At 62.9% G+C, this 111647-nt stretch carries 111 protein-coding genes, 1 tRNA gene and 1 pseudogene (2 of these 113 only partly in view); 51 read left to right on the forward strand and 62 right to left on the reverse strand.

Annotated elements, in window-relative coordinates; all coding sequences use genetic code 11:
- The 5 genes from NKH70_RS00540 to NKH70_RS00560 form a co-directional block, all read right to left on the reverse strand.
- Positions 1–1119 carry the 5' portion of an FAD-binding dehydrogenase gene (locus tag NKH70_RS00540; RefSeq protein ID WP_352911649.1) on the reverse strand. 540 nt of this gene lie to the left of the window's left edge, so 1119 of the gene's 1659 nt are visible here — the first part of the coding sequence; it begins with the start codon at positions 1117–1119; its stop codon lies beyond the left edge, outside the window.
- Positions 1120–1178: 59 nt separating this feature from the next.
- The gene (locus NKH70_RS00545; protein WP_352490432.1) at positions 1179–2165 is read right to left on the reverse strand and encodes a Gfo/Idh/MocA family protein; all 987 of its coding nucleotides are present in this window, start codon (positions 2163–2165) and stop codon (positions 1179–1181) included.
- Between the two features lie 308 nt (positions 2166–2473).
- Positions 2474–3049, reverse strand: coding sequence for a YceI family protein (locus NKH70_RS00550; RefSeq protein WP_352717229.1), 576 nt, complete (start codon positions 3047–3049; stop codon positions 2474–2476).
- A 68-nt stretch (positions 3050–3117) separates the two neighbouring features.
- Positions 3118–3696 carry a cytochrome b gene (locus tag NKH70_RS00555; RefSeq protein ID WP_352717227.1) on the reverse strand — a complete coding sequence of 193 codons (579 nt, stop codon included), beginning with the start codon at positions 3694–3696 and terminating at the stop codon, positions 3118–3120.
- Between the two features lie 60 nt (positions 3697–3756).
- Positions 3757–4647 (reverse strand): LysR family transcriptional regulator, encoded by an 891-nt coding sequence (locus NKH70_RS00560; RefSeq protein ID WP_353024764.1) that lies wholly within the window; start codon positions 4645–4647, stop codon positions 3757–3759.
- A 105-nt stretch (positions 4648–4752) separates the two neighbouring features.
- Between NKH70_RS00560 and NKH70_RS00565 the strand changes: the two genes are divergently transcribed.
- Positions 4753–5748, forward strand: a complete 996-nt coding sequence (locus tag NKH70_RS00565) for an aldo/keto reductase (protein WP_352911652.1) — start codon at positions 4753–4755, stop codon at positions 5746–5748.
- 268 nt (positions 5749–6016) lie between these two features.
- On the opposite strand, the gene NKH70_RS00570 is transcribed toward NKH70_RS00565, so the two are convergent.
- From NKH70_RS00570 to infC, 9 genes are all read right to left on the reverse strand, one after another.
- Positions 6017–6619, reverse strand: a complete 603-nt coding sequence (locus NKH70_RS00570; RefSeq protein WP_352977091.1) for a nucleotidyltransferase family protein — start codon at positions 6617–6619, stop codon at positions 6017–6019.
- 44 nt (positions 6620–6663) lie between these two features.
- Positions 6664–7011 carry a hypothetical protein gene (locus NKH70_RS00575; RefSeq protein WP_352911658.1) on the reverse strand — a complete coding sequence of 116 codons (348 nt, stop codon included), beginning with the start codon at positions 7009–7011 and terminating at the stop codon, positions 6664–6666.
- Positions 7012–7039: 28 nt separating this feature from the next.
- Positions 7040–7633: a prolyl hydroxylase family protein gene (locus tag NKH70_RS00580; protein ID WP_352568469.1), complete on the reverse strand. Its 594-nt coding sequence runs from the start codon at positions 7631–7633 to the stop codon at positions 7040–7042.
- 10 nt (positions 7634–7643) lie between these two features.
- The gene (pheT, locus tag NKH70_RS00585; protein ID WP_352717223.1) at positions 7644–10052 is read right to left on the reverse strand and encodes a phenylalanine--tRNA ligase subunit beta; all 2409 of its coding nucleotides are present in this window, start codon (positions 10050–10052) and stop codon (positions 7644–7646) included.
- A 106-nt stretch (positions 10053–10158) separates the two neighbouring features.
- Entirely contained in the window at positions 10159–11244 is a 1086-nt protein-coding gene (gene pheS, locus NKH70_RS00590; RefSeq protein WP_352717222.1) for a phenylalanine--tRNA ligase subunit alpha, read from the reverse strand.
- A 96-nt stretch (positions 11245–11340) separates the two neighbouring features.
- Positions 11341–11742 (reverse strand): 50S ribosomal protein L20, encoded by a 402-nt coding sequence (gene rplT / locus NKH70_RS00595; RefSeq protein ID WP_352522431.1) that lies wholly within the window; start codon positions 11740–11742, stop codon positions 11341–11343.
- Between the two features lie 148 nt (positions 11743–11890).
- The gene (gene rpmI, locus NKH70_RS00600) at positions 11891–12094 is read right to left on the reverse strand and encodes a 50S ribosomal protein L35 (protein ID WP_006201248.1); all 204 of its coding nucleotides are present in this window, start codon (positions 12092–12094) and stop codon (positions 11891–11893) included.
- A gap of 191 nt (positions 12095–12285) precedes the next feature.
- Positions 12286–12927 (reverse strand): methyltransferase family protein, encoded by a 642-nt coding sequence (locus tag NKH70_RS00605; RefSeq protein ID WP_352717221.1) that lies wholly within the window; start codon positions 12925–12927, stop codon positions 12286–12288.
- A 201-nt stretch (positions 12928–13128) separates the two neighbouring features.
- Positions 13129–13665, reverse strand: coding sequence for a translation initiation factor IF-3 (gene infC / locus NKH70_RS00610; protein WP_023677573.1), 537 nt, complete (start codon positions 13663–13665; stop codon positions 13129–13131).
- 214 nt (positions 13666–13879) lie between these two features.
- Between infC and NKH70_RS00615 the strand changes: the two genes are divergently transcribed.
- The 4 genes from NKH70_RS00615 to NKH70_RS00630 all read left to right on the forward strand — a co-directional run bounded on the left by NKH70_RS00615 (position 13880) and on the right by NKH70_RS00630 (position 17237).
- Complete coding sequence (locus NKH70_RS00615) at positions 13880–14647, forward strand: alpha/beta hydrolase (RefSeq protein WP_352911666.1); 768 nt, start codon at positions 13880–13882, stop codon at positions 14645–14647.
- 4 nt (positions 14648–14651) lie between these two features.
- The gene (locus tag NKH70_RS00620; RefSeq protein ID WP_352911668.1) at positions 14652–15794 is read left to right on the forward strand and encodes a benzoate/H(+) symporter BenE family transporter; all 1143 of its coding nucleotides are present in this window, start codon (positions 14652–14654) and stop codon (positions 15792–15794) included.
- 116 nt (positions 15795–15910) lie between these two features.
- Positions 15911–16381, forward strand: a complete 471-nt coding sequence (locus tag NKH70_RS00625) for a DUF2852 domain-containing protein (RefSeq protein WP_352911671.1) — start codon at positions 15911–15913, stop codon at positions 16379–16381.
- A 97-nt stretch (positions 16382–16478) separates the two neighbouring features.
- The gene (locus NKH70_RS00630; protein WP_352717218.1) at positions 16479–17237 is read left to right on the forward strand and encodes a M48 family metallopeptidase; all 759 of its coding nucleotides are present in this window, start codon (positions 16479–16481) and stop codon (positions 17235–17237) included.
- A gap of 8 nt (positions 17238–17245) precedes the next feature.
- On the opposite strand, the gene NKH70_RS00635 is transcribed toward NKH70_RS00630, so the two are convergent.
- Entirely contained in the window at positions 17246–17464 is a 219-nt protein-coding gene (locus NKH70_RS00635; RefSeq protein ID WP_352717216.1) for a hypothetical protein, read from the reverse strand.
- A 165-nt stretch (positions 17465–17629) separates the two neighbouring features.
- Here NKH70_RS00635 and NKH70_RS00640 point away from each other — a divergent pair, with 165 nt between their 5' ends.
- The 6 genes from NKH70_RS00640 to NKH70_RS00665 all read left to right on the forward strand — a co-directional run bounded on the left by NKH70_RS00640 (position 17630) and on the right by NKH70_RS00665 (position 23292).
- Positions 17630–18289: a phosphoribosylanthranilate isomerase gene (locus NKH70_RS00640; protein ID WP_352717373.1), complete on the forward strand. Its 660-nt coding sequence runs from the start codon at positions 17630–17632 to the stop codon at positions 18287–18289.
- 33 nt (positions 18290–18322) lie between these two features.
- On the forward strand, positions 18323–19573 hold the full coding sequence (trpB, locus tag NKH70_RS00645) for a tryptophan synthase subunit beta (protein WP_352911674.1): 1251 nt from the start codon (positions 18323–18325) through the stop codon (positions 19571–19573).
- Positions 19574–19575: 2 nt separating this feature from the next.
- Positions 19576–20415 (forward strand): tryptophan synthase subunit alpha, encoded by an 840-nt coding sequence (gene trpA / locus NKH70_RS00650; protein ID WP_352911676.1) that lies wholly within the window; start codon positions 19576–19578, stop codon positions 20413–20415.
- Between the two features lie 93 nt (positions 20416–20508).
- Positions 20509–21435: an acetyl-CoA carboxylase, carboxyltransferase subunit beta gene (gene accD, locus NKH70_RS00655; protein ID WP_352717214.1), complete on the forward strand. Its 927-nt coding sequence runs from the start codon at positions 20509–20511 to the stop codon at positions 21433–21435.
- A gap of 62 nt (positions 21436–21497) precedes the next feature.
- Positions 21498–22823 (forward strand): bifunctional folylpolyglutamate synthase/dihydrofolate synthase, encoded by a 1326-nt coding sequence (locus NKH70_RS00660; protein ID WP_352717212.1) that lies wholly within the window; start codon positions 21498–21500, stop codon positions 22821–22823.
- Positions 22824–22872: 49 nt separating this feature from the next.
- Entirely contained in the window at positions 22873–23292 is a 420-nt protein-coding gene (locus NKH70_RS00665; RefSeq protein WP_352464652.1) for a VOC family protein, read from the forward strand.
- A 47-nt stretch (positions 23293–23339) separates the two neighbouring features.
- Here NKH70_RS00665 and NKH70_RS00670 read toward each other — a convergent pair whose 3' ends face one another.
- The 13 genes from NKH70_RS00670 to NKH70_RS00730 form a co-directional block, all read right to left on the reverse strand.
- The gene (locus NKH70_RS00670) at positions 23340–23621 is read right to left on the reverse strand and encodes a cupin domain-containing protein (protein ID WP_352717209.1); all 282 of its coding nucleotides are present in this window, start codon (positions 23619–23621) and stop codon (positions 23340–23342) included.
- A gap of 128 nt (positions 23622–23749) precedes the next feature.
- Complete coding sequence (trxA, locus tag NKH70_RS00675; RefSeq protein ID WP_023677558.1) at positions 23750–24073, reverse strand: thioredoxin; 324 nt, start codon at positions 24071–24073, stop codon at positions 23750–23752.
- 73 nt (positions 24074–24146) lie between these two features.
- Positions 24147–27659: a double-strand break repair helicase AddA gene (gene addA, locus NKH70_RS00680; RefSeq protein ID WP_353024765.1), complete on the reverse strand. Its 3513-nt coding sequence runs from the start codon at positions 27657–27659 to the stop codon at positions 24147–24149.
- Positions 27656–30793, reverse strand: a complete 3138-nt coding sequence (addB, locus tag NKH70_RS00685) for a double-strand break repair protein AddB (protein WP_352977093.1) — start codon at positions 30791–30793, stop codon at positions 27656–27658. Before addB ends, addA begins: the two co-directional genes overlap by 4 nt.
- Complete coding sequence (locus NKH70_RS00690) at positions 30790–31533, reverse strand: nucleotidyltransferase family protein (protein WP_353024822.1); 744 nt, start codon at positions 31531–31533, stop codon at positions 30790–30792. The genes addB and NKH70_RS00690 overlap by 4 nt, the downstream gene beginning before the upstream one ends.
- A gap of 56 nt (positions 31534–31589) precedes the next feature.
- The gene (gene tsaE, locus NKH70_RS00695; RefSeq protein WP_352911688.1) at positions 31590–33101 is read right to left on the reverse strand and encodes a tRNA (adenosine(37)-N6)-threonylcarbamoyltransferase complex ATPase subunit type 1 TsaE; all 1512 of its coding nucleotides are present in this window, start codon (positions 33099–33101) and stop codon (positions 31590–31592) included.
- 8 nt (positions 33102–33109) lie between these two features.
- Positions 33110–35671 (reverse strand): sensor histidine kinase, encoded by a 2562-nt coding sequence (locus NKH70_RS00700; RefSeq protein WP_352911690.1) that lies wholly within the window; start codon positions 35669–35671, stop codon positions 33110–33112.
- Between the two features lie 188 nt (positions 35672–35859).
- Positions 35860–37260 (reverse strand): adenosylhomocysteinase, encoded by a 1401-nt coding sequence (gene ahcY, locus NKH70_RS00705; protein WP_352911693.1) that lies wholly within the window; start codon positions 37258–37260, stop codon positions 35860–35862.
- 156 nt (positions 37261–37416) lie between these two features.
- The gene (locus NKH70_RS00710; protein ID WP_023677551.1) at positions 37417–37713 is read right to left on the reverse strand and encodes an HPr family phosphocarrier protein; all 297 of its coding nucleotides are present in this window, start codon (positions 37711–37713) and stop codon (positions 37417–37419) included.
- Positions 37710–38111: a PTS sugar transporter subunit IIA gene (locus NKH70_RS00715; RefSeq protein ID WP_254815942.1), complete on the reverse strand. Its 402-nt coding sequence runs from the start codon at positions 38109–38111 to the stop codon at positions 37710–37712. Before NKH70_RS00715 ends, NKH70_RS00710 begins: the two co-directional genes overlap by 4 nt.
- 164 nt (positions 38112–38275) lie before the next feature.
- Complete coding sequence (locus NKH70_RS00720; protein ID WP_352464662.1) at positions 38276–38722, reverse strand: HPr kinase/phosphorylase; 447 nt, start codon at positions 38720–38722, stop codon at positions 38276–38278.
- A gap of 31 nt (positions 38723–38753) precedes the next feature.
- Positions 38754–40538: a sensor histidine kinase gene (locus NKH70_RS00725; protein WP_352464664.1), complete on the reverse strand. Its 1785-nt coding sequence runs from the start codon at positions 40536–40538 to the stop codon at positions 38754–38756.
- Between the two features lie 201 nt (positions 40539–40739).
- Positions 40740–41441 (reverse strand): response regulator transcription factor, encoded by a 702-nt coding sequence (locus NKH70_RS00730; RefSeq protein ID WP_023677547.1) that lies wholly within the window; start codon positions 41439–41441, stop codon positions 40740–40742.
- Positions 41442–41783: 342 nt separating this feature from the next.
- On the opposite strand from NKH70_RS00730, the gene NKH70_RS00735 reads away from it, so the two are divergent.
- From NKH70_RS00735 to NKH70_RS00745, 3 genes are all read left to right on the forward strand, one after another.
- On the forward strand, positions 41784–43394 hold the full coding sequence (locus NKH70_RS00735) for a phosphoenolpyruvate carboxykinase (protein WP_352911696.1): 1611 nt from the start codon (positions 41784–41786) through the stop codon (positions 43392–43394).
- Between the two features lie 79 nt (positions 43395–43473).
- Positions 43474–43911 carry an alternative ribosome rescue aminoacyl-tRNA hydrolase ArfB gene (arfB, locus tag NKH70_RS00740; protein WP_352911699.1) on the forward strand — a complete coding sequence of 146 codons (438 nt, stop codon included), beginning with the start codon at positions 43474–43476 and terminating at the stop codon, positions 43909–43911.
- 131 nt (positions 43912–44042) lie between these two features.
- On the forward strand, positions 44043–44660 hold the full coding sequence (locus NKH70_RS00745; protein WP_352911702.1) for an alpha-ketoglutarate-dependent dioxygenase AlkB family protein: 618 nt from the start codon (positions 44043–44045) through the stop codon (positions 44658–44660).
- On the opposite strand, the gene NKH70_RS00750 is transcribed toward NKH70_RS00745, so the two are convergent.
- The 14 genes from NKH70_RS00750 to hisB form a co-directional block, all read right to left on the reverse strand.
- Positions 44623–46236 carry a hypothetical protein gene (locus tag NKH70_RS00750; protein WP_352911704.1) on the reverse strand — a complete coding sequence of 538 codons (1614 nt, stop codon included), beginning with the start codon at positions 46234–46236 and terminating at the stop codon, positions 44623–44625. The genes NKH70_RS00745 and NKH70_RS00750 overlap by 38 nt on opposite strands.
- A gap of 90 nt (positions 46237–46326) precedes the next feature.
- Complete coding sequence (locus NKH70_RS00755) at positions 46327–47901, reverse strand: hypothetical protein (RefSeq protein WP_352911707.1); 1575 nt, start codon at positions 47899–47901, stop codon at positions 46327–46329.
- Entirely contained in the window at positions 47891–48286 is a 396-nt protein-coding gene (locus NKH70_RS00760) for a GtrA family protein (RefSeq protein WP_352717196.1), read from the reverse strand. The genes NKH70_RS00755 and NKH70_RS00760 overlap by 11 nt, the downstream gene beginning before the upstream one ends.
- A gap of 7 nt (positions 48287–48293) precedes the next feature.
- Positions 48294–49064, reverse strand: a complete 771-nt coding sequence (locus tag NKH70_RS00765; protein ID WP_352717195.1) for a class I SAM-dependent methyltransferase — start codon at positions 49062–49064, stop codon at positions 48294–48296.
- On the reverse strand, positions 49064–50071 hold the full coding sequence (locus tag NKH70_RS00770) for a glycosyltransferase family 2 protein (protein WP_352911711.1): 1008 nt from the start codon (positions 50069–50071) through the stop codon (positions 49064–49066). The genes NKH70_RS00765 and NKH70_RS00770 overlap by 1 nt, the downstream gene beginning before the upstream one ends.
- Before the next feature lie 76 nt (positions 50072–50147).
- Positions 50148–51107 (reverse strand): type I pantothenate kinase, encoded by a 960-nt coding sequence (gene coaA / locus NKH70_RS00775; protein WP_352911713.1) that lies wholly within the window; start codon positions 51105–51107, stop codon positions 50148–50150.
- A gap of 18 nt (positions 51108–51125) precedes the next feature.
- Positions 51126–51452 (reverse strand): phosphoribosyl-ATP diphosphatase, encoded by a 327-nt coding sequence (locus NKH70_RS00780; protein WP_292660336.1) that lies wholly within the window; start codon positions 51450–51452, stop codon positions 51126–51128.
- 36 nt (positions 51453–51488) lie between these two features.
- Positions 51489–52283 (reverse strand): imidazole glycerol phosphate synthase subunit HisF, encoded by a 795-nt coding sequence (gene hisF / locus NKH70_RS00785; RefSeq protein ID WP_352912200.1) that lies wholly within the window; start codon positions 52281–52283, stop codon positions 51489–51491.
- A complete protein-coding gene (locus tag NKH70_RS00790) occupies positions 52280–53116 on the reverse strand; it encodes an arginase family protein (protein WP_352911716.1) in 837 nt (278 codons plus the stop codon). The genes hisF and NKH70_RS00790 overlap by 4 nt, the downstream gene beginning before the upstream one ends.
- 3 nt (positions 53117–53119) lie before the next feature.
- Positions 53120–53863, reverse strand: coding sequence for a 1-(5-phosphoribosyl)-5-[(5-phosphoribosylamino)methylideneamino]imidazole-4-carboxamide isomerase (gene hisA / locus NKH70_RS00795; protein ID WP_352911719.1), 744 nt, complete (start codon positions 53861–53863; stop codon positions 53120–53122).
- Between the two features lie 2 nt (positions 53864–53865).
- Entirely contained in the window at positions 53866–54156 is a 291-nt protein-coding gene (locus NKH70_RS00800) for a DUF1330 domain-containing protein (protein WP_352717187.1), read from the reverse strand.
- Between the two features lie 3 nt (positions 54157–54159).
- Positions 54160–54810, reverse strand: a complete 651-nt coding sequence (hisH, locus tag NKH70_RS00805) for an imidazole glycerol phosphate synthase subunit HisH (protein ID WP_352717185.1) — start codon at positions 54808–54810, stop codon at positions 54160–54162.
- Between the two features lies 1 nt (position 54811).
- Positions 54812–55285: a DUF2628 domain-containing protein gene (locus tag NKH70_RS00810; RefSeq protein ID WP_352911724.1), complete on the reverse strand. Its 474-nt coding sequence runs from the start codon at positions 55283–55285 to the stop codon at positions 54812–54814.
- A gap of 4 nt (positions 55286–55289) precedes the next feature.
- The gene (hisB, locus tag NKH70_RS00815) at positions 55290–55889 is read right to left on the reverse strand and encodes an imidazoleglycerol-phosphate dehydratase HisB (protein ID WP_352717183.1); all 600 of its coding nucleotides are present in this window, start codon (positions 55887–55889) and stop codon (positions 55290–55292) included.
- 225 nt (positions 55890–56114) lie between these two features.
- Here hisB and hslV point away from each other — a divergent pair, with 225 nt between their 5' ends.
- From hslV to NKH70_RS00840, 5 genes are all read left to right on the forward strand, one after another.
- Positions 56115–56666, forward strand: coding sequence for an ATP-dependent protease subunit HslV (gene hslV, locus NKH70_RS00820; protein WP_292660356.1), 552 nt, complete (start codon positions 56115–56117; stop codon positions 56664–56666).
- Entirely contained in the window at positions 56656–57213 is a 558-nt protein-coding gene (locus NKH70_RS00825; protein ID WP_352911727.1) for a GNAT family N-acetyltransferase, read from the forward strand. The genes hslV and NKH70_RS00825 overlap by 11 nt, the downstream gene beginning before the upstream one ends.
- A 4-nt stretch (positions 57214–57217) precedes the next feature.
- The gene (locus NKH70_RS00830; protein WP_254815925.1) at positions 57218–57814 is read left to right on the forward strand and encodes a DUF2585 domain-containing protein; all 597 of its coding nucleotides are present in this window, start codon (positions 57218–57220) and stop codon (positions 57812–57814) included.
- A gap of 4 nt (positions 57815–57818) precedes the next feature.
- Entirely contained in the window at positions 57819–59132 is a 1314-nt protein-coding gene (gene hslU, locus NKH70_RS00835) for an ATP-dependent protease ATPase subunit HslU (RefSeq protein ID WP_352464697.1), read from the forward strand.
- A gap of 183 nt (positions 59133–59315) precedes the next feature.
- Positions 59316–60275, forward strand: a complete 960-nt coding sequence (locus NKH70_RS00840) for a DUF1402 family protein (RefSeq protein WP_352717180.1) — start codon at positions 59316–59318, stop codon at positions 60273–60275.
- Positions 60276–60309: 34 nt separating this feature from the next.
- Here NKH70_RS00840 and NKH70_RS00845 read toward each other — a convergent pair whose 3' ends face one another.
- Genes NKH70_RS00845 through NKH70_RS00855 form a run of 3 tightly spaced genes read right to left on the reverse strand, consistent with a single transcriptional unit; the run spans position 60310 to position 63028 of the window.
- The gene (locus NKH70_RS00845) at positions 60310–61539 is read right to left on the reverse strand and encodes an NAD(P)/FAD-dependent oxidoreductase (protein WP_352977134.1); all 1230 of its coding nucleotides are present in this window, start codon (positions 61537–61539) and stop codon (positions 60310–60312) included.
- Between the two features lie 2 nt (positions 61540–61541).
- Complete coding sequence (locus NKH70_RS00850) at positions 61542–61856, reverse strand: MocE family 2Fe-2S type ferredoxin (protein ID WP_352464700.1); 315 nt, start codon at positions 61854–61856, stop codon at positions 61542–61544.
- A 41-nt stretch (positions 61857–61897) separates the two neighbouring features.
- Complete coding sequence (locus NKH70_RS00855; protein WP_352717365.1) at positions 61898–63028, reverse strand: fatty acid desaturase family protein; 1131 nt, start codon at positions 63026–63028, stop codon at positions 61898–61900.
- A 135-nt stretch (positions 63029–63163) separates the two neighbouring features.
- On the opposite strand from NKH70_RS00855, the gene NKH70_RS00860 reads away from it, so the two are divergent.
- The 9 genes and pseudogenes from NKH70_RS00860 to NKH70_RS00900 all read left to right on the forward strand — a co-directional run bounded on the left by NKH70_RS00860 (position 63164) and on the right by NKH70_RS00900 (position 71489).
- Positions 63164–64195, forward strand: a complete 1032-nt coding sequence (locus tag NKH70_RS00860; protein ID WP_353024766.1) for a LacI family DNA-binding transcriptional regulator — start codon at positions 63164–63166, stop codon at positions 64193–64195.
- Positions 64196–64505: 310 nt separating this feature from the next.
- Positions 64506–65447 carry a sugar ABC transporter substrate-binding protein gene (locus NKH70_RS00865; protein WP_352451673.1) on the forward strand — a complete coding sequence of 314 codons (942 nt, stop codon included), beginning with the start codon at positions 64506–64508 and terminating at the stop codon, positions 65445–65447.
- Positions 65448–65561: 114 nt separating this feature from the next.
- Positions 65562–66638 carry an ABC transporter permease gene (locus tag NKH70_RS00870; protein ID WP_352911732.1) on the forward strand — a complete coding sequence of 359 codons (1077 nt, stop codon included), beginning with the start codon at positions 65562–65564 and terminating at the stop codon, positions 66636–66638.
- A 2-nt stretch (positions 66639–66640) separates the two neighbouring features.
- Positions 66641–67408 (forward strand): ATP-binding cassette domain-containing protein, encoded by a 768-nt coding sequence (locus NKH70_RS00875; protein WP_353024767.1) that lies wholly within the window; start codon positions 66641–66643, stop codon positions 67406–67408.
- 65 nt (positions 67409–67473) lie between these two features.
- The gene (iolG, locus tag NKH70_RS00880; protein WP_352911735.1) at positions 67474–68475 is read left to right on the forward strand and encodes an inositol 2-dehydrogenase; all 1002 of its coding nucleotides are present in this window, start codon (positions 67474–67476) and stop codon (positions 68473–68475) included.
- Between the two features lie 23 nt (positions 68476–68498).
- Positions 68499–69293: an SDR family oxidoreductase gene (locus NKH70_RS00885; protein ID WP_352911737.1), complete on the forward strand. Its 795-nt coding sequence runs from the start codon at positions 68499–68501 to the stop codon at positions 69291–69293.
- A 20-nt stretch (positions 69294–69313) separates the two neighbouring features.
- Positions 69314–69391, forward strand: a pseudogene (locus NKH70_RS00890) (VapC toxin family PIN domain ribonuclease); the annotation flags it as partial.
- A 41-nt stretch (positions 69392–69432) separates the two neighbouring features.
- The gene (locus NKH70_RS00895) at positions 69433–69675 is read left to right on the forward strand and encodes a hypothetical protein (RefSeq protein WP_352717171.1); all 243 of its coding nucleotides are present in this window, start codon (positions 69433–69435) and stop codon (positions 69673–69675) included.
- 722 nt (positions 69676–70397) lie between these two features.
- Positions 70398–71489 carry a 3-deoxy-7-phosphoheptulonate synthase gene (locus tag NKH70_RS00900; protein ID WP_352911740.1) on the forward strand — a complete coding sequence of 364 codons (1092 nt, stop codon included), beginning with the start codon at positions 70398–70400 and terminating at the stop codon, positions 71487–71489.
- 57 nt (positions 71490–71546) lie between these two features.
- Here NKH70_RS00900 and NKH70_RS00905 read toward each other — a convergent pair whose 3' ends face one another.
- Positions 71547–72656, reverse strand: coding sequence for a Gfo/Idh/MocA family protein (locus NKH70_RS00905; RefSeq protein ID WP_352911743.1), 1110 nt, complete (start codon positions 72654–72656; stop codon positions 71547–71549).
- Positions 72657–72808: 152 nt separating this feature from the next.
- Here NKH70_RS00905 and NKH70_RS00910 point away from each other — a divergent pair, with 152 nt between their 5' ends.
- Positions 72809–73654, forward strand: coding sequence for a MurR/RpiR family transcriptional regulator (locus NKH70_RS00910; RefSeq protein ID WP_352912205.1), 846 nt, complete (start codon positions 72809–72811; stop codon positions 73652–73654).
- On the opposite strand, the gene NKH70_RS00915 is transcribed toward NKH70_RS00910, so the two are convergent.
- Positions 73651–74541 (reverse strand): AraC family transcriptional regulator, encoded by an 891-nt coding sequence (locus NKH70_RS00915; RefSeq protein ID WP_352911746.1) that lies wholly within the window; start codon positions 74539–74541, stop codon positions 73651–73653. The genes NKH70_RS00910 and NKH70_RS00915 overlap by 4 nt on opposite strands.
- A 137-nt stretch (positions 74542–74678) precedes the next feature.
- Here NKH70_RS00915 and NKH70_RS00920 point away from each other — a divergent pair, with 137 nt between their 5' ends.
- The 9 genes from NKH70_RS00920 to phnN all read left to right on the forward strand — a co-directional run bounded on the left by NKH70_RS00920 (position 74679) and on the right by phnN (position 84178).
- Positions 74679–75407, forward strand: a complete 729-nt coding sequence (locus NKH70_RS00920; protein ID WP_352911748.1) for an SDR family NAD(P)-dependent oxidoreductase — start codon at positions 74679–74681, stop codon at positions 75405–75407.
- Between the two features lie 200 nt (positions 75408–75607).
- Positions 75608–77542 carry a bifunctional 5-dehydro-2-deoxygluconokinase/5-dehydro-2-deoxyphosphogluconate aldolase gene (locus tag NKH70_RS00925; RefSeq protein ID WP_352977094.1) on the forward strand — a complete coding sequence of 645 codons (1935 nt, stop codon included), beginning with the start codon at positions 75608–75610 and terminating at the stop codon, positions 77540–77542.
- 35 nt (positions 77543–77577) lie between these two features.
- Positions 77578–79422 carry a 3D-(3,5/4)-trihydroxycyclohexane-1,2-dione acylhydrolase (decyclizing) gene (gene iolD, locus NKH70_RS00930; RefSeq protein WP_352911753.1) on the forward strand — a complete coding sequence of 615 codons (1845 nt, stop codon included), beginning with the start codon at positions 77578–77580 and terminating at the stop codon, positions 79420–79422.
- Positions 79423–79463: 41 nt separating this feature from the next.
- Positions 79464–80381 carry a myo-inosose-2 dehydratase gene (gene iolE / locus NKH70_RS00935; protein ID WP_352911755.1) on the forward strand — a complete coding sequence of 306 codons (918 nt, stop codon included), beginning with the start codon at positions 79464–79466 and terminating at the stop codon, positions 80379–80381.
- A 41-nt stretch (positions 80382–80422) separates the two neighbouring features.
- Positions 80423–80641, forward strand: coding sequence for a DUF3329 domain-containing protein (locus NKH70_RS00940; RefSeq protein ID WP_254815905.1), 219 nt, complete (start codon positions 80423–80425; stop codon positions 80639–80641).
- Positions 80642–80643: 2 nt separating this feature from the next.
- Entirely contained in the window at positions 80644–81456 is an 813-nt protein-coding gene (gene iolB / locus NKH70_RS00945; RefSeq protein WP_352977095.1) for a 5-deoxy-glucuronate isomerase, read from the forward strand.
- Positions 81457–81608: 152 nt separating this feature from the next.
- Positions 81609–82316 carry a DUF1045 domain-containing protein gene (locus NKH70_RS00950; RefSeq protein WP_353024768.1) on the forward strand — a complete coding sequence of 236 codons (708 nt, stop codon included), beginning with the start codon at positions 81609–81611 and terminating at the stop codon, positions 82314–82316.
- A gap of 96 nt (positions 82317–82412) precedes the next feature.
- Positions 82413–83552, forward strand: coding sequence for an alpha-D-ribose 1-methylphosphonate 5-triphosphate diphosphatase (locus NKH70_RS00955; RefSeq protein ID WP_352717155.1), 1140 nt, complete (start codon positions 82413–82415; stop codon positions 83550–83552).
- On the forward strand, positions 83549–84178 hold the full coding sequence (gene phnN, locus NKH70_RS00960) for a phosphonate metabolism protein/1,5-bisphosphokinase (PRPP-forming) PhnN (protein WP_352717153.1): 630 nt from the start codon (positions 83549–83551) through the stop codon (positions 84176–84178). Before NKH70_RS00955 ends, phnN begins: the two co-directional genes overlap by 4 nt.
- A 91-nt stretch (positions 84179–84269) precedes the next feature.
- On the opposite strand, the gene NKH70_RS00965 is transcribed toward phnN, so the two are convergent.
- The 4 genes from NKH70_RS00965 to NKH70_RS00980 all read right to left on the reverse strand — a co-directional run bounded on the left by NKH70_RS00965 (position 84270) and on the right by NKH70_RS00980 (position 88592).
- Positions 84270–84800, reverse strand: a complete 531-nt coding sequence (locus NKH70_RS00965) for a DUF2231 domain-containing protein (protein WP_352717362.1) — start codon at positions 84798–84800, stop codon at positions 84270–84272.
- Positions 84801–84953: 153 nt separating this feature from the next.
- On the reverse strand, positions 84954–85949 hold the full coding sequence (locus NKH70_RS00970; protein ID WP_352490501.1) for an ABC transporter permease: 996 nt from the start codon (positions 85947–85949) through the stop codon (positions 84954–84956).
- A 23-nt stretch (positions 85950–85972) separates the two neighbouring features.
- Positions 85973–87517, reverse strand: coding sequence for a sugar ABC transporter ATP-binding protein (locus NKH70_RS00975; RefSeq protein WP_352717152.1), 1545 nt, complete (start codon positions 87515–87517; stop codon positions 85973–85975).
- Between the two features lie 112 nt (positions 87518–87629).
- Positions 87630–88592 carry a sugar-binding protein gene (locus tag NKH70_RS00980; protein ID WP_352911765.1) on the reverse strand — a complete coding sequence of 321 codons (963 nt, stop codon included), beginning with the start codon at positions 88590–88592 and terminating at the stop codon, positions 87630–87632.
- 543 nt (positions 88593–89135) lie between these two features.
- Between NKH70_RS00980 and NKH70_RS00985 the strand changes: the two genes are divergently transcribed.
- Positions 89136–90158 carry a LacI family DNA-binding transcriptional regulator gene (locus NKH70_RS00985; RefSeq protein WP_352912207.1) on the forward strand — a complete coding sequence of 341 codons (1023 nt, stop codon included), beginning with the start codon at positions 89136–89138 and terminating at the stop codon, positions 90156–90158.
- A 77-nt stretch (positions 90159–90235) separates the two neighbouring features.
- Positions 90236–91378 (forward strand): alpha-hydroxy acid oxidase, encoded by a 1143-nt coding sequence (locus NKH70_RS00990; protein ID WP_352717149.1) that lies wholly within the window; start codon positions 90236–90238, stop codon positions 91376–91378.
- Between the two features lie 46 nt (positions 91379–91424).
- Here NKH70_RS00990 and NKH70_RS00995 read toward each other — a convergent pair whose 3' ends face one another.
- The 3 genes from NKH70_RS00995 to NKH70_RS01005 form a co-directional block, all read right to left on the reverse strand.
- Positions 91425–91739, reverse strand: coding sequence for an antibiotic biosynthesis monooxygenase family protein (locus tag NKH70_RS00995; protein WP_352717147.1), 315 nt, complete (start codon positions 91737–91739; stop codon positions 91425–91427).
- Positions 91740–92416: 677 nt separating this feature from the next.
- Positions 92417–92493 (reverse strand) — tRNA-Arg (locus NKH70_RS01000).
- A gap of 245 nt (positions 92494–92738) precedes the next feature.
- Positions 92739–94226 (reverse strand): ATP-binding protein, encoded by a 1488-nt coding sequence (locus tag NKH70_RS01005; RefSeq protein ID WP_352717145.1) that lies wholly within the window; start codon positions 94224–94226, stop codon positions 92739–92741.
- Between the two features lie 335 nt (positions 94227–94561).
- On the opposite strand from NKH70_RS01005, the gene rpmH reads away from it, so the two are divergent.
- From rpmH to yihA, 5 genes are all read left to right on the forward strand, one after another.
- Positions 94562–94696, forward strand: coding sequence for a 50S ribosomal protein L34 (rpmH, locus tag NKH70_RS01010; RefSeq protein ID WP_008833937.1), 135 nt, complete (start codon positions 94562–94564; stop codon positions 94694–94696).
- A gap of 23 nt (positions 94697–94719) precedes the next feature.
- On the forward strand, positions 94720–95073 hold the full coding sequence (rnpA, locus tag NKH70_RS01015) for a ribonuclease P protein component (RefSeq protein WP_352539960.1): 354 nt from the start codon (positions 94720–94722) through the stop codon (positions 95071–95073).
- Positions 95074–95086: 13 nt separating this feature from the next.
- Positions 95087–96910, forward strand: coding sequence for a membrane protein insertase YidC (yidC, locus tag NKH70_RS01020; RefSeq protein ID WP_352717144.1), 1824 nt, complete (start codon positions 95087–95089; stop codon positions 96908–96910).
- A gap of 144 nt (positions 96911–97054) precedes the next feature.
- The gene (locus NKH70_RS01025; RefSeq protein ID WP_352717142.1) at positions 97055–97693 is read left to right on the forward strand and encodes a CatB-related O-acetyltransferase; all 639 of its coding nucleotides are present in this window, start codon (positions 97055–97057) and stop codon (positions 97691–97693) included.
- On the forward strand, positions 97690–98349 hold the full coding sequence (gene yihA / locus NKH70_RS01030; protein WP_352717141.1) for a ribosome biogenesis GTP-binding protein YihA/YsxC: 660 nt from the start codon (positions 97690–97692) through the stop codon (positions 98347–98349). The genes NKH70_RS01025 and yihA overlap by 4 nt, the downstream gene beginning before the upstream one ends.
- A gap of 21 nt (positions 98350–98370) precedes the next feature.
- Here yihA and NKH70_RS01035 read toward each other — a convergent pair whose 3' ends face one another.
- The gene (locus NKH70_RS01035) at positions 98371–99120 is read right to left on the reverse strand and encodes a TetR/AcrR family transcriptional regulator (protein ID WP_353024769.1); all 750 of its coding nucleotides are present in this window, start codon (positions 99118–99120) and stop codon (positions 98371–98373) included.
- Between the two features lie 143 nt (positions 99121–99263).
- On the opposite strand from NKH70_RS01035, the gene NKH70_RS01040 reads away from it, so the two are divergent.
- The gene (locus tag NKH70_RS01040) at positions 99264–100442 is read left to right on the forward strand and encodes an HlyD family secretion protein (RefSeq protein WP_352911773.1); all 1179 of its coding nucleotides are present in this window, start codon (positions 99264–99266) and stop codon (positions 100440–100442) included.
- Between the two features lie 67 nt (positions 100443–100509).
- A complete protein-coding gene (locus tag NKH70_RS01045; protein ID WP_352912208.1) occupies positions 100510–102063 on the forward strand; it encodes a DHA2 family efflux MFS transporter permease subunit in 1554 nt (517 codons plus the stop codon).
- 125 nt (positions 102064–102188) lie between these two features.
- Here NKH70_RS01045 and msrB read toward each other — a convergent pair whose 3' ends face one another.
- The 4 genes from msrB to NKH70_RS01065 all read right to left on the reverse strand — a co-directional run bounded on the left by msrB (position 102189) and on the right by NKH70_RS01065 (position 104866).
- Positions 102189–102689: a peptide-methionine (R)-S-oxide reductase MsrB gene (msrB, locus tag NKH70_RS01050; RefSeq protein WP_353024770.1), complete on the reverse strand. Its 501-nt coding sequence runs from the start codon at positions 102687–102689 to the stop codon at positions 102189–102191.
- 174 nt (positions 102690–102863) lie between these two features.
- A complete protein-coding gene (locus tag NKH70_RS01055) occupies positions 102864–103421 on the reverse strand; it encodes a fasciclin domain-containing protein (RefSeq protein WP_352717137.1) in 558 nt (185 codons plus the stop codon).
- Positions 103422–103625: 204 nt separating this feature from the next.
- A complete protein-coding gene (locus NKH70_RS01060) occupies positions 103626–104330 on the reverse strand; it encodes an anti-sigma factor (RefSeq protein ID WP_352912209.1) in 705 nt (234 codons plus the stop codon).
- Complete coding sequence (locus NKH70_RS01065) at positions 104327–104866, reverse strand: sigma-70 family RNA polymerase sigma factor (RefSeq protein WP_352911776.1); 540 nt, start codon at positions 104864–104866, stop codon at positions 104327–104329. The genes NKH70_RS01060 and NKH70_RS01065 overlap by 4 nt, the downstream gene beginning before the upstream one ends.
- Positions 104867–104992: 126 nt before the next feature.
- Here NKH70_RS01065 and NKH70_RS01070 point away from each other — a divergent pair, with 126 nt between their 5' ends.
- A complete protein-coding gene (locus tag NKH70_RS01070; RefSeq protein WP_352911779.1) occupies positions 104993–106489 on the forward strand; it encodes an amidase in 1497 nt (498 codons plus the stop codon).
- Between the two features lie 96 nt (positions 106490–106585).
- A complete protein-coding gene (gene argB / locus NKH70_RS01075; protein ID WP_023677482.1) occupies positions 106586–107479 on the forward strand; it encodes an acetylglutamate kinase in 894 nt (297 codons plus the stop codon).
- A gap of 21 nt (positions 107480–107500) precedes the next feature.
- Here the strand turns inward: argB and bchE are convergent, their stop codons facing one another.
- Entirely contained in the window at positions 107501–109039 is a 1539-nt protein-coding gene (gene bchE, locus NKH70_RS01080; protein ID WP_353024771.1) for a magnesium-protoporphyrin IX monomethyl ester anaerobic oxidative cyclase, read from the reverse strand.
- A 99-nt stretch (positions 109040–109138) separates the two neighbouring features.
- Positions 109139–109615, reverse strand: coding sequence for an Lrp/AsnC family transcriptional regulator (locus tag NKH70_RS01085; RefSeq protein WP_352911785.1), 477 nt, complete (start codon positions 109613–109615; stop codon positions 109139–109141).
- Positions 109616–109754: 139 nt separating this feature from the next.
- Between NKH70_RS01085 and phhA the strand changes: the two genes are divergently transcribed.
- Positions 109755–110597, forward strand: a complete 843-nt coding sequence (phhA, locus tag NKH70_RS01090; protein WP_353024772.1) for a phenylalanine 4-monooxygenase — start codon at positions 109755–109757, stop codon at positions 110595–110597.
- Positions 110598–110620: 23 nt separating this feature from the next.
- Here the strand turns inward: phhA and NKH70_RS01095 are convergent, their stop codons facing one another.
- On the reverse strand, positions 110621–111382 hold the full coding sequence (locus NKH70_RS01095) for a GGDEF domain-containing protein (protein ID WP_352911792.1): 762 nt from the start codon (positions 111380–111382) through the stop codon (positions 110621–110623).
- A 161-nt stretch (positions 111383–111543) separates the two neighbouring features.
- On the opposite strand from NKH70_RS01095, the gene NKH70_RS01100 reads away from it, so the two are divergent.
- On the forward strand, positions 111544–111647 hold the start of the coding sequence (locus tag NKH70_RS01100; RefSeq protein WP_352911794.1) for a pyrimidine 5'-nucleotidase. The gene runs 604 nt beyond the window's last position; 104 of the gene's 708 nt are visible here — the first part of the coding sequence; its start codon is at positions 111544–111546; its stop codon lies off the right edge, out of view.

Below are 111647 nucleotides of genomic sequence, written 5' to 3' on the forward strand. Positions count from 1 at the left end.
GCCGAGCACCTGGCGCCAGCTCTTCCCGGTCAGATCGGGGTTCTGTTCGGAACCCGACAGCGCGAACTCCTTCTGGATGATCTTTTTGGTCAGGATGAACCAGGAATAGTCGTATCCGGTGCTCATGATGTGGCTGAGCGTGGCCAGCGTGTCGAAACCGGGATAAAGCGGCACCGGCAGGCGCTTGCCGCGCGCGTCGAGCCACAGCGATGACGGGCCGGGCAGGATGCGGATCGCATGATCGGTCCAGAGTGGTGCCCAGTTCCTGACGCCCTCGACATAGTGCCACATGCGGTCGCGGTTGATGAGCCTGCCGCCGGCAGCCTCGGCGATCGCCAGCATGCGGCCATCGACATGATCGGGAACGCCGGTGATCATGCGTTTCGGCGGCGCACCCAGCCGCTGCGGCCAATTCTCCCGAACCAGCTGGTGATTGGCGCCGATGCCGCCGGAGGCGACGATGACGGCCTGCGCCTTCAGCTCGAAATCGCCGGCGATCTCGCGCGAGCTCTTGCGGCCGCGCTCGGCATCGCTCGCCGCCAATAGGTCGCCACGCACGCCGTTGACGACGCCGCCCGTCCGGGTCAATTCGTTGACCCGGTGACGGAACCTGAAGCGGATCAATCCGCGCTTCTCGGCCTCGCGCACGCGCTGGACGAACGGTTCGAGCACGCCAGGGCCGGTGCCCCAGGTGATGTGGAAGCGCGGCACCGAATTGCCGTGGCCGACGGCATTGCCGCCGCCGCGTTCGGCCCAGCCGACCACCGGAAAGAATTTCAGGCCGCGCTGCATGAGCCAGGACCGCTTCTCGCCGGCGGCGAAGCCGAGATAGGCCTCGGCCCAGCGGCGCGGCCAGAGATCTTCCGCACGGTCGAAGGCTGCGGTGCCCAGCCAGTCCTCGAGCGCCAGCTCATACGAATCGCGGATGCGCATGCGCCGTTGTTCGGGCGAATCGACGAGGAAGATGCCGCCGAGCGACCAGAATGCCTGACCGCCAAGCGACTGTTCCGGCTCCTGCTCGACGATGATGGTCTTCTTGCCGGCCGCAGTCAGTTCGGCCGCCGCGACAAGGCCGGCAAGGCCGGCGCCGACAATGATCACATCCGCGTCGTCGGGCATCTATTTGACCATGATCTCGTCCAAAAACCGGTCCCCCACTTTTTGGGATCATGGCCGGCCTAGACTGCCTCCCAGCCTTCCTTCTCGCCGGCGCGAAAGATGGCATCGATGACCTTCTGGTTGAGCACGGATTCTTCCAGGGTGAAGACGCGGTCCTTGCCGCCCTGTGCCGCCCGCGCGAAGGCCTCGACTTCCAGCCGGTACTGTTGCGTGCCAGGAAAGCGGAACACCTGCGCCTCGCTGTGGTTCTGGTTGTGCAGCTCGACGCGGTGATGGTCGTAGAGCCCGGCGTTGAACGGTGAGAACACCTCGATGAAGCCCTTCTCGCCGTGGAAGACCATCACCTGGCGTGCCGCCATCTGCGTCGACAGGTAGAAGGACAGCTCGAAGTCGCCGAAATCGGCACGGATCGAGGAATAGATGTCGGTGCCGAATGTCTTGTCGCGCTCGATCGTCGCCTGGACGCGCAGCGGCTCCTTGCCCGTCGAAAAGCGTGTCGACACCGTCGGATAGACGCCGATGTCGGGCAGCGCGCCGCCACCAAGATCGAGCTTGTTGCGCATGTTGTTGGGGTCGACATTGTAATAGGAGAACGCGCCCTGGACATGGCGCAGCCGGCCGATGGCGCCGTTGGCGATCAGCTCGCGCACCTTGATCCATTGCGGATGGTAGACGACCATGAAGGCTTCGCAGACCAGAACCTTCCTGGCATCGCGCAGCTTGATCAGCGGCGGAATGTCCTTGGCATCGAGCGCCAGCGGCTTTTCGACCAGAACATGCTTGCCGGCCTCGATCGCCTTGGCCGTCCATTCGACATGCTGCGAGGTCGGCAGCGGAATGTAGACGCCGTCGATGTCGCTGGAGGCGAGCAGCTCCTCATAGGAGCCGAAAGCGTGGCGCGCGCCGAAGCGTTCACCGAGTGCCCGGGCTTTCGACAGGTCGCGGCTGGCGATCGCCGACAGCACGCCATTCTCCGCCTCGACGATTGCCGGCAAAAGCTGCTCGCGGCCGATCTTGGCCGTCGACAAAACACCCCATCGGAACATCAGGTTTCTCCTCTCGATTGCAGGCCTGGAGGTTTGCCCTAATTCAAGAGAAAAGCCAATGCGGGACACTGGTTCCTCGCCCCACGAAGTGGGGAGAGGTGGCTCGGGCGAAGCCCGAGACGGAGAGGGGCCTTCGCGGCGGCCGAATTGGCTGTTCACGCGCCCGTTATGGGCTTCGCATCATAATCAGTCCGCGCCCTGCCCCTGCAGGATTCTGGCTTGGCGGCCGTCGTCCCCCTCTCCGTCCCGGCTTCGCCGGGCCACCTCTCCCCCGCTTTGCGGGGGCGAGGAACCAGGTTCCGCAAAGACTATCCCCTTCTACCCGTCAGCGTCATGTCGAAGTCGACGACGTTGGAATAAATCGGCGTGCCGACATCCATGCCATAGCGCGACCGCAACACCTTGCCGGTGACGTGGAATTTTATCGTGCCCGCCTTGAGGCCGCCAAGCTCGGCCGTGAATTTTTCCTGAAAGGTCTTGCCGCGCGCCGTCAGCCGGCCGGTGACAAGGGCTGACGTGTCGCCGGTCCGTTTGACGCTGGTCGAACGGAACTGGATCTCCGGATTGTTGGCCGCGTCGAAGACTGCGTCCGAGCGGAGAAAGGCATCGATGCGGCCTTGGCCGGTACCGACGCTTTCGGGGAAGATGGTGAAATTGACCTGGGACCGGCCGACATCGCTGTTGTCGATGAGGATACTGCCCTTGAAGCGGGAGAAAGCACCGTCGAGCCCGCCGCCGCCGAGCTTGGCGATGGAGAAGTGGATGCTGGAACTCCCCGGACTGATGGTGTAGCTGCCGGCCGCGTCGCCAAGGGCAACGGCGGCGAAAACAGGCATGGCAAAACAAGCGGCAGTTGCCGCAAATCCGAAGATGCGCGCGTACATGGAAATGGTCCTCTTGGCAGGCAACGCTTTCTTGCGTCCTCGCCCCATCAACGAATGAGCCGCCCGCTCTATTCCGTGTCGCGATGTGACGAAGCCGTGATCATGCGCGTCAGCACCGTATCCCTCAGCCAGAAATGATGGCGCAGCGCCGCGGCGAGATGCAAAGCGACAAGTCCGATGCCGGCATAGGCGAGATACCAGTGCGTCGCTGCCCAGAAGCTTTCTGCCTTGTCCGATTCGCCAAGCGGCAGATTGGGCATGACGAACAGATTGAACGGCACGCTCGGGATCTCCAGCACCGAGACCGAGACCAGCGCCCAGCCGGACAACGGCAGAGCGAGCTGAAACGCATAAAGCGCGAGATGGACCAGCGGCGCCATCCGGCGCTCGAACGGGCCGACCGAGCGCGGCAGCGGCGGGGTCGGTCTGCCTAGGCGCCAGGCGATGCGCAGGATGACCAGCCCAAGCAGCAGGAAGCCGAAGGATTTATGCAGCTGGATCAGTTCGAAGGCGGTGCGCTGGCTGGACAGTCTCACCATGACGAAGCCGAGCACGAACTGGCCGATAAAGAGCGCCGCGATCAGCCAGTGAAGGATGATCGCCGTCCAGCCGTAGCCGGTGGCCTGGTTTTTGGGCAGTGCTGACATGGTCGGTGAACGAATGCCAGGTCGGCTTTCTTCCACCTCTCCCTTGTGGGGAGGGTTGGCTTACTCGCCGACCTTGAAGAAATCGACAAAGGCCCTGAGCGCCGGCCGCATCTGGCGGCTGCTGGGATAATAGACGAAGAAGCCGTCGAAAGGCGGGCACCAGTCCTCCAGCACGCGAATGAGCTTGGCGGTGGTGAGCGCATCGCGGACATAGTCCTCGAACACGAAGGCAAGCCCGGCGCCATCTACCGCGGCGTTGGCAATCAGATGGTCCTCGTCGAGGATCAGCGGCCCCTGTACCGCTATCTCGATCTCCTCGCCGTTTTTCTCGAATTCCCATCGGTAGAGAATGCCGCTGGAGAAGCGGAAACGGATGCAGCGGTGAGCGGCAAGATCGTGCGGATGCAGCGGCCTGGGCCTGGTCTTGAAATAGGACGGCGCGCCGACCACGGCGCCGCGGAGGTTCGGCCCGATGCACACGGCGATCATGTCGCGCTGCAGGCTCTCGCCCAGCCGCACGCCGGCATCGAAGCCGCCCTCGACCATGTCGGTGAAGCGGTCCTCGATGACGATTTCCAGCACGATGTCCGGATAGGCAGCGGCAAAGGCGCCGAGCCTTGGCGTCAGCGCCAGGTGGGCCGCGGTGCGCGGCACGGTCAGCCTGAGATTGCCGGCCGGCCGGTCGCGTGCCTCGATCGCCGATTCCAGCGCCAGGTCGATCTCCGACAGCGCCGGCCTGAGACGCTCGAGCAGCTGCGCGCCCGCCTCGGTCGGCGCGACGCTGCGCGTACTGCGCGCCAGAAGGCGGACGCCGAGGCGCGCTTCGAGGGTGGAAACCGCATGACTGACCGCGGATGGCGCGATTGCCAGCTCCTTGGCGGCACCGCGAAAACTGCCGCATTGGGCGACCGTTGCCAGCACAGCGAGCTGTGAAAGATGGGTTCGCTTCATTGATCTATTTCTTGGAACAGCCCGTGCAGATGAGAGCCGATTATCGAACGCAGCGCAAGACGCTATCTCTGCCGCATCACAACCATCACAAGAAGGAGACACGTGATGCAAACCCGCAAGCTTGGCAATGAACTCGACGTCTACCCGGTCGGCCTCGGCTGCATGGGGATGAGCTTTGCCTATGGCGGCCAGCCGGAGGCGGAGGCGATTGCCACGCTGCGCCACGCCGTCGAGATCGGCGTCAATTTCTTCGACACGGCCGAAGTCTATGGCCCCTACGAGAACGAGGTCCTGGTCGGCAAGGCGCTGAAGCCGGTGCGTGACAAGGTGACGATCGCAACCAAATTCGGCTTCAAGATCCTCGAAGAAGGCAGCGGCATGGAGCGCATGGCCGGCGTCGACAGCCGTCCCGAACACGTCAAGGCGGTTGCCGAAGCGTCGTTGAAGCGGCTGGATACGGAGGTTATCGACCTCTACTACCAGCACCGCGTCGATCCCAACGTGCCGATCGAGGATACGGTCGGCGCCATGGCCGAGCTGGTGCGCGAGGGCAAGGTGCGGGCGCTCGGCCTGTCGGAGGCGAGTGCGGCGACCATCCGCCGGGCGCATGCCGTGCATCCGATCGCCGCCGTGCAGAGCGAATATTCGCTGTGGACCCGCGATCCGGAGGAAGAGGTCTTGGCCGTCTGCCGCGAGCTCGGCATCGGCTTTGTCCCCTATAGCCCGCTCGGCCGCGGCCTGCTCACCGGCACGATCGCCAAGCCCGATGTTCTCGGCGCCGACGACTGGCGCCGCGGGTTGCCGCGCTTCCAGGCCGACGCCATGGCGGCCAATGCGGCGGTCGTCGCCGTGCTGGAAAAGATGGCCGCCGAGAAGGGCGTGACGCCGGCGCAGCTGGCGCTCGCCTGGGTGCTGCATCAGGGCGATTTCATCGTACCGATCCCTGGTGCACGAAAAATCCGCCATCTGGAACAGAATACGGCGGCGGCGGATATCGAATTGAGCGCGGCCGAGGTGCAGGCCATCGGCGATGCGCTGTCGCCGGAGAAGGTGGTCGGCAAGCGCTATACCGAGGAGCTGCTGGCCCTGGTCAACGGGTGAGTGGCGATCGACGGCGGAATCGAAAACGGGGCGTTTCGGCACCCCGTTTTCGGTGGCAGCGCAATGCAAATAATTGCGAGAAATTGGCGCGAAACACCCCCCTCTGTCTGCCGGACATATCCCCCTCAAGGGGGGAGATTGGCAGTTCCAGCGCCCTGCCCGCCCTTCCGGCGCCGGTGATTGGCGAAAGCCGAGGCGACATCCGATCTCCCCCCTTGAGGGGGAGATGTCCGGCAGGACAGAGGGGGGTGCCTCGCGCCGACATTTCCTACCAAGGCACGACACTGATCTCCGGCCAGTTCTCCCTTGCGCGAGCGCCCTTCGTCTCGTGCGTCTGCCGATTGTCCAGTGCCCGGTTCGGCGTAATTCGAAATGAAAAGATTTCGTCGAGCCCGAACGGCGCGACGAGCTCCAGCTGGCCGTGATTGCCGAAGCGGACGCCGACCGCATGCGTCTTCGACGCGAAATAGCAAAGCGCCTCGGCGGACGACGACAGTCTGGGATAGGAACCGCCAAAGCGCGCCTCAAACCACAGATGCACCCGCGCCTGATTGCGGATCTCGACCGGAAGCGTCAACCCTTCGAAATGCTCCGCTGCACAACGAATGACCAAATCCTCGGCCTCGTAAGACAGATCGCTCTCATCGAAATAAAACAGGTCGACATCCCGGATGCCATAGCCCGACGGCTTTCCGGTCAGATGGTTCCAGACGCTGTTGTAAAGCGCGCCGGACACGACCAGCCAGTCGGGGAGGTCGAGACCGCGCGCGCGAACCAGCGCTTCATGGATCAGGGCGTCTTTCGAGACGATGTCGAGAAACGCCGTGCGCTGAGTTTCGAAGGAGAGCCCGGAATAGCGCAGATGGTCCATCGGCTCTTGGAAGGCGATTCGCGATGCCTGCGCAATCCATCAGTTCATGGTTCGTCAGGCTCTGCCCAGAAGAACGGTTCTTCGTTTGAAGGCCACTCCTCGCCATATGCAAAGCCCTCGATCGCGTCGAGCCTTCCTGTAACCTCGTCGAAGAACAAAACCATGCCGCAAGGAAGCCGGTCGGGGCCGACATACGCTACCCTGGGCGAACTGAACACCCGACTCTCAAATCGCAATTCCGGAGCAACCGATGAGGAAGTGACTGTGGTCATGAACCCTACAGGATCGCGGCTGCGTTTTTTGACTTTCAGGGTACCCATCATGACAGGAGAAATGCCGGCGGAACGGCAGAACTCCTGGACGAAAAACACTTCCAGCGGGGTCAGGTGCATCTAGCTCAGCGGCACAACGGACAGCCTTTCATTGGCGCTTGTACATCACGTCCGTTCGGATGACGTACTTGCGCCCCGACAGCACCTCGTCGCCGCGATGCTCGATCGGATGGTAGAACGCCAGTGCCATTCCTTTCTTCGGCTTCACCAGAAGACTGCTACCGGCATAGCCCGGCATCTCGCCGCGAAACGAGGTTCCTCCCCCTTCAAATCCATCCGATAGATAAATCATGAACGTGAACTGACTGCGCTCCAAGGCGTGGCGCTCGAAATAGCCGTCATGGTGCCAATCGAACTTCTGGCCCGGCCCATAGCGATAGAAACGGAAACGCTCATTCAGCCCGGTCAAGCGCCAGTCGCCGAGACCACGATAGAGCAGAGGCCGCGCCCGTGCGAAGAGCAAATCCGCAAGGTCCTCGTCATCGAAGACAACCCGGTCGTTGTTGCGAAGCTCCTTCAGGACGGTGGCGCCGCCGGAGCTGTTCACCTTGGCCGCCTCGAAACCGCGCCGTTCACTGTCAGCGATCAGATCGGCGCATTCCTGGTCATCCAGGAAGCCGTCGATCGTCCCGATGTGAGTTGCCAGCCAGGTGATGGAGAGCTTGCTGGTGTGAACCATCATCGCAACCGTTCTAGGTTCTGAGCACGCCGCCGGTCTGCTTGCCGACATTCTCGACGATGCGCTTGGCAAGCGCCTCGAAATCCTCATCGGTCAGCGTCTTTTCAACCGGCTGGATCGACACTTCGATGGCGATCGACTTCTTCGCCGCGCCGAGCGCTGCACCCTCGAAAACATCGAACACCGAGACACCGGAAATCAGCTTCCGGTCGGCGGCAAGGGCAGCGCGAACGAGTGTGCCGGCATCGACCGCCTTGTCGACGACGAAGGCGAAATCGCGCTTGACCGCCTGGAAGGCGGACAGATCGAGCCTCGGCTTCGTCCGCGTCGGCTTGGCCTTCGGCTCAGGCACCGCATCGATGAACACTTCGAAGCCGCAAAGCGGGCCGGAGACGTCCAGCCCCTCCAGCGTCTTCGGATGGAACTCGCCAAACGTGCCAAGGATTACCTTCGGCCCAAGCTTGATCGTGCCGGAGCGGCCGGGATGATACCAGGCCGGGCCGCCGGCCTCGATCTGCAGCCGCTCGACCGGCGCGCCGCAGGCTTCGAGTGCTGCGATCGCATCGGCCTTGGCGTCGAAGACGCCGACGGCGCCGGCGTTGCCGGCCCAATGGCGGCCGGAGCCCTCGAGCTTGGCGGTGCCGCGCCGCACGCCGGCGGCAACACGCCGCTGCTGGTCGGCGCCATCGCCCTCGTAGGTGCCCGACACTTCGAACAGCGCGACATCGCCGATGCCCTTGTCGGCATTACGCTGCGCGGCCGCAATCAGCCCCGGCAGCAGCGACGGCCGCATGTCCGACATATCGGCGGCGATCGGGTTGGCAAGCTTCAGCGCCTGCTGGCCGCCGCCGAACAATTCGGCGTGTTTTGCCGGAATAAACGACCAGGTGACGGCCTCCATCATGCCGCGCACGGCGAGTGCCCGCTTGGCGGCGCGGGTGCGGATCTGCAGCACAGTCAGGATCTTGGCGTTGACCGCATCATGAGAACCAAGCGGCTGCGGCGCGATGTTGTCGACGCCGTGGATGCGCATGACCTCCTCGACCAGGTCGGCCTTGCCGGCGACATCCGGCCGCCAGGACGGGACCGCCACATTGACGACATCGCCCGTGCCCTCCGGCTCGAAGCCGAGGCGGGCAAGAATGTCGAGGCTCGTCGAGCGCGGCACTTCGATGCCGGTCAGCCGCTTCACTTCCGACAACGGAAACGAGACGATCTTCGGCCGATGGCCTGCGTAGCCGACGACTTCGGTTTGCGCCGGCGTGCCGCCGCAGAAATCGAGCACCAGCTTCGTTGCCAGCTCCAGGCCGGGAACCATCATCTCCGGGTCGACGCCGCGCTCGAACCGATAGCGTGCATCGGTGATGATGCCGAGCGTGCGGCCAGTGCGGGCGGTCGCGATCGGGTCCCAAAGCGCCGACTCGATCAGCACGTCGGTGGTGTTCTCGTCGCAGCCGGAATGCTCGCCGCCCATGATGCCGGCGATCGATTCGATGCCGTCCTGGTCGGCGATCACGCACATCTCCGGCGTAAGCGTGTATTCGCGGCCGTCGAGCGCCAGCACCTTTTCGCCGTCACGCGCCCGGCGCACGGCGAGATTGCCGGTGACCTTCCCAGCGTCGAAGACATGCAGGGGCCGGCCGCGGTCGAAGGTGACGTAATTGGTGATGTCGACGAGCGCGCTGATCGGCCTCAAGCCGATGGCGAGAAGCCTTTGCTGCAGCCATTTCGGCGACGGACCGTTCTTGACGCCGCGCACCAGGCGCAGCGCAAAACCGGGACAGAGCTCCGGCGCTTCGATCGTCACCTTGACCGGCGTCTCGCCCTTGCCGGGGACCGGCTCTATCGGCGCGCTCTTCAGCGTGCCGAGCCCGCTCGCAGCCAGATCGCGGGCGATGCCATGGACGCTGGTTGCATCGGGCCGGTTCGGCGTCAGATTGATCTCGATCAGCGGATCGTCGAGATGGGCATAGGCGGCGAAACTGGTGCCGACCGGCGCATCGGCCGGCAGGTCGATGATGCCGTCATGCTCTTCTGACAATTCGAGCTCGCGCTCGGAGCACATCATGCCGTGGCTTTCAACGCCGCGGATCTTGCCGACGGTCAGCGTCACGTCGATGCCGGGAATATAGGTGCCCGGTGCTGCAAAGGCGCCGATCAGGCCCGCGCGGGCGTTCGGCGCTCCACACACAACCTGCACTGGCGCCCTGCCGTCGCCGGTGTCGACGGTCAGCACGCGAAGCCGGTCGGCGTCGGGATGCTGGACCGCCGTCACCACCTTGGCGATGACGAAGGGGGCCAGGCTCGCCCGGTCGTCGACATGCTCGACCTCGAGGCCGATCGAGGTGAGACGCTCGACGATTTCCGCCAGCGAGGCGTCGGTCTCGAGATGATCCTTGAGCCAGGAGAGGGTAAGTTTCATGACTGTGTTCCGTCTGGTCTAGGCACGCTGCACTTGAAGCTATGCGGCCGCGCGTCGGACATGTGCAGGAAGGCGAGCTGCCCGCGGATTTGCTGCGGCCCGGTTGTCACGCGCTCAAGCCCCCGAACAGCGTCGGCATGTCGAGCGGCCTAAAACCGTAATGCGACAGCCAGCGCACATCCGCGTCGAAGAAGGCGCGCAGATCTGGCATTCCGTATTTCAGCATGGCGATACGGTCGATGCCCATGCCCCAGGCAAAGCCCTGGTATTCGTCGGGATCGAGGCCGCCGTAGCGGAGCACATTGGGGTGGACCATGCCGCAGCCGAGGATCTCCATCCAGTCCGAGCCCTCGCCGAAGCGCACTTCGCCCGGCCGCGAACGGTCGCACTGGATGTCGACCTCGAGGCTGGGCTCGGTGAACGGGAAGAAGGACGGCCGGAAGCGCATCTTGACGCTCGGCACCTCGAAGAAGGCTTTGCAGAACTCCTCCAGCACCCACTTCATGTTGGCGACATTGGCCGATTTGTCGATCACCAGCCCCTCGACCTGATGGAACATCGGTGAGTGGGTGGCATCGGAATCCTGCCGGTAGGTCTTGCCGGGAATGACGATGCGGATCGGCGGCTTCTGCATTTCCATGGTGCGGATCTGTACCGGCGAGGTGTGGGTGCGCAAAAGCTTGCGCTCGCCCTGCGCGTCCGGCTGGAAGAAGAAGGTGTCGTGCATCTCGCGCGCCGGGTGGCCTTCCGGGAAGTTCAGCGAGGTGAAATTGTAATAGTCGGTCTCGATGTCCGGACCTTCGGCGATGGCAAAGCCGAGATCGCCGAAGATCGCCGCGATCTCGTCGATAACCTGGCTGATCGGATGGATGCGGCCGCGCTCGGCCGGCGATTGCCTGACCGGCAAGGTGACGTCGACCTTCTCGGCGGCGAGACGGGCCGTAATCGCCGCGTCCTTCAGCTCGGCGCGGCGAACAGAAAGTGCCTCGGTGACGCGGTTCTTGAGGCCGTTGATTGCCGGGCCTTTGACCTGGCGCTCCTCGGCGCTCATCGAGCCGAGTGTCTTCAGTATCTCGGAAACCGAGCCCTTCTTGCCGAGAGCAGAGACACGCACCGCCTCGATCGCCTGCTCATCGGCAGCCGAGGCAATCTCGGCCATCAGGGAATTTTCGAGAGTTTCCATGTCACTCATGTTCCAGATCCGATTGGAAGCAAAGAAAAACCCGCGCCAGCCCTGCCAGCGCGGGTTTCCCAAATCAAGTGTCGAATAGCTTGGGAAGCGCTGGTCTTAAGCGACAGCGCTTTCAAAAGCATTCGGCGTGGTGTTCTTGAGGTATTCGAGTGCAACCTTGGCCTTGGCCACGAGTGCGGCGAAGGCCTGCGGCTCGTGGATGGCCATATCCGACAGGATCTTGCGGTCGATCTCGATGCCGGCCTTGTTGAGACCGTCGATGAAGCGGCCATAGGTCAGGCCATGCTCATGCGTCGCCGCATTGATGCGCTGGATCCACAGCGCGCGGAACGAGCGCTTGCGGTTCTTGCGATCGCGATACGCATACTGCATCGACTTTTCCACCGCCTGCTTGGCGATGCGGATGGTGTTCTTGCGACGGCCGTAAAAACCCTTGGCGGCTTTCAGGACCTTCTTGTGCTTGGCGTGCGAGGTGACGCCTCTCTTTACGCGTGCCATGTCATGATCTCCTTAAAAGCAATTCCAGGAAAAGTGCCTAGCGGTTTTCCGTTCGGAATTGCGTAAAACAAATGCGTGTCCAGACCGAATGCCCTTATTTTGGTGCATGATGTTTTCCAAAAAGTCTGCAACTTTTTGGCATCATGCCCTAGAGGCCGTTCGGCAGAAAATTCTTGATGACCTTCTTGCCATCCGGTTCAGCCAGAACCATCGTGCCGCGGGCATTTCGAATGAACTTGTTGGAACGCTTGATCATGCCGTGACGCTTGCCGGCCGCAGCCGACAGAACTTTACCCGTACCTGTGATCTTGAACCGCTTCTTGGCGGCCGATTTGGTCTTCATCTTGGGCATTTTGCTACTCCGTTTATATGCGCACCAATGCGCTTTTTGTTCGCTTCAGGCCGACCAAAGCCCGAAAAGCAAATGAAACCGCCACGGCATGCCCTGCCGGGCGGTTTTTTGGGAACGGCGGTCCTATACGTCAAAGCGGGGGCGCGCGCAACACCCCGTGCTCAGCAACGCTGTACTCAGCAACACTGTACTCAGGGGAAACGGAACAGCACCGGCAATATGCCGGACTGCTGGGCGCCGTCGATCAGTTCGAAAGCCGGCAAGGCAACCAGGAAGACCAGACCGTCCAGCAGCGTGGTTCGCAGCAGGCGCGGCTTGAAGCCGCCGGTGTCGCCTTCCTGATACAGCGACAGCTTCGGTAAAAAGCGCGGCACTTTCGCCAGGTAGGCCTGGTATGGCGCGCCGAGAACCTCCTTGAGGAATTTCTCCTCGCGCAGGATAACGATGTAAAAGGCACCCGCGCAGAGCGCTCCAAAGCCGATCGTGGCGGTGAAGGAGCCGATCTGTGCGCCGACACCGGCGGCAGCTAAAGTAGAGAAGACATAGAGCGGGTTGCGGGTGATCGAATAGGGTCCGCCGGTCACCACTTCGGAGGATTTGCGACCGCCGATATAGAGCGTCGACCACAAGCGCCCGACGATGCCGAGAAAGATCAGCACGACGCCAACCATTTCGATCGTTTCATGCACTGGCGTATCGGGCGGAAAAACCGACTGCCCGAACAAAAGCATCGCGAACAGGACGACGACGACGACGGCAAGCACCATCCTGCGCGTGTGCTGGTAGCTGCCCAGCCCATATTTGGCTTCCGAATGCTTGACGTCATTGACCATGTCGGGAATCCGATCGTCGAGGGAACCAGAGCGTCTTTGCGCTCGCCGGCGATCGCAGCGTCTGGACAAGAAACAGGCGCCCCGCCGATCGCCGGGACGCCTTGCAACATGATTCAGGCGGATTTAATGCATGTCGCCCAAAAGTGCGCCGCGGTTTTGGGACAACGACATGCACAAAACAGAACTAAAGCGCAACGCGCTTTAGCGGGGCGCCAGCACCATCATCATCTGGCGGCCTTCGAGCTTCGGTTCGGCTTCGACCTTGGCGATGGGCGCCACTTCCTCGCGAACCTTGTTCAGAAGCTGCATGCCGAGTTCCATATGCGCCATCTCGCGACCGCGGAAGCGCAATGTCAGCTTGACCTTGTCGCCCTCCTCGAAAAAGCGCCGGACGGCCTTCATCTTGGTCTCATAATCATGGCTGTCGATGTTCGGGCGCATCTTGATCTCCTTGATCTCGATGACCTTCTGGTTCTTGCGCGCCTCGGCCGCCTTCTTCTGGTTGGCGTATTTCAGCTTGCCGAGATCGAGGATCTTTACGACGGGCGGCACTGCATTGGGCGATATCTCGACCAGATCGAGCCCAGCCTCTTCGGCGAGCAGCAATGCGTCGTTGATGGAGACATCGCCGCGGTTCTGGCCTTCGGCGTCGATTAGCTGGACCCGGGGAACCCGGATGTCACGGTTGGAGCGCGGGCCTTCCTTGGTGGGCGCCGCTGCTTTGAAAGGTCTGCGAATGGTCGTGGTCTCCTTGAGCCGTTTCGTTAAGGGGTTCTTCAGTTCAGAATTGCGAACGCGCAATGTGGTGAGCGCGCGGTCGGAGTCAATAGCACAGCATTCTCAGGAAATCACCTGCTCGATGAATGCTCCTCTGCACCAAGCGAAGAAAGTAGCAGAGCACTTTTCGTTGAATGCCTTGCTGTGCCAAAAGACCGGCGTGAGGGAATACACCATGACCACCACCCCGATCTTTCTGGACGTCGACGGGACGAGCATCGCCGTCAGGCATGCGGCAGCTGCCGAGCCCGGCATCGTCTGGCTTGGCGGCTACAGATCCGACATGCTGGGCACTAAGGCCGAAGCCCTGTCGGAATGGGCGCTCGGGGAAGGCCGCGCCTTCCTGCGCCACGATTATTCCGGCCATGGCGAATCGAGTGGCGCCTTTGCCGACGGCACCATCTCGAAATGGCTGGACGAGAGCCTGGCCGTTTACCGTCGCTTCACCCAGGGCAGGCAAATCCTGGTCGGCTCGTCGATGGGTGCCTGGATCGCGCTGCGTATGGTGCAGGAATTGCGCAAGGCGGGCGAGAACAGTGTCGCCGGCCTTGTGCTGCTGGCCCCGGCGCCTGATTTCACGTTCGAACTGGTGGAGCCGGTGCTGACCGGGGCGCAGAAGCGCGACCTCAGAAAAAAGGGTTTTTTCGAAGAGCCGTCGGGTTATTCAGCCGAGCCTTACATCTACACGCGCGCTCTGATCGAGGACGGCCGCAGCAACCGGGTGATGACCGGGCCGATCGACACGCACTGCCCGGTCCACATCCTGCAAGGACTGGCCGATCCCGACGTGCCGTCGAGCCATGCGCTGAAGCTGGTCAGCCTGCTGCCGGCCGACGACGTCACGCTGTCGCTCATCCCCGACGGCGACCACCGCCTGTCGCGGCCTCAGGATCTCGACATGCTGGTGCGGGCGGTGGGCGCGATGGTGCGGCAGGCGGGATAAGGACATGCGCATTTCCATTCCGATGTCTGCCTTTGTGGCGGCGATCGTCGGCTTCGGCGGTACGCTGGCCATCGTCATCGCCGCCGCCAAGGCGGTCGGCGCAACGCAGGTTGAGACCGCAAGCTGGGTGGCGGCGCTTTGCCTGGCGATGGCGATCGAGAGCCTGTGGCTGTCCTGGCGCACAAAAATGCCGGTCATCACCGCATGGTCGACGCCAGGCGTGGCGCTGATCGCCGCATCGACCGGCTTTTCGATGGGCGAGGCGGTTGGCGCCTTCATCGTCACCGCGGTCCTGCTAATCACCACAGGCCTGTTCGGGCCGTTGACCAAGCTGATCGCCAGAATACCGGCTTCGGTCGCGTCCGGAATGCTGGCCGGCATCGTCGTCACCTTCGCCATCAATGCGGTGAAAACCGTTCCCGTCGACCCGTGGCTGATCCTGCCGCTGATTGCGGCGTTCTTCGTCATCCGCCTGTTCAACCCGGCGCTGTCGGTGCTGTTGGTGCTGATCGGCGGCGGTCTCGCCGCCTTCCTCACCGGCCGGGTCGGCGGTCTGCCGGCACCGGAACTCTCGAGCTTGACGCTGGTGATGCCGCAGTTCACCGCCACCGCGATCATCGGCCTCGCTTTGCCGCTCTACCTCGTCACCATGGCCTCGCAGAACCTGTCCGGCCTCGCCGTGCTGAGGGCAGCCGGCTATCATCCCGAACCCGGGCCGCTGATCGGCGTCACCGGCCTGTTTTCGCTGCTGACGGCGCCGTTCGGCGCCTCGACCACCAATCTGGCGGCGATCTCGGCGGCGATCTGCACCGGACCCGACGTGCATCCCGATCCAGCCGAGCGCTGGAAGACCGGGCCGTTCTACGCACTGGCCTATCTCGTCTTTGCCCTGTTCGGCGCGTCGCTGGTGGCGATCTTCGCCGTATTGCCGCCGAGCCTGATCGCGCTGGTCGCCGGCCTGGCGCTAATGGCACCGCTCGCCAATGCGCTGTCGATCGCCCTGAAAGACGAGGACGAGCGGATGGCCGCCACCGTCACCTTCGCGGTCACCGCGTCGGGGCTGACGTTATTCGGCGTCGGTGCGGCTTTCTGGGGGCTGATAGCGGGATTGGTCGTGCTTTTCCTCGAAAAGCTCAAAAAGCGATAATCATTTCAGCCGCTTGTCCGGTTTTGGCGGTTGCTGTCTTGAATCGCCGTTTTCTCCATCCCATTTCGATTCCACGCAGCCGGATTTGGCTGTCTCCAACTGAAGGATTGGGAGAAATGAACACATCTGCATTGATCCGTCCGGCCTGGACGCCGGCGACCATCGCGTTGATGGTGATCGGGTTCATGGTGTTCTGGCCGCTCGGCTTAGCCATGCTCGCCTACATCATCTGGGGCGACAGGCTCGACGGCTTCAAGCGTGACGTCAACCGCGCCACCGACGGCATCTTCGCCGGCTGCCGCCGCGGTTCCGACAAGGCCGCGCGCTGGAGTCATGGCTCCGCCCGCACCGGCAACGTCGCTTTCGACGACTGGCGCGAAAAGGAACTCGAGCGGCTTGCCGAGGAACGCCGCAAGCTCGACGAGATGCTGAGCGAGTTCGACGAATATGCCCGCGAATTGCGCCGCGCCAAGGACCAGGAAGAGTTCGACCGCTTCATGGCCAACCGCAACAAGTCGACATCACCCACGACCGGATCGACGACGAACAACAAACCCAGCGGCACGCTAGGCCTGCTCGACGAGTAAGGTCCCGTGCGCAGATAGATAATCCAACGGCGTCGCGTCAGCGGCGCCGTTTCTTTTTTGTTCTAGTCGTTTCCCTCGAATCACGTATCGTCCCGGAATGTCCTTCGGCTTCTTCCGCACCCCGACGAAACCCAAGCCCACGCCCGTCGTGGAGCGCGAGCATTGCGTTGCCGGCCGCACTCTGCCGCTCAAGATCGTCGAGAACGACCGGGCGCGGCGCCTGACGCTGCGCATCGATTCCGGCGGCCGCGGCCTGCGCATCACCGTGCCGCCGGGGCTGCGCCGCGGCGAGGTCGAAAAATTCCTCGACCGCCATCAGGACTGGCTGGAGCAAAGGCTGGCCAAAGTGCCCAATCGGCCGCAGGTGCGGCCCGGCATCAAGATACCGATGCGCGGCGTGCCGCATCGCATCGTCCATGAACCGTCGAAACGCGGCACCGTCACGCTGTCGCACGACGAGCGCGGGCCGCTGATGATCGTGCATGGCGAACGCGTGCATCTGCCGCGCCGCATCGCCGATTTCCTGAAGCGCGAGGCCAAGCGCGAGATCGAGGCGCTGGTGACCAAGCACTGTGCTGCGGTTGGCAAGCGCGCCAAGGCGATCCGCTTCAAGGATACGTCGAGCCGCTGGGGATCGTGCACGTCGGACGGCAATCTGTCGTTTTCCTGGCGCATCATGATGGCGCCGCGGCCGGTGATAAACTACCTCGTCGCGCATGAGGTGGCGCATCTCAAGGAGATGAACCACGGCCCGAAATTCTGGAAATTATGCGAGCAGCTTTGCCCGGACACTGACCGCTGCAAGGACTGGCTCAAGCGCAATGGCGGCGCGCTGCAGGCGATCGCGTTCGAGTAGTTGTCCGATCAATCGTCATTCGCCGCGTTCAACTCCTCCGGCCGCAACCCCTCATCGACATGGCGCGGCCAAGGCAGAAAATCCTGCTCGAAGGTCTCGTTGCTGAAATAGGCCAGCGCCCGGTGCGCCTCGGCGCCGTTGAAAGCCGCCTTGTCCATCAAATGAGCGATGACCTCATGGGCCTGTGCCAGCTTTTGCCTGAGTTCCGCGACGGTCTTTTCCGGCATGTCTTTGTTCTCCCGCCTTTGTGCCTGAGCAAGTAGCGCGTCGCGCTCTTATATTAGCAAGGTAGCGCGTTCCGCTCTTACATTAGCAAGGTAGCGCGTTCCGGGCTGGCGGCAAACAGGATGCTTTTTCTCGACTCTTTTGCCGTTTCGTGCCAATCCCGCGCCATGGCGCTCGACATCAAGATATGCGGGTTGAAGACCGACAAGGCACTGGCTGCGGCATTGGCCGGCGGCGCCAGCCATGTCGGCTTCATTTTCTTTGCCAAAAGCCCGCGCTATGTCGGGCCGGCGGAAGCCGGCCGCCTGCGCGAAGCGGCGCGCGGCAAGGCTAAGGCTGTTGCGGTGACGGTCGACGCCAGCGATATGTTCCTGGACGAGATCGTCGAAAAGATGCAGCCCGACATGCTGCAGCTTCACGGCGCCGAAACCCCCGGGCGGGTGGCCGAAGTGAAGGCGCGCTACGGCTTGCCGGTGATGAAGGCGCTGCCGGTCAGCGAGACTGCCGATCTCGAGCGGGTTAAACCCTTCATCGGCATTGCCGACCGTTTCCTGTTCGACGCCAAGCCGCCTAAGGGTTCGGAATTGCCGGGCGGCAACGGCCTTGCCTTCGACTGGCGCGTTCTGGCCGGCCTTGACGCCGGCGTTGATTACATGCTTTCCGGTGGGCTCAACGCCGGCAATATCGGCGACGCCCTTCGGCTGGCGAACCCGCCCGGAATAGATGTTTCCTCGGGCGTGGAGAGCGCACCGGGCGTCAAGGAACCGGCGCTGATCGAACAATTTTTCCGGGCCGTCGGGGCAGCACGCGACAACCGCGCCGCCTGACCACGCTTCAAACCACAGACCAGGAGATCGGCGATGGATAAGCCGGCGATACCGAATTCCTTCCGCACCGGCCCCGACGAGCAGGGCATGTTCGGCATTTTTGGCGGTCGTTTCGTTGCCGAAACGCTGATGCCCCTGATCCTCGAGCTGGAGCGGCACTGGAACGAGGTCAAGAACGACCCGGATTTCAAGGCCGAACTGACCGATCTCTCGACGCACTATGCCGGGCGGCCATCGAAGCTCTATTTCGCCGAAGGCCTTACCCGGCATCTTCGCGGGGTTTCCGCGGCTAAGGGCCTCGGGGGTGGCGCAAAAGTCTATTTCAAGCGCGAGGACCTGAACCACACCGGCTCGCACAAGATCAACAACTGCCTCGGCCAGATCCTGCTCGCCAAGCGCATGGGCAAGACGAGGATCATCGCCGAGACCGGTGCCGGCCAGCATGGCGTCGCTTCCGCTACAGTGGCGGCGCGCTTCGGGCTTCCCTGTATCGTCTATATGGGCGCGACCGACGTCGCCCGGCAAAGCCCCAACGTGTTTCGCATGAAGCTTCTGGGCGCCGAGGTGCGGCCGGTGACCGCCGGCCACGGCACGCTGAAGGACGCCATGAACGAGGCCCTGCGCGACTGGGTAACCAATGTCGAGGACACCTATTACCTGATCGGCACCGCCGCCGGCCCACATCCCTATCCGGAGCTGGTGCGCGACTTCCAGTCGGTGATCGGCACCGAGGCGCGCGCCCAGATCCTCGAGCAGGAAGGCCGGCTGCCGGACACGATCATCGCTTGTGTCGGCGGCGGTTCCAACGCCATCGGCCTGTTTCATCCCTTCCTCGACGATAGTGAGGTGCGCATCATCGGCGTCGAAGCCGGCGGTCGCGGCCTCGACGGCATCGAGCATTGCGCCTCGATGAGTGCCGGCGCGCCCGGCGTGCTGCATGGCAACCGTACCTACCTCCTGCAGAATGCCGACGGCCAGATCATGGACGGCCACTCGATCTCGGCGGGCCTTGACTATCCGGGCGTCGGGCCGGAGCATTCGTGGCTGCGCGATTCCGGCCGCGTCGACTATGTGCCGATCCTCGACGACGAGGCGCTGGAGGCGTTTCAGCTGACGACGCGCGTCGAGGGCATCATTCCGGCGCTGGAATCGGCCCATGCCATCGCGCAGGCGGTGAAGATCGTGCCTGATATGGACAAGGAACAGATCGTCATCGTCAACATGTCCGGCCGCGGCGACAAGGACGTGCACACAGTGGCCAATATGCTGGGCATGGAGATCTGATCATGGCCACCCGTATCGACCGCCGCATGGCAAAGCTGAAGGCCGAAGGTCGACCGGCACTCGTCACCTATTTCATGGGCGGCGACCCTGACTACGACACGTCCCTGTCGATCATGAAGGCGCTGCCCGGCGCCGGCAGCGACATCATCGAGCTCGGCATGCCGTTTTCCGATCCAATGGCCGACGGCCCGGCGATCCAGGCGGCCGGCCTGCGGGCGCTGAAGGGCGGCCAGACACTGGTCAAAACGCTGAAGATGGCCTCGGAATTCCGCGCCGGCGACAATGAAACGCCGATCGTGTTGATGGGCTATTACAATCCGATCTACATCTACGGCGTCGACCGCTTCCTGAAGGACGCGATTGCTAGCGGCATAGACGGGCTGATCGTTGTCGACCTGCCGCCGGAGATGGACGAGGAGCTTTGCATCCCGGCACTCAAGGCCGGCATCAATTTCATCCGGCTGGCGACGCCGACCACCGACGACAAGCGCCTGCCCAAGGTGCTGCAGAACACCTCCGGCTTCGTCTATTATGTGTCGATGACCGGTATCACCGGTTCGGCGCTGGCCGACACCGGCAAGGTGGCGGCGGCGGTCAAGCGCATCAAGAGCCATACCCACCTGCCGGTCTGCGTCGGCTTCGGCGTCAAGACCGCCGAGCAGGCGCGCACCATCGGCGCGTCAGCCGACGGCGTCGTCGTCGGAACCGCGATTGTCAATGCCGTCGCCAACGTGCTCGGGCCGAAGGGCGAAAAGACCGCCGATCCGGCCGAGGCCGTCGCCACGCTGGTCAGCGGGCTTTCGCAAGGAGTTCGCGCGGCTCGCCTTGCTGCCGCCGAATAATCTTGATCTTCTGGTTGGCCATGATCTTGCCGATAACCGGTTTCCACTTTTCGGGATCATGGTCTAACTCTTCGTAAGGACAGGAGCGAAGCGATGAACTGGATCACCAATTACGTCCGCCCGAAGATCAATTCGATGCTCGGCCGCCGCACCGACATGCCGGAAAACCTGTGGATCAAGGATCCCGAGACCGGCGAAATGGTGTTCCACAAGGATCTGGAGCAGAACCAGTTCGTCATCCCGTCCTCCGGCCACCATATGAAGATATCGGCCAAGGAACGGCTGAAATTCTTCCTCGACGACGGCAAATACGAGACGCTGGAAAACCCCAAGGTCGTTCAGGATCCGCTCAAGTTCCGCGATGAGAAGCGCTACCTAGACCGGCTGAAGGATGCCAAGGCCAAGACCGGCATGGAAGACGCCATCATCAATGCGCTGGGCACCGTCGAAGGTCTGCCGGTGGTGGTGACGGTGCAGGATTTTGCCTTCATGGGCGGCTCACTCGGCATGGCGGCCGGCGACGCCATCGTGCATGGCTTCGAGGTCGCCTTGCAGCGCAAGCGGCCGCTGATTCTGTTTGCGGCCTCCGGCGGCGCCCGTATGCAGGAAGGCATCCTGTCGCTGATGCAGTTGCCGCGGACCACGGTCGGCGTCGACAGGCTGAAGGAGGCCGGCCTGCCCTACATCGTCGTCCTGACCAACCCGACGACCGGCGGCGTCACCGCTTCCTACGCCATGCTGGGTGACGTGCATATTGCCGAGCCCGGCGCGCTGATCGGCTTTGCCGGCCCGCGCGTCATCGAGCAGACCATCCGCGAAAAGCTGCCCGACGGCTTCCAGCGCGCCGAATATCTGATGGAACACGGCATGGTCGACATGGTGGTGTCACGGCTGGAAATGCGTCAGACGATTGCGCGACTGTTGAGAATGCTGCTCAAGCTGCCGGAAGAGCAAAAACCGCAGGAGCCGGAAATCCTGCCGCCGTCGGTGATTCCGGCCGAAGCCCGGCCGCACGCCTGACGCGACATCACGCGGCGCGAGCGGCTGTTGTGTGCCGTTGCGCACGCGCCTAGGATTCTTCCATGACCACGCTTGCCGCCGACCGCGAAATCGAAAGCCTGATGGCGCTTCACCCGAAGGGCTTCGACCTTTCGCTCGACCGCATTTCGCGGCTGCTCGAGCGGCTCGGCAATCCGCAGGACCAGCTGCCGCCGGTCATCCACATCGCCGGCACCAACGGCAAGGGTTCCTGTGCTGCTTTTTCACGGGCGCTGCTCGAAGCCGCCGGCTACCGCGTCCACGTCCACACCTCGCCACATCTGGTGAACTGGCACGAGCGCTACCGGCTGGCCGCCGATGGCGGCGGCAAGCTGGTGGACGACAAGGTCTTCGCCGAAGCCATCGCCCGCGTCGCCAAAGCCAATCAAGGCCAGAAGATCACCGTCTTCGAAATCCTCACCGCCGTCACCTTCCTGCTGTTTTCCGAACATCCGGCCGATGCCGTCATCCTCGAGGTCGGCCTTGGCGGCCGCTTCGACGCCACCAATGTCATCGCCGAGCCGGCCGTGTCGGTGATCATGCCGGTCTCGCTCGACCACGAAGCCTATCTCGGCGACCGCGTCGAGCTGATCGCCGTCGAAAAGGCCGGCATCATCAAGCGCGGATGCCCGGTCGTCATCGGCGCGCAGGAAAGCGAGACGGCGCAGCAGGTGCTCATCGAAACCGCCGAGCGGCTCGACTGCCCCGCCTTCCTCTATGGCCAGGACTTCCTTGCCTATGAGGAAAACGGCCGCATGGTCTATCAGGACGAAGACGGATTGATGGACCTGCCGCCGCCGCGCCTGCCGGGACGCCACCAATTCGCCAATGCGGCGGCGGCGATCGCGGCGGTCAAGGCGGCGGGTTTCGAGATCAGCCACCGCGCCGCCGAGAAGGCGATGGCCAATGTTGCCTGGCCGGGCCGGATGCAGAAGCTGCCTCAGGGCCGGCTGAGCGAACTGGCGCCAAAGGGCGCCGACATCTGGCTCGACGGCGGCCACAATCCCGGCGCCGGCGTGGTCGTCGCCGAGGCGCTGGCCGAGCAGGAGGAAAAGAACCCGCGGCCCCTGTTCCTGATCTCGGGCATGATCAACACCAAGGACCAGAGCGGCTATTTCCGCGCCTTCAAAGGGCTGGTCCGGCATGTCTACACCGTGCCGGTGAGCCTGAGCGACGCCGGCGTGCCGAACGACGAACTGGCGACCCGCGCCATCGAGGCCGGCCTGTCGGCCGAACCGGTCAGTTCCGTCGCCAATGCGCTGATGCTGCTGCGCGACACATGGGACGGACCGCCGCCACGCATCCTGATCGGCGGATCGCTCTACCTGGCCGGCGCGGTATTGGCCGAAAACGGCACGCCGCCGGTTTGAGGCGTGCTTCACCCGGGAACACTTACGAGACCACCGCGAGGAGGCAATCATGATCAAGGTAAAGCAGCTCGCTCACGTTTGCATTTTCGCGAATGACCTGGAGATGACGCGAAGCTTCTATCGAGACGTCCTCGGCATGGATACGCAGTTCAATTTTCTGCGCGACGGGAAGATTTTCGGCTTCTACCTCAATTGCGGCAGCCGTAGCCATGTCGAGGTGTTCCAGAAAGACGGCGCCAGCTATAGCGACTTGAACCAGATCAACCACTTCTGCCTCGAAGTGGAAAACATCGACACCGCGATCGCCCATCTGAGGTCAAAGGGGGTTGATATCACTTCCAAGAAACGCGCGTGCGATGACACCTACCAGGCTTGGATCCGCGACCCCAACGGCGTGAAGATAGAACTGTTCGAATACACTGAGAAAAGCGCACAATTCGTCGGTGGCGATCGTATCGCGGATTGGTGATCGCGCCTCGCGGACAATTGTAGCGGCGCAGCCTATGGTCGGTGGACTTACTTCAGCTCGACCTCGATGAAGGCGAATTCGCCATCGTTTGTGCTGATGACGTCATGTTCGACGCCCTCGTTGCGGAAATACGGCGAGCCCTTCTTCATCTCGGCGAAGGATTCGCCATCCTTGGTCAGGAGCTTCACCTTGCCGTCGGTCAGCGGCACGATCACATAGTCGTGGCCATGGCGGTGCCAGCCGGTGTTGTCGCCGGGAGCGAAGCGGTATTCGGTGACGATGACGCGCTCATTATCGATGAAGACGGTGGCCTTGGCGGATCCGGTCATATCGCTTCTCCTGCTTTAAGCCAGACAAGAGCATGAGACGGCAAGTGGCGAGTGCCAGATCTGCGGATCGGTGACGCCACAAGAAAGCCCGGCGCGAGGCCGGGCCTTTCTGCAAAATATTGATCGGATCAGGCGAGGCTGCCGTTGATCCAGTGCGACAATGCCGTTTTCGGCGCAGCACCGACCTTCATGTCGGCGACTTCGCCGCCCTTGAAGATCATCAGCGTCGGGATCGAGCGCACGCCGAACTGCGCGGCCAGCTCAGGATTCTCGTCGATGTTGAGCTTGGCGATCTTTATCTTGCTGCCGAGTTCGATGGCAATGTCCTCAAGCGCCGGGGCGATCATCTTGCACGGGCCGCACCATTCCGCCCAGAAATCGACCACGACCGGCTCCTTGGCGTTGAGCACGTCGGCCTGGAAATTGCTCTTGTCGACCTTGACGGTAGCCATGCTGAGATCCTTTCGATTTGTTCGTCGCACCAAATGTGGTGGTGATCGCGTCCGTGTTCAAGCAAGTCTTGTGTCACGCTCCCGTGAGTCTAGCAAGCGCGTCGTCCATGGCCGCCGCCGGCAGCTCGATCAGCCGCGGCGCCTCGGTAAACAGCAGCGCCGCCGAGACCTCGCGTCCCGGATAGAGCGGCTGAAGCAGCGCGCGATAGAGTGCGAGCTGCAAAACATAGGCTTGCGGCACTTCGGCGAGCGTAGCCGGCGCTGGCCGATTGGTCTTGTAGTCGACGATCGAAACCTTGTCCGGCGTTACTGCCAGCCGGTCGATCTTGCCGGAAATCGAGCGCAGTTTGCCCCTCACTCCCAGGCTGCCCATGATGGCGACTTCAGCGCGCGAGTTTGGCGCAAACAGCGGCGCGAAGCGGCTGTCGGCAAGAATTCTGAAAACGCCAGCCAAGGCCTTGTCGCGCTCGTCGTCGGGCCATCCCGCGCCGGCTCTTGCCAGATAGCGTTCAGCGGCATCCTGGCGTTTTCCCTCGGCGATGCCGGGTAGCATCTGCAGCAATTTGTGCAGCGCCAGCCCGCGCATGACGGCAAAGCCGGGCTCGGCGTCGGCATCCAGTACCGGCGAACGCGTGTCGGCCACCGCTTGCCGCGCCTCGTCGATCAGCACCGAGGCGCCGGACGGCGAGAGCGGCCGCGGCAATTCCTCGAAGGGCGGCAGAGGCTGGAACAGGGTTTCCGGCAATGGCGCAAAGCGTTCCGCCTGTCGTGCCTCACCCACTGCCGCCGACGGCATGGGCGGCAGCTTCGTCACCTGGAAACGATGCACGGTCTCGCCAGCGGCGGGATGCCGGCGTTCTTCGCTCTCCGCGGCACCGACCAGTGCGCGGCTGACGATCGAATGCCAGGTGCCGGTATTCGGCGCCCGCTTGCCATGGTAGCCGCAGACGATCAGCCGATCCTCGGCGCGGGTCATGCCGACATAGAGCAGCCGGCGGTATTCGTCGTCGGCGAGCTCGCGGGCGCGGGCCGATGCCGCGCGTGAAAACCCATTGGCGACATCGCTGGCGGAACGCCAGAGATAGCCCTTGCCCTCCCAGCAGTCGCCCGAGCCTTCGAACGGCATCAATCTCGGCAGATGCTGGTCGCTGAACGGCGCGGAACCGCCATCGACGAGGAACACCACCGGCGCTTCCAGGCCTTTGGCGGCATGCACGGTCATGACGCGAACCTCGTCGCGGGTCTGGTCCATTTCGCGCTTGATCTCGGGGCCGGCGTTTTCCAATGTCGACAGGAAGGATTCCAGTCCCGGCAGGCCGGTCCGCTCCTCGGCCAGGCAGAAATTCAGGAATTCGTCGAGGATATCGCCGGCCTCCGGCCCGAGCCGCGCGATCATCTTGTTGCGCAGGCCGTCGCGGGCGAGTGCTGCGGCATAGAATTCGAACACCTGATTGAACGCGGCTTCGTTCGACCATGTGTCGAGCCGGCTGACGACGGCGGCCAACGCCTCGCTTTCGCCGGCATGCCGGCGCAGCGAGGCGATCAGCGAGACGCCCGACGGCCTCTCGGCAGCAAGCGCGAAAAGCTGCTCTTCCGAGACATCGAAGATCGGGCTGCGCAGCACGGCAGCGAGCGACAGATCGTCCTCGGGCTGGATGAGAAAATGGCCAAGTGCGATCAGGTCTTTCACCGCGATGTGGCCGGGCAGGCTGAGCCGATCGGCGCCGGCCACCGGAATGTCGCGGCGCTTCAGCGCCCGCGTTAGCGCATGGACGAAGCGATCGCGCTTGCGCACCAGCACCAGCACGTCGCCGGGGCGGAGTTTCTTGCCGCGGCCTTCGATGACCTCGCCGCTGCCAATCCAGCCGGCAATGGTTGCGGCGACGTTTTCAGCGACGCGGACTGCCGGCGCGTGGGCATGGTCGACCGCTTGCGTCCAATCGTCTGGTTCGTCGACGACGTCGGCGCCGATCGACGGCCAGACCTCGACATAACCCGGCGCATCGGTACGGATCGCCTTGTGGTCGAGCGGATCGGGATCATGGCTGATGCCGCGCCGCACGTTCGGGTCGGCAAAGACACGATCCACCGCCGCAAGCACGTCGTCGGTCGAGCGAAACGACCAGGTCAGCTTGAGATCGGCGAAGGCCGCATCGGCCGATCTAACTTTGCCGGCAAACAAAAGCCGGCTGTCGGCAAAGGAATCCGGGGCGGCTCCCTGGAAGGAATAGATCGACTGCTTTTCGTCGCCGACCGCAAAGATGGTGCGGTGGACGGCGTCGCGTGCGCCGAGCCCGGCAAAGAACTCCTCCGCCAGCCGCTTGACCACCTCCCACTGGTCGGGACTGGTGTCCTGCGCCTCGTCGAGGAGGATGTGGTCGATGCCCTGGTCGAGCTTGTATTGCACCCATGGGCCGGCGTCGGGCCGCGCCAGTAAATTGACCGTGCGGGTGATCAGGTCGTTGAAGTCGAGGAAGCCGCGGGCGCGCTTCAATTGCTCGTAGCGGGCGATCAGCCAGTCGGCGATGGTCAGTGCGGCACGCGTGCCTTCCAGCATTCTGAACAAGGCCAGCCGGTCGGAGATTTCGAGAATGGCGTCGACCGCCGCCAGATAACGTTCGGCAAGATCGGGCAGCCGGTCAAGCAATGCCCTTTTAAACGTCTTTGCCGGATCGTAAGGCTCGCCGTCGGCCCTCAGGAAAGCCTTGGAGAGCAGATTCAGGCGGCGGACCGGATGCTCCTCGGCGAAGGCAAGACGGGCGTATGGCAGCAGATTGTTCAGCACGATGCGCGCATCGGCGGCCTCAGCCGACCGTGAAAAAGTGACGAGATAATCCGGCAGGAAGCCGGGCAGCGGCCAGACGGAGGCGGCTATGCCTTCGGCGGTCTGGCCGGCGCGAAACTGAAACTCATCGAACAGCGCCTGAAAACTATCGCCGCCGGCCGCGGCGATGAAGGCGCGCAAACCATCGCGCTTGCGCACGATCTCGGCCAGCAGTGCGTCAAGCCCATGTTCGCCACCGCGCTCCAGCACGGTGGCGAAGGCCTCGGCCAATGCCGCATCGCCTGCAACGCCGCCCGAAATCATGTCGCGGCGGGCGGCGGCAAACAGCGAAGCCTCCATTTGCGGATCGAGCATTTCGAAATGCGCCGGGATATTGGCTTCCAGCGGGAACTGATGCAGCACCGATTCGCAGAAGGCGTGGATGGTCTGGATCTTCAGCCCGCCCGGGGTTTCCAGCGCCTCGGCAAACAACCGCCGCGCCCGGCGCATGGTTTCGCGGTCGGGCTGGCGCCCGTCCAGCGCCTCTATCCGTGTCGAGAGCTCGGCATCGCCCAGGGCCGTCCATTGCGACAGGGTCGAAAACACCCGGTTGGACATGTTGGCGGCGGCGGCACGCGTATAGGTCAGGCACAGGATCTTGGACGGATGGGTGCCGCGCAGCAGAAGCCGGATGACGCGCTGGGCGAGTACATGGGTCTTGCCCGATCCGGCATTGGCCGACACCCAGGCGGAATTATGCGGATCGGAGGCGCTTGCCTGGCTGGCGGCGGTGTCGCTTGGAATGGGGTAGGCCTTTTTCATACCTCCCCTCCCTCGTCGTCGGCATCGCCGCCGGCCGACCACTCGAGCACGCGGGCGAGATGATCATAGTCGCCGTCGGTCTCGCCCTCGCGGAACGGCAGCGCCCGCGACAGATAGCCGGTCGCCGGGTCGGCGTAGTGGATCAGCAGTTTTTCCAGCCGCGCCCACGCCTCTTCGGCGAGATCGGCGGCGGTTCGCGGCTTGCGGTTGTATTCGAGGATCGATTCTTCGAACACCTCGCCATTCGGCTTCAGCCGCACGAAGGCCAGTTGCGACGGCTCGCGTGCGCCAAGCTCCTTGAAGGCGCCGCGACGCAGCAGCGCGCCCTCCAGCGCCAGTTGCGGCGCGAGCAGCGTGTGCGCCTGTGCTTTGGATGGCGACGAGCCGGTCTTGTAATCGAGAATGTCGGCCATTCCGCCAGCCAGCAGATCGATGCGATCGGCATAGCCGGACAGGGTCACGCCGGATCGGCCGACACCGGTCTTTTCGGCGCGTTCCTCGGCGTGCCGCCGTGCCACGGCTGCGGCCCGGCCGCGCTCCCATTCGATGATGCCGGCGGCAAGCTTTTCGAAGCGTGGCCACCACACCGCCTCGACATCGGCCGGCAGAGCCGCCTCGGCAAAGCAGGAGCGGCCGGCGGCGATGAGCCCGTCCAGCGCCTCCGGCGCGCGCGGATCGGCCACCGTCCGCGAGAACAAGTGCAGAATAGCGTGAAACAGCGTGCCGCGCTCGGCGGCGCCCGGATCGCGAATGACCGGATCGAGCGGCATCAGGCCGAGTATCCTTCTGGCATAGACCGCATAGGGATCGCGACGTAGCGTTTCGATCTCGGTGACCGAGAGGTGGTGCGGCCGTGCGGCGAGCGGCGGTTTCGGCTGCGGCCGCGGCGCAAAGTCCTGCTTTTCGCCGGCATCGAGCGCACGCGCCCAGGCAAGCAGTTCGTCGCCGCGCCGGCGAAGTGCCGCGGCATGATCCTCGCCGACGAAGGTAAGGATGCGCTGCAGCCAGCGCGAAGGTACCGACGGTGCGTCGCCGGAGCGGGCGGAGCGAGCCAGCACCACTTTTTTGGCGCCCATGGCCATCTGGAAATCATGGGCGGCAAGGCCGATGCGCCGCTCCGGCGGTTCAAGATCGATGCCGGTCTTCATCAGCCGCGACATGAAGCGGTCACTCTCCGGCTTGCGCGGCCACACGCCTTCGTTGAGCCCGCCGACGACCAGCGTATCGACGTCCTGAAGCCGCGCTTCCAGCACACCCCAGATGGCGATGTTCCTGTCGGTGCCCTGCGCCGGCTTGACCGTCTCGGGCGCGATCAGCGCCTCCATCACGTCAGGCCATTCGTCAGCGGCGAAGGAGAACGACACCGAGGCCGCGACCAGACCGCGCAAGAGCTCGGCAAGCTTTTCGCCGGCATCGCCGGCATAGAGTTCGCTCAGGCTGCCGTCGGCGGCGCGTCCGAGGCTTTCGAGCACGCCGACACTGGCGCGCACAAGCGTGGCAAGATCGGCATTCTCCTCGCCGCGAAAGGCAACCAGCGGCGCCAGCGCAGCCGTTAGCCGGATCAGCAGGTCGCGGGCCTGCTCAATGCGCCTGACCGAGAGGCGCGATCGCCAGAAAGGCGGGCGGCGATTGCCACCGCCGTCGAATTCGAGGAGCCGGGCATCGAAGAGTTGCGGCAGCGACGCCACGTCCGGACGACCGGTGCCGCCGCGCAGCGCCACGAGTTCGACTATCTCGGCCGCATGGCGCACGCTTGCCCGCTCCAGGCCGAGGCCAAGCAGGGGATGCTTGAGCAGCGACAGTAGGGCGACCGGGTCGCCCGGGCGGAAGGCTGCCTGAAGCGCCAGCCTGAGCAGGCTGGCGGCTGGCGTGTTGATGAGCAGCGTGCCGCCGGAATCGTCGGCGGCAACGCCGAAGCGCAACAGCTCGACTGAGACGCGCCGCGCCAGTGCGCGGTCGCCGGTGACGAGTGCTGCGCGCTGGCCGGGCCGCTCGACGGCCTGTTTGAGCGCGACGGCGATCGCTACGGCTTCGTCGCGTTCGCTGGCGGCTTCGAGAAGCGTCACATCGGCGAAGGCCTCGGCAATATCGCCGGCCGTAAAGCGGGCGCGCGTCTCGGCCCACAGCTCGGTGGTCTCCGCCGGGCGCAGCGCTTCGCCGACGAGTGCGGCGCGCAGTGCAAGCGGCCGCGGCGCAACAGCGAGTTCCCCGACATCGGCGCGCGGCACGCCGATCTTGCCGATCAACTTTGCCAGGCCGTATTGCGGGTGGCCAAGCAGGGCCGGGCGCGCGCCAAGTGCACTGATGGCGGCAAAGGACGGCTCGTCCAGCGCCCGGTCGAGCCCGGGCAGCACAACGGCGCCATTGGGCAGACCGGCGATCACGGCAAGCAGCTCGGCCGTGGCGGGAATGGAGCCGGTGGAACCGGCGGCGATCACCGGTCCGGCCGGCGGATTACGCTTCAGCCGCGCCGCCTCCAGCCTTATCAGGGCATTACGATGCGCGGCCGGATTGGAGCGATGGCGTTCCTCGAGCAGCTTCGGCCAGTTCTCGGTCACGATGGTCAGGAAATCGAGCGTCACCTGCCACCAGCCTGCAAGATTGCCGGTCACAAGGTCGGCGAGCCTTGCCCAATCCGTGCCTTCGGTCTCGATCTCATCCATCAGGCGTGCAAGGTCGCGCGCCAGCCAGATGGCGTCGGCGGCGGAGGCCGGGATGACGATCTCCTCGTCGAACAATGCCGCGACATGCGCCGGCAGGCGGCGTTTCCACGCCCGCACCAGTGGCGCAAGCAGCAACAGGCGCTCTACCGCGGCGATCGGCGGCGCAAGGTCGATGGCGGCCGAAGCTCCCGCCTCGAAGGCGGCTTCATCTTCATCGAACTCACCAAGCGGGCGGATGACCGGCAGGATCGCCGAGCGGCTTCCGGAGCGCGAGAGAGCATCGACGAAGACGCCGCGAAGCGCCCGCGCCGCACGGCGCGTCGGCACATAGATGGTGAGATCGGCCAGCACCAGCGGATCGCCATCATAGGCAAAGCCGGGAACCAGGCGCCCTGCAAGCAGCGCCTCGGCCAGCGTCGGCAGGAACGGCGCTCCGGGCGGGATCGAGAAAACGCGGCGGGAGCCGCTCATTTCGACTCGGTAAGAGCGCCGGGTGCCTCAGCAACAGCATCGGGCGTGCCGGCAAGCGCAGCGGCGACCGCTGCTTCCGCCCGCGGGATCGCGTCCGGTGTGCCGACAGTGATCCAGTGACCCTGCATCTTCATGCCGAACAGGCGGCCGGCGGCGATTGCCGCATCGAAATAGGCGTTGAGCGACAGCGGGCCGCCCGGCGCATCCTTGAAGATGCGCGGATGGACGATTGCTGCGCCGGCATAGATCAGGCCGGCCGGATCGTTGTTCGCACGCCGCAAGGCGCCATCCGGCGCCATCAGGAAATCGGTGCCGCCGCTATGCCCGGTTGCCGACTGGAGATCCGCAAGCATCAGCAGAATGTCCATTGTCGCGCCCTCCCATGCAAGGGCAAGTCGCCTGAGATTGGAAACGCCGCTGTCGATCCAGAAGGTGTCCGCGTTAAGCACATAGAAGGGCGCCCCTAACCTGGGCAATGCCTTGACGATACCGCCGGCAGAGTCGAGCAGGCCGGTGCTCTCATCCGAGATGACGATTCTCGGCGCACTGCGGCGGGCTACATGGTCCACGATCTGTTGCGGCAGGTAATGGACGTTAACGACGGCCTTGGCGACGCCGGCTTCGGCTAGGCAGTCCAGCCCCCAGTCGAGCAATGTCTTGCCGGCGATCTTGACCAGCGGCTTCGGCATTGTCTCGGTGATCGGCCGCATGCGCTTGCCGAGCCCGGCGGCGAGCACCATGGCGGTCGTCGGCATCGGCTGCTCATCCGACGCCTTCAGGCCCAAATCCTTAGCCGTCAAATCGAGCGTTCCTCCAGCAAGCCGTGGGCGATGTAGAAATCCTGCAGCCCGGCCAGCGCCGGATGCGCCAGCGCCCGGCGAAGATAATCGCGGATGCGCGGCAGATGCTTCAGATAATAAGGCTTGCCGTCACGTTTTTCGAGCCGCACGAAAATGCCGAGGATCTTGGAATTGCGCTGTGCGGCCATGATTGCATAGGTTTCGCGGAATTCGTTCTCGTCGAAGGCGCCGGCGGCGCGGCGCGCGGCGATGTAGGCGGCGAGCGTGTGCTTTTCGATTTCGGGTGAAATGGTGACGCGCGCGTCCATGGCGAGCGACGCGACGTCGTAGGCGGACGGTCCGATCAGCGCGTCCTGGACATCGACGACGCCGAGGCGATCGTGACCGGAACGGTCAGCGCGCCAGATCAGGTTGGGCGAATGGAAGTCGCGCAACATAAGCGTGTATTCGCGCCCTTCGAGCCGATCGAGCACCGCATTCCATTCGCTGCGGTAACCGGCGCGCAGCGCCTCGCTTGGCGGAGCGCCTGATATCGCCGGGACATACCAGTCGACCAGCAATTCGGCCTCGATCATCATGGCGTCGCGGTCGAAAGGCGGCACCTCGTGGAAGACGCCGGGGCCGGCCGGCATGCGGGCCGGCCATGTTTTGCCGTGCATCATGGCAAGCAGTTCGGCCGCCGCCGCATAACGCTCGGCCACCGCCTGGCCGCGCTTGTCCAGAAACCCTTGGGAACCGAGATGTTCCAGCAGGAGAAAACCCTGGTCGAGGTCCTGGTCATGGATTTCCGGGACGCTGACGCCGCCGGCCCGCAAGGCCCGGTCGATGGCCACGAAAGCCGAAACGGATTGCGCGGTGTGGGCGATTTCGGCATAGGGTTTGCCGTCGCGGACTGGCGGCCCGAGCACCAGCCTTGGCGAGTTCATCAGCACGCGCGGCGGAAAGCCGGCGAGCGTGACGATCTCGTAGGAGCGAGCCGAGGCATCACCGATGAAATATCGTCGCTGCGCTTCGCCCCAGCCGGCCTGCCCGAGAAAATCGCGCATTGCCAGCGATCGCGCCGCGCGCTCGAAGGCGGCACCCTCTCCCGATAGTCTCACCAGTCGGCCGTCGCCCTGCTGGAGAAGTTCGACCAGCACCGACGTATCCGGCAAATATGCCTCTGCCCGCTCCGGCCATTCGACCAGCGCAGCGCCTTGCGTCAGGGCCTCGTCAAAACCCAGCTCGTCCAGCTCGGATGCGGTGCCCAAGCGGTAGAGATCGAAATGATGGACCGGCACGCGTGTGTCGTAGCTCTGGACCAGCGTGAAGGTCGGGCTCGGCACGTCGAGGCTCGCATCGTCGGCCAGTGCCCTGATCAGCGCCCGTGCCAAGGTCGATTTGCCGGCGCCGAGATCGCCCTTGAGAGCGAGCACGTCGCCAATGCGCAGCGACATGGCGAGATCCTCGCCGAGCCTTGCCGTCGCAGCCTCGTCGGCGAGAAAACGGTCCAGCACCAATACCGCCATCGAACGCGCTACTCGGCCGCGGCGCGGATGCCGGACGGCGTGTCGGGAAAGGCGCAAACAACCGTGGTGCCCTTATCCCTGCCGGTCTCGATGCGGACGCTGCCGCCATGCAGTTCGACAAAGCTCTTGACGATCGACAGGCCGAGCCCGGCGCCACGGCGGCGGCCGCCATTGGTGCGCGGCTCGAAGCGCCGGAACACGGAGTCAAGCAGGTCCGGCGGCATGCCGGGACCGTCATCGTGAACGGAAAATTCCACGCCGTTGGCAAGCTGGCGGCAGGCGAGCGTTATGGTGCTCGCCTCCGGCGCGTAATTGGCCGCATTGCTAAGCAGATTGTAGAGTATCTGACGGACGCGGATCTCGTCGCCATGGAAGGTTTTCGGCGCGGCAGCCGCGTCGATCCTAAGCTTGATCGCATGTTCCTCCAGCCGGTCGGCGACCAGTTCGGCGGCGGCCGTAATGGTTCGATCGATGTGAACTTCGGAAATGTCGAGTTCCATGATGCCGGCATCCACCGTCGCCAGATCGAGGATGTCGTTGACGATGGTGAGAAGGACCGAGGAGGACGAGCCGACATGCCCGATATATTCGCGTTGCTTCTGGTTCAACGGACCAGTCGACGGCAGTGAAAGAAGCTCGGTAAAGCCGATGATGTTGGTGAGCGGCGAGCGCAGCTCATAGGAGACGTGCTGCACGAATTCGTTCTTGATCTGGTCGGACTTTTGCAGCGCCTCATTCTTGTCCTTCAGTGCCCGCTCGACATTGACGCTGTCGGTAACGTCGACAAAGGTCATCATCACCTGGCCGTTGGGCAAAGGGATGACGGCGTAGCGCAAAACGGTGCCGTTGTTCAATTCGGTCTGGCCGTGGCGGTCGCGGCGCTCGTCGTCGAAGCCGGTGATGGCGGCAACGAACCCGCCCCAAGGACTGTCGACGGCACGGCGGTCGCAAAGGTCGCGGATCGTCGAGACATGGACGTTGGGTTTTGAGGCATCGGCATCCAGCCCCCACAGTGCCGCGAAGGCCGGGTTGGACAATCTCAGCCTGCCGTCGGGACCGAACACAGCGACGCCTTCGGCAAGGTTGTCGAGCGTCTCGCCCTGAACCCGGACGGCGGTCTGGTAGCGGCTTTCAAGGTCCATCTTCTCGGTCAGGTTCTCGAACACCCAGGTGACGCCGCCCTTGGGCTGCGGATTGGCGATGACGCGAATGGTCTTGCCGTCCGGCAGATGCCACCAATGCTCCTGCGATTCAACCGCGCGGTAAGCGCCGAGCAAGCTCTCTTTCCAGCGCCGCCATTCGGGCTGCTCGGCAATCTTGCCTTCGCTGCGCAGGCGGTCGAGCAGCAAGGCGTTGTCCGGCGCGCTGTGCAGGAAGCCACTGTCGAGGCCCCATAGCTTCTGGAACGCCTGATTGAAAAACCGCAATTTCTCGTCGGTATCGAAAATCGCCACGGCGGTGTTGAGCTGATCGAGCGTATCGGCGTGGCTCTGCACGGTCCGCTCATACTCGCCGCGAATGGCCTCGATGGCACTGATGTCGCAGGCAAGACCAGCCGAACCATCCGCCCCGGCAAAGTCGGTCACGGCAAACATACGGCGGTCGCCTTCGATCACAGTGGAGAGCGCCTGTTCGAAGACGGGGTGCGACTTGTGCTGCGCAGCAATCGTGTCGCGCGCCTGGCCGCCGAGGAATTCCTTGCCGTCACGAACCGCCGCTTCGGCATTCTCCGCCTCGACCGCTTCGGCATAGGCCCGGTTGACCCATTTCAGCCGCCCGTCGACGGTGCGCAGCCATGATGGCATCTTGAGCGCATCCAGAAGGCCGATCAGCGTCTCATGGTCGGCGGCTAAGCGCTGGTTCTCGATCTTCAGCCTGGCCTGGCTTCGCTGTGTCTCCGACAGCGAGACGAAGCGAACCAATACATGCGCCGCACTCTTGCGGCCGTGAACCTCGAGCGGCTGGCCGGCCTGCGATTCGATGACCAGATCGAAGGGCTTTGCCTTGTCCCGCAGCGCTGCGACGGCATGTTCGAGTGCGGCCGCCGAACGCGGCATCAGCCAGCGTCCGAAAGCCAGGAAGGCCGCCCGGTCCTCCGGCGCGCCGCTCTCGATCGGCAATGTCCCGACAAGCTCTGGTTTCTTGTTCTCGGCGGCCCATACGACCACGCGCTGATCGCGGGAATGGAGCAGCGCCTCCGAGCGCTGCAGCGCGGCATTAACGTCAGCGATGCGGGTCCTGAGCTCGGCATTTTCCGCCGAGGTGCGCGCCCTTTCGCGGATCAGAAAGATGGCTGACAGCAATGCCGCCCCCATGACGCCGACGAACATGGCGAGTTGCATGACCTCGACCGTGCTGACCGACAGCCCGGCCTTTTGCGCCACGCGGGTTTGGGCATGTGCAGTAAAGCCAAGCAGCGGACCAACCAGCGCGGAAGAAGCAAGCAGCACCCCGACACGGCTGCCGGCACGCCATAAAAGGCTGCCGCCTCTGGCAGCGGAGCCCGTGATCGAATCGTTATGGCCGCCGGAAACGGCCTGTCCCGCGCAAGGCGGGTTATCCCCCGGCATGTCTTGGTCCTCTTCGCCGCCTGAATGCAAGACCGCCCTGATGCGTGCGCCCGGGCCTCGTCCCCGGACCGCGAATCAGCACCATAGCGCTTGCGCGAATCGGCGTGAAGAATCAATCAGCGCAAAAATAAAGCCGGGCGAAAAGTCAATCGCCCGGCTTCAATATCTAGTGGTAAGTTTCGCCGTGGTTAATAGCGGTAGTGTTCCGGCTTGAACGGTCCCTGCGGAGTGACGCCGATATAGGCGGCCTGTTCGCCGGACAGTTCGGTCAGGCGGGCACCGAGCTTGTCGAGATGCAGGCGCGCGACCTTTTCGTCGAGATGCTTCGGCAGGACATAGACCTGGTTTTCGTACTGACCGGGCTTGGTGTACAGCTCGATCTGGGCCAACACCTGGTTGGTGAAGGACGCCGACATGACGAAGCTCGGGTGGCCGGTGGCGTTGCCGAGGTTGAGCAGACGGCCTTCCGACAAAAGGATCATCCGCTTGCCGTCCGGGAAGGTGATCATATCCACCTGCGGCTTGATGTTGGTCCATTTCAGGTTGCGCAGCGACGCCACCTGGATCTCGTTGTCGAAGTGACCGATGTTGCCGACGATCACCATGTCCTTCATCAGGCGCATGTGGTCGAGGGTAACGACGTCCTTGTTGCCGGTGGTGGTGATGACGATGTCGGCCGTCGGCGCCGCGTCTTCGAGCGTGACCACCTCGAAACCATCCATCGCCGCCTGCAGCGCGCAGATCGGATCGACCTCGGTGACCTTGACGCGGGCGCCGGCGCCCTTGAGCGAAGCCGACGAGCCCTTGCCGACGTCGCCATAGCCGCAGACGACCGCGACCTTGCCGGCAATCATCGTGTCGGTGCCGCGGCGAATGCCGTCGACAAGCGATTCCTTGCAGCCATATTTGTTGTCGAATTTCGACTTGGTGACGGAATCATTGACGTTGATCGCCGGGAACGGCAGCAGGCCTTTTTTCTGCAACTGATAGAGCCGGTTGACGCCGGTCGTCGTCTCTTCGGTGACGCCGCGGATCGCTTCCTTCTGCTTGGTGAAGAAGCCGGGCGATGCCTGCATGCGCTTCTTGATCTGGGCAAACAGGATTTCTTCCTCTTCGCTGCCCGGATTGGACAGCACATCCTCGCCGGCCTCGGCGCGGGCGCCGATCAGGATGTACATGGTGGCATCGCCACCGTCGTCGAGGATCATGTTGGAGGTGCCGCCATCGGCCCACTGGAAGATCTTGTCGGTGTAGACCCAATAGTCCTCCAGCGTCTCGCCCTTGACGGCAAACACCGGAATTCCGGCCTCGGCAATGGCCGCGGCAGCGTGGTCCTGGGTCGAGAAGATGTTGCAGGAAGCCCAGCGGATATCGGCGCCGAGCGCCTTAAGCGTTTCGATCAGCACCGCCGTCTGGATGGTCATGTGCAGCGAGCCGGTGATACGCGCGCCCCTGAGCGGCTTCTTGTCGCCGAATTCCTCGCGGCAGGCCATCAGGCCCGGCATTTCGGTTTCGGCGATCTCGATCTCCTTGCGGCCCCAGCCGGCAAGCGCGATGTCTGCGACCACATAGTCCTTGCTACCCGTCATGGCAGTGCTCCGATGCGAATTGATTGCGGGACGCGCCCGCCCCGAAGGCGTGCCGGAGGGCGCGAGTTGCCGGCCTGACTAGCAGATCGAGAGTCGGACGACAATGGGATATAAAGAAATCTTTATCCGTGCATGTCTTAAGCGGCGACCAACACGTCAGCATTCCTCGCCAAAACGGGAAGCAACCAGTTGCTCCAGCGCATCGATGACCTCTTCGGCCTCCGGGCCGGTGGCGGTGACGCGGATCGAATAACCGGGGCTCGCCGCCAGCATCATCAGGCCCATGATCGAGGTGCCGCCGACCTTGACCCCGTCCTTCTCGACCTGGACCGTGGCGTTGAAGCCGCTGGCAATTTGAACGAACTTGGCAGAGGCGCGCGCGTGCAGGCCGCGCTGGTTGACGATCGGAAAGTCGCGAACGATCTTGTCCTTTTCCGGCAACAGCGCACTCATTTACTGCTCAGGAGCTGACTGGCGACGTTGATGTATTTGCGGCCGGCAGCCTGCGCCTCATCCAGCGCGGCCGTCATGTTGTCGCCTTTGCGCACGCTGGACAGCTTGATCAGCATCGGCAGGTTCATGCCGGCAATGACCTCGATACGGCCGGATTCCATCACTGAAATGGCGAGGTTGGAGGGCGTGCCGCCGAACATGTCGGTCAAAACGATGACGCCTGATCCCGTATCGACGCGGCCGACTGCGTCGATAATGTCGCGGCGGCGCTGTTCCATATCGTCGTCGGCACCGATCGCCACGGTCTCGAAATTGTCTTGTGGCCCAACGACATGTTCCACCGCATTGCGGAACTCGGCGGCCAGTTGACCGTGCGTTACAAGCACGAGTCCGATCATTCTTTGGTGGCTCCCGTCATGGCCGCTTCACAGGCGCATTTTATGCTCGCCGACCGTTCCAGGTGGCGGGAGCGCTATCTTGTCGACGCAAGGCCCGTTGACAAGCCCAAAATTGCGCCGGCCCAGGCCAATTTGACGCATTGCAGCAAAAAATCGAAATCGGATCACAGGAAAGGCGCAATCGACAGGCGCGACATCACTGCCGGCAAGGCCGCCGCGACATTGCGCCCGGCAAGATCGATGCGCGGCACTGGTACGCCGAAAACGAGTTCGCTCCAGTCTTCCTGGAAGCGGGCCATTTTGCCGGCTGGCACCAGCCGGATAATGAGGTCGATCACGCAGCTTGGCTCGAACTGTATCGGCTTGGGGCCGAATCCCGGCACCTCGACGAGGCCGGCTATGCTGGCTGGTGCGCGGCAGACCAGCCGCCCCTCGCAATCGGCGGCATAGAGCTGGTCATCGCCGATCAGCCGGGAAAACAGCCCGCGCTGGCTGCAATGATCGATCAAGGCGAGCGCCAGCGTCGTCTTGCCCAAGCCGGACGGTCCGGTGATGAGAATGCCGCGATCACCTATCAGGATCGCGGTGCCGTGAATATTTTCAGGCTGCACAATAGGACCAGGCGTGATTGGAATTCATCCGTCAGCCTTCGGCCGGCAGCGTTACCACGAAGCGCGCGCCCTTGATCTCGCCGGGCTTGGTGCCCGGGATGTTCTCGGCGCTCAGCGTGCCGCCATGGGCTTCGACGATCTGCCTGGATATCGACAGGCCAAGGCCCGAGTTCTGGCCGAACGCCTCGCCGGCCGGCCGATCGGTATAGAACCGCTCGAAAATGCGATCGATGTTATCGGCCCGGATGCCGGGCCCATTGTCGTCGACGGTGACGATGTTGAACTTGCCGGCGCGCGCCAGCGATATGGTGATGTGGCCACGTTCTTCGGGGACGAACGAGCGGGCATTCTCGATCAGGTTGGTGATCACCTGGCCGATCCTCAGATCATGGCCGACGACGAAGTAGCCTTTCACGCCCTGCGGCAGTTTGGCGACCTTGAATTCGATCTCGACCGCCTTCTTGTTGCGCGTGGCCTCGCGCGAGACGGCGACCAGATCGGTGATGAACTTCTTCAGGTCGACGGTTCCCGCGTCTTCCCGCGCCAGTTCGGCATCGAGACGGGAGGCATCGGAAATATCGGTGATCAAGCGGTCAAGCCGCCTCACATCGTGCTGGATGATATCCATCAGCCGGCTACGCGAATTGTCGTTCCTGGCCAGCGGCAATGTTTCCACCGCGCTGCGCAGCGAGGTGAGCGGGTTCTTCAACTCGTGCGAGACATCCGCGGCAAAACTTTCGATCGCCTCGATGCGGGCGTAGAGTGCATTGGTCATGTCGCGCACGGCGATCGACAGATTGCCGATCTCGTCCTGGCGGTCGGAGAAGTCGGGGATTTCCTCACGGTTCTTGACGCCGCGGCGAACCCTGACCGCCGCCGCCGAAAGCCGGCGCAGCGGGTTGGCGATGGTGGAGGCCAGCAGCATCGACAGGATGGCGGTAACCAGGGCGGCAATGCCGAACACGCGCAGGATCGCCTTGCGCTCGGCCGCGACGATCTTGTCGATGTCGCCGCCTTCGGTCGACAGCATCAGCACGCCGAGAACGGCACGGAAGCGCTGGATCGGCACCGCCACTGAAACGATCTGCTCGCCCTGCTCCGAGATCCGCACAATCGTTGACGGACTGCCGGTAAGCGCCTTGACCACTTCCGGAAACGCGGCACCGTTGCCACCCGGCTGCTCGCGATAGACCGGCAGCTGCTTGTTGCGGAAGAAATCAAAGACGAATTTCTGGATGCGCTCCAGAAGATCCGGCTGTTCCTCTTCGACCGGCGGCAGATCGTAACGAAGGATCTGGCCGCGCGAATAGAGATGGCGGGAATCGAGCAGCAGGTTGGCGTCGCGGTCGTAAATGCGGGCGCGTGTGCGCGTGGGCGAGATCAATCGCCTGAGCACCGGCGCCACGCGCTCCGGATTGATCGGGAAATCGAGGTTGTCGAGCTGGTCGGAGCCGGGGCCTAGGCTTTCGCCGGCCTGCAACTCGAGCAGCTTCTCCGGATCGATGCTGATCGAATCGGTCTCGACCGTCGCCGAGGCGGCGATCGCGCCGGCGATGATCTCGCCTTGAGTCATCAGGCTCTCGACACGGGCGTCGATCAGCCCGTCGCGAAAGGTGTTGAGATAGAGAATGCCGGTGACCAGGACCGCAAGGCCGGCAAGGTTGAGAAAGAGGATGCGCCGCGTCAGGCTGGAAAAGATGTGATGGCCGAGAAACCGGCGCATCGGCACCGTAATTTTCGACACGAAGGCGGGCAGAATCCGCGGCGGGCGCCTGGCGGCGCCCGACCGTCTCACTCGCTCAACTTGCACTGCCATCGAATAGCAGCCCCCGCTCAGTCTTTAGTTTGATGCATGCCGTTGCCCCAAAACCGGGACCACTTTTGGGCGACATGCATTAGCGTTTTGACGCATGTCGCTGCCCCAAAACCGGGACCACTTTTGGGCGACATGCATTAGCGTTTTGATGCATGTCGTTGTCCCAAAAACCGGGACCACTTTTGGGCGACATGCATTAACTCATGCTTCGCGGAACCGATACCCGACTCCGTAAAGGGTTTCGATCATTTCGAAGTCATCATCGACGGCCTTGAACTTTTTGCGCAGCCGCTTGATGTGACTGTCGATGGTGCGGTCATCGACATAGACCTGCTCATCATAAGCCGAATCCATCAGCGCATCACGGCTTTTTACGACGCCCGGGCGCTGGGCCAGCGAATGCAGGATGAGGAACTCGGTGACGGTAAGCGTCACCGGCTCGCCCTTCCAGGTGCACGTGTGGCGCTCCTGGTCCATGACAAGCTGGCCGCGCTCAAGCGACCGAGCCTGCTGGTTGGGCGCCTTGGCCGCCGCCTCGCGGGTGCTGGCGCGGCGCAGCACGGCGCGGACGCGTTCGACCAGAAGACGCTGCGAGAAGGGTTTGCGGATGAAGTCGTCGGCGCCCATCTTGAGGCCGAACAGTTCATCGATCTCATCGTCCTTGGAGGTCAGGAAGATTACCGGCAGGTCGGATTTCTGACGCATCCGGCGCAGCAGCTCCATGCCGTCCATGCGCGGCATCTTGATGTCGAGGATGGCGAGGTTCGGCGGGCGCGCCGCCAGTCCCTCCAGCGCCGACGCCCCATCCGTGTAGGTTTCGACCCGATAACCCTCGGATTCGAGGGCGATCGAAACCGAAGTCAGAATGTTGCGATCGTCGTCGACAAGCGCGATTGTTGCCATTTCAAGCGGCTCCCTCATGAGCTGTCCCTTCTTTCGTCGAGAAGGGGCTTTTGCAGGACAAATTAGGTACAAAATGTGGCATAGGCTCTATCCGCTGTCACGCGCGGCATGCCGGCGGCCACAATTGTACCTCGACATGGATTGGACCAATGAACATCGCCAATCCTTTGGGCAACCATCAGTGTTTTTGCACATATAAACGATTTAAACAACTTTCAAAATATTTAAATCGATTAATGATTTGATATCATTCGCCTTTTCTGGTTTTGACGTTTTTAGCTCCTGCAATGGGGGTTCCGGAATTCGCCGGTAAAGACGCGGTAAATCGAAGAAGGGACACCCATGTCGGAAGCCGGCAAACGCAATCCTGCATGTGCAATCGATCGGATCGGCCTGAGAACCACGGGCGTGGTGCGCTATAATTTCGGCGCGGCCGCGCTCTACGAGGAGGCAATCCGCCGTGGCGAGGCCCGACTCACCGCGCATGGCGCGCTTGCCGCCGAAACCGGACAGCACACCGGCCGCTCGCCCAGGGACAAATTCGTGGTGCGCGACGAAAGCACCGCGCCGCATGTATGGTGGGACAACAACAAAGCGATTTCGCCGGGGCAATTCGATACGCTGCTTGCCGATTTTCGCGCCCATGCCGCTGAAAAGGACCTTTATGTGCAGGACCTGGTCGGCGGTGCCGACGAGGAACTGAAGCTGCCGACCAGGGTGATCACGGAGCTTGCCTGGCACTCCCTGTTCATCCGCAATCTGCTCATCCGGCCGGCCGCCGCCGAACTCGAGCATTTCATGCCCGGTTTGACGATCATCGACCTGCCGTCGTTCCGCGCCGATCCCGCCCGCCACGGCACGCGCGGCGAAACGGTGATTGCCGTCGATCTTTCGCGCATGATCGTGTTGATTGGCGGTACCTCCTATGCCGGCGAGATGAAGAAGTCGGTGTTCACCGTGCTCAACTATCTGCTGCCGACAAAAGGCGTGATGCCGATGCATTGCTCGGCCAATGAAGGGCCAGCCGGCGACGCGGCCGTTTTCTTCGGCCTTTCCGGGACCGGCAAGACGACGTTGTCGGCCGACCCATCGCGCACGCTGGTCGGCGATGACGAGCATGGCTGGGGACCGCACGGCATCTTCAATTTCGAAGGCGGCTGCTATGCCAAGACGATCAAGCTTTCGGCCGAAGCCGAGCCGGAGATCTTCGCCACCACCCAGCGCTTCGGCACGGTGCTGGAGAATGTCGCGCTCGACGCCGGTCGCGTGCCGGATTTCGACGACGGCGGGCTGACCGAAAACACGCGCTGCGCCTACCCGCTCCACTTCATCCCCAACGCCAGCAAGACGGGGCGCGCCAGCCACCCGAAAAACATCATCATGCTGACCGCCGACGCATTCGGAGTGATGCCGCCGATCGCGCGGCTGACCCCAGCGCAGGCCATGTACCATTTCCTCTCCGGCTATACCGCCAAGGTGGCGGGGACCGAGAAGGGCGTTACCGAGCCCGAAGCGACATTTTCGACATGCTTCGGCGCACCGTTCATGCCGCGGCATCCATCGGAATACGGCAATCTGCTGCGCGAGCTCATCGCACACCACGGTGTCGATTGCTGGCTGGTCAATACCGGCTGGACCGGCGGCGCCTACGGCACCGGCAAGCGGATGCCGATCAAGGCAACACGGGCGCTGCTTGCGGCAGCGCTCGACGGCTCGCTGAAAGCGGCCGACTTCCGGACCGACGCCAATTTCGGTTTTGACGTACCGGTGACGGTTGCCGGCGTCGACTGCGCCATTCTCGACCCGAGATCGACCTGGATCGACAAGCCCGCCTATGACCGGCAGGCGGCAAGGCTGGTCGGCATGTTCGTCGACAATTTCGAAAAGTTCGAGGCCCATGTCGACGCCACCGTGCTCGGCGCTGCACCACGCATGCAGGTAGCGGCTGAATAGCCGTCGCCCCTGGTGATGCTTCAAGGCCCGGCTTCGATCGGGCCTTTTCTTTTTTCGCCTGCCGCGCCATGACTGCGGCATGAACGCCGACGACAAGATCATCATCACCGACGATGCGGTGATTAATCCGGGCGACCTGCACGAGGACTTCATCCGTTCGTCGGGCCCGGGCGGCCAGAATGTCAACAAGGTGGCGACGGCGGTGCAATTGCGCTTCGATGCTGCCAATGCTCCAGGCCTGTCGGAGCGTGTGCGCGAACGGACCATCAAGCTCGCCGGCCAGCGCGCCACCAAGGACGGCGTCATCGTCATCGAAGCCGGACGCTTCCGCACCCAGGAGCAGAACCGGGCGGACGCCCGGGCGCGGCTGACGGCACTGGTCGCCAAGGCCGCCGAACCACCACCACCGCCGCGCAAGAAGACCAGGCCGTCCAAAGGCGCGGTCGAAAGACGGCTCAAAAGCAAGGCCGGGCGGGGCTCGATCAAGAAAATGCGCGGCCGGGTCGAGGATGACTGACAGCCGAAGCGGCTTCGGATTCCAGATCGCCGGCTAAAGCGCGCAGCCACCGTCGGAGGCGGCTTTCGGGTCGCCGTTTTCGTTTGACGGTGGCATTCTGATTTCTCCAGACCAACGGATCAAGCGACGCGATGCTCGTACTGCCCAAAGGCGTCCGCCATATGCCCGGCTACCTGTCGCGCGCCATGCAGGAAGTGCTGGTGGAAGATATCAGGGAGGTCGTGCAGGAGGCCCCGCTGTTCGTGCCGGCGATGCCGCGTACCGGCAAGGAGATGAGCGTGCGCATGACCAATTGCGGCCCGCTGGGCTGGGTCACCGACAAGGAGCATGGCTATCGCTACCAGCCGACCCACCCGGTGACCGGAAGGCCTTGGCCGCCGATCCCGGAGATACTACTAGATCTGTGGCGGGACGTATCTGCCTATGCGCACCCGCCGGAGGCCTGCCTGGTCAATTTCTATTCGCAGGATGCCAAGATGGGTCTTCACCAGGACCGCGACGAGAGCGATTTCTCCGCGCCCGTCGTCTCGGTGTCGCTCGGCGACGATTGCCTGTTCCGGGTCGGCCAGACGACGCGCGACGGCGCCACCAAATCGTTCAGGTTGAAAAGCGGCGACGTCGTGGTGCTTGGCGGCGAAGGGCGGCTCTGCTTTCACGGCGTCGACCGTATCTACCCGTCGACCTCGGCATTGCTCAGGAACGGCGGCCGCATTAATCTGACGCTGCGACGGGTGACGATGCCGAAATAGGCTGCTCGGGCGGCCGGCGGCCGGGGCGGACATAATCGTCGCGCAGATAGATGCGCTCGGTCTCGTCCTCGACGAGAATGCGGTAGTGCGCCAGGATGGCGTCAAAGCCAAAACGCCCCATCAGTTGGCTTGTCCACATTGTGTTGTTTTTCTTGAAGACGACGACATCCGGACGCAGACGCGCGAATTCTTCGCGTTTGCTTTCGACGTAACGCGCCATGATGGCCTGGTAACGCGTGGCTTCGGCGGTGTCACCCGAGAGGGCTGCCTGCCGGGACAGGGAAAGTGCGAACGCTCCAAGCCAATCGCTGACGTGGGTCGAAACGAACTGCCCATCGATCATACGGTTCAACGGATGTCCCGAGGAAATATCCGAACTGACCAACGCTACGGTCGGCCGATCGGTGGCGGCGCGAATGGTGGCAACCAGCGCCGGCCCTGGTTTCTGGGTGCTCCAGTACGGCAAGAAAGCGATTGCCACCGCCGCCAGTGCCCAAGCTCGCGAAGGAGCCGTCACGAACGCCAACAGCTTCGACGGCTGCTGCACGATCCTGGGCACCGCCAGCAGGCAGAAAATGGCTGCCACAGCGCAAAAGATCGCGGGATAGGCATGATAAGACCAGCCTTTCGCTTGGTAGAATAGGGGAAACATGCCGGCGATCGATGCCGCCAACGCTACCGCCGCCAGCTCTGGAAACCGCCTGGCAGGCCACAGCCACCAGATCAGGAAGACAAGGAAACACCACGAGAAACCGTAGCCGATCACAATCGGCCAAAAGATGCCGATCTTTCCATAAACATCCGCCAAGAGGGGATAGACGTCACGCAGGAATTCCGGATGGATCAGCGTGACCGTGCTGAGATAGACAATGCAGATGCCGGCAATGACCCAGTGTTCCAGGGCGAAGATCGATTTCAGACTGCGCCGGCGCACTGCAACGACCAACGCCGGCGCCAACACCATGATCGCATAGTAGGGCTTGACCAGCAGCAGAATGCTGCCCGACAGGCCGGCGAGTACGGCAAGCCCCGTGCCTGGTTGGGCAGCTGCATCTCTGCGCGCGCGCCAAGCATGAAGCGCAAGCAGCGGCATGAAAAGCGCCATGCCGATATGCTCCCGCTCGCTGAAGGCATTGCCGGGGAAGACCACCAACATTGCGCAAAACGCTGGCCCCAGTGCAAACAATGATGCAGTTTCGGTGAAACCCGCACGCTTGACGATCACGCCCGAGAGCGAAAGTCCGATAAGCACGGCAAGGTATGTCCAGGCCTCAACCAGGATTTCCGGGGCGGTGCCCAGCAATCTGGCCGCAGCCACTGGCGGCAGATAGAGCCAGACGCTGAATGGAGGATTGGTCTCGTAGATTTGCGAGTAAAGCCGCTCACCGGACAGCATACGCTCGCAGACCGTGATCAGCCAGCTAGTATCGGGAACAGTCCCCCAACGCCGCTGCCAGACGATCGAGAAGACGGTGACTGCGGCAATGGCCAGGACATTGCGGCTAGGAAGCAGCGACGCTGCGATATCCCGGCCGCGCCCGTGGCTCAAGCCGCCAATGTCGTTCGAGACGCTCATGATGTTTCACCAAGGCTCTCGGGCTCGAGCCATATGTCGTCCAGCGGAGCGATTGGATCCAGCCGTGCCATAGTTTCTGGAAGCCTCTGCTCAATCGGTTTGGAGCGGCGCGAGCGCCGTGTAACGAAGATAGACAGTAATTTCCGGCTCGGCGTGCAGCAGACGATAGTCGGCCAAAGCGACAGCGATCCGCTTGTCCTGCAGCATCAGGGCAGTCCACGCCGGCGAGCCTGACAGCACGATATCGGGCTTCTTCGCTGATATCTCGGCGGCGTATTCGCCGATCACCCGATCGCGGATGCTTTCAAGGTCCCGTCTCCGTTCGAGATCACCGGTGACGCGGGCGAGCGTGTCCGCGTTGGAGACCGCCCAGGCGCTCGGATGGCGTGATATGAACCTGCCGTCGACCAGCCTGGCGAGGGGATGGGCAACCTGCATCTGGTCGGCAATCGACATGATGGTCGGGGCTTCGACCGTCGAGCGGATCGCGGCGACAGACCGGGCGATCGGTCCGTCGTCCGTCGTCAGCGCCGCGTACTGTGCCCTGACCGCTATTTGCAGCACCAGCACGCAACCGAAGATCAGGGCGGCCTTACGAACGAAGCCTGCACTGCGGAATGTGCCGAACCGCACAAGCTGGATGCCAAATGCAAGTGCTGCAACAACGACCATCGGCAGGGCGTGATTGGGCCAACCCTTGCCCATGATGATGAAGGCCGGAATGAACCCCAGTGCGGTCAGAAGCGGAATCCTGACGTCCCAGCTCGTCTGTCTCAGGCCGCCGGCCACAAGCACGGTGGCGGCGGCCAGAAGCAGCACCACTTTCGGCCAGTTTGCCAGCATATCGGCGGCAGAGGCCCTCAACGGAAGATAGACCTCCCTGACCAAGGGCAGGACGTCGCTGACGTAAGCGCGGTCGAAGAGCGCGATGGACGCGACATAGGCGGCCACGATCGCAGCGCCAAGCACGTTCTCCACGACGAAGAGCGGTTTCAGCGACCGCCTTTCAACCGCAAGACAGAGTGACGGCAACATGAAGGCCAGCGCAAAATAGGGCGGCTTGACCATGACCCCGACCGCCGCGCCGAGGCCCGCGACCATGTGCTCCAGGGGCGAGCCCGCGCTGAAATCCGGGGTCCGCTGACGTGTGCATTGCAACGCCACCCAGGGCAAAATGGCAATCATCGCGAAGTGCTCGCGTTGGCCGAATTGATCCGGCATGAAACAGAGGATCGAAAACAGGGCCGCCGCTGCCGCCCACAGCGCATGGGGCTGCCGGTAAACCGGTTCATCGCGCGCGAAAATGCGGACGGAAATAAAAAGACTGGCCAGGCTCAGGCAAACGATGCCAAGCGTCAGCCAGAATTCCGCACGTATGCCGGTGAGCTTTTCCAGGAGCATGAACGGCATGTAGAGCCAGATCGAGAACGGTGGGTTGGTCTCCATGATGTCCGTGTTGAGCCGCTCTCCGCCAAGCAGGCGGTCACAGACGACCAGAAGCCATGACACGTCGACATTGGTCGGAATTGCAACGGTGGATAGCCAGACGGCGTATGTGACGACCAGGCAGGCCAGCAGCAACGGAGCACCCGCTACACCCGCAAACGGCGAGAAACGGTTGGCGCCGGGCAGCAGTTCACTGAGGGATCGCGCGCTAGAGACCACGAAACACCCACCGCCCGAGGACGACATAGTTGATGACCGGCACGGCAATGCAGGTGAGCAGGATCGGGATTGCGGCCGGGACGCCGAGCATCTGGGTCAAAAGGCCCGGCAGGGCGATCGCGACGGCGAGACCGGAAGCGGTGAGCAGGAGGAAGCGGGGCAATTCCATCGCGTGGCTGCCGCCCGAGGTAAAGGTGAAATATTTATGCCCGGTGTAGGAGAACAGCGCGGCGACGGCGTAGGCCGCAAACGATGTGAGCGCCGCCGGCAGGGCCGCCGTTGCCTGTCCACGCGACAGTAGGAAAGCACAAACGGCATAGATCAGCGTCGACGCGATGCCAATTAGCGCAAAGCGCGATAGTCGACGATACGAGCCGCTGCCCATTACGCGGTCAAGCAGCCAATTTCTCGTCGAGGCGACCGGTTTCGACGGCGTCGTCCTTGCGGAATACCGCCAGCAGCGAAACACCGAAGGGCAGGCTTGCATTTGGTATGATGCGGCCTTCCGCCGAAAACACTGCCTTCATCGCCGCATTCAGTGGTTTCGGCGGCGTTGCATGGCCGGCTGGCAAGGCCGACGTGCGCAACCTGTCCACCAGCCGTGCCAGTGCCGCTACAGGAAAGAGTGCGGCATTTGTGTAACTCAGCCGGTCGATCCTGAAGCCAGCCCTTTCAATTCGTTCACGCAGCAGATTGCGCGAATAGCGCCGCATATGATGCAGCCCCACATCATGCGTGCTCCACAACCATTGGTGTGCGGGCACCGTGAGGACGACGCTGCCGCCCGGTTTCAGCATTTGGCGGATCGCGGCAAGCGATGCCTCGTCTTCGGCGACATGTTCCAGCACGTCGAACAGGCAAACCAGGTCGCAGCTTTGCGGCGCGACAGGAATGTTGTCCGGCAGATATCCGGCAAGGAAGTCACGGCCGGTCTTTTCCCAGGCAATCCTGCGCGCGAGATCGCTCATCTCGACTGCCGTCACGGCGCCGAACTGCTCCAGCATCCTGATGTTGCCGCCGGTGCCGGCGCCGATCTCGACGATGCGCGCCTTTTCGGGCAGGTCGATGCTGCGAATGACCGCCTCTGCGATGGCGCGACGCCCGCAGAACCACCAATGCTCGTCTTCGGTGGCGGCCATCTGTCGGTAGGCGTCGAGCTCCATCAGCTCATTCCCTCATATTTGCGGCGCACAATGTAGATCGGACGCTGCTTGATCTCGGCGTAGACCCTGCCGAGGTACTGTCCGATGATGCCGATGCCGAGTAACTGGATGCCGCCAAGGAAAAGAACACTGACCAGCAGCGAGGCGTAGCCGGGAACATCAACGCCAAAGATCATTGTCTTGGCGACGATCAGCAGGCCGTAGAGGAACGACAGTGCGGAAATCGTTGCGCCGACATAGGTCCAGATTTCAAGCGGAGCGGTGGAGAAGCTGGTAATGCCTTCGAGCGCGAAGTTCCACAGCTTCCAGCCGGAGAATTTCGACTGGCCGGCGATGCGCTGATCGCGGACATATTCGATGCTTGCGGTGCGGAACCCGACCCAGGCGAACAGGCCCTTCATGAAACGACGGCGTTCGGGCAAAGACCGCAGCGCCTGGATGACCTGACGGTCGATCAAACGGAAGTCACCGACATCGTGCGGGATCTTCTGCTGCGCGATCCAGTTGTGAACGCGGTAGAACATCGAGGCGGAGCGCTGCTTGAGAAAGCTGTCGCTCGACCGGTTGGCTCGCTTGGCAAGAACAACCTCGAAACCCTCGCGCCACTTTTCCACAAGCAGCGGAATGACATGCGGCGGATCCTGCATATCGACATCCATCGGAATCGCTGCATCGGCATCGCAGCTGTCGAGACCCGCGGTCATCGCAGCTTCCTTGCCGAAATTGCGCGAAAGGTCGATTACGTGGATGCGTGGATCGGTTTGTTGAGCTTCGATCAGCTTTTCGAGCGTCGTATCGCTGCTGCCGTCGTTGACGAAGATGAACTCGAGGGCAACGCCTTTGTCCTTCAGCGGAGCAGTGCTTTCACACACGGCCTTCAGGAATGGAGCAATTGCGCCTTCCTCATTGTGGACCGGCACGATCAGGGCAATCGTTGCGGCGCCGCTGCCCGGATGTGCCGCGCGGCCAGCTGCCGGCCGATCAATATTTAGGAATGGCGCATTCATTGTTTGCCGAGCCCGCAGATCAAGCCCGACAATAGGAAGACTGGGTTAAGATGACTTTAAGGAATGCCTCAGGATTTCAAAGTTTTCGGAGCGCCACTTCCTCGACCAGATGGTTGGCGCCCTTGCGCAGGATGAGATCGGCTCGGGCGCGGGTCGGCAATATATTCTCGCGCAAATTCTTCAGATTGATGTTGGTCCACAGGCCCTCGGCGATGGCGCGGGCCGCATCCTCGGAAAGTTGCGAATAGCGATGGAAGAAGGAAGCCGGGTCGCGGAAGGCGGTTTCGCGCAGCCGCATGAAGCGGGCGATATACCAGTGATGGATCAGCGCCTCCTCGGCATCGATATAGATGGCGAAGTCGAAGAAATCCGACAGGAAAGGCACGATCTTGCCGTCCTTCGGCAACTTGCCCGGCTGCAGGACATTGATGCCTTCGAAAATCAGGATGTCCGGCCGGTCGATGGTCTGGAACTCGCCCGGAATGACGTCATAGGTCAGGTGCGAATAGACTGGCGCGAGGACGTTACGCTGCGCCGATTTGATGCCGGACAGGAAGCGCAGCAGCGCGCCGACGTCGTAGCTGTCGGGAAAGCCCTTGCGCTCCATCAGATTGTTGCGGCGCAGTACTTCGTTCGGCAGCAGGAAACCGTCGGTGGTGACCAGGTCGACCTTGGGACTCGACGGCCAGCGCGCCAGCAGCTCCTCTAGGACGCGCGCCGTGGTCGATTTGCCGACCGCCACGGAACCGGCAATGCCGATGATGAACGGTGTCTTGGCCACGTCCAGCGCGTTGAAGAAGACCTGGCGTTGCCTGAACAAGAGTTGACTGGCTTCGACATGAGCCGACAACAGCCGCGACATCGAAAGGTAAATGCGCTCGACCTCGTGGAGATCGACCGGATCGTTCAGCGACCGCAGACGATGGATCTCGTCTGCGGTCAGCGTCATCGGCGTATCGGCGCGGAACCGCGACCATTGCTCGGCCGAGAAGAAACGATAGGGTGAATACTTCTCGGTAGGAGCGAGCTGGTCCATCGAGTTCCTCCGCAGCGATCAGCCCCGGTCCAGCCGAGACGCCTTTTCGGCGATGCCCGAACGACCGGTGCGGCGTTCAAGCTCGTTGAGCACATCGCTCAGCGGAATGCCCGCTACGCCAAGAACGACAAGCCAATGATAAATGAGATCGGCGCTTTCCGAAACAAGCGCGGCCCTATCGGCGCTGACGGCTGCGATCACCGTTTCGACCGCCTCTTCGCCGAGTTTCTGCGCTGCCTTGCTCATGCCGCGCTGAAAGAGCTTGGCCGTCCACGAATCCGGATCGCCGGAGCGTGCGCGTTCGCCAATGATCTTCTCCAGATCGGAGAGTGAGAACTCAGTCATGACGGCGTTTACAGCCTCTTCTTAGCCGGAAAGGCTCTAGGACCGATTACCCGGCGAGTCCAGCCGCATCGGCAGTCCGGCCTGAGCCATATGCAGCTTGGCCTCGGCGATGCTGTAGGTGCCGAAATGGAAGATCGACGCCGCCAGCACCGCGCCGGCATGGCCATCGCGAATGCCTTCGACCAGGTGGTCGAGCGTGCCGACGCCGCCGGAAGCGATAACCGGCACGCGTACGGCATCGGCGACCGCGCGGGTTAGGGCTATGTCGTAGCCGGCCTTGGTGCCGTCGCGGTCCATCGATGTCAGCAGGATCTCGCCGGCGCCGAGATCGACCACTTGCCGAGCGAACTCGACGGCATCGATGCCGGTCTTCTCGCGGCCGCCATGGGTGAATATCTCCCAGCGACCGGCCTCGCCCGCAGCGGACACTTTCTTGGCATCGATAGCGACGACGATGCACTGGTTGCCGAATTTGTCGGCTGCTTCGGCGACAAAATTGGGGGTCTTCACCGCCGCCGTGTTGATCGACACCTTGTCGGCGCCGGCCAGAAGCAGCTTCCTGATGTCGGCGACCTGACGGACGCCACCGCCAACGGTCAGCGGCATGAAACATTGTTCGGCGGTGCGGGCGATGACATCGAAAATGGTCTCGCGGTTTTCCGACGAGGCGGTGATGTCGAGAAAGCAGAGCTCGTCGGCGCCGGCCGCGTCATAGGCTTTTGCCGCTTCGACGGGATCGCCGGCATCGACCAGGTCGACGAAATTGACGCCCTTGACGACGCGGCCGTTCTTGACGTCGAGACAGGGGATGACGCGGGCTTTCAGCATCAGATCCTCTCGATCTCCGCAAGAAAATCGACAAGCAGCTGGCCGACGACGGGCGGAACCTCGGCCTGGGAATCAAAGGCCGGGTCGTAGGCCGAGAGCGTCACGCCGACGATCGGGATTGACCTGGCCAGTCCGCAGGCAAGCTGCCGTAGCTGTTCCGGGCTCGGGCCGCCCGGATGCGCGTAGCGGTTCACCTGCAACACATCCGGATCTAGAACATCCAGGTCCAGATGCAGATGTGCCTGGACGGCCCCTGCCGCTGTGAGCTTTCCGACTCTATCGAGTGCACCGGCACATTCGGTGCGCACGATCGGCAAAGTTTCCAGCAGGCGCTTTTCGTCGGGATCGAGGTCGCGGGCATCGACCAGCATACAGCGCGCCGGGTCTATCGGCCGGAACCCCGGAATCGCTGCCGCCATCGGACGCCAGCAGAGCCCGAGCGTCGCCGCCAGCGCCATGCCGTCGAGAAAGCCGTAGGCCGACGTCTCCGGCGTGTTGAGATCGCCATGCTGGTCGATCCAGATGATCGAATCCGCAACTTCACCGGCGACCGCACCGGCGGCGGTCAGGCAATTTCCAGCAAGGATAATGGGGAAGCGTTCTCCATCGCGGGCGAGGCTAACCTTAGTCGCGACAGCGTTGCAGACGGCGAAGCCGGTTGCAATTTCGCGCTCCTGCTCGTCTCCCACCTTGCCGATATCTTCGACGGCGACGTCATGGCCAGCCACGGTCAGGGCTTCGACCAGCCCACCGCCGACAATGGCGTCCGGCCCCTGGCCGCACCCTTCGTGATAGTGCCCGCTGTCATAGGGGGCGAGGATAATCGAGACCTTCACGTTTCACACCCCTGCCATCGGCTTGCCGCGCAGGATCGCCAGTGCCTCGGCCGGATCGATGCGGCCGTCGTAGAGCGCGCGGCCGGAGATCGCGCCTTCGAGCTTCTGCGCATCGGGCATGGTCATGCGCACGATGTCGGCGATCGAGGCGAGCCCGCCCGAGGCGATGACCGGGATCGAAACCGCCTCGGCGAGGTCGATGGTTGCGTCCCAGTTGATGCCTGCCAGCACACCGTCGCGATCGATGTCGGTGTAGATGATGGCAGCAACGCCGGCGCCTTCGAATTTCCTCGCCAGTTCGATGACGCCGAGGCTCGATGCCTCGGCCCAGCCTTCGACCGCGACCTTGCCGCCCTTGGCGTCGATGCCGACGGCGATCTTGCCCGGGAACGCCTTGCACGCCTGCCTGACCAGATCCGGATCGCGCACCGCCACGGTGCCAAGAATGACGCGGGCCAGCCCACGGTCGAGCCAGTCCTCGATTTGCGCCAGAGTGCGGATGCCGCCGCCGAGCTGCACCGGATTGTTCGTCGCCTTGAGGATGGCGCCGACCGCCGCGCTGTTGACGCTCTGGCCCTTGAAGGCGCCGTTGAGGTCGACGACGTGCAGCCATTCGAAGCCCTGCTCTTCGAAGGCGCGCGCCTGAGCCGCGGGATCGTCATTGTAGATCGTCGCCGTCGCCATGTCGCCATGCCGGAGGCGCACGCATTTGCCGTCCTTGAGGTCTATCGCCGGAAACAGAAACACCTTCAGGCGCCTTCGACGATGACAAAGTGGCCGGTCGAGCCGGCGAGCCTGTACTTCAAGGCCTCCTGGTATTCAGGCGAGCCGTAGCATTCCATCGCCTTTTCATAGGATTCGAATTCCACCAGCACGTGGCGATTGCCTGTCGGCCCTTCCGGGCTGGTATACCGCCCGGCGCGCACCGGGAACTTCGCGCCGTATTTCGCGAAAGCCGCGGCATTGGCCTCGATGTACTGCTTGTAGATCTCAGGATCGTGGACATCGACCATCGCCATCCAATAGCCCTTCTTGCTCATGGTTCAGGGCCTCCAGCCTAGGAAATTGGTGATCAGCGCCAGGCCCAGCGCCTGGCTCTTCTCGGGGTGGAATTGCGTTCCGGCTAGGTTGTCGCGGGCGACAGCGGCCGTTACCGGGCCGCCATAGTCGGCAACCGCCAGCACCTCATCCTCCTTCCGTGCGTCCAGATGGTAGGAGTGGACGAAATAGGCGTGCAGTCCCTTGCCGCCCGTCGCAATGCCGGAAAACAGCGGATGCTTGCGCTTCAGGTCAATCGTGTTCCAACCGATCTGCGGGATCTTCAGTGTCGGATCGGCCGGCGTGATCTCCTTGACGTCGCCTGCGATCCAGCCAAAGCCCTTTGTGACGGTCTTTTCCAGGCCTCGCTCCGACATCAGCTGCATGCCGACGCAGATGCCGAGGAACGGCCGAGCCTTGGCGATCGCCACATCCTCCACCGCTTCCCACATGCCGGCGACCGCACGCAGTCCAGCGGCGCAATCGGCATAGGCACCGACGCCCGGCAGGACGATGCGGTCGGCGGTCCTGACCCGCTCGGCATCGGCGGTGAGTTCGATCGCGGCGGCAATGCCGGCTTCATGCGCGGCACGCTCGAAGGCCTTGGTGGCCGAGCGCAGATTGCCCGACCCGTAGTCGATGATCGCGACCCTCATCTCAGGGCTTTCCCGGAATATGGTTCAGCCCCAGCGCCATGCCCATCTGCGCCGGCCGGGCAAGTGCTGCGTCCGGAACGATGCGTTGCACCGGCGGTTGTTCATCCGACTGGGCTTCGGCTTCCAATGCATAGCGGACGTCGGCGTCGTCGAGCCTGTCGGCCTCGACCACGCCCCATTCATGCCAGCCGCGACGGCGCAGGGCTGCGATCCGCAAGCCCTGCCCTTCCAGTCCGATAAAGAGCATGACAAGCAGGGATAAAAGCGAGCCGGTTGTTTCGAGGCCCAGCCTTTCGCCCAGCATCGAGAGCAGGCCCATGGCGACAAAGGCCAATGCCGCCTCGACCCACAGCCGGTGCCACGCCAGCCACAGCGGCGGCACCAGGAAGCCGAGCCAGGCAAAGCCGTCACGGATAAAGGTAGTGTCCACGCTTTCGCTGCGGCCTGGCGGCTCCATCACGATATAGATGGCCATGACGCTATCCTTTCAGGGATCCCTTGGTGGAGGGAACCGCATCCGGCTGGCGCGGGTCGCGCTCAAGTGCCGAACGCAACGCACGCGCCACGGCCTTGAAGCAGGTCTCGGCGATGTGGTGGTTGTTGGCGCCGTAATGATTGGTGACATGCAGCGTGATGCCGGCATTCTGCGCCAGCGCGTGGAAGAATTCGCGCACCAGCTCGGTGTCGAACGTACCGATCTTCGGCGACGAGAATGAAACATTCCAGACCAGAAAAGGCCGGCCGGAGACATCGATTGCCGCCCGCGTCAGCGTTTCGTCCATGGCGAGATCGATCGAGGCGTAGCGCATGATGCCGCGCCGCTCGCCCAATGCCTTGGCCAGCGCCTGGCCGAGCGCGATGCCCGTATCCTCGACCGTGTGGTGGTCGTCTATGTGCAGGTCGCCCTTGGCCTTCACGGTCATGTCGATCAGCGAATGGCGCGACAACTGGTCCAGCATATGGTCGAAGAAGCCGACGCCCGTCGAAATGTCGGATTTGCCCGAGCCGTCGACCTGAACCGACACGGAGATGTCGGTTTCCTTGGTCTTGCGGCTTATCTCGGCGGAACGGGGCGCCATGACCTCATCCTTGTCTCAGATTTGCATGATTCAGGCGTTCACATGCCTGAAAACGAAAGCCTTCTAGCAGCATGGTCCGGCGATTGCCAGTTACCGCTGCGGAGCACAGTCCGGCCCGGCGGATGGTCGGTTTGCAATCGTCCGGCCTATGCATACATATGGCCGATCAAGTCACTCGTAACGCGCCGATCGCCTTGATGGGATCGGTGCTTATCGGAGCGGAAAATGTCGAATGAACTGACCATGCATGCCACGACCATCCTGACCGTGCGCAAGGGCGGCAAAGTGGTGATCGCCGGCGACGGCCAGGTCAGCCTCGGCCAGACCATCATGAAAGGCAACGCCAAGAAGGTGCGCCGCATCGGCAAGGGCGGCAACGTCATCGCTGGTTTCGCCGGCGCCACCGCCGACGCCTTCACTCTGCTCGAGCGGCTCGAAGCCAAGCTCGAACAATATCCCGACCAGCTGACACGCGCCTGCGTGGAGCTCGCCAAGGACTGGCGCACCGACCGCTATTTGCGGCGGCTGGAAGCGATGATGCTGGTGGCCGACAAGTCGGTGTCGTTGGCACTGACCGGCACCGGCGACGTGCTGGAGCCCGAATTTGGCGTCATGGCCATCGGCTCGGGCGGCAATTACGCGCTGGCAGCGGCACGCGCCTTGATGGATAGCGACAAGGGCGCAGAGGAGATCGCCCGCAAGGCGATGCAGATCGCATCAGACATTTGCGTCTACACCAACAACAGCTTCGTCGTCGAAACCCTCGATGCCGCCTGAGCGGAGCCTCCGCTATGGTTTTCGGCCTGTGACCCAGAGGGACCTGCCGATGATCGCCGGCTGGCTTGCCGAGCCGCATGTCGCCGAATGGTGGAACGATCCAGAGACCGAGATCGCGGAGATCCGCGAACATATCGACAGCATTTCGGTCGAGCCGCTGATTGTCGAGCTCGACGGCAAACCCATCGGCTATCTGCAGAGCTACGATCCACATCTGGAGGATGGCCATCCCTATAGCGACCAGCCGTTCGGCACGCTCGGCATCGATCTGTCGATCGGCGTGCCGGAGCTTGTCGGGATCGGCCACGGCTCGGCGATCGTCCGGCAGTTCGTCGAGCAGCTTTTCGAGGAAGGGGCGCCGCGCGTCATCATCGATCCGGACCCAGCCAATGCACGGGCTATCCGAGCCTATGAAAAGGCCGGTTTCAGGGCTATCGATCGCAGGAAGTCGGAATATGGCGATGCCGTGCTGATGGCGATTGATGCCCCAGAGGGTGACGCCGAACAGGGTGATGCCGAACAGGGTGACACAGAAGAGGGGCAATAGCAGCATGAGCGTTTCCAGCGACAAAACCGTCTCGGCCTACGAAGACAGCTGGCGAATGGGGCTTCTGCTGGTTCTCGGCCTGGTCATCTTCCAGGCCGGGGTCCTCTACGGCATGGGGCGGACGCCGATTTGTACCTGCGGCTACGTCAAGCTGTGGCACGGCATCGTGCAGAGCTCCGAGAATTCCCAGCATATTTCCGACTGGTACAGCTTCTCGCACATCATTCACGGCTTCCTGTTCTATGCGCTGGCGTGGTTTCTTTTCCCGCGCTCGCCGATCGGGCTCAGGCTGGCCTTTGCGGTGGTGATAGAGGGCGGCTGGGAGCTGCTCGAGAACAGCCCTTTCATCATCGATCGCTATCGCGCCGGCACGATCTCGCTCGACTATTATGGCGACAGCATCATCAATTCGGTGTCGGACACGCTGGCAATGGTGCTGGGGTTTGTCATGGCGCGAAGGCTTCCTATATGGGTGATCGTAACCCTCGCCCTCATCTTCGAATTCGGTGTCGGCTATCTCATCCGGGACAATCTGACACTCAACGTGATCATGCTGCTGCATCCGTTCGAGTCCATTCGGCAGTGGCAAAGTGGAATTTAGTGACATGAGCACCTTCTCTCCCCGCGAAATCGTTTCGGAACTCGACCGCTTCATCATCGGCCAGAAAGACGCCAAGCGTGCCGTGGCGATTGCCTTGCGCAACCGCTGGCGCCGCCAGCAGCTCGAGGGCCAGATGCGCGAAGAGGTGATGCCGAAGAACATCCTGATGATCGGCCCGACCGGTGTCGGCAAGACCGAGATATCGCGCCGCCTGGCACGCCTTGCCGGTGCGCCTTTCGTCAAGGTCGAAGCCACCAAGTTTACGGAGGTCGGCTATGTCGGCCGCGATGTCGAGCAGATCATCCGCGATCTGGTCGAGATCGCCATCGGGCTGGTGCGCGAGAAGATGCGCGAGGACGTCAAGGCGCGAGCCCACATCAACGCCGAGGAACGGGTGCTCGAAGCCCTCGTCGGCAAGACGGCAAGCCCGGCCACCCGCGACAGTTTCCGCAAGAAGCTGCGCGACGGCGAGCTCGACAACAAGGAGATCGAGATCGAAGTGGCCGATACCGGCAATGGCGGCATGCCCGGCTTCGAGATCCCCGGCATGCCGGGCGCCAATATCGGCGTGCTCAATATCAACGACATGCTGTCGAAGGCGATGGGTGGCAAGAAGACCAAGTTGCGCAAGACGACGGTCAAGGAGTCCTACGGGCTGTTGATCGGCGACGAGTCCGACAAGCTGCTCGATCAGGACGAAGTGGTGCGCAGGGCACTCGAATCGACCGAGAACGACGGCATCGTCTTTCTTGACGAGATCGACAAAATCGCCTCGCGCGAAGGCGGCATCGGTGCCGGCGTTTCGCGTGAAGGCGTGCAGCGCGACCTGCTGCCGCTGGTCGAAGGCACCACGGTTGCGACCAAATACGGACCGGTGAAGACCGACCACATCCTGTTCATCGCCTCGGGCGCGTTCCACGTCGCCAAGCCCTCCGACCTGCTGCCGGAATTGCAGGGCCGCCTGCCGATCCGCGTCGAGCTGCGGGCGCTGGAGAAGGACGATTTCGTCCGCATCCTCACAGAGACCGAAGCCAGCCTGATCAAGCAGTATATCGCGCTGATGAAGACCGAAGGCGTCGACTTGGTCTTCACCGACGACGCGATCGATTCGTTGGCCGGCATCGCCGTGGACCTCAACGCAAGCGTCGAGAACATTGGCGCCAGGCGGCTGCAGACGGTGATGGAACGGGTGCTTGACGACATCTCCTATGACGCGCCGGACCGTAACGGCACCTCGGTGACCATCGATGCCGCCTATGTCGAGAAGCACGTCGGCGACCTCTCCAGAAACACGGACTTGTCGCGTTTCATCCTGTAGGAGACGCTTCATTCTCGAAGAGGCCGGGGAATTGCTCCCGGTCTCCGCCTAATTCGGCCCGGCATTCCCGATGTGTGGCCAAATGGAAGCATCCGGCAAGCTTTCGTCCCGTCCGGTGCAGGCGTCTCTCGACTCCCGGTGGAGCATTACCTAGTTTGCCGGCGATTATTTGGGCGGCGGCGCATGAAAAAACTGATCCTCGTCATTTTGGGGCTGACGCTGGCGGCAGCCATGTTCGCCGCGCAAGCGGCAACGATGGTGCCGCCGGGCAACCGCAACACCGAGCAACCCGACATACCGGGCGCATCGAGCCGGCGCACCCAGGCGACCAACACCACGTTCCAGGCGAAATACCGAAAAGTCTTTGCGCTGCTCCAGAACGATGCCGAACTGCGCGGCAAGATCAAGCAGGCAGCCGCGGCCTATGGCATCGACCCAATGCATATCGTTGGAGCCGTCGTCGGCGAGCATACTTATAATGTCGATGCCTATGACCGGCTGCAGACCTATTACGTGAAGGCGATCTCGTACCTGTCGAGCAAGCTCTCCTTTGCCTATGATGGCGAGGACATCACCGATTTCGTGCAACGGCCGCAATTTGCGAAATGCGCAGGGAAGTCCGACAGCTACGATCTGTGGGAGTGCCGCGAACAGGTGTGGAACCGGTCGTTCCGCGGCAAAACCGTCAACGGCGAGAGCTTTCCCAACGACCGCTTCGGCGCCACTTTCTTCCAGCCTTATTATGCCGGCCAGACCTTTGGCCTTGGCCAGCTCAATCCGCTGACGGCACTGCAGATGAGCGACCTCGTGCACAAGGTTTCCGGCCTGCCGGAGCTCGACGTCGGCGACCCGAACGCGGTCTACAAGACAATCATGGACCCTGACCTGACACTGCCTTATGTCGCGGCGACGATCAGGAAGTCGATCGACGCCTATGAAAGCATTGCCGGCTTCGACATCTCAGGCAATCCCGGCATCACGTCGACGCTCTACAATGTCGGCAACCCCGAACAGCGTGCCTATGCGCTGAAGGCCGAGAACGACAAGCGCCGCGCTGCGGGCGAGCCGGAAAAGCTGCCGGAGGAAAATTACTATGGCTGGCTGGTCAACGACAAGCTGCCGGAGCTGAAGGCGCTGTTTTAGCCGAACGCGTTCGGCCAACTATCCACGCGGCGGATCAAGCCGCCAGCAGCGACTTTAACTTCACGGTCTGCGAGCCCAGCGCTTCCGGCGCCGGCTTTGCCTGCTTTGCAATCAGCATCTCGGCCAGCCTTACGTCGCGCGCGATCGCGTTGCCGGGGCCAATGCCGCTTGCCGCAACCAGCCTGCCGTCCTCGGCGAGGTGGAACAGGATGAAGGCGCCGGCGCCGAGATCGCGGCGCACAATGCTGCGGCCTTCGTCCGACAGGCCGGCGATCTGCAAGGTCAGGCCGTACTGATCCGACCAGAACCACGGCACCGCCGCATGGGCCTCGCCGGCGCCAAGCATGTTTTTTGCGGCGAGCGCGCCCTGCTCCTGCGCATTGCGCCAAGCTTCGAGCCGCACGCGCCGGCCACCATAGAAGGCGAGCGGAAACGAGCAGCAATCGCCGGCGGCAAAGATGTCCGGGTCGCTGGTGCGAAGCTCGGCGTCGACGGCGATACCATTGTCGATCGTCAGCCCTGCTTCCGCGGCAAGTCCGGTCACCGGCACGGCGCCGATGCCGATCACGGCAAGATCGGCGACAATGTCGTGTCCACCGGCAAGCGTGATGCGCACTTCGGCGCCGTCATCGGCAATGGCGGCGATGCCCTCGCCGCACAGGATTTTGACGCCTTCGGCTTCATGCGCCTGATGGATGATCTCGGCGATCTCGGCCGGCACGCCGCGCATCAGAATGCGCGGCTGCGCCTCGATAACTGTGACCGCCGCACCCAGTCTGCGTGCCGCCACGGCAAGCTCAAGCCCGATGAAGCCGCCGCCAATGATGGCGATGCGATTTCCGGCGCTGAGATGGGCGCGAATGGCCAGCGCGTCGTTGAAGGTCCGGAGGTAGACGCAGCGCCCGCCAAGGCCCGGCATCGGCAGCTTGCGCGGCACCGAACCGGTCGCCAGCAGGAGCTTCTCGTAGGCCAGGACGGAACCGTCCGAGAGGCGCACGACATGCGCCGCGCGGTCGATCGCCACCGCCTGGACCGAATGGATATGCCTGATCGATCTTTCGGCCAGGACCGCCTCGCTGGCGATCGCCTTGAGCAGGGGCGAGTCGGCGACCATCGCGTCTTTCGACAGCGGTGGCCGCTCATAGGGCAGATGCGGCTCGTCGCCGACCAGCGTCACCGGGCCATCATAGCCGAGCTCGCGCAGCGCAAGGGCGGCGCGCCCGCCGCATTCGCCGGCGCCGATGATGACCATTCCCTTCGTCATCATCAACCGATCCGGACAAGGACTTTGCCGGCGTCGACTTTGACCGGATAGGTTCTTAGATCGACGCAGACCGGCGCGCCCCTGGCAGCCCCAGTCTTGTAATTGAAGCGGCCATTATGCTTCGGGCATTCGATGATATCGTCCATCACCAGCCCGTCCGCCAGATGCACCTTCTCATGCGTGCAAAGCCCGTCGGTGGCGAAATACTCGTCGTCGGGGCTGCGGTAGACGGCGAAGGTGCGGCCGCCATGGTCGAAGCGCATCACGTCCTCTTCGTCGATGTCCCCGGCGTCACAGGCCTCGACCCAGTCGCTCATTTACGCCTCCCCCAATTCTTGGCGCCCTCGGCATGGGCTTGTCATTCGGCAGCCACAGCAGCGGCAGCGTTATCCCTGTGGAAGTCCTCGCGATAGGGCCTCGCCGTCGGCGGCAGTTCGCGCTTGATGAAATAATCCTCATTGCGCAGCTGGCGCAGGAAAGCCGGTATCATCTCGCGGTAGCCGGCCAGGATGGACGGCGTCGGCGCCGGCAGATCGTGCTTGATCAGTTCATGCAGCCTGGGCAGCGCATGATAGGGCACCATGGGAAACATGTGATGTTCGACGTGGTAGTTCATGTTCCAGTAGATGAAGCGGCTTATCGGGTTCATGTAGACGGTGCGGCTGTTGAGCCGGTGATCGGTGACGTTTTCGGCCAGGCCGCCATGCTGCAGCAGGCCGACCATGACATGATGCCAGGCACCGTAAAGCCTGGGCAGACCGACCAGCATCAGCGGCAGGAACGAGCCCGTGTAGAGCGCCAGCGCAATGGTCGCGGCATAGATTGTCGTCCAGATGCGGGCAATGCGGATTGCCTTCGGCTGCTCCTGGTCGGGAATGAATGTTCCTTCGGCCGGGCTGATGATGCCGGCTGCATTGCGCAGCATGTCGCTCATCGCATGCCAGGCATCGAGAATACCGACGAAGTTGAGAACGACGCGCAGCAGATCGGGCGGCCGCATGACCGAGATCTCCGGATCGCGGCCGACGATGATGGTATCAGTGTGATGGCGCGTGTGGCTCCAGCGCCAGGTCACCGGGTTGCGCATGATCATGAAGCAGGCGACCTGATAGACCACGTCGTTCATCCACTGCGTCCTGAAAGCGGTGCCGTGGCCGCATTCGTGCCAGCGTGAATCGGTGGAGGAACCGTAGAGGACGCCGTAGACGAAGAAGAACGGCACACACCACCAACTGCCCCAGAACCAGACGGCGCCGGCGCCGCTCAGGACTAAGGCGCCGAGCCAGATGATGGTATCGCGGATTGCCGGGCCGTCGGAGCGCTGCATCAGCTCCTTCATCTGCTTGCGCGGCACGTCGGTGTGATACCACTCGGCCGCCGCCAGCCCGCTCTCGACGGCGAGCTTCGCGTCGCGGCCGATCAGGCTGTAGTCGCGTCGGGACGCTGCTGCGGAGCTCGTATTCCCGGTTCGGAGTCCAATATCCACCATGGCGGAGGCCTCGATCATATTCGGTCAGCGTTCAAAATAACGCCGAGCCCTGATAGGCTCAATATCACAAAGATAGTTTCTATCATTTTCCATCAGAATGGTGTAAAAGGAGCCGGACAGTAGAGCGAGGCAGCGATGGCGAAACGGCCGACGATCACCGACCTGGCACGCATTTCGGGGGTCAGCGTTGCCACCGTCGACCGGGTGCTGAACAACCGCTTGCCAGTGCGCGAGGAAACCGCACGCCGCGTCTATGAAGCGGCGACCAGCATCGGCTATCACGCAGCCGGATTGATCAAGCGGCGGATGCGCCATGAATTGCCCGAATACCGGCTCGGGTTCCTGCTGTTGAGGCGGGAGGACGTCTTCTACAGTGAATTTGCCCGCGAGCTTGAACTGGCGGTATCGCAGTCGCCGCGCTTTCGCGGCGTGGCCACCATCGACTTCGCCGCTTCGCTGGCGCCGGACGAGATCGTCGAGCGGATGCGCAAGCTGGCCGCCAAATCCAGGGCCGTCGCCCTGGTCGGGCCTGATCACCCGACGCTGACGGTCGCCGTCGAGGCTCTCAAAGCCAATGGTGTACCGGTGTTCTCCCTGCTTTCCGACTTTGCGTCCGGTATTCGCGAGGGCTATGTCGGCCTCGACAATCGCAAGGTTGGCCGCACCGCTGCCTGGATGATCTCGAAGGCCGCGAAGAGACCTGGCAAGGTCGCCCTCTTCGTCGGCAGCCATCGCTTCCACGGCCATGAGCTTCGCGAGATCGGTTTTCGCTCCTTTTTTCGCGAGCAGGCGCCGGAATTCACTCTCCTCGAGACGTTGGTCAATCTGGAAGCGAACCAGATCACGCATGATGCAATGATCGAGCTTCTGGCCCGCCACCCCGATCTCGCCGGTTGCTATGTCGCCGGTGGCGGCATGGAAGGCGCGATCTCGGCGCTGAGGGAGGCAAAGCCGGCTGAGATGCCGGCGGTCGTCTGCAACGAGATCACGCCCGACTCCCGCGCGGCGCTGGCAGATAATTTCCTGACGATGGTGATCTCGACGCCACTGGCGGCGCTTTGCCGCGAGCTTGTCGGGCTGATGGCGCACGCCATCGAGACCGGCGCTGCGAATGCGCCGGGTCAGACCTTTCTGCCCTTCGACATTTATCTGCCGGAAAACATCTGACGTCGCGGTCATTGGCGGCACACATGATGTAATCTATCAGAACGCTTTCAGGCCTGGCTTGCCTGAGCGTTCGTCTAAAAGCGCTCGAAATGCCGAAAATCCATTGCTCTTGGCGAAATCTCGCTTGACGCCCACGCGAAATGGAATAAATATTTCACCAACTGAGCATTTTGGTTCTTTCGTTCCGGAAGATCTGTTTCAGGCAAATGCCTTCCGGAACTGAAAATGGCAATCGGGAGAGAATTCCCTGCGAGATCGGGGATTCCGGGTAAATCGGTGCAGCCGGACACCAATGTGGAGGAGAAATAAAATGAAAAAACTGCTTTTGGGCGTCGCGTTCGCGGCGCTGATGAGTTCGTCCGCCTTTGCAGCCAAGATCGGCGTGTCGATGGCGTTGTTCGACGACAATTTTCTCACCGTGCTGCGCAACGGCATGATCGAGCAGGCCAAGGGCATGGACGGCGTCGAGCTGCAGGTGGAGGATGCGCAGAACGACGTCGCCAAGCAACTCGACCAGATCAAGAACTTCGCCGCCTCGGGCGTCGACGCCATCATCGTCAACCCGGTCGACACCTCGGCCACCCAGGCGATGTCGGACGCAGCCGCCGCTGCCAAGATTCCGCTGGTCTATGTCAATCGCGAGCCGGTCAACGTCGACACGCTGCCCGAAAACCAGGCCTTCGTTGCCTCGAACGAAGCCGATTCCGGGACGCTCGAGACCAAGGAGGTCTGCCGCCTGTTCAAGGAGGCCGGCAAGACTGAAGCCAATGTCTATGTGATCATGGGCGAGCTGTCGAACCAGGCAGCGGTGCAGCGCACCAAGGACATTGACGACGTGATCGCCACGCCGGAGTGCAGCTTCATCAAGATCATCGACAAGCAGACGTCGAACTGGAAGCGCGAAGAAGCGCAGAACCTGATGACCAACTGGCTGTCGACAGGCAAGCCGTTCGACGGCGTCATCGCCAACAATGACGAAAGCGCCATCGGCGCCATCCAGGCGATGAAGGCCGCCAACATCGACATGAAGTCGGTTGTCGTCGGCGGCGTCGACGCTACCCAGGATGCGCTTGCGGCGATGCAGGCGGGCGACCTCGATGCGACGGTGTTCCAGGACGCAGCCGGCCAGGGCGCCGGCGCGCTTGACGCAGCGCTCAAGCTGGCGAAGGGCGAGAAGGTCGAGCACAAGGTCTACATCCCGTTCCAGCTGGTCACGCCTGCGAATATCGACAAGTTCCTGAAGAAGAACTGAGGCGGACCTGTCCGATACGGAGCGGCGCGCCAAAGTAAGACAGCGCCGCTCCGCTTTTTCCCTCTCGGCCTGAACAGCGCCGAGTGGAGACCGTGGCTGACGGAGGAAGCACGATTGGCACAGACATCTCACGGCGTCGGCGGGCTCAGCTATGATGCGAAGCGGCGCGCATGGCCAGCCGAATTCAACGTCTTCCTGGCGCTCGTCATCCTCGTCGGCGCTTTCGAACTGATCGGCCGGGTTTTCCTGGGCGACAGCTTCCTGTTCAATACCCGCGACAATATCGATGCGATCTTCAACGAGGCGCGCCTGCAGATCATCATCCTGCAGGTGTCGATCGTCGGCATCATTGCCATCGGCGTGACGCAGGTAATCATTACCGGCGGCATCGACCTGTCCTCGGGTTCGATCGTCGGCGCCACGGCGATGATCGCCATGAGCTTCGCCCAGGTGGCGACGGTCAACGGCAACCCGAACCCCAAGGCAATGTTCATCGCCCAGGGCTGGACCGACCTGCCGGTGATCGTGCCGGTGCTGGTCGCGATCGGCTGCGGTCTGCTGGCCGGCCTGGTCAACGGTGCATTGATCGCCTACACGCGCATTCCGCCGTTCATCGCCACGCTCGGCATGATGGTCACCGCGCGCGGCATCGCCAAATGGTGGTCGAAGGGACAGCCGATCTCGTTTCCGACCGAGAGTTTCGCCTCCATCGGCAAGGGGCTGATGCCGGTCATCATTTTCATATCACTCGCGGTGCTGTTCCAGCTGATCCTGAGCTACACCAAATATGGCAAGCACTGCTATGCAATCGGCTCCAATGAGGACGCCGCGCGCATGTCCGGCATCAACATCGCCAACCACAAGATCCTCGTCTACGTCATTGCCGGCGTCCTCGCCGCGCTCGCCGCCGTGGTGCTGAGCTCGAAAAATCTCACCGCCCAGGCCGGCATGGGTGTGATGTACGAGCTCGACGCGATCGCCATGGCGGTTATCGGCGGCGTGTCGCTGTCGGGCGGTCGCGGCTCGATTATCGGGACGGTGATCGGCTCGCTGATCTTCGGCGTCATCATCTCCGGCTTCACCTTTCTGCGCCTCGACGCCTATTATCAGGAGATGGTCAAGGGCGTTATCATCGTCGGCGCAGTCGTACTCGACCAGTGGCGCCAACGCCTGCGGGCAATGAGGGCTTGATCATGTCGGACGTCGTGCTGAAAACCGAAAACCTGACCAAGCATTATGGCGGCGTCCATGCGCTGGAGGGTGCCAATTTCGAGCTGCGCAAGGGCGAGCACGTCGCCATCATGGGCGACAACGGCGCCGGCAAATCGACCTTCGTGCGCCAGATTGCCGGTGTCGAGCAGCGCACCAACGGCAAGATGTGGTTCGACGGCAAGGAAGTGAATTTCGCCGGCCCCATCGAAGCCCGCGAGGCGGGCATCGAGACGGTGTTTCAGAACCTGGCGCTCGCCGACGACCTCGACGTGCCGTCGAACCTGTTCCTCGGCCGCGAGCGGGTGCTGTTCAATCTAGGACCCTTCTCGATCCTCGATCGCAAATTCATGCGCAAGGCGACCGAGGCAGCCTTGGTCCGCACCGCGGTCAAGATTCCCAATCTTTCCAACACCATCCGCCACATGTCGGGTGGCCAGCGCCAGTGCGTGGCAATCGCCAGAACCGCGACCTTTGCTTCCAAGCTCATCATCATGGACGAGCCGACGGCGGCACTCGGCGTGCAGGAGACGATGCAGGTCGAAAACATCATACGCACGCTGAAGGAGAATGGCGAACCGCTAATCCTGATCTCTCACAATATGCGCCAGGTGTTCGATCTGGTCGACCGTATCGTCGTTTTCCGGCGCGGCCGCATCGTCGCCAATTTGCGCAAGCAGGACACCGACGGCAACGATATCGTCTCCTACATCACCGGCGCCAAGACCGGGCAGGCGGAACTTGCGGCCTAAGGGCCAACGCTGAGCCACAGGCGCTGACGCCTTCCCTTCCAAACCATCCTCAAAGGAAATTCTTCATGCCTCTTCGCTTTGCTCTTCTCGGTGCCGGCCGTATCGGCAAGGTCCATGCTCGCGCCGTTGGTTCCAATCCGCAGGCCAGGCTGGTTGCGGTTGCCGACGCGTTCGAGAAGGCGGCGACCGATCTGGCCTCTGCCTATGGCGCCGAAGTGCGCAGCATCGATGCCATCGAGAAGGCCGGCGATATCGATGCGGTCATCATCTGCACGCCCACCGACACTCATGCCGATCTGATCGAACGCTTCGCCAAAGCGGGTAAAGCGATCTTCTGCGAAAAGCCGATCGACCTCGACGCCGCCAGGGTGGAACAATGCCTGGCCGTCGTCGACAAGGCTGGCGCCACCCTGATGGTAGGCTTCAACCGCCGCTTCGATCCGCACTTTGCCGCCGTGCGCAAGGCGATCGACGACGGCGCCATCGGCACGGTCGAGATGGTGACCATCACCTCGCGCGATCCCGGCCCGCCGCCGCTCGACTATATCGGCCGCTCGGGCGGCATTTTCCGCGACATGACCATTCATGATTTCGACATGGCGCGCTTCCTGCTCGGCGAGGAGCCGGTGGCGGTCAGCGCGCACGCTTCGGTGCTGGTCGACAAAAAGATCGGCGAGGCCGGCGACTTCGACAGCGTCAGCGTCATCCTCGAAACTGCCTCCGGCAAGCAATGCGTCATCTCCAACTCGCGCCGCGCCACCTATGGCTACGATCAGCGCATCGAGGTGCATGGCTCGAAAGGCATGATTGCGGCCGAGAACCAGCGGCCGGTGTCGATCGAACTGGCCAATGAAAAGGGCTATACGCGGCCGCCGCTGCACGATTTCTTCATGACCCGTTATCTCGACGCCTATGCCAACGAGATCGCCGCCTTCATCGCGGCAGCGACGTCAGGCAAGAAGGCGGCGCCGAGCGGCAAGGATGGGCTGGTGGCGCTCAGGCTGGCAGATGCGGCGCTGAAATCGGCCAAGGAAGGCAAGACCGTCCGCCTCGACAAAACAATCTGACTATCAAACACAGGAGCAAGGCGATGAACGGTTCAGCCGGTCGCAATTCCGAAACACGCGCCATCGTCACCGGCGGCGCACAAGGCATCGGCTTTGCCGTCGCCGAAGCGCTGGCCGATGAGGGCTGCCGGGCACTGGCGCTGATCGGCCGCTCGCAGGAGAAAGGCGACAAGGCTGTCGCCGCCCTCAAGCGGGCAGGCGTCGATGCAATCTTTATCAGCGCCGACGTCTCAGAGGTGGCCGACTGCAAGCGTGCGGTCGAAACGGCGATTGGCCATTTCGGTACCGTCAACGCGCTGGTCAACGCCGCCGCCACCTCGGCCCGCGGCTCGCTGGTCGAGACCTCCGAGGATCTGTTCGACCAGATATTCCAGACCAATGTGCGCGGCCCGTTTTTCTTGATGCAGGGAGTGGTGGCGCATTTGCTGGCGCGCCAGGCACCGGGCTCGATCGTCAACGTGCTGTCGATGTCGGCGCATTGCGGCCAGTCGTTCCTGGCACCCTATTCGTCGAGCAAGGGAGCGCTGGCGACACTGACCAAGAATGTCGCCAATGCCTATCGCGGCAATCGCATCCGCTGCAATGCGGTGCTGCCCGGCTGGATGGATACTGAGGGCGAGGCGATCGTGCAGAAGAAATGGCATGACGCGCCGGACGACTGGCTGGAGAAGGCCGAAGCCGCGCAGCCGATGGGCCAATTGGTGAAGCCGGCGCAGCTTGCCCGACTGATCAGCTACATGATCAGCCCGCAGTCCGGCGTCATGACCGGGTCGCTGGTCGACTACGATCAGAACATCGCAGGGTCGTCGCCGGAATAGGATCAACCGAGTAGCCGCAGGAGCTCACCTTGGCAACGCGTAACACGAAGGATTTCGAAGGCTTTGGAATTGAACTCGTCGATCCCTGGACTGCATGAACCGCTCGGCGCAGCATGTTGGGCCTCGAAAGTGACCCGAGATGCATCCATACTGGATCAGGATAAGCGGTAGCCTTGGCGTTAGCGTTACCGCCCGGTCGGAAGCCGATGCCCTACAACTCTTCGCCCTTGCCTACGGGATCCGCCAAGAAATTATCAGTATCGAGATCATCAAGGACATGAACGATCTCGACCAGAACCATGTCGTGCCCAATTTGGGTGCGGCCAACTGGTTTCGTCGCGGCATCTGGTATCCTCAAGGTTTGGAACACATTGCAAACTGAGACACGACCTTCTCGGCTCGTGACAGATCGGAGGCGCTTGCGCTTAAATCCCGAATGCCTTGGCGACTAGCGGAAACGCCCATCGCTTCTTCATCGCGGGGCGAAGCAAGGAGCGAAGCGGCGCGGCGCAGACCCCGAGATCCATATGTGACTTCAAAGCATTGCAGCGGCGCAGAATGCTGCTCCCCTACGGCTGAGCCCATAAAGGGTGTCAGTCTACCCGGCACGCGCGACGAGCGAAGCGAAAAGAAGGAAGAGGCCAGGGGCACTCAAAACAAAAACAGCAATGAACAGCACAAAGCGCCAGCCAAGAGTCAAATTTGGAGACCTCAAGCCATAGACGATTCCGGCCATCGCCAATACGAACGCCACGATTATGAGAAGATGGTATCCTTGGGGCTCTGGCATAACCTTTGATTTCGCTTTCGCGCCGCATTCGGTGGAGCGGCTTCGTGTCAAGCATAAAGCGGTTTGGCTTAGGTGACGATGGACGACATGTCACATTTCAAGCCGAGCCACCTGGCACGTGACAAGCGCCTCCGCATCGACTATATCAGCCCTCATGATCAACCTGACCGCCAAATATTGGTACTTTATGAGCTCGCTGGCGGCGGGAGGATTGCGCTCGATCTGAAGATTGCAGCAACAACATCCGAACAGCCGCCAGACCTGGCGGCTTTTTTGTTTCAGCCGGCAGGTCTCCCAATCAGGAGCAGAATGCCGTGTTGACGACCACAGACGATCTTCGGGTCAAAGAAATAAGGGAATTGAGCACGCCGGACGAGGTGATGCGGGAGATACCGCGCACGCTGACCGCGACGCGCACCGTTGCCGCGTCACGCAACGCCATCCACACCGTGCTGACCGGCATCGACGATCGGCTGGTGGTCGTCGTCGGCCCTTGTTCGATCCACGATCCGGCCGCTGCCGTAGACTATGCCAGCCGCTTGGCATCGCTGCGTGAAAGCCTGTCGGATCGGCTGGAGATCGTGATGCGCGTCTATTTCGAGAAACCGCGCACGACGGTCGGCTGGAAGGGCCTGATCAACGATCCCGACCTCGACGGCAGCTTCAACATCGACAAGGGGCTGCGGATGGCCCGCAACGTGCTCGCCGCCGTCAACAATCTCGGTCTGCCGGCGGCGACCGAATTCCTCGACATGGCCACTCCGCAATATATCGCCGACCTCGTCGCCTGGGGCGCGATCGGCGCGCGCACGACCGAGAGCCAGATCCATCGCGAACTGGCATCGGGCCTGTCCTGCCCGGTCGGCTTCAAGAACGGCACCGACGGCAATTTGCGGATCGCGGCCGAGGCCGTGAAATCCGCCGCCCAGCCGCATCATTTCATGGCGGTGACGAAGGGCGGGCGCAGCGCCATCGCGACGACCACCGGCAACGAGGACTGCCACGTCATCCTGCGCGGCGGTATTGTGCCGAATTATGACGCGGCCAGCATTGCTGCTGCCTGCGCGGAACTCGGCCGGATTGGCGTGGCGCCGCGGCTGATGATCGATGTCAGCCACGCCAACAGCAGCAAGAAGCCGGAAAACCAGCCAGGGGTGGCGGCCGACGTGGCTGGCCAGGTCGCGGCAGGCGACGAGCGCATCATCGGCGTCATGATCGAGAGCAACCTTGTCGCCGGCCGGCAGGACGTCATGCCCGGCAAGCCGCTCGTCTATGGCCAGAGCATCACCGATGGCTGCATCGACTGGGCAGCCACCGAGACGGTGCTTCACGGCCTTGCCGACGCCGTCGAGCGGCGCCGGTCGGTGCGCCGCGCCATGATCGCCGGCCGTCCGGGAGCCGCCTGAGGCAGCCAATGCCCCTTCTCCCCTTGTTGTGGGAGAAGGGCAACCGGCGCCCAGCAATTACCGCACTGCGATCCAGCGCTGTTCCGCGAACGAGCGCGCCATCGCGTGCACGGTGCGCTCGATCTCCAGGCCTTCGTCGAAGTCGATGATCCGCGCCGGCTTGCCGGCAAGCCGCGTCAACAGTTCCCAGCATTCGATGATCTTGAGATCATTGAAGCCAAGGCCGTGGCCGGGTGCCGGCAGGAAGGCGTCGTAAGGCGTATGGTGCGGCGCCACCAGGATGGTGCGATAGCCTTGCTCGGTCGGCCGGTCGGCTGTCAGATAGAGTTGGAACTCGTTCATCCGCTCCTGGTCGTACAGGATCGAGCCCTTCGAACCAAAAATCTGGATGGCGATCCGGCCCTTGCGGCCCCAGGCCGAACGGTTGACCAGCAACGTGCCGGCAATGCCGTTTTCGAGATGCATCAGGATGCTGGCGATGTCATAGGTCTCGACGGCGCGGCGCCCGCCCGAGGCGACGCGGCGGTCGGCATAGGGTCTGGCCATGTCGCACATGACGCGGGCGACACGGCCGAACAGTACGGCAATGAGCGACAGCGGATGTACGGCGAAATCGTCGAGCGCGCCGTAACCGGACGCCGCCTCGTGCTTCCAGAAGAACAGCGCCTCCGGATCGGCCATGAAGTCCTCGTCCATCTCGATACGCAGATGGTTGACCTCGCCGATGATCTTCTCGTCGAGCAGCGCACCGATGTGGCGGATCGCGGGATTTTGGATGTAGTTATAGCCAAGCGCGGCCACCTTGCCGGATTTTTGGGCCGCCGCAGCCATCGCTTGCGCCTCCGCAAAACTTGGCGCCATCGGCTTCTCGCACCACAGATGCTTGCCGGCTTCGAGGATGGCGATGGCCATTTCCGGGTGGAACTGGTTTGGCGTGGTCAGCGAGATGACATCGACATCGGGATCATCGACCACCGCACGCCAGTCGCCGGATGCCTTGGCGAAGCCGAATTCGCTGGCGCGGCGTTTGGCAAGGTCCTCGTTGACCTCGCCCAGATGGACCAGCCTTGGCTTGTCGACATCGGGAAAGACGGTGCCGACCGCGTTCCAGGCAATGGCGTGGCACTTGCCCATGAAGCCCGTGCCGATAAGACCTACCCTGACCATCTGCCTTGCCTCCCTGTGTGCAAACTTATGTGGATGAATTAGTCCATTTTGTTTGCAAATGGAACGCTTGCCTCATTTTTTATGGTGTTCTTGCACAGGCCCGCTATGATGGGGCACAGAGGGAACCGACGATGAGCCTGGGCGGAGCGACGATGGACGAACGGGTGCCTCGCGATTTCGAAACGCTGCGGGCGACGATCCTGGAGCGGCGTCAGAGCCTGCCGAAACGTATCGCCCAGATCGCCGCCTATGCGCTCGATAACCCCGACGATATCGCCTTCGGCACCGCTGCCAGCATCGCCGCTTCCGCCGGTGTCCAGCCTTCGACCCTGATCCGCTTTGCCCAGCAGCTTGGCTTTGACGGTTTCACCAGCCTGCAGCTGGTGTTTCGCGAGCGCCTGCGCGAGCGCAACTCATCCTACGATGAAAGGCTGGCGGCATTGCGCGCCAAGGCCGACGAAGGCGCCGGCCACCGCGCGATTTTCGACGGTTTTGTCGCCGCAGCCAGCACCTCGCTCAACGACATTTCGCGCACGCTGAATGAAGACCATTTCGAAGACGCGATCGCCGTGCTGGCCAAGGCGGAAACCATTTATGTGCTGGCCAAGCGGCGCTCCTACCCGGTCGCCTCCTACATTGCCTATGCATTGGGCAAGCTCAAGATCCGCAACCAGCTGATCGAATCGGCCGCCGGCCTGAACGCGGAGATGATCGGCTTTGCCTCTCCAAGGGATGCCGTCATCGCCATCAGCTTTTCGCCCTATGCCCCGGCCACCATCGAGGAGGCGCGCGTCATTTCGGAGCAAGGCGTGCCGATCGTGGCGATTACCGACAGCTCCTTTTCGCCGCTCGCCCAGTTCGCCAGGGTCTGGTTCGAGGTCGCCGAAGCCGATTTCGCCGGCTTCCGCTCGCTGTCGGCGACGATGGCTTTGGCTATGGCGCTGACCGTCGCAGTCGGCGAGAAGCGGCGCGATAGCGGCAGGAAGCGCAAGGCCTAGATCACCTCTATTGCCGTTTCGCCTTCTGCCAAAAGCCGCGCTGCGTCGCGGGCAGGCGGCGACCCGAACTGGCGGGCATATTCCCGGCTGAACTGGGAAGCACTCTCATAGCCGACAGCGAAGGCGACACGCGCCACGTTGCCCGGCTGGGCAATCAGCAGATGGCGGGCTTCCAGCAAGCGGATTTGCTTTTGATACTGGACTGGGCTCATGGCCGTCGCCGCCTTGAAGTGACGATAAAACGCAGCACTGCTCATATGGGCGATTTCAGCCAGATCCCCGACCCGGACCGGCTGATGGGGATGCGAACGGATCCAGGCGATCGCCTGGCCAATTCGGGACAGATGGCCATCGGCGCGCGCAAGTTCACGAAGCTTTCCGCCTTGCGGACCTTGCAGGAGCCGAAACAGCATCTCCCGCTTGAGCATGGTCGCGAGCACGGGAATCTCCGCTGGCCGGTCAAGCAGCCGCATCATTCGACGGAGCGCGTCGAGCAGGTCGTCATCAACGGGAGAGATGGAGAAACTGTCGCCGCCGAGGGCTGGCGCGTGCTCGACGAGGAGGGCGGCGACGGCTTGCAGGTCAAGGGTCAAGCCAATGGCCAGATAAGGACGCGCCGCGCTCGCTTCGATTATCTGGCTGATAGTGGGCGTCTCGACAGTGTAGATGAAATAGCTGGCCGGCTTGTAACGAAGAGCCCGGTCGCCGATCAGAACCGTCTTCGCGCCCTGCAATACGAATAAGATCCCCAACCCCCACACCCCTGGCAATGGCGGCGTGGCAACTTCGCTGCGGCCGATCGAAACGCGGGGAACCGCCGTGCTTGTTCGTCGCCCGCGCGCATGGCGGCCGGCGATCTCGATCAACTCCTGCAGCGCCTCGCTCATTGCGCCAGCATCGCGCATTCGCACCGGCCGCGCAACAGCGTGAGAGGATTAGGCAAGAGCCTGAGAATTTCCGGCGCGCGGCGCCCGCTGCCTCGCGCCATTTGTGGGTCTTCCACAAGAATAATGGAGACACCGAAATGACGACTTCGAAGACCGCGCTGGTGACCGGCGCCAACAAGGGTATAGGCCGCGAAATCGCCCGGCGACTGGCGACCATGGGCTTCAAGGTCTGGCTCGGCGCCAGGAGCGCCGAACGCGGCATGGCGGCGGCGCAGGCATTGCGCGCGGAAGGCCTCGACGCAGAGTGGCTTGAACTCGACGTCACGCAGGATAACAGTGTTGCGGCGGCAGCCAAGGCACTCGGGCAGGCCAGCCCCTGCCTCGACGTGCTGGTGAACAACGCCGGCGTCGCCATCAATTACGACCTGCCGCCGAGCCAGCAGCGGATCGCCGACATCCAGGCCACTTACGACGTCAATGTCTTCGGCCCCATCCGCGTGACCCAGGCATTCCTGCCGCTGCTGCTGGCAGCACCTGCTGCCCGGATCGTGATGGTGAGCAGCTCCACCGGGTCCATCGGCCGGGCGCTGGATCCCGCCACCGCGAACCACGCCGTCAATATGATGGGTTACGGCAGCTCCAAGACAGCCTTGAACGCCATCACCGTGGCCTTCGCCAGGGAGCTCGCGCCCCAAGGCATCAAGGTCAACGCCGCGGCGCCCGGCTACACCGCCACCGATCTCAACGGGTATAAAGGTCACCGCACGGTGCAGCAGGCGGCCGAGATCGTCATTCACCTGGCGACCTTGGACGCCGATGGCCCGACCGCCGGGTACTTCAACGATGATGGCCCGCTTCCTTGGTAAATCAGCTGGTTTCAGTGGCAGACCCTTGACGTTCGTCTGACTTCAAAGTTTCTGAACGCGCGAGCTTTGCACAGCACTTTTCAGCCTTGGGAATGCTCGTTCCATATTGACTATGGATTGGAATTATTATTTCATATTGCCGGCGCCACGTTGCCGCTCGCGCGTGTTACCCAAGACAACAAAGCCGATGGGAGGTTCGAATGGGCGAAGCCGTGGAAGCGAGACATGCGCCGCTCGACATCATCACGATCGGCCGCGCTTCCGTCGATCTCTATGGTCAGCAGATCGGCTCGCGCCTCGAGGACATTACTTCCTTTGCCAAGTCGGTCGGCGGCTGTCCAGCCAACATCGCAGTCGGCACTGCCAGGCTCGGCCTGCGCTCGGCGCTGCTCACCCGCGTCGGCAATGAGCAGATGGGCCGCTTCATCCGCGAGCAGCTGACCCGCGAGGGCGTTTCGGTCCAAGGCCTCAAGACCGATCCGGAGCGGCTGACTGCCCTGGTGCTGCTGTCGGTCGAGGATGAAGGCGTCTCGCCGATGATCTTCTATCGCAGCGATTGCGCCGACATGGCGCTTTCGGAAGACGACATCGATGAGGCCTTCATCGCTTCGGCACGCGCGGTCGTCGTCACCGGCACGCATTTTTCGCGACCCAACAGCGACGCCGCCCAGCGCAAAGCGATCCGTGCCATGAAGGCCAAGGGCGGCAAGGTGGTGTTCGACATCGACTACCGCCCCAACCTGTGGGGCCTCGCCGGCCACGCCGAAGGCTTTGAGCGCTATGTGAAATCCGACCGCGTCTCGGCGCAGTTGAAGACGGTGCTGCCCGACTGTGACCTCATCGTCGGCACCGAAGAGGAGATCATGATCGCCTCGGGCGCAGACGATTGCCTGAGTGCGCTGAAAACCATCCGCTCGCTGTCGGCGGCAACCATCGTGCTGAAGCGCGGCGCCATGGGTTGCATCGTCTATGACGGGCCGATCAGTGACGACCTCGAGGACGGTGTCGTCGGCAAGGGGTTTCCGATCGAGGTCTACAATGTGCTCGGCGCCGGCGACGCCTTCATGTCGGGCTTCCTGCGCGGCTGGCTCGGCGAGGAAAGCCTGGCGACGGCGGCGACCTGGGCCAATGCCTGCGGCGCCTTTGCCGTGTCGCGGCTGCTCTGCGCACCGGAATACCCGACTTTCGAGGAATTGCAGTTCTTCCTGAAAAACGGCAGCAAGCATCTGGCGCTGCGCAAGGACGAGGCGATCAACCACATCCATTGGGCGACCACGCGCCGGCACGACATCCCCTCGCTGATGGCGTTCGCCTGCGACCACCGCGTCCAGTTGGAGGACGTCGCGGCAAAAGCCGGCGCCGATCCGTCGCGAATACCAGCTTTCAAGGTGCTGACGGTCAAGGCTGCGGCCAAGGTCGCGGCCGGCCGCGGCGGCTACGGCATGCTTCTCGACGAAAAATACGGACGCGAGGCGATGTTCGAATTCGCCCACCATTCCTTCGCCTGGCTCGGCCGGCCGGTCGAGCTGCCGGGTTCGCGGCCGCTTCGCTTCGAGTTCTCGCAGGACATAGGTTCGCAACTGACCGAATGGCCGGTCGACCACTGCATCAAGTGCCTGTGCTTCTATCATCCCGACGATCCCGCGGCGCTGAAGACCGAACAGCAGCAGAAACTGCGCGCTTTGTTCGAGGCCGCGCGGAAAGTGGGCAGAGAACTTCTGGTGGAGATCATCGCCGGCAAGCACGGCAAGCTCGACGACATGACCATCCCGCGCGCGCTCGAGGAACTCTACGCACTCGGCATCAAGCCCGACTGGTGGAAGCTCGAACCACAGGCATCGGCCGGCGCATGGGCAAAGATCGAGGCGGTGATCCTGAAGAACGATCCCTGGTGCCGCGGGATTGTGCTGCTCGGTTTGGAAGCGCCGCAGGACGAGCTGGAAGCGGCCTTTGCCGCCACCGCCAAGGCGCCCATCGTCAAGGGCTTTGCCGTCGGCCGCACCATCTTCATCAACGCGGCCGAACAATGGCTGGCCGGCAAGATGTCGGACGATGAGGCGGTTGCCGACATGGCATCTCGCTTCGAGAGACTGACCGAGGCGTGGCTTGCCGCGCGCGGCCGCAAAGCAGCATAAGAAGGCGCGGCAATAAGGACTGCGGAGGAACCGACATGACCAAGACAATCCGCCTGACGATGGCGCAGGCGCTGACCCGCTTTCTTGCCCGGCAGATGACCGAGATCGGCGGCAAGAAAGTGCCGATCTTCGGCGGCGTCTGGGCGATCTTCGGCCACGGCAATGTCGCCGGCGTCGGCGAGGCGCTCTACCAGGTGCGCGACGAATTGCCGACCTTCCGCGCCCATAACGAGCAGGCGATGGCGCATGCGGCGATTGCCTACGCCAAGGCCAATTTCCGCCGCCGCTTCATGGCTGCGACCAGTTCGATCGGCCCCGGCGCGCTCAACATGGTGACCGCTGCGGCACTTGCACATGTAAACAGGTTGCCTGTCCTGTTTCTGCCCGGCGACGTCTTCGCCAATCGCATTCCGGATCCCGTCCTGCAGCAGGCCGAGGATTTTTCCGACGGCACGGCGACGGTCAATGACTGCCTCCGGCCGGTGTCGCGCTATTTCGACCGCATCACGCGGCCGGAGCAGATTATGCCGGCGCTCAACCGCGCCATGCAGGTGCTGACCGACCCGGCCGAATGCGGCCCGGTGACCCTGGCGCTGTGCCAGGATGTGCAGGCCGAGGCCTATGACTACCCCGAGAGCTTCTTTGCCGAGCGGCTCTGGACGCCGCGTCGGCAGCGCCCGGACCGCAACGAACTGGCGGCCGCAGTCGCGGCGCTCAAAGCGGCGAAAAAGCCGCTGGTGATCGCCGGCGGCGGCGTGCTCTATTCGCAGGCGTCGGATGAATTGGCGAAGCTGGTGCAAGGTGCCGGCATTCCGGTTTGTGAGACGCAAGGCGGCAAATCCTCGCTCCCGGACGATCATCCCTTGAACATGGGCGCGGTCGGCGTCACCGGCACTTCGGCGGCCAACCGGCTGGCCGAAGTGGCCGACGTCGTGCTTGCCGTCGGCACCAGACTGCAGGATTTCACCACCGGCTCCTGGGCGCTATTCAAGAATTCCGGCAAGACAATCATCGGGCTCAACGTGCAGCCTTTCGATGCCGGAAAGCACCAGGCGCTGCCGCTGGTCGCCGATGCGGCGGAAGGGCTCGCCGAATTGGCTGCCGCGCTGAAAGGCTGGAAAGCCCCTTCAGGCTGGACCGACAATGCGATCAGGGGCAAGAAGGAGTGGCAGGCGGATGCCGGCAAGGCGACTGGGTCAACCAATGCGGCCCATCCGTCCGACGCGCAGGTGATCGGCGCCGTACAGCGGGCCATGGGCTCCGGCGTGACGCTGCTTCATGCCGCGGGCGGCCTGCCCGGCGAATTGCACAAGCTATGGCAGGCGGGTGCGCCCGGCTCCTATCACGCCGAATACGGCTTCTCGACCATGGGCTACGAAATCGCCGGCGGACTCGGCGTCAAGATGGCCAGGCCCGACGAGGAGGTTGTGGTGATGATCGGCGACGGCTCCTACCTGATGCTCAATTCCGAGATCGCGACCTCGGTGATGCTCGGCCTCAAGCTGACCATCGTGCTGCTCGACAACCGCGGCTATGGCTGCATCAACCGGCTGCAGATGGCGACCGGCGGCGCCAACTTCAACAATCTGCTGAAGGACGCTCGTCACGAGACCTTGCCCGAGATCGACTTCGCCGCACATGCGGCAAGCCTGGGCGCCATTGCCGAAAAAGTGCCGTCGATCGCCGGGCTGGAAACGGCGCTGGTGCAAGCGAAGAAGAATACGCGAACGACCGTGCTGGTCATCGACACCGACCCGCTGGTTTCGACCGAGGCCGGTGGAAGCTGGTGGGATGTCGCAGTGCCGGAAGTCTCGGCACGGCCGCAAGTGAATGCGGCGCGCAAGAAATATGAGGAAGCGCTGAGCGGGCGGCGATTTTAGCGCCCGCCAACGCCTCGAATGTCAGAAACTGGAGTGACGACTTGAAAGCCAAACTGGGCATGTCCCCTATTGCATGGTGGAACGACGATCTTGCGGAACTCAGCGATGATGTGTCGCTGGAGGAGTGCCTGCGCCAATCGCGTTCGGCTGGTTTCACCGGCATGGAAATGGGCCGCCGCTTTCCTAACGATCCGAAAATCATGCTGCCGATCCTCAGGCAGGCCGACGTGACGCTTTGCGGCGGTTGGTACTCGGGAACGCTGGTCGACGAAAACATGGCGAAAAACAAGGATCGTATCCAGCCGATGATCGATCTGTTCAAGGCGGTGAATGCGCCCTGCATCGTCTATGGTGAAGTCGGCCGCTCCATCCAGGGCGACCGCTCCAAACCGCTCGCCACCAAGCCCAGGCTTTCGGACGAGGAGATGAAAGCCTATGCGAAGCGGCTCACGCAGTTCGGCGAATGGTGTGCCGAGCAAGGCATGCCGCTCTCCTACCACCATCATATGGCGGCGGTCGTCGAGACCGAGCCCGAACTCGATGTATTCATGCGCTATTCGGGTGAAGGCATTCCCTTGCTGCTCGATGCCGGGCACCTGGCTTTTGCCGGCGGTGACGTGCTGCGCGCCATCGACAATCATCACCGGCGCATCAACCACGTGCATGTGAAGGACGTGCGCATGGAGGTGATCGAGAAACTCGACCGCCAGAAGCAATCCTTCCTCGATGCCGTGGCGCTCGGCGCCTTCACGGTGCCGGGAGATGGCTCGCTGGATTTTGGCGCCATCGTCCAGAGGCTAGCCGACCATGGCTATGAAGGCTGGTTCGTGGTCGAGGCCGAGCAGGATCCGAAGAAGAACCCGCCGCTCAAGATGGCGCAGGTCGGCTATAAGGAATTGATGCGGGTGATGACGGCGGCGGGCTACACGGTGGAGACACAGGGCTTTCCCAATGCTTGAGGCTCGCGAGGAAGGGCTGATCCGATGCCGTGGGTGATCCGATGAAAGACTCCGAGCACCCGTTTTTCCGGCCGCTGTGGCGGCGCGTTGCCGTTGTCGCGGTCTGCCTGGTCTGGTCGGTGATCGAATTCGCTACCGGCACACCGTTCTGGGGCGTGATTGCGCTCGGCTTCGCCGGCTATGCCGTCTGGCAATTCTTCTATCTCTACAAGCCAGCTGACGAGGACAAGCCATCGGCGGACGCCAAACCGAAGGAATGACCATGTCTAAGCTGCTCGTCAAAGCCAATAAGGGCCACGGCCGCGTCGCTCATGTGACGCCGCAGAGCGCCGGCTGGACCTATGTCGGCTTCGATCTGCACCGGCTGCGGCCCGGCGAGAGCGCTTCCGGGCAAACCGCGGATCGTGAGGTCTGCCTTGTGTTCGTCACCGGCAAGGGTAAGGCCAAGGCCGGCGGCAAGGAACTCGGCCTGCTCGGCGAGCGCATGTCGCCCTTCGAAGGCAAGCCGTGGTCGGTCTATGTGCCGCAGGGGTCGGAGTGGTCGGTGAGCGCCGATACCGATCTCGAACTTGCCGTCTGTTCGGCGCCAGGACTGGGCGGCGGTCTGCCGGTCCGTGTCATCGGACCTGACGATCTCGGCCAGGAGGTTCGCGGCAAAGGCACCAACACGCGCTACGTCACCAACATCCTGCCGGAGGGCGAGCCGGCCGATTCCCTGCTGGTGGTCGAGGTCATCACGCCCGGCGGCCACACATCGAGCTATCCGCCGCACAAGCACGACCAGGACAATCTGCCGGCTGAATCCTATCTGGAGGAAACCTATTACCACCGTCTCAACCCGCCACAGGGCTTTGCTTTCCAGCGCGTCTACACCGATGCCGACGAGAACGGTGCTCGTTCGCTCGACGAAGCGATGGCGATCGAGGACGGCGACGTCGTGCTGGTCCCCAGGGGTTATCACCCCTGCGCCGCCTGCCACGGCTATGATCTCTATTATCTCAACGTCATGGCCGGACCGAAGCGGACGTGGAAATTCCACAACGCGCCCGAGCACGAATGGCTGATGAAGGCCTGACCGTTTCCCCTTCGCTTCTCAACCGCTGGTCCAAGCCGAAAAAATCGTCGGCTAATGACCAGGCTGTGTCGTTTTGTTACCGAAAACGCTGCAAAGCTTCGTCAATTCGTCATGGAAATCGCCTATGGCAGCGGGGCTGACGAGGACTTTCGATGCGCTACGCTATCTATTTCACCCCCCGGCAGGATGAACCGCTGGCGCGGATCGCCGCCAACTGGCTCGGCCGCGACCCGTTCGGCGCCGCCACAAAGCCGGTCGAGGCGGTGGGCGAGTTGTCGGCGGCGGAAGTTGCCTTCCATACCGCCTCGGCGCGCCGCTATGGCTTTCATGCGACGCTGAAGGCGCCCTTCCGACTGGCTTCCACCGAGACGGAAGCCTCGCTTCGCGCAGCACTCGACGATTTTGCCGAGGCGACGTCGGTGGTGACGGTCCCGCGGCTGATCGTCACCCAGATCGACGGCTTCTTCGCGCTGGTGCCGGAAGCACCGCTGCCGGCGCTCAACCGCTTCGCCGATGATGTGGTGCACGACTTCGACCGCTTTCGCGCGCCGTTGACCGAAGCCGAGATCGAGCGGCGCAGCCCCGATTCGCTGAAGCCCGACGAGTTCCGCAATCTCTGCCAGTGGGGCTACCCCTATGTCTTCGAGACCTTTCGCTTCCATATGACGCTGTCCGGCCGGGTCTCGTCACAGGAAAACCCTCGTCTTCGCCTAGCAATCGACAGCCTGTTTGCGGGCGTGCTGCAACGGCCGGTGGCGGTGGACGCGCTGACGCTGTTTGTGGAAACTGAACCCGGCGCACCATTCATGGTGCTGTCCCATCACGCGCTCGGGCGCCGCCCGGCCAGAAGAACTGCCTGACCAGAAGAACTGCCTAAATGACTATTTGCTTTAACCGCATTGTGCGACGCCGATTCATTTTCAGTTGGTTGCAAAATGCTCCGAGGACTGCCTGAAATGACCGCCGAGACCGTTCTTGACAATGCCCGCATCGTACTGGCCGACCAGATCATCGAAGGGTCGATCGTGCTGCGCGATGGCGTGATCGCCGACATCGCTCCCGGCGCTGGCCGCAGCGGCGAGGACATGGGCGGCGACTTCATCATCCCTGGCCTGGTCGAGCTCCACACCGACCATCTCGAAGGCCATTACGCGCCGCGGCCGAAAGTGCGCTGGAACCCGATCGCAGCTGTGCTGGCGCATGACGCGCAGGTGGCGACCGCCGGCATCACCACCGTGCTCGACGCCTTGCGTGTCGGCATGGACGAGGATGCCGACCTGACGGCCGCCGACATACGCAAGCTGGCCGACGCGATCGAAGACAGCGTGCAGCAGGACCGGCTCAGGGCCGACCATTTCCTCCATCTGCGCTGCGAGGTTTCGGCGCCGGACTGCCTCACAGCCTTCGCCAATTTCGACGGCGACGAGCGGGTCAGGCTGGCGTCACTGATGGACCATGCACCGGGACAGCGCCAATTCGTCAATTTGGAAACCTATGCCTATTACTACCAGCGCAAGCTGAAGCTGACCGATCGCGATTTCCAGAAATTCTGCGAAAAGCGGATGGCGGAATCAGCGAGGAACTCGAGCCCGAACCGCAGCTTCATCGCCGCTGCCTGCCAAGAGCGCGGCATCGTGCTGGCCAGCCATGACGACGCAACCGTCGGCCATGTCGACGAAGCGATCGAGCAAGGTGTGCGCGTCGCCGAGTTCCCGACCACTGAGGAGGCGGCACGGGCTTCAAAAGAGGCAGGGCTCGGCGTATTGATGGGCGCGCCGAACGTCATGCGCGGCGCGTCGCATTCGGGCAATGTCTCGGCCCGCACGCTGGCCGGCGACGGCCTGCTCGATATCCTGTCATCGGACTACATTCCGTTCAGCCTGATCCAGTCGGCCTTCTTCCTCGGCGACGTGGTCGAGGGCATCTCGTTGCCACAGGCGGTGGCGATGGTCTCGAAGAACCCGGCCGAGGCGGTCGGCCTCACCGATCGCGGCGTCATCGAGCCCGGCCGGCGCGCCGATCTGGTTCGCGTGCGCGTCGACGACCATGTCCCAGTCGTCCGCACGGTCTGGCGGCAGGGACGGCGGGTCGCATGATGGTGTCGGCATCGGTCGAGCGTGAATTGTCAGCCGCGGCGTTTCCGATCCGCGACGGCGTCTTCGTCGCCGTCGTCGGGCCGAGCGGTGCCGGCAAGGACACGGTGATCGGCTATGCGCGCGCCGTGTTTGCCGACGAGAGCCGGCTGGAGTTCGTGCGCCGGGTCATCACCCGGCAGAGCGACGCGGCTACCGAGGATCACGACACGCTCGCCGACGCGGCCTTCGTCGAGGCCGAAGCGGATGGCGCCTTCGCGATTTCCTGGGAGGCGCATGGCCTGCGCTATGGCATCCCGGCCGAAGTCGATTGGTCGGTCTCAAACGGCCGTGTCGCGATCGCCAACGTCTCGCGCGCGATCATCCCGGCGCTGCGGGAGCGCTACGCCAATCTGGCTGTCGTCGAGATCACGGCTACGCCGCAGATCCTGGCCGAGCGGCTGGCGTTGCGCGGTCGCGAATCGCGCGGCGAAGTGCTGGCACGGCTGGCGCGCAGCGCCAATGTGGCGCTGTCCGGACCGGGTGTCACCTCGATCGACAATAGCGGTCCTCGTGAAGCCGCCGGCGAGCGCTTCGCCGAGGTGCTGCGCAAGGCCATGGCCTTCTCCGACATGTCGGGCCTTATCTAAAGTAGCGCCCATCCGATGAATTCTGGATGGGCGCTACTTGTCTAACCCATATTTTTTTGGAAACCGGTATCCACTTTTCGGGATTATGGCCTCATGCGGCGTGCCGGTCCCGACCAGTGTGACGAGTATCGGTGGCAGTGGTTGTCGAAGGCTTCGCTGGCACATCCGCTGGTGTATCCAGAACTGCAACGTGATGGCGATACACCATTTCCCAGCCCTTCCAGCCGGTGAACAGCAGTATGCAGACCACTATGAACGACAACAGCACACCCCATGGCCGGACCGCGGCTTCGGCGCCTTGGGCATATCGAAGATAGAAATTGATCAGTGCCACAACAACCGCGGTCAGATTGCCCAGCATGTGGTACCAGGCGTCGGACAAGGCGCGAATGCGCGGCTCGTTGAGGAAGTCGATAAAACCGGCTGTCGCAGCGAGAAGGGCCATTACGATGGCTGCCCCGATCAGCCACATCGATGCCCGTGCCCAGAAGGCATCGGCAGTTCCCCAGAAAACCAGGTCGGAGACAAAGGCGCCGACAAGAAACGCGACAGGAAAAGGTATCAGCATCGGGTGGAGAGGGTGAGTTCCTACCTTTGCGGTACTTACTGGATTCGTGGGCATGGGACGCCTCCGCGTAGCAAAGCTTAAATAAACGCTCAGATACGGGTTTCGTTCCAAATAGAGACCGACCTGAACTGCTGTCGCGAAGCTCAGGCTGACCTTTTCACGCCACCTGCCGTGGCAGTCGGCGTATTTCATCCAGCTATTTTTGCGTCATTCCGCGGCAGCACCCGCCACGCCCTTGCGTGTGGCTTCCAGCATCCGCCGCCGCGCCCTGAACACGCCCCATTGCTGGTCGACCAGCACGCCGATGAGGATCACCCCGCCCATGACGGCGAAGTTGAGCGAGGACGGGATGCCGAGCAGGTTGACGAGGTTCTGCAACTCCTGCAGCAGCACCGTGCCGAGGAGGACGCCGATCAGCGAGCCTTCGCCGCCGCGCAGCGAGAAGCCGCCGAGCACCGCTGCCGCGATGGCGTAGAGCTCATAGAACTGACCGTGGCTCGCCGGCGAGATCGAGCGTGTGTACATGGCGAAATAGATAGCCGACAGCGCCGTCAGCACGCCGCAGATGACATAGGCGGCCATGACGATGCGGCCGGTACGGATGCCGGAATATTTCGCCGCTTCCTCGTTCTTGCCGATGGCATAGAGATAGCGCCCGAACACCGACCGGTGCAGCACCACCCACATGACGACGGCGATGACGATCAGCGCGATGAAACTGTTCGGCACGCCCCAGGACCGCCCCGCCGTCAGGAACTCGAGTTCCGGGAAGTTCTGTCCGAAGGCAAAGCCGGCGGTGCCGTCGGCGGTGTAGAAGCGCGCCACGCCGCGATAGATCAACAGGCCGCAGAGGGTGACGACAAACGGCTGCAACTTCAGCCGGGTGATCAGCCAGCCATGCATCAGGCCGATGATGGCGCCGAGCGCGATGATCAGCACGAAGGCCAGCGGCCACTCCATCTCCCGCACGGCGATGAAATCGATGAACAGCGTACCGAGTAGCGCAACCACCGAGCCGACTGACAATTCGATGCCGCCGGTGATGATGACGAAGGCCTGGCCGATCGACAGGATGCCGAACAGCCCGATCAGGTTCGAGGTGTTGGCGAGATTGATCGGCAGCAGGAAGCGCGGGTTGATGATCGCCACCACCGCGCCGACCACCAGGATCAGGATCAGCAGGCCGAGATCTTTCTTGCTCATCGTCTTCTCCCAATGCCTGCGAACTACTTCGGCTGCTTGCCGACCGCCAGCAGCAGCACGTTTTCCTGGCTGAACCGGTCCTTGTCGAGAATGCCGGAGATCTGGCCTTCATGCATGACGGCGATGCGGTCGGACACGCCGATCACCTCCTCCATGTCGCTTGAGATCATCAGCACGGCGACGCCGGCATCGGCCAGCGCCCGCATCAGTCCGTAGATCTCGGCCTTGGCGCCGATATCGATACCGCGCGTCGGCTCGTCGAGGATCATCACCTTCGGCTTCATCGCCAGCCATTTGGCCAGCACGACCTTTTGCTGGTTGCCGCCCGACAGCGTGCCGGTACGCGTCTGGACGGAGGGCGCCCTGATGCCGAGATCGGTCTTCTGCTTCTCGGCGGTGGCGGCCTCGGCGCTGGCCGAGACCAGCGAGCGCCGCGAATGCATTGGCAGATTGGGCAGCGAGATGTTCTGGGCAATCGACAGGTCGAGGAGGATGCCGGTCAGCTTGCGATCCTCGGGGACGAGGAAAATACCGTTGGCCACTGCATCCGCGGCCGAACCAAGAACCAGATCTTTTCCGTCAAGCTGGAACGAACCGCCAAAGCTCCTGTCGATGCCGAACAGGACGCGCGCCAGTTCCGTCCGGCCGGAGCCGACGAGGCCGGCCAGGCCAAGGATCTCGCCATGCCTGACATCGAGGTCGACGGGCCGATCAGGATAGGCGGCGGTGCGAATGGCCTTGACCGACAGCGCGACTGAGCCCGGCGGGCGCGCCGATTCTGCGGCCTTCTCGCGCTCCTTCAGCATGCGGCCGATCATCAGCTTGACCATCTGGTCGTGATTGATGGCGCTCTTCGGCAAGGTTCCGGCGAGCATTCCGTCCCTGAGGACGACGACGCGGTCGGCAACGCGCTCGACCTCGTGAAGGCGGTGCGAGATGAAAATGACACTGATGCCGTCTGCCTTCAGCGCCTTGATGACGCCGAGGAGCTTGTCTGTTTCGGCGATCGGCAGGCTGGACGTCGGTTCGTCGAGGATAACCAGTCTTGCCTCGATCGACAGCGCCTTGGCGATCTCGACCATTTGCTGCTGCGCCAGCGACAGCGCCGACACCGGCGTATCGGCCGAGAAATTGGCGCCCACGCGTTTGAGCAGCGGCGCCGCCTGCGCTCGCAGCCTGGCGCGGTCGACGAGCTTGAGCGGCCCGGCGCGCAGCGGTTCGCGGCCGAAGAAGATATTGGCGGCCACGTCGAGGTTTTCGAACAGGTTGAGTTCCTGGTGGACGAAAGCGATGCCCGAGCCGATGCTGGCCTCGACGGTCAGCCCGTCATGGGCGACGCCATCGACGGTGATGGTGCCGGTATCTGGCCTGGTGACGCCACCGAGGATCTTCATCAGCGTCGATTTGCCGGCGCCGTTTTCGCCGACCAGGCCGATGACTTCGCCGGGCCTTACGTCCATCGAGAATCCGTCTAGCGCGACGACGCCGGGATAGGTCTTGCGCACACCGTCGAGGCTCAGGAACGGAGCGTCCGTGGATGCAACGATGGATGGGTCGGAATAATTCATCACGCCTGACAGCAGCCGGTGAGCCGTTTGGCCTCAGACTGACGAGCCTCGCGAGGCACGTCAATAGAACGCCGGCTCAAGGCGAACCTTGAGCCGGCGCAACCTAATTCGCTCAGTTTCCAGACATCGCCTTGAGGCTGGCGGCGTAGGCGTCGACATCGTCCTTGCCGATGATCTTGGTCGGGATGATGATCAGTCCATCGGCCGGGACGCCCGACTTGTCGCCCTTGAGATAGGCGGCCATCAGCTTCATGCCCTGATAGGCCCACTCGAAGGGCTGCTGCACCACGGTGGCGGCAACGGTGCCTTCCTTGACGCCACCCAGCGTGATCGGATCGTCATCGAAGCCGACGACGGTGATCTGGCCAAGCTTGCCGGCATCGCGCAGCGCCTCATAGATGCGCGGCGTGTTGTAGGAATAGAAGCCGACCATGCAGGTGACGTCGGGGCTGGCGACCAGCGCGTCCTCGACATTCTTCTTGGCGCGGGCCTGATCGATGTCATCGCCGCGCACGTCGACCAGCTCGATCTTGGTACCGGCTAGCCCGTCCTTCATGCCCTGGATGCGCTCCTTGGCGTTGTCGGCGCCGAGCAGGCCGACGAAGCCGAGGCATTTGCCGCCGTCGGGCATCGCCTTCTTGGCGATCTCGGCCGCCTGCTTGCCGGCATCGACGTTGGACGAGCCGATATAGGCGACGCGCTTGGTCTGCGGGGCGTCACTGTCGGTGGTGAACAGCGCCGTTTCCGAAGCGATCTTGTTCAGGCCGTCGGTCGAGGTCTTGGGGTCGACCGCGGAGACCATGATGGCCTTGACGCCCGCCGTCACAAGATCGTCCATCAGCCGCTGCTGGATGGCGACCGACGACTGCTCAGGATATTTCAGTTCCAGATTGTAGTCGGGCAGTTCGCCCTGCGCTTTCTTGACGCCAGCTTCTGCCGCCTTCCAGAAGTCGGACGCGCCGTTGACGACGAAGGCCAATGTCGGCTTGTCGTCGGCCCGCGCAATTGCGCTGGCGGACAGGCCGAGCAGCAGGGCCGCAGCGGCGACGGACGCATTTCGTATCACAGATTTCATATTCAACCTCCCATTTGACTCAGTAATTTTCGCTGATGATGAACTTGCCGGCGCGGCTTGGACGCCCTCCTCCTCAAGGGTTTCCGGCAGCGAAGAACGACGCAATTCCAGCCGCGATCGTCGACTTTAGAGACTCATTCGTCGTTCGTAAATAGTCCGATTTGTCTGACATTTCCCCGAAGCGGCAGGCGAGCTCCGGCTGACGGGAACCGTCCGATACCAGGCTGGCTTGCGTTCCGAACATGCGCGGTCCGATGTCGTCCGGGCATGATGGATTGACGTTATAGGGATGCCAGATATTAGTAAAGAGTATTAGTTTGGTCGGGATTCTCGTCACAAAGGAGAGCGGCCTCCCCAGTCGCTACCGTTTCGGATCGGGGACTAAATCGCCTAAGAGGGTCGATTATATGTATTAGTAGCGCTTTGCCTTATAAATGCGAGATTCGAGGGACCAATGATATGAACGAACCACTGCGTGATCCCGTCCTTGAGGGTACCAGGCGGCGCAAGCTGCCCGGGAAAAACCCCAAGGGCCGCGTTACCATGACCGACATCGCCAGGGCCGCAGGCTGTTCGCAGGCGACGGTTTCGTTCGTGCTCAACAACACGCCGGGCATCAGGCTGTCGCAGCAAACCCGAGAGCGGGTGATCGAGACCGCGCGAACGCTGGGCTATTCGCCGCCGGTGTTTTCTGCCTTGCGAGCCCCGGTTGCCGCATTCGACGGGCTGGATGGCGTGATCGGCTTCGCCGTCGACCAGTTGGCGACCAGCCCGGAGGCGGTCGTCGCCATTGAAGGGGCGCGGCAAGCCTCGTGGAACGCCGGCAATGTGCTGCTGGTGGCGCAGACCATGGGCGACGAGGTGATGGAGCCCCGCGCCATCGCGGCGCTGACCAAGCGGGGCATTTCGGCGCTGATCTACATGACCATCTTCACCCGCGAGATCGTCGCGCCGGATTATCTCTACGGCCTCGACATTCCGGTCATCCTGCTCAACTGCTACACCGCCGACTATGCCTTCCCCGCCGTGGTGCCAAGCGAGATCGCCGGCGGGCAGAGCTCGACCCGGCACCTGATCAGCCATGGCCATCGCCGTATCGCCACCATCACCGGCGAGCCCTGGATGCAGGCGGCGCAGGACCGGTTGAAGGGTTACCGCCGGGCGCTGGCGACAGCCGACATCCCGTTCGACCCGGCGCTGGTCGTCGAAGGCGATTGGTCGGCGAGCGCCGGCTATGCCGCGACCGTCAAGCTCTTGGGGCTGAAGGACCGGCCGACCGCCATCTTCTGCCAGAACGATCGCACCGCGATCGGCTGCTACGAGGCGCTGAAGGAGGCCGGCCTGCACATCCCCCAGGATATTTCGGTGGTCGGTTATGACGACGAGGAGATCGCGCGGCATCTGTTCCCGCCGCTGACGACGTCGATCCTGCCGCATATGGCGATGGGGCAATGGGCGATCGAGCAGCTGGAAGTCCCCGCCCCACCCGGTCGCGGCCGCTATCCCATCACGAAGCTCGAATGTCCGCTGGTGGAGCGGGAGTCGGTTGGCGCTGTGGCGGGCTGACGCGAGGCGGCGGGATAGCTGGCGAGCCGCAATGGCACTGGCTTGACAGCGCGCCCGGCATAGGCCCGATTGAATCCATGAGATTGCAAAGCTGCTATAATTTTCAGGACTTTCGCCGGCTGGCAAAACAGCGCCTGCCAGGCCCGATCTTCAACTATATCGATGGCGGCGCGGACGACGAGACGACGCTGCGGCGCAACACGGCGGCGTTCGAGGACTGCGATCTCGTCCCCAACGTCCTTGCCGGCGTCGGACAGGTCGACATGTCGGTCACCGTCATGGGCCAGAAGCTGGCGATGCCGGTCTATTGTTCGCCGACGGCTCTCCAGCGGCTGTTTCACCATAGCGGCGAGCGCGCCGTCGCCGCGGCGGCGGAGAAGTTCGGCACGATGTTCGGCGTCTCGTCGCTTGGCACAGTCAGCCTGGAGGAAGTCCGCAAGCACAGGACGCCGCAGGTCTATCAGTTCTATTTCCATAAGGATCGCGGCCTGAACCGCGCCATGATGGAGCGCGCCAAGGCGTCCGGCGTCGAGGTGATGATGCTGACCGTCGACAGCGTCACCGGCGGAAACCGCGAGCGTGACCTGCGGACCGGCTTTTCAATCCCCTTTCGGCTTACGCTCGGCGGGATGATGCAGTTCGCGATCAAGCCGAGATGGGCTATCGACTATTTGACGCACGAAAAGTTCAGCCTGCCGCAGTTGGACGGCCATATCGATCTCGGTGGCGGAGCGCTTTCCATCAGCCGCTATTTCACCGAGATCCTCGATCCATCGCTGGATTGGAAGGACGTCGAAGACATGGTCCGCTTCTGGAACGGCCAGTTTTGCCTGAAGGGGATCATGAGCGTCGCCGATGCCAGAAAGGCCGTCGACATCGGCTGCACCGGCATCGTTCTGTCAAATCATGGCGGCAGGCAGCTGGACGGCTCGCGCAGTCCCTTCGACCAGCTGTCGGAGATCGTCGACGCGGTGGGCGACAAGATAGACGTGATCATCGACAGCGGCGTCCAGCGCGGCACGCATGTGCTGAAAGCCCTGTCGTTGGGTGCCAAGGCCGTCGGTGTCGGGCGCTACTATCTCTTCCCGCTGGCAGCCGCCGGACAGGCCGGCGTCGAACGGGCACTCGGCCTGATGCGAACCGAGATCGAACGCGACATGCGGCTGATGGGATGCAGGTCGGTGGCAGAGCTTTCCAGGGGGAATGTGCGGTTTAGGTGAGGCAGCCGGGAAGTGGCGCACGGCATAAGCTTTTCGAAGTGCGAACCTATACCGACCTGCCGCTGCTCCTGCCGTCCGTTTCGAAGACGGCCTCGCCGGAAACAGCATCCGTATATCCGCCCTCAAGCCGCTGCAACGCATGCCGGAACCGATCAAGATTGCCTAGCATTTTGGGCCTGGCATCGACCATGTGCTGGAAAGTGTCCCACTCTCCAATCGAGAAGAAGGCGCCGTCTCCCGATTTGATGAGAGCCATTTTTCGCAATCCCTCGAAATTGCGCGGAGCGCTGCTGAACAGTTCGACGAATTCGTCTTCACTACCCGGCTTGACCTGGAAGCGGACGCTGTTGAATGCCGTCATGTACGTTCCCCCGTGAAAGACCTGAAGAAGCTCGAATATGCGAAAGCCCTAAGGCACTCAAACCCTTCGAACACGTGTACAGGAAAATCGGAAGGTTGGCTTCAGTCACCTCCGGCCGAATGCCCCGTTTCTGGCGCTATTTTGCCAGGAAGAGGACGACGCTCGATCTCAATCGGTACGCCCTTGCGACCGGCAATGAAACGCGCTGTTAACGCCGTTCGCGGGTGACAGGATGTTGGCCGCAGTTCGAAGGTATAATCTGCGTCTCGCTGTCAGTTGCGGAGGCGAAAATGAACTTGCTTCGGATTGCGCTCTTGTGCACGGCCATGATCGACCTTGGAATGCCGGCCGTTCGCGCTGAGGATCGGCCTGTGCCGCCGAACAATAAAGCCGCAACAGCGCAGCCGCCCGTTCATTGTGAAGGCCAAAATTGTCTCCCGCCGGCGAACGATCCCGTGCAGGAATGCACCGGCCAGAATTGCACGCCAGCTCCGCCGACTGAACCGGGTCCGGAGATTAAGCAGGCCGACTGAGCAGCATCGGCTGACGATCCCCTTTTTGGCAGGGATGGCGCTCAGCCCTCGCGACCTTCCGGCTACCGGTCACGGTCATAGTCGGACGGCTATGAGCTCACCGCGCCCGAGAGGCCCCATGAGGCGGGCCGTGCATTGGATTGATGGCGCGCCCGAAGAGATTCGAACTCCTGACCCCCAGATTCGTAGTCTGGTGCTCTATCCAGCTGAGCTACGGGCGCGCAACAGGCCATGCTTTGCATAGCCCCGCAATCCGATCCTGGCGACCGGCCGCGAATGTGAGCTGTTCCCTAGCGACTGAATTTGCGAAAAGCAAGCCGATCCTGGCCAAAAGTTTTGCCGCCACGTTTTGCCGTCACGCGCCCGCCGGCGAAGGCGAGCTCACGCCACACGGCGGCCGAGCCGATGGCTCGTAGTCTCGGACCAACCATTTGCGAATTGAAACGGCCCGTAACGAAACGGTTCGTTACGCCGGGCGGCGCAGACCGTTGCGGGCCTGGTCGAGCCGGACCGGCTGGTCGGGAATGGTGACCGCGAATGTGGTGCGGCCGCCGATGCTTTCGACCAGCTCCACCGTGCCGCCATGGGCGCGGATCAATTCATGGGCGATCGCCAGGCCAAGGCCGGTGCCGCCGCTGCGGGCCGAGCCGCGAAATGCCGCGAACAGGTTTTCGCGCGCTTTTGGCGGCAGGCCGGGGCCGGTGTCGGTGACGACGATGCGGCTGACGCTGCCGATGCGCTCGGCCGATATGGTCAGGCGGCGCACCACGGCGCTCTCGGTGTCCGCCGCCATCGCCTGCACGGCGTTTCGGCTAAGATTGGTGAGCACGCGGAACAGCTGGTCGGAATCGGCGTCGACCTCGAGCACCGGATCGATGGCGTTGACGAATTCGATGCCGCATTCGATGTCGAGCAGGCCTTGGACGTCTTCGACCAGCTGGCGCAGCCGCAGCCTGCGGCGCGACGGCGGCGGCTCCTGGGTGCGGCCATAGGCAAGCACGCCCTCCGAATAGGACACGGCGCGGTCGAGCGCGCGCAGCAGTTTTGGCGCGAAGGCCTGCACAGTCGGGTCCTTGACCTGGCGCAGGCGGTCCGACATCAGCTGCGCCGAGGCAAGGATGTTGCGCATGTCGTGGTTGATCTTCGACACGGCCAGGCCGAGATCGGCCAGGTGCTTCTGCTCGGTCAGCATCTTTTGCAGCCGCTCCTGCATCTGCGACAGCTCGCGTTCGGCGACGCCGATCTCGTCGCCCCGCGCGGCGGGGTGAATGATGCGGCCGGGGTCGTCGGGCGCCTCGGAAAAGGACAGCATCGAACGTGTCATCGTCCTGATCGGGCCGATCATGATCAGGTCTATCGCGGCGTAGACCAGCATGGCGGTGAACAGCGAGATCAGCAGCGAGACGAAGGCGACGTTGCGCGAATAGATCAGCATGGCATTGCGCAGGCGGTGGTCGGGCATGATCAGCTCGAATTCCTTGTCGCTGTCGCCGACCGGCCCGAAGACGCGCAGCATCCGCTTGCCGCCGAAAAACAGCGTGTCCAGCGCGCCGGTCATGCCCTTGATCATGCCGACATTGGCGATATCGATATGATCGTCGACCTGCGGCGGCATTTCGGCCACGACCAGAAGCCGCGAGACGCCGCCGTCGCGCACCGCGATCGCCTTGGCGCCGATCGCCATCAGCACGTCGTTCTGGGCGGCACGCGACAGCGAGGCAGGTTCGCCCTGCACCAGGACGATTGAAACCGCGGCGGCCGTGCTCAGCCTTTCCTTCAGCCAGCTCAGCCTGTAGCTGGCGATCCAGGGCACGAAGATGAGGATTTCGGCCAAGAGCACGAAGACGATGGTGAGCAGCAGCAACTTGGTCGACAGGCCGCGCGCCAGCGGCACCCTGCGGGTGGCCGCCTTCGCCTGGGCGATGCTCTCGTCGGTTGCTGGGACTTCACTCATGCTCGTCGTCACGGCTGCCTGTCATCACGGCTGCTTGTCTTAAGGACTGCTCGTCTTCACGATCGCTTGATCGGGTGAGATTAGGCGATTGCGGCTTTTTTGCCAAATTCATCCTTTGGTCGAAGCCGGACAAAGGGCCGCAAGACTTCCCTGCCAGCCCGGCAACACCGGCCCGACGCGCTGGATTGACTTCCAAAACCCTTCTTTCTATAAGCCCGCTCACGCTCGGGCCATTCGTCCCGGCGCGGTTTCGATCGCGCCAAAACCGGCCCGGCAAAGCTCCTGTTACAAAGTGACAGAATCAAGAAGGGCCGCACCCCGCGGTATTTAAACAAATGAAGCGTACTTACCAGCCGTCCAAACTCGTCCGCAAACGCAGGCACGGTTTCCGCGCCCGCATGGCCACCAAAGGTGGCCGCGGCGTCGTCGCAGCCCGCCGCAACCGCGGCCGCAAGCGTCTCAGCGCCTGAGCACCAAGCGAGAGACAAGATCGTTGCCCGCAACCGGCAAGCCAACGGGTGCCCATCCCAAGCGGCTTCTGAAGCGCGCGGAATTCCTGGCCGTCCGCCGTGGTGAGAAGCGCCGCGGGCGGCTTTTCCTCGTCGAGGTTCTGGGCCGCGGCGACAGCGAAGCGCCGCGCGTCGGCTATACCGTCACCAGGAAGGTCGGCAACGCCGTCGTTCGCAACCGCATCCGGCGGCGGCTGAGAGAGGCCGTGCGCACGCATGCCGCGGATGACATGGCGCCAGGCAATGATTATGTCATCGTCGGGCGCGAAGACGTGCTTACCACTCCGTTCGGCCAGTTGAAGGCCGAACTCTCCCGCAGATTGCGTGGAACACGATAGGCCAAGGGCTTCGATGGAAAACAACCGCAACTTCTTCATCACCATCGCACTGTCGGTGCTGATCCTGGCGCTTTGGCAATATTTCTATGTGATGCCGCGCAGTGAGATGCAGCGCGAAGCCGCCCGCATCGAAGAGCAGCGCGTGGCGGAGCAGAAGAAGGCCGCCCAAGGCACCAGCCCGGGCGCCAGCGAAACACCGGTGCAGCCGGGCGCCATTCCGAACGCGCCTGGCGGCGACGCGGTGACGCCGGCCGGCCGCGACCAGGCGATTGCCTCGACCAGCCGCGTCAAGATCGACACGCCGAGCCTCGAAGGCTCGATCAACCTCACCGGCGCGCGCCTCGACGACCTCCGGCTCAAGCACTACAGGGAGACGGTCGACAAGACCTCGCCCGAGATCGCGTTGCTCAACCCGGCGTCTCTGCCGAACGGCTATTTCGCCGAGATCGGCTTTTCCGGCACGCCGAATGTCGGCACGCTGCCCGGCCCCGACACCGTCTGGCAGACCGACGGCAAGGCGACGCTGACACCGGCGACGCCGGTCACGCTGACCTTCACCAACGACAAGGGCCTGACCTTCAAGCGCACCTTCTCCGTCGACAGCCAATATATGTTCACCGTGTCCGACACGGTTCAGAACGGCGGCTCGGCGCCGGCGACGTTGTCGAACTATGGCCGCGTTACGCGTTTCGACAAGCCGGCTATCGCCAGCACCTATGTGCTGCACGAGGGCCTGATCGGCGTTACCGGAAGCGAGGGCCTGCAGGAATACAAATACTCCAGCGTCGAATCTGACAAGGAATACAAGCCAGGCAAGTCGACCGACGGCTGGCTGGGCATCACCGATAAGTATTGGGCGGTGACCCTCGTGCCGCCTAGCGGCCGCGAATTTCAGCCCAAATTCTCTTATTTCGAGTTCAAAAGCGGGCCCCATCCGCACAGCTACCAGTCCGATTTCCTGTCCGATCCTGTCACGGTCGCTCCCGGGCAATCGACGACCGTGGAGTCGGAGATATTCGCCGGCGCCAAGGAAGTTTCGACGATCAACGCTTATGAAAAGGACCGTCATATTCGCCAGTTCGATCTTCTGATCGACTGGGGCTGGTTCTATTTCATCACCAAGCCGATGTTCTGGCTGATCGACACGCTTTACAAATTCTTCGGCAATTTCGGTCTGGCGATCCTCGCCACCACCGTCATCGTCAAGGCGCTGTTCTTCCCGCTCGCCAACAAGTCCTATGCGTCGATGGCGAACATGAAGAAGGTGCAGCCCAAGATGCTCGAGATCCGCGAGAAATACGCGGACGACAAGATGAAGCAGCAGCAGGCGATGATGGAGCTCTACAAGACCGAGAAGATCAATCCGCTCGCCGGCTGCTGGCCGGTGGCGTTGCAGATCCCGGTGTTCTTCTCGCTCTACAAGGTGCTCTACATCACCATCGAGATGCGGCACGCGCCGTTCTTCGGCTGGATCCAGGATCTGGCGGCGCCGGACCCGACATCGATCTTCAACCTCTTCGGGCTGATCCCGGTCACCTTGCCGCACATGCTGATGATCGGCGTCTGGCCGCTGATCATGGGCGTGACGATGTTCCTGCAGATGCGCATGAACCCGACGCCGCCGGACCCGACGCAGGCTGCGATCTTCACCTGGATGCCCGTGATCTTCACCTTCATGATGGCGGGTTTTCCGGCCGGCCTCGTCATCTACTGGGCCTGGAACAACACGCTGTCGATCCTCCAGCAGGGCGTGATCATGAAGCGGCAAGGCGCCAAGATCGAATTGTGGGACAATCTGGTCGCGCTGTTCCGCAAGAAACCGTCGCCGGCGGAATAGCCGGCGCTCCGATGATGCGAAACCCAAAAGCCCCGGTTCGTCCGGGGCTTTTTGCACAAGTTGCCGGCCTGGATTAAGCGATTGGTACTGCCGGACGGATCGCGCTATTTTGACCTGGCTGGCAGTTGCCCGATGGAGCTCGATATGACCGGACCCAATCCATCGATCAAGCATCCGATCCCGTTGCACACGCGCGTCGGCTTTCTGAAACCGCTGGTGACGGCGCCGAATATCGAGATCGGCGACTTCACCTATTATGACGACCCTGACGGACCCGACAAATTCGCCGAAAAATGCGTGCTGCATCATTATCCGTTCATCGGCGACAGGCTGGTCATCGGCAGGTTCTGCGCCATTGCCGAGGGTGCGCGCTTCATCATGAACGGCGCCAATCACGCCATGTCCGGCTTTTCGACCTATCCGTTCAACATCTTTGGCCACGGCTGGGAGGAAGGTTTCGACCCGGCGACATCGTCTAAAGAGGTGCGTGGCGACACAATCGTCGGCAATGACGTCTGGATCGGCATGGAAGCGGTGATGCTGCCGGGCGTGAAGATCGGCGACGGCGCCATCGTCGCGGCAAAGTCGGTGGTGACGCACGATGTGCCGGCCTATGCGATCGTCGCCGGCAATCCTGCCAAGGTGGTGAAGATGCGCTTCGACGAAAGGACCATCCGGCGGCTGCTGGCGCTGGCGTGGTGGCACTGGCCGGTGGAAAAGATCAGCCGCAATCTCGATGCCATTCGTGGCAGCAACATTTTTCTTCTGGAGGCAGCGGTTTGAACGCGTTGAACAAGACCACGATCGGCATCGAATTGTTCACGCGAGCCTGGATCTTCATCCGCGGCGTGCCGGCAATGAAATTCCTGCCGCCGGAGGGTCCACCCGAGATCGCCTTTGCCGGCCGCTCCAATGTCGGCAAATCGTCGCTGATCAACGCGCTGGTCAACCAGAAGGGGCTGGCGCGCACCTCCAACACGCCGGGCCGGACGCAAGAGCTCAACTATTTCGTGCCGGGCGGATTTTCGGGAGAAGGCGCCGATCTGCCGCCGATGGCCCTGGTCGACATGCCGGGCTATGGCTACGCCACGGCGCCGAAGGAAAAGGTCGACGAGTGGACGAAGCTCGTGTTCGACTATCTCAAGGGCCGGGTGACGCTGAAGCGCGTCTACGTGCTGATCGATGCCCGTCATGGCATCAAGGCCAAGGACGACGAGGTGCTGTCGCTGCTCGACAAGGCGGCGGTGTCGTATCAGATCGTGCTGACCAAGACCGACAAGATCAAGGCGGCGGGGATACCGCAGCTGATCGAGGAAACGCTGGCGAAAATCAAGAAACGCCCGGCGGCCTTTCCCTTCGTGCTCGCCACGTCGTCGGAAAAGAGCGAGGGCCTCGAGGAATTGCGTGCGGCGATCGTGCTCGCCGCCAATGGCGGATAGGCAACGGACTCCGACGGCTGGTCAGGCGGGGCTGGAGGCCCGTTCCTGCTCTGCAAGCTGTTCGGTGCCGTAGGCCTTCAGGAACACGTCGACGCCCGACCTGACGATATGTTCGATCTCGGCCGCACTTGGCGCCTTGGTGCGATAGGCGAATATGCACTGGCGGAAAAGACCGGCCAGGCACAGCTCGGTGAACTGATAGGCGGCAAGCTCGACATCGTCGATCTTCAGCAGGCCGCGTTCGATAGCCATGTTGAGGAAAACGACAACCCTGTCATGGCCGCGCTTCGGCCCGCGTTCGTAAAATCGCGCGCCAAGCTCCGGAATGCGTTCCGACGCGCCGATCACCGTCCGCTGCGCCAGGATGACCTTGGCCGAGGTGATCTTCATGGACAGCACGATGCCGAACTTCACCAGCGTCTGGCGAAGGTCGCCTATCTGGTCCAGCACTTCGTACATGTTCTTGAAGATCGTGCCGCGTTCTTCCTCGATCAGTGCTTCGAACAGCTCTTCCTTGTTGGCGAAGTAGACATAGATGGTGCCCTTGGACACGCCGGCCTCGCGGGTAATGTCGTTCATCGACGCGGCTTCGAAGCCCTTGTCGATGAAGACACGGCGCGCACCCTCGATGATCTGGCTGCGCTTGACCGGGTCTTGCCCCGCGGCCGGGCGGCCGCGCGGCAGACTGTCCAGCAGATCGCACTGGTCCTTGCCAGCGCTGGACAATGGGCCTGACTCAGGCAAAGGAGCGGCCTTGGGGGCTTCGGCCATAATGTCACACCTCGTAAAATAATTCGAACCATCCGGTTCGATTGCTCTTGATATGGGCCTCTTTAAGCGCTAAGTCAACGCCGAGATCGAACCGAACGGTTCAGTCTGATGAAGTTCAGCGCCAGTTAATTTAGAGAGATATCATGTCCTCGAACGCGCCCACCAGTGCCGAAGTCCGCCCTTTCCCCAGTGCCAAGGTCCAACCTGCGATCGAAGCGCCGGAAGCCCCCGTCAAACCCGCCGACGTCACCCCGCTGGCGCCCGCCAAGAAGAAGCGCTCGATGCGCTCCCTGTTGTTGCCCATCATCGGCCTGGCCCTGCTGGGCGCCGGCGCCTGGTATGGCTATGATTATTGGACCGACGGGCGCTTCATGATCACGACCGACGACGCCTATGTCCAGGCCGACACGGCGTTCATCTCGCCAAAAATCTCGGGCTATGTCGATCAGGTCAAAGTGACCGAGAACCAGCAGGTGAAGGCCGGCGACCCGCTGCTAATCGTCGATGACGGTGACTACAAGATAGCCGTTGCCCAGGCCGAGGCGCAGATCGCCACGTTGAGCAAGACGCTCGACCGCATCGATGCCCAGACCGAGGCGGCGCGCGCCTCGCTCAAGCAGGCGCAGGCGCAGAAGACCGCCGACCAGGCCGCGGCCGACAATGCGAAGCGGGCTCAGGTTCGTGCCGCCCAGCTGCTCAAGACCCGCGTCGGCACCCAGGCCCAGTTGGACGATGCCCAGACGGCGGTCGAGCAAGCCAATGCCGCACTAGCCGGCGCCGACGCACAGATCGCGGCGGCTCAGGCCAATATCGGCGTGCTCCAGGCGCAGCGCGCGGAATCGGCCAGCACGCTGGCCTCGCTGCAGCTTGCCCACGACAAGGCGGTGCGGGACCTGTCCTTCACCGTGTTGCGCGCACCCTATGACGGCGTGGTCGGCAACCGCTCGGTCGAGCAGGGCGACCTGATCAGCCCCGGACAGAAGCTCGCCGTCATCGTGCCAATGGACAAGCTCTATATCGTCGCCAACTTCAAGGAGACCCAGCTTGCCCGGCTGGTGCCTGGTGAAAAGGTCAGTGTGTCGGTCGACGCGATCGACGGCCAGGACTTCGAGGGTACCGTGTCGTCGCTGGCCCCGGCTTCGGGAGCAGTGTTCTCGCTGCTGCCGCCGGAAAACGCCACAGGCAATTTCACCAAGGTGGTGCAGCGCGTTCCGGTTCGTGTCGACGTGCCCGCGGATGTGCTGAAGACGGGCAGGCTGCGCGCCGGCCTGAGCGTCGTCGTCGCCGTCGACAGCCGTACGGCGCCTTCGGCATCGAAGTAAAGCGGAACCGGGAGCAAAGGTCATGGCGACCGCAACCCTAACTGCAGGATCGGCGCCGGCGCCAGCCATGCCGGTGCCGGCCGACCACATCTCGACACGCCGCGTCATCGCCTTCCTGGCGATGGTGTTCGGCATGTTCATGGCCATCCTGGACATCCAGATCGTCTCGGCCTCGCTGGCCGAGATCCAGGCGGGGCTGAGCGCCAGTTCGGATGAGATTCCGTGGGTGCAGACGGCCTATCTGATTGCCGAGGTGGTGATGATCCCGCTGTCGGGCTTCCTCAGCCGGATGCTGTCGACGCGGGTGCTGTTCACGATCTCGGCAGCAGGCTTTACCGCGGCCAGCGCGCTGGCGGCGACCGCAACCAATATCGACCAGATGATCGTCTACCGCGCCGTGCAGGGCTTCATCGGCGGCGGCATGATCCCGAGCGTCTTTGCAGCCGCCTTCACCATCTTCCCACCGTCGCGTCGCGCCATCGTCTCGCCGATGATCGGCCTGGTGGCGACGCTGGCGCCGACCATCGGCCCGACAGTCGGCGGCTATATCAGCCATGCCATGTCCTGGCACTGGCTGTTCCTGGTCAACGTCGTGCCCGGCATTCTGGTGACGACGGCCGCCTGGTCGCTGATCGACTTCGACAAACCCAATCTCAAGCTGTTCAGCAAGTTCGACTGGTGGGGGCTTGCCGGCATGGCCGCCTTCCTGGGCTGCATGGAATATGTGCTGGAGGAAGGTCCCAACAACGACTGGCTGCAGGATCAGGCGGTGTTCATCTGCGCCGTCATCATGACCTTCGGCGCGGTGCTGTTCTTCTGGCGCGTGTTCACCGCCGAGGAGCCGATTGTCGATCTGAGGGCCTTCAGCAATATCAATTTTGCCTTCGGCTCGCTGTTCTCCTTCGTCGTCGGCATCGGCCTCTACGGTCTGACCTATCTTTATCCGGTGTTCCTGGGGCGCATCCGCGGCTACGATTCGATGATGATCGGCGAGGCGCTGTTCGTCAGCGGCCTGGCCATGTTCTTCACCGCGCCGATCTCCGGCATCCTGTCGAACAAGATGGACCCGCGCATCATGATGATGATCGGCTTCTTCGGCTTCGCCACGGGGACCTGGTGGATGACGCATCTCACCGCCGACTGGGATTTCTATGAACTGCTGATCCCGCAGATCCTGCGCGGTTGCTCGATGATGCTCTGCATGGTGCCGATCAACAACATTGCGCTCGGAACCCTGCCGCCGGAGCGGCTGAAGAATGCGTCTGGCTTGTTCAACCTGACCCGCAATCTCGGCGGCGCCGTCGGACTGGCCGTCATCAACACCGTGCTGATCGACCGCAATGCCTTCCACTACGCCAGGCTCTCCGAGCACGTGCAATGGGGAAGTGCCGCTGCGCAGCAGAAGCTGCAGAACATGACGCTCAACTTCGAGCAGACCGCCGGGCTCGACGCCTCCAAGGCGGCCATCTCCAAACTGTCAGGCATGGTCCAGCAGCAGGCATCGCTGCTGTCGTTCATGGACGTATTCTTCATGCTGACGGTTTTGTTCGCGACGCTTGGGCTCTTCACCCTGGTGATCCGCAAGCCAGCCGCTCAGGGCGGCAGTGGCGGAGGCCATTGAGGCGCGCTGGATCCCCCGCCTGGCGCCCTCGCGCATGACCCCGAAAAGCGATTTTCCGGGTCATGCGCAAAATCAACCATTACGAAGTCCTCGCGCGCTCCGACAAAGCCAGGGCGCAGCCGTCCTCACGCCGTCGCCGGCTTGAAGGTCAAGGCGACGCCGTTGATGCAATGCCGCAACCCGGTCGGCGGCGGACCGTCGTCGAAGACGTGGCCGAGATGGCCACCGCAGCGGCGACAGTGGACCTCGGTGCGGGTCATGCCCAACGACCTGTCCACGGTCTTGCCGACGGAATTCGGGATTTCCTGCCAGAAGCTCGGCCAGCCTGTGCCGGAATCGAACTTGGTCTCTGACGAATAGACCGGCAGGTCGCAGCCGGCGCAAGCGAAGATGCCTTTGCGGTGCTCGTTGAGCAGCGGACTGGTTCCCGGGTATTCCGTGCCCTCCTTGCGCAGCACATTGAAGGCCGCGTCGGGCAGGATGGCGCGCCACTCGGCTTCGGTCTTGGTGACCTCGAAAGTCTCGGCCGCGCGTGCATCCTGGGCTCCGCCCATGCGCAGCGCGGTGGCGCCTGCGACAACGCCAAGGGCTGCCGCACCACTCAAAAGAAGCTCGCGACGGTTCATGGCCATTCCTCCTGTCATTGCTTGTGCCAAATTCGACCGCCACACGGAAATCAAAAGCCGGTGACGATCGCTGTCCTCAAAGCGGGACTCCGCGCCTATCCACATCTTGCGTGAACGGCGCGGAGTGTGCGCAGGGAGGCCCTTAGCGATATCTTCGCCGGCAGCGTGCGTTTGTTACATCTTCGGCAGGAGAACCTTGTCGACGACGTGGATGACGCCGTTGGACTGCTCGACATCGGCGATCGTCACATTGGCGACATTGCCGTTCTCGTCGGTCACGGTGACCTTGCCGCCGTCGGTCTTGAGCGACAGTTCGCAACCACCGACCGTCTTGACCTTGTGGGTGCCGCCGTCATCCTTGACCATCTTGGCGACGTCGGCGGCCATCGCCTTGGCGCCGATGACATGGCAAGTCAGGATCTTGACCAGCTTGTCCTTGTTTTCAGGCTTGAGCAGCGTCCCCATCGTGCCGGCTGGAAGTGCCGCAAAGGCCTCGTTGGTCGGCGCGAACACGGTGAAGGGGCCAGCGCTTTGCAGCGTATCGACCAGGCCGCCTGCCTTGACGGCAGCGACCAGCGTCGTGTGGTCCTTCGAGTTGACAGCATTTTCGACGATGTTTTTCTGGGCATACATGGCGGCGCCGCCGACCATCGGATTTTGGGCATAGGCAATGGTGGCGAGCGCAGAAATGGCGACCGTTCCGGCAAGCAAAAGGGTGGCGAATTTACGCATGATTTCAATCTCCTCGGGTTATCGTTCGCCTCATTCGGGAACGCAAGGAGATACGCGACAGAAATGTGGGAGTTTCGCCCTCTCCGCAAAAAATATTGTGTCGCTGCAATTTGCCCAGTGCGGATCGGCAGCCGCCAACAAACTTTGCAGGCGTTTAAATCGCGGGAGATAGATTTCAGGTCTGCTTCTAGAGGCAAGAAGCGGTCAGACGCTCTTCAGATCGCCCGCTGCGACCACCGGTCCAGTCGGCTGGCCGGTCGGTGAACCGCCGGCAGGCTCGACGCTGACCGCAAGCACGGCGCCTTGCGCCAACTTTTCCTGGACGGCGAGCGGGATGGCCAGATGCACGCTCGCACCGGCCGGGATGACACCCATCGACACCGGCGCATTCTTGCCTTCGATCATCCACAGTTCGAAGTCCTTGCCGGCGGCCCGCTCGCCGGAAACGTGGGAAAGACCGATCTCGTGACGGGCGGCATCGTAGACGACGAGATATTTGACGTCGCTGCCTTCGGCCGCCAGCGAGGCGACAAGCCGCGTCTGCGGCGGTTCGGTGGGCGGGCGGAAGTAAGGCACGGCGATGTAGATCGCCAGCGCCGCAATGGCGGCGGCGGCAAGGCCGCGCCAGAAGCCAAGGCTCGACCACAGGCCGGCGCGCGGCTCTGCAGCGAACAGCCGGCGGTCCAATGCTTCCTTGACCCTGATCGGAGGCTCTGTCTCCGGATAGGCGGCGGCCATCGGCGAAAGATGCGCCTCCCAGCTATCGACAAGGCGCGCGAAGGCGGCGTCCGCATCGATGCGGCGCGACGCGATCTCGCGTTCGTCGGCGGCCAGCACGCCAAGAACGTATTCGGCGGCGAACAGGTCGTCGCCCCCACGTTCCGGTCCGTTGTCGTCAGCCAGCGTCATCTTTCCAGGCATTCTCTCAGTTTCAACAGGCTGCGCCGCAGCCAGGTCCGCATTGTGTTCAGCGGCACGCGATAGCGCTCCGCCAGCTCGGCATAGCTTTTGCCATCCAGATAGGCGCTCCGGACGGCCGCCGCCCGGTCCTTGTCCAATTCCTCGAGACAATGGTAGATGCGTTCGGACTCACCGCCCGCCACGGCCATGGCCTCCGGCCCCGGCGCCGGATCGGCCACGTCGAGCGCGGCATCGATATAGGCGGCAGGCTCTCGCCGCGCCCTGATCCGATCGATCGCATGATTGCGCGCAATGGCCACCAGCCAGGAGATCGGGCTCAGATCCGAAACGGCGAAACGGTCCGACTTCGTCCATATCTTGACGAAGACCTCTTGAAGCGCCTCTTCTGCATCTCCCCGATCCTTCAATACACGAAGGCAGACGCCGAAAAGTTTCGCGCTGGTCTGCCGGTACAGCAGATCGAACGCAGCCCGGTCCTTCATGGAAGTCCGGACAATCAGGTTGCTGATGTCCTGCGGCGTCATCGGCCGCCAAATTAGGCGATTGCAATGTATTTGCAACGACTGAAATGGTCTTGCGCACTGGCAGCGCCAGCGTCGATTGCCAAGGAAATCGCCGCCCGCTAGCTTGCCATGAGCGGGAGGGCGACCATGTCGATCGAGCGGGTTCTGTGGGAGCATGACGCAACCGGCCAGGCCGCACTCGTGCACAAGGGAGAGATCACACCGCAAGATCTCGTCGATGCGGCGATCGCCCGGGCCGAGGCCACCCAGCCGGAGATCAACGCCATCGCCGAACCGCTTTTTGAGGCGGCGCGGGCGCGAGCGAAAACCGTCGACCACAAGCTGCCGCTTGCCGGAGTGCCCTTTGCGCTGAAGGACCTCGGCATTGCCATGAAGGGCGTGCCGACGCATGGCGGCAGCCGCATCCCAGCCTACACCCCCGATTTCAACTCGGTCATGACGGAACGCTATCTGGCTGCTGGCCTGGTCCCGATCGCCACCAGCACCGCACCCGAACACGGGCTGAGGCTGGTGACCGAGTCCGTGGCTTACGGCGTCACCCGCAATCCATGGGACACCGCCCACACGACCGGCGGTTCCTCGGGCGGCGCGGCTGCGCTGGTCGCGGCCGGCGTCGTGCCGGTGGCGCACGCCTCGGATGGCGGCGGCTCGATCAGGGTGCCTGCCGTTTGTACCGGGCTGGTCGGGCTGAAAACCTCGCGCGGCCGCGTGCCCTTGACGCCGCTCGTCACCGAAAGCTGGTACGGCTTCGTCGTCGACCATGCGTTGGCCCGCTCGGTGCGCGATACGGCCCTGCTGCTCGACCTGACCCACGGGCCCGACCCGCTGTCGCCCTACGCGGCACCCTCGCCGAACGGCAGTTTCACTGCGGCCGCCGGGCGCGATCCGGGCAAGCTCAAGCTCGCCTTCTACCGAAAATCGCCGCTCGGCCTGCCGATTTCGGAAGAAACCTTGAAAGCTCTGGATGCGGCAATTGCGTTGGCGCGCGAAGGCGGGCACAGCGTCGAGGAGATCGACCTGCCCTATATCGATCGCGATTTCATCGCCGATTTCGCCAGAACCGTCGCCGCGGCGGTGGCCGGCACGATGCGTGGCGAGGCCCTGCGCGTCGGCCGCTCCATCTCAGGCGACATCGAACGCGCAACGCGCGTGATGAGCCGGTTCGGTGAAATCCTCTCGGCCGGCGAAATCTATGCCGGCCTGCAGCGGCTGCACGCAACCTCGCGCCGGCTTATCACCGAAACCGCGCATTACGATGCAGTGCTGATGCCTGTCATCGCGCATCCGCCGCTCGCCTGCGGCACCATGGACCCGAAAGGCGCCGACGAATTCATCGAGAATGTCCTGGACAGACTGCGCCTCGCCGGCCTGCTGAAGTTCAAGCCGCTATTCGGCCAGCTGATGGACAAGAGCCTGTGGTTCACCCACTGGCCGGCGATCCAGAACGTCAGCGGGCAACCGTCGATCACGCTTCCGGTTTACGTGACCGATGCCGGCCTGCCGCTCGGCGTCCAGGCCGCCGGCCGCCCCGGCGACGAGGAGACGCTTTTGTCGTTCGCCGCGCAGATGGAAAAAATCTCGGGATGGCTGGGCCGGCGGGCGCCGCTGCAGGTGCCGGCATAGGCGGTGATTTGATCGATCGTGACAGCAAAGCCGTTTGCCCCCTCGTCCAATTCCCGCTAAGACGCCGCCGTTCATTCCAAGCTGGGAACCACGCCGATGACGGATGTCGCCGCCACCGCCGAAATGCAGGCCGCGCTGCTTTCAAGGGCGCTGCCCTATATGCAGCGCTACGAGAACAAGACGGTCGTGGTGAAATATGGCGGCCACGCGATGGGCGACATCGCGCTCGGCAAGGCTTTCGCCCGCGACATCGCACTGCTCAAGCAATCCGGCGTCAACCCGATCGTCGTGCATGGCGGTGGGCCGCAGATCGGCGCCATGCTCAGCAAGATGGGCATCGAATCCAAATTCGAGGGCGGCTTGCGCGTCACCGACCAGAAGACCGTCGAGATTGTCGAGATGGTGCTGGCCGGGTCGATCAACAAGGAAATCGTCGCGCTGATCAACGCCGAGGGCGAGTGGGCGATCGGCCTGTGCGGCAAGGACGGCAACATGGTGTTTGCCGAAAAGGCGCGCAAGACCATGATCGATCCGGATTCCAACATCGAGCGGGTGCTCGACCTAGGCTTCGTTGGTGAGCCTGTCGAGGTCGACCGCACATTGCTCGACCTCCTGGCGCGGTCCGAAATGATCCCGGTGCTGGCGCCGGTGGCGCCCGGCCGCGACGGCCATACCTACAACATCAACGCCGACACTTTTGCCGGCGCCATCGCCGGGGCCTGCCAGGCGACGCGCCTGCTGTTCCTCACCGACGTGCCCGGCGTGCTCGACAAGGACAAGAAGCTGATCGACGAGTTGACCGTGGCCGAGGCCAAGGCCCTGATCAAGGACGGAACTGTCTCGGGCGGCATGATCCCCAAAGTCGAGACCTGCATCGAGGCAATCGAGCGCGGCGTCGCCGGCGTCGTCATCCTCAACGGCAAGACGCCGCATGCGGTGCTGCTCGAGCTGTTCACCGAACACGGCGCCGGCACGCTGATCGTGCCGTGACTGGCCGGGTGCCTGAGGGGCTCAAGCGTTTGGCGAAATAGCGGTCACGGACTTACGCGACAGGCGTTCGACAACCATCGATTCCTCTTCCTCGTCTTGCGGCGCGCCCCAGAATTCGGCAAGCGTCGGGCCATTTTTGGGGCGGCGGTCGCGGACCAGAAAGCCCCAGACCTCGCGGAACCAGACGCGGCGGCCCATTTTGGTGTACCAGCGCATCGAATGCCGTTGCTCCGGATCCTTGTGGAACAGGATACGCACCAGCGCCTTGGGCCGCAACTGCACGGCCAGTTCGATCAGCTTGACGGCGAAGAACAGCATCCACGGTTTGAGGCGGGTCATCCGCAGCACCTGGTGCTTGTAGTCCCACAGGCGGGCGTCCAGCTGGATCACCTTGCGGTCCCTGGCAATCCTGAAGAACGGCGTCCAGCGATGCGGCGTCACATAGAGCGCCTGGATCTGGTCGGGGTCATAAGCGATCAGCTGGCGGAAGCCGCGCCAGAGGTCGCGAAAGCCTTCGTCCTCGAAACCGGCCACCCAGGTCGCCATCGACAAGATGCCGTTGAGGCGCAACAGCCGTATCGCCTCGCGGTCGGACGAGGTGCTGCCGCCCTTGCGGATCAACTGGAGCGTCTGCTCGTCGGTGTTTTCCATGCCAAGCAGCCAGCGGATGACGCCGGCCTGGCGATAGAGATGCAGGCTGTCGGCGTCACGGACGATGTCGTCGGCGCGGGTGGAGCCGACGATCAGCACCGGCACGTTCTCGGCGATCATCGCATCGAGAAAGGCGCGCCAGGCTTTTTTGGACGACGTCGGGTTCTCGTCGGCAAGGTTGATCAGCTCGACGCCATGCTCGCGGTATAGCCAGGCAATCTCCCGCGCGAACTTCACGGGGTCGCGGTGCCGCCAGCGCGTCCAGAAGCCGCGCTGGCCGCAATAGTTGCACAGATGCGGACAGCCTCGCGAGAACTGCATGACCACCGCGCGCTTGCCTCCCCAATAGCTGTAGCGACTGAAGTCGATCAGTTCCCAGCCGATGCGGTAATCGTCGAAATTGGCGATCGTCCTTGTCGGCCGGGTGGCAAAGGGCCGGCGCAAATCATCAGGAAAGGCGATGCCCGTCACATCCGACAGCGGCTTGCGTTTTTCCAGCGCTTCGACCAGCGCGACGATTGTCGCCTCGCCCTCGCCACGCACGATGAAGTCGAAGACATCTGTTTCGTTCAGTATGTCGCGCCAATGATAGGTCGGAAACACGCCGCCATAAATCAGGATTGTCGCCGGCTCGATGTCCTTGACCATGCCGGCGATCAGCAGGGCTGTCGGATGTGCAGAGGTCGAGCCGGAATGGCCGATCAGAATGCAGTCGGGATGGTCGCTCAAGGCGTCCCGGACCAGCGTGGCAAGCGCCATCGGCCCGAATTCGGCGTCCACAAGCCGCACTTGATGTCCCGCGTCGATCAGCGGACCGCCCAGTGCCAGCAAACCGAGCGGCGGCAGATGGTCGTCCGGCACACGGCTGCCGATGACTGTATGTGGCGGGTTGATCAGGACGATTTTCATGGCGGACCTTCAATGGCGGTCCGCATGTCGTAGTCGGCGATCTAGCTCTGGAGATTGGCCAGCTTCAGCAGTTTGTGTGCAGCCTTTCCGCAGAAATGCCTATCGTCTGAGATGTGCAAGCGGGACATGGCCGGGCCCCTTGATGTTCTGCAGCACAAGCTGGGTGTGGACGTCGCGCACGCCTTCGAGCCGCATCAGACGGTGCATGACGAAAGCATTGAGCTCGTCGACCGACGGCACCATCACGTGCAGCAAGAAATCATGGTCGCCGGTCATGGTCCAGCATGAGGACACCTCGTCCATGCGCTGGACGGCGGCGATGAAGCTTTCGGGCGAGCCGTCGCTGTGGCTGGTCAGGCGCACCTGGATGAACACCTCGACCATCAGCCCGACGGCGCGACGGCTGAGCACCGCGGCGAAGCGCTTGATGATGCCCGCCTGCTGAAGAACCTCAAAGCGCCGCGCGCAAGGTGTCGTCGACAGGCCGATCTGCTGCGCCAGTTCGGATACCGGCTTGCGCCCGTCGCGCTGCAGGATGTCGAGCATCTTGATCTCGAATTCGTCAAACTGAGGCATTTTCACTCTCCCAAAGCTCGATCGTGGAGTCTTTTACCTCCAACCCCGCATTTGAGCCACCATCAAAGCTGATTTGCCTCCCGCCATTCCGCTAGAATTGCCGACAATCCGCTGATCATGATTTCCAGGGAGAGCAGCCATGACCATGAACGTTGCCGACTATGCCCGCGAATGCGCCGCGCGAGGCCTTCGCGGCGACTATTCGGTCTGCCGTGCCGATTTCACCGTGGCGCAGGGCTACAATTATAGCGACGAAGAACAGGCGGTGTGGCGCACGCTGTGCGACCGCCAGACGAAGCTGACCAGGAAGCTCGCCCATCATTCCTATCTCGATGGCGTTGCGGCGCTTGGCCTTCTCGACAAGATCCCGGATTTCGGTGAGGTCAGCGAGAAGCTGCGCAAGCTCGCCGGCTGGGAGATCGTCGCCGTGCCGGGGCTCATTCCCGCCCAGCCGTTCTTCGACCACCTCGCCAACCGCCGCTTCCCGGTCACCAACTGGCTGCGAACCCAAAAGGAGCTCGACTACATTGTCGAGCCCGACATGTTCCACGATTTCTTCGGTCACGTGCCGATCCTGACGCAGCCGGTCTTTGCCGACTTCATGCAGATGTATGGCAAGGAGGCCGACAGCGTGATTGCGCTCGGCGGCGACGAGATGATCACCAGGCTTTACTGGTACACCGTCGAATACGGGCTGATGCGCGAACCCGGCCAGCCGCTGAAGGCGTTCGGCGCCGGGCTGATGTCATCCTTCACGGAGCTTCAGTTCGCGGTCGAAGGCGGCGAGGCGCACCATGTCGCCTTCGACCTGGAAACCGTAATGCGCACCGGCTACGAGATCGACAAGTTTCAGCGTGCTTATTTCGTGCTGCCGTCGTTCGACGCCCTGCGTGATGCTTTCGAGACCGCCGATCTTGCGGCGATCGTGGCGCGCCGCAAAGGCGAGCCGGCGCTCGATCCGGCAAAAGGTCTGAAAGGTTAGTTCTTGTTAGCGACCGCCAAGGCTCAGGCGGCTTCGGAAATATCGCGGTCGATGATCGACAGATTGCGGCCGCGATGCTTGGCCTCGTAAAGCCGCTGGTCGGCGGCGCGCATCAGCTCCGACACTGCGGCGTCCTTGCCGCAGGTGATGCCGCCAATACTGACCGTCAGCGGAACCGTTCGTTCGTCGACGGGCCGGAAACGGATACGCTCGACTTCACGGCGGATGCGCTCGGCGACGCGCCTGGCCTCGTGTTCGGTAGCGCCGATCAGAAGGGCGCAGAATTCCTCGCCGCCGATGCGGCCAAGCACGTCGCCGCTGCGCACGCCACGCTCTATCGCGTTTGCGATCAGGAGCAGCGCATCGTCGCCGATCAGATGGCCGTAGCTGTCGTTGATGGTCTTGAAATGATCGGCATCGATGATCAGCAATGCTCCGCGATCGAATTTACGCCGGGAGCCGTCGAGCGCGGCAAAGAAGCTTTCGCGGTTGAGCATGCCGGTCATGTCGTCGCGGCTCGCCTTTTCCGCCAAGCGCCTGTGCGCGGCGGCTAGTTGGGCATGGGCGCGGGAAAGCTCGCGATGGGCGGTCTGCAACCTTTCGCCCTGCCAGAACGTATAGGCGCCGACGCCCCAGGCAAGGGCCAGCGGGCAGACGGTGGATGTCAGCCAGATGGTGCGATTGATCGGAAAACCCATTGCTGGCACGACGATCAGCGTCAGCAAAAGCGAGACCGCGACAGAGGCGAAAGCGATGGCGGCAGACTTTAGAAATATGCGATTCATCGCTTGCTCCCACTGATCCGTCTTGGTCACAGCAAGCGCTGAATGTCACCTTTCGGCGATGCTTAAGATTTTAATTATGGCGCCATTTTCACCACCCAGGGCGCGCATAGGTTGTGGATAAACCTCCTGTTAGAAAGATCGTTTCGTGCCATAAGGACGGTATGACCACACTTCCCGACCCCGCCCGCTTTGCCCATGTCACCGACTGGGTGTTCGATCTCGACAACACCCTTTATCCGCATCATTCGAATCTGTTCTCGCAGAT

Source organism: Mesorhizobium sp. M0991 (genome assembly GCF_040318915.1).
Taxonomy (GTDB): Bacteria; Pseudomonadota; Alphaproteobacteria; order Rhizobiales; family Rhizobiaceae; genus Mesorhizobium.

What these genes read in the sequence shown, in the direction of transcription:
- hslV (WP_292660356.1), top strand. Translation starts at nt 56,115, where the DNA reads ATGTCGAATGAACTGACCATGCATGCCACGACCATCCTGACCGTGCGC.
- NKH70_RS01070 (WP_352911779.1), top strand. Translation starts at nt 104,993, where the DNA reads ATGTCGATCGAGCGGGTTCTGTGGGAGCATGACGCAACCGGCCAGGCC.
- phnN (WP_352717153.1), top strand. Translation starts at nt 83,549, where the DNA reads ATGATGGTGTCGGCATCGGTCGAGCGTGAATTGTCAGCCGCGGCGTTT.
- NKH70_RS00760 (WP_352717196.1), bottom strand. Translation starts at nt 48,286, where the DNA reads ATGGGCAGCGGCTCGTATCGTCGACTATCGCGCTTTGCGCTAATTGGC.
- NKH70_RS00955 (WP_352717155.1), top strand. Translation starts at nt 82,413, where the DNA reads ATGACCGCCGAGACCGTTCTTGACAATGCCCGCATCGTACTGGCCGAC.
- NKH70_RS00630 (WP_352717218.1), top strand. Translation starts at nt 16,479, where the DNA reads ATGTCCTTCGGCTTCTTCCGCACCCCGACGAAACCCAAGCCCACGCCC.
- NKH70_RS00855 (WP_352717365.1), bottom strand. Translation starts at nt 63,028, where the DNA reads ATGGTGGATATTGGACTCCGAACCGGGAATACGAGCTCCGCAGCAGCG.
- rpmH (WP_008833937.1), top strand. Translation starts at nt 94,562, where the DNA reads ATGAAGCGTACTTACCAGCCGTCCAAACTCGTCCGCAAACGCAGGCAC.
- NKH70_RS00975 (WP_352717152.1), bottom strand. Translation starts at nt 87,517, where the DNA reads ATGAATTATTCCGACCCATCCATCGTTGCATCCACGGACGCTCCGTTC.
- NKH70_RS00715 (WP_254815942.1), bottom strand. Translation starts at nt 38,111, where the DNA reads ATGATCGGACTCGTGCTTGTAACGCACGGTCAACTGGCCGCCGAGTTC.
- NKH70_RS00735 (WP_352911696.1), top strand. Translation starts at nt 41,784, where the DNA reads ATGTCGGAAGCCGGCAAACGCAATCCTGCATGTGCAATCGATCGGATC.
- NKH70_RS00780 (WP_292660336.1), bottom strand. Translation starts at nt 51,452, where the DNA reads ATGACTGAGTTCTCACTCTCCGATCTGGAGAAGATCATTGGCGAACGC.
- addB (WP_352977093.1), bottom strand. Translation starts at nt 30,793, where the DNA reads ATGAGCGGCTCCCGCCGCGTTTTCTCGATCCCGCCCGGAGCGCCGTTC.
- NKH70_RS01085 (WP_352911785.1), bottom strand. Translation starts at nt 109,615, where the DNA reads ATGCCTCAGTTTGACGAATTCGAGATCAAGATGCTCGACATCCTGCAG.
- NKH70_RS00555 (WP_352717227.1), bottom strand. Translation starts at nt 3,696, where the DNA reads ATGTCAGCACTGCCCAAAAACCAGGCCACCGGCTACGGCTGGACGGCG.
- NKH70_RS00800 (WP_352717187.1), bottom strand. Translation starts at nt 54,156, where the DNA reads ATGAGCAAGAAGGGCTATTGGATGGCGATGGTCGATGTCCACGATCCT.
- accD (WP_352717214.1), top strand. Translation starts at nt 20,509, where the DNA reads ATGAACTGGATCACCAATTACGTCCGCCCGAAGATCAATTCGATGCTC.
- NKH70_RS00570 (WP_352977091.1), bottom strand. Translation starts at nt 6,619, where the DNA reads ATGGACCATCTGCGCTATTCCGGGCTCTCCTTCGAAACTCAGCGCACG.
- NKH70_RS00985 (WP_352912207.1), top strand. Translation starts at nt 89,136, where the DNA reads ATGACCGACATCGCCAGGGCCGCAGGCTGTTCGCAGGCGACGGTTTCG.
- NKH70_RS00850 (WP_352464700.1), bottom strand. Translation starts at nt 61,856, where the DNA reads ATGAGCGACTGGGTCGAGGCCTGTGACGCCGGGGACATCGACGAAGAG.
- bchE (WP_353024771.1), bottom strand. Translation starts at nt 109,039, where the DNA reads ATGAAAATCGTCCTGATCAACCCGCCACATACAGTCATCGGCAGCCGT.
- NKH70_RS00725 (WP_352464664.1), bottom strand. Translation starts at nt 40,538, where the DNA reads ATGGCAGTGCAAGTTGAGCGAGTGAGACGGTCGGGCGCCGCCAGGCGC.
- tsaE (WP_352911688.1), bottom strand. Translation starts at nt 33,101, where the DNA reads ATGGCGGTATTGGTGCTGGACCGTTTTCTCGCCGACGAGGCTGCGACG.
- NKH70_RS00690 (WP_353024822.1), bottom strand. Translation starts at nt 31,533, where the DNA reads ATGGTGCTCGCCGCCGGGCTCGGCAAGCGCATGCGGCCGATCACCGAG.
- NKH70_RS01060 (WP_352912209.1), bottom strand. Translation starts at nt 104,330, where the DNA reads ATGACGCTGGCTGACGACAACGGACCGGAACGTGGGGGCGACGACCTG.
- iolD (WP_352911753.1), top strand. Translation starts at nt 77,578, where the DNA reads ATGACCAAGACAATCCGCCTGACGATGGCGCAGGCGCTGACCCGCTTT.
- NKH70_RS00635 (WP_352717216.1), bottom strand. Translation starts at nt 17,464, where the DNA reads ATGCCGGAAAAGACCGTCGCGGAACTCAGGCAAAAGCTGGCACAGGCC.
- NKH70_RS00915 (WP_352911746.1), bottom strand. Translation starts at nt 74,541, where the DNA reads ATGAGCGAGGCGCTGCAGGAGTTGATCGAGATCGCCGGCCGCCATGCG.
- pheS (WP_352717222.1), bottom strand. Translation starts at nt 11,244, where the DNA reads ATGAGTGACATGGAAACTCTCGAAAATTCCCTGATGGCCGAGATTGCC.
- coaA (WP_352911713.1), bottom strand. Translation starts at nt 51,107, where the DNA reads ATGGACCAGCTCGCTCCTACCGAGAAGTATTCACCCTATCGTTTCTTC.
- NKH70_RS00995 (WP_352717147.1), bottom strand. Translation starts at nt 91,739, where the DNA reads ATGACGGCATTCAACAGCGTCCGCTTCCAGGTCAAGCCGGGTAGTGAA.
- NKH70_RS00580 (WP_352568469.1), bottom strand. Translation starts at nt 7,633, where the DNA reads ATGATGGTTCACACCAGCAAGCTCTCCATCACCTGGCTGGCAACTCAC.
- NKH70_RS00700 (WP_352911690.1), bottom strand. Translation starts at nt 35,671, where the DNA reads ATGCCGGGGGATAACCCGCCTTGCGCGGGACAGGCCGTTTCCGGCGGC.
- NKH70_RS00710 (WP_023677551.1), bottom strand. Translation starts at nt 37,713, where the DNA reads ATGAGTGCGCTGTTGCCGGAAAAGGACAAGATCGTTCGCGACTTTCCG.
- NKH70_RS00550 (WP_352717229.1), bottom strand. Translation starts at nt 3,049, where the DNA reads ATGTACGCGCGCATCTTCGGATTTGCGGCAACTGCCGCTTGTTTTGCC.
- yidC (WP_352717144.1), top strand. Translation starts at nt 95,087, where the DNA reads ATGGAAAACAACCGCAACTTCTTCATCACCATCGCACTGTCGGTGCTG.
- NKH70_RS00840 (WP_352717180.1), top strand. Translation starts at nt 59,316, where the DNA reads ATGAAAAAACTGATCCTCGTCATTTTGGGGCTGACGCTGGCGGCAGCC.
- NKH70_RS01025 (WP_352717142.1), top strand. Translation starts at nt 97,055, where the DNA reads ATGACCGGACCCAATCCATCGATCAAGCATCCGATCCCGTTGCACACG.
- phhA (WP_353024772.1), top strand. Translation starts at nt 109,755, where the DNA reads ATGACCATGAACGTTGCCGACTATGCCCGCGAATGCGCCGCGCGAGGC.
- iolB (WP_352977095.1), top strand. Translation starts at nt 80,644, where the DNA reads ATGTCTAAGCTGCTCGTCAAAGCCAATAAGGGCCACGGCCGCGTCGCT.
- pheT (WP_352717223.1), bottom strand. Translation starts at nt 10,052, where the DNA reads ATGAAACTTACCCTCTCCTGGCTCAAGGATCATCTCGAGACCGACGCC.
- arfB (WP_352911699.1), top strand. Translation starts at nt 43,474, where the DNA reads ATGAACGCCGACGACAAGATCATCATCACCGACGATGCGGTGATTAAT.
- NKH70_RS00625 (WP_352911671.1), top strand. Translation starts at nt 15,911, where the DNA reads ATGAACACATCTGCATTGATCCGTCCGGCCTGGACGCCGGCGACCATC.
- NKH70_RS00865 (WP_352451673.1), top strand. Translation starts at nt 64,506, where the DNA reads ATGAAAAAACTGCTTTTGGGCGTCGCGTTCGCGGCGCTGATGAGTTCG.
- trxA (WP_023677558.1), bottom strand. Translation starts at nt 24,073, where the DNA reads ATGGCTACCGTCAAGGTCGACAAGAGCAATTTCCAGGCCGACGTGCTC.
- NKH70_RS00965 (WP_352717362.1), bottom strand. Translation starts at nt 84,800, where the DNA reads ATGCCCACGAATCCAGTAAGTACCGCAAAGGTAGGAACTCACCCTCTC.
- iolG (WP_352911735.1), top strand. Translation starts at nt 67,474, where the DNA reads ATGCCTCTTCGCTTTGCTCTTCTCGGTGCCGGCCGTATCGGCAAGGTC.
- NKH70_RS01065 (WP_352911776.1), bottom strand. Translation starts at nt 104,866, where the DNA reads ATGACGCCGCAGGACATCAGCAACCTGATTGTCCGGACTTCCATGAAG.
- NKH70_RS00765 (WP_352717195.1), bottom strand. Translation starts at nt 49,064, where the DNA reads ATGGAGCTCGACGCCTACCGACAGATGGCCGCCACCGAAGACGAGCAT.
- NKH70_RS00810 (WP_352911724.1), bottom strand. Translation starts at nt 55,285, where the DNA reads ATGGCCATCTATATCGTGATGGAGCCGCCAGGCCGCAGCGAAAGCGTG.
- NKH70_RS00925 (WP_352977094.1), top strand. Translation starts at nt 75,608, where the DNA reads ATGGGCGAAGCCGTGGAAGCGAGACATGCGCCGCTCGACATCATCACG.
- NKH70_RS00910 (WP_352912205.1), top strand. Translation starts at nt 72,809, where the DNA reads ATGGACGAACGGGTGCCTCGCGATTTCGAAACGCTGCGGGCGACGATC.
- NKH70_RS01045 (WP_352912208.1), top strand. Translation starts at nt 100,510, where the DNA reads ATGCCGGTGCCGGCCGACCACATCTCGACACGCCGCGTCATCGCCTTC.
- rpmI (WP_006201248.1), bottom strand. Translation starts at nt 12,094, where the DNA reads ATGCCCAAGATGAAGACCAAATCGGCCGCCAAGAAGCGGTTCAAGATC.
- ahcY (WP_352911693.1), bottom strand. Translation starts at nt 37,260, where the DNA reads ATGACGGGTAGCAAGGACTATGTGGTCGCAGACATCGCGCTTGCCGGC.
- hisH (WP_352717185.1), bottom strand. Translation starts at nt 54,810, where the DNA reads ATGAGGGTCGCGATCATCGACTACGGGTCGGGCAATCTGCGCTCGGCC.
- NKH70_RS01005 (WP_352717145.1), bottom strand. Translation starts at nt 94,226, where the DNA reads ATGAGTGAAGTCCCAGCAACCGACGAGAGCATCGCCCAGGCGAAGGCG.
- rplT (WP_352522431.1), bottom strand. Translation starts at nt 11,742, where the DNA reads ATGGCACGCGTAAAGAGAGGCGTCACCTCGCACGCCAAGCACAAGAAG.
- hisB (WP_352717183.1), bottom strand. Translation starts at nt 55,889, where the DNA reads ATGGCGCCCCGTTCCGCCGAGATAAGCCGCAAGACCAAGGAAACCGAC.
- NKH70_RS00770 (WP_352911711.1), bottom strand. Translation starts at nt 50,071, where the DNA reads ATGAATGCGCCATTCCTAAATATTGATCGGCCGGCAGCTGGCCGCGCG.
- NKH70_RS01055 (WP_352717137.1), bottom strand. Translation starts at nt 103,421, where the DNA reads ATGCGTAAATTCGCCACCCTTTTGCTTGCCGGAACGGTCGCCATTTCT.
- NKH70_RS00565 (WP_352911652.1), top strand. Translation starts at nt 4,753, where the DNA reads ATGCAAACCCGCAAGCTTGGCAATGAACTCGACGTCTACCCGGTCGGC.
- NKH70_RS00575 (WP_352911658.1), bottom strand. Translation starts at nt 7,011, where the DNA reads ATGCACCTGACCCCGCTGGAAGTGTTTTTCGTCCAGGAGTTCTGCCGT.
- NKH70_RS00670 (WP_352717209.1), bottom strand. Translation starts at nt 23,621, where the DNA reads ATGACCGGATCCGCCAAGGCCACCGTCTTCATCGATAATGAGCGCGTC.
- NKH70_RS00845 (WP_352977134.1), bottom strand. Translation starts at nt 61,539, where the DNA reads ATGACGAAGGGAATGGTCATCATCGGCGCCGGCGAATGCGGCGGGCGC.
- NKH70_RS00885 (WP_352911737.1), top strand. Translation starts at nt 68,499, where the DNA reads ATGAACGGTTCAGCCGGTCGCAATTCCGAAACACGCGCCATCGTCACC.
- NKH70_RS00970 (WP_352490501.1), bottom strand. Translation starts at nt 85,949, where the DNA reads ATGAGCAAGAAAGATCTCGGCCTGCTGATCCTGATCCTGGTGGTCGGC.
- hslU (WP_352464697.1), top strand. Translation starts at nt 57,819, where the DNA reads ATGAGCACCTTCTCTCCCCGCGAAATCGTTTCGGAACTCGACCGCTTC.
- NKH70_RS00730 (WP_023677547.1), bottom strand. Translation starts at nt 41,441, where the DNA reads ATGGCAACAATCGCGCTTGTCGACGACGATCGCAACATTCTGACTTCG.
- NKH70_RS00825 (WP_352911727.1), top strand. Translation starts at nt 56,656, where the DNA reads ATGCCGCCTGAGCGGAGCCTCCGCTATGGTTTTCGGCCTGTGACCCAG.
- NKH70_RS00940 (WP_254815905.1), top strand. Translation starts at nt 80,423, where the DNA reads ATGAAAGACTCCGAGCACCCGTTTTTCCGGCCGCTGTGGCGGCGCGTT.
- argB (WP_023677482.1), top strand. Translation starts at nt 106,586, where the DNA reads ATGACGGATGTCGCCGCCACCGCCGAAATGCAGGCCGCGCTGCTTTCA.
- NKH70_RS00830 (WP_254815925.1), top strand. Translation starts at nt 57,218, where the DNA reads ATGAGCGTTTCCAGCGACAAAACCGTCTCGGCCTACGAAGACAGCTGG.
- NKH70_RS00905 (WP_352911743.1), bottom strand. Translation starts at nt 72,656, where the DNA reads ATGGTCAGGGTAGGTCTTATCGGCACGGGCTTCATGGGCAAGTGCCAC.
- NKH70_RS00745 (WP_352911702.1), top strand. Translation starts at nt 44,043, where the DNA reads ATGCTCGTACTGCCCAAAGGCGTCCGCCATATGCCCGGCTACCTGTCG.
- NKH70_RS00665 (WP_352464652.1), top strand. Translation starts at nt 22,873, where the DNA reads ATGATCAAGGTAAAGCAGCTCGCTCACGTTTGCATTTTCGCGAATGAC.
- msrB (WP_353024770.1), bottom strand. Translation starts at nt 102,689, where the DNA reads ATGAACCGTCGCGAGCTTCTTTTGAGTGGTGCGGCAGCCCTTGGCGTT.
- NKH70_RS00560 (WP_353024764.1), bottom strand. Translation starts at nt 4,647, where the DNA reads ATGAAGCGAACCCATCTTTCACAGCTCGCTGTGCTGGCAACGGTCGCC.
- NKH70_RS00620 (WP_352911668.1), top strand. Translation starts at nt 14,652, where the DNA reads ATGCGCATTTCCATTCCGATGTCTGCCTTTGTGGCGGCGATCGTCGGC.
- trpA (WP_352911676.1), top strand. Translation starts at nt 19,576, where the DNA reads ATGGCCACCCGTATCGACCGCCGCATGGCAAAGCTGAAGGCCGAAGGT.
- NKH70_RS01040 (WP_352911773.1), top strand. Translation starts at nt 99,264, where the DNA reads ATGTCCTCGAACGCGCCCACCAGTGCCGAAGTCCGCCCTTTCCCCAGT.
- addA (WP_353024765.1), bottom strand. Translation starts at nt 27,659, where the DNA reads ATGAAAAAGGCCTACCCCATTCCAAGCGACACCGCCGCCAGCCAGGCA.
- NKH70_RS00660 (WP_352717212.1), top strand. Translation starts at nt 21,498, where the DNA reads ATGACCACGCTTGCCGCCGACCGCGAAATCGAAAGCCTGATGGCGCTT.
- NKH70_RS01095 (WP_352911792.1), bottom strand. Translation starts at nt 111,382, where the DNA reads ATGAATCGCATATTTCTAAAGTCTGCCGCCATCGCTTTCGCCTCTGTC.
- NKH70_RS00950 (WP_353024768.1), top strand. Translation starts at nt 81,609, where the DNA reads ATGCGCTACGCTATCTATTTCACCCCCCGGCAGGATGAACCGCTGGCG.
- NKH70_RS00750 (WP_352911704.1), bottom strand. Translation starts at nt 46,236, where the DNA reads ATGAGCGTCTCGAACGACATTGGCGGCTTGAGCCACGGGCGCGGCCGG.
- NKH70_RS00980 (WP_352911765.1), bottom strand. Translation starts at nt 88,592, where the DNA reads ATGAAATCTGTGATACGAAATGCGTCCGTCGCCGCTGCGGCCCTGCTG.
- NKH70_RS00615 (WP_352911666.1), top strand. Translation starts at nt 13,880, where the DNA reads ATGACCACCACCCCGATCTTTCTGGACGTCGACGGGACGAGCATCGCC.
- NKH70_RS00920 (WP_352911748.1), top strand. Translation starts at nt 74,679, where the DNA reads ATGACGACTTCGAAGACCGCGCTGGTGACCGGCGCCAACAAGGGTATA.
- NKH70_RS00860 (WP_353024766.1), top strand. Translation starts at nt 63,164, where the DNA reads ATGGCGAAACGGCCGACGATCACCGACCTGGCACGCATTTCGGGGGTC.
- NKH70_RS00640 (WP_352717373.1), top strand. Translation starts at nt 17,630, where the DNA reads ATGGCGCTCGACATCAAGATATGCGGGTTGAAGACCGACAAGGCACTG.
- NKH70_RS00875 (WP_353024767.1), top strand. Translation starts at nt 66,641, where the DNA reads ATGTCGGACGTCGTGCTGAAAACCGAAAACCTGACCAAGCATTATGGC.
- NKH70_RS00895 (WP_352717171.1), top strand. Translation starts at nt 69,433, where the DNA reads ATGCATCCATACTGGATCAGGATAAGCGGTAGCCTTGGCGTTAGCGTT.
- NKH70_RS00605 (WP_352717221.1), bottom strand. Translation starts at nt 12,927, where the DNA reads ATGGTCAATGACGTCAAGCATTCGGAAGCCAAATATGGGCTGGGCAGC.
- NKH70_RS00990 (WP_352717149.1), top strand. Translation starts at nt 90,236, where the DNA reads ATGAGATTGCAAAGCTGCTATAATTTTCAGGACTTTCGCCGGCTGGCA.
- trpB (WP_352911674.1), top strand. Translation starts at nt 18,323, where the DNA reads ATGGATAAGCCGGCGATACCGAATTCCTTCCGCACCGGCCCCGACGAG.
- NKH70_RS00545 (WP_352490432.1), bottom strand. Translation starts at nt 2,165, where the DNA reads ATGTTCCGATGGGGTGTTTTGTCGACGGCCAAGATCGGCCGCGAGCAG.
- NKH70_RS01035 (WP_353024769.1), bottom strand. Translation starts at nt 99,120, where the DNA reads ATGGCCGAAGCCCCCAAGGCCGCTCCTTTGCCTGAGTCAGGCCCATTG.